Genomic DNA, 115,343 nt, shown 5'->3' with positions numbered 1-115,343 from the left:
GGAAGGGGTCTCGGGTCCATTCGGGCAGCACCGGCACCAACTCACCCTTCTTCACCGCTTCCTCGACAACGAAAAAGGGCGTCTGCACAATCCCGAGGCCGGAAACGGCAGCTCTCACATAGGAGCGGCTGTCATTGACCGACAGGATGTAACGGGGTGACACTTCGAGCAACTCGTCCCCGCGGCGAAACTCCATGGGCAAGACGCGACCCGCCTGTGCCTTCAAATATCCGACACAGAAATGATCGACTTCGAGATCCGTCGGATGCTGTGGCATGCCAAAGTTCTCGATATAGAAGGGAGCCGCGTAAGTCTGCATATGCAGTTCGCCGACCTTGCGCGCAATCAGCGACTGGTCAGACAGAACGCCGGCCCTCAGCGCACAATCGACATTCTCTGCGATATAATCCACCAACCGGTCACCGACACCGATGTCGAGCTGTATCTGCGGATAGCGCATGTAGAAATCGCAAAGGGCCGGAATGACGACGGAATCGGCGAAAACGCTTGCCATCTCAACGCGCAAGCGCCCAGCCGGCAGAGATTGCGATTTTGAAAAACTGCCATCGAGTTCGTCAAGCTCGGAGAGGATCTGCGTCGCTCGCTCGTAATAGAGGGCACCATCGGTGGTAACCGTAACACGGCGAGTCGTACGGTTGAGGAGAGTTGTACTGAGATGCGCCTCCAGGCCCTGCACGAGATTGGTGACCGATGTCTTCGGCATTTCCAGGCTCTTCGCGGCACGGGTGAAATTCCCGGTTTCCACGACCCGCACGAAAACCCGCATTGCGGAAATCTGATCCATGCGCTAATCCTTGCTGCACGGCAGCATTGTCCCGAAATTTGGAACAGTGTTGCCAGATTTTGCTACCTTGTGCATTTTCTTGCGAACAATAATATCAGTTCCATATCTGGCAGCAAGCTCCGCTCCTCCACATGAGAACGGATGAGGATTTTTCAATGACGGCGCAATGGGGAAATATAGCGTTTGACAGGTCGGCTAAGCCGCCTGTTCCCATGCGCCTGTATGAGGGCAAGAGCAAGAGCCAAACCCCGCCGCTGGTGCTTTATCTGCGGGGAGGCGCCTTTCTCTCGCAAGCTCGCGACAGAGATGAACAACCCGCAGCAAGGGCGATCGCTGATACAGGAGCAGCAGTTCTGGAGGCAGACTACGGAAGCGCCTCTCAGAACCTGTTTCCGCAGGCCCTGGAATATGCCTTTGCCGCGTTGCAGTGCCTGAGCCGGCACCGTAGACAGTTCGGTGCCGCTAAATCGCTGCTTCTGGTGGCTGGCGATGAGGCTGGAGGCAATGTCGCGGCCGGCGTTGCCCTCAAGGCACGAGACCAGATGCCGGGCGAGCTCGATGGCCAGATCCTGCTATCGCCGATGATCGATCCGCTGATGGCAACGGCTTCCTTTCAAAAAGCCGATGAGATCGGTATGCGGGAGCGCTGGTCCGATGGCTGGAGCCATTACCTGAGTTCCCGTTGCGGCTTCCAGCACCCCTATGCGGCACCTTGCCTGTGCTCGCGCCTCGCCGGCGTTGCCCCGGCACTGGTGGTCACGGCCGATGACGATCCGCTTCGCGACGAGGCGCTTGGCTATGCCGAAAGGCTCCGCGCGGCTGGCGTCTCGGTGCGCAAACATGTGTTTCCCGCCGGCTCTGGCTGGACAGGGATCTACAAGGACGGCGACGGTGAATGGCTGACAGCGCTCGGGACCGAGTTCACCGGCTTCGTCAAACAATTAAGTTCATAAGACATTTGAATACTGACAGCAGCCGTAGTTAGACTGCAAGGAGACTATCATGACAGCGAAAGGCAAGCGCTGGGCCCTGTGGGGTGCCAGCATCGGAACCGCCGCGTCCATCGCAGGAGCGGCCATCTATCTCGACCAGCCGCGGGGAGCCAATGCAGCATCCGACACGGCGGCTGCCGCACCGGCACCGGCGATTCCGGTAACCGTTGCAACCGTCGAGCCACGCAACGTCAGCACCTGGCAGGAATTTTCCGGCCGGCTGGAAGCCGTAGACCGGGTGCAGGTTCGTCCACGTGTCGCCGGAATGGTCCAGTCGGTTCACTTCCGTGAGGGGGGACTGGTAAAGGCGGGCGACCTGCTCGTCACCATCGATCCGGAACCCTATCAGGCGGCCGTTGCCCAGGCCGAAGGTCAGGTCGCCTCGGCGCAAGCCCGGGTCGAGCTGGCTTCGACGGAATTCGAACGTGGCAAGAACCTTGCCGCGAAGAACACCATCTCCCAGAGCGATCTCACACAGCGGCAAAGCGCCCGCAACGAAGCCTTGGCCAATCTTCAATCCGCCAAGGCAGCTTTGAAGTCGGCGCAATTGGACCTGGACTACACCCAGATCAAGGCGCCGATCTCGGGCCGTGTCGGCAAGATCGAAGTTACGGTCGGTAATCTCGTGGCAGCCGGTTCGTCTTCCACTCCGCTGACCACATTGGTTTCAGCCGATCCGATCTACGCAAGCTTCGATGCCAGCGAGGAGCTGGTCAGCCGCACGCTTGCCGAGCTTCCCGTTGCGAACGGTTCGCCTGCAATCGAACAGGTCCCCGTCGAGATCGGAACCCTCGCTGACAACGGCACTCCCATCCGCGGCAAGCTCCAGTTGATCGACAACGAGGTCAACGAATCGAGCGGTACGATCCGCGTACGGGCTGTCTTCGACAATCCCGATGGACGTCTGATCCCGGGTCAGTTCGTTCGGGTCCGCATGGGGCAACCCAAGGCAGAAGAACACCTTCTCGTGAGCGAGCGCGCCATCGGCACCGACCAGGACAAGAAGTTCGTTTTCGTGGTGGACGCCTCCAACACGGTCGCAACCCGTCAGGTCCGCCTGGGCACCAGCGTCGACGGCCAGCGTATCGTGGAGGAAGGCCTGAATGCCGGCGACCGGATCGTGGTGAATGGCCTGCAGCGGATCCGACCCGGCGCAGTGGTCGATCCGCAGGCGGAAGTGGCCCAGCAGTAATAACAAAGGCCGGCGTCTTCCGTCGGCCAACCATTCCAACCCGTTTTCAGGCTTGCGATCTCAGGATCACAGGCAGCGGGGTCGTTTAGACTATGTTCAACCCGGAGAGGGCTTTGACATGAACATATCCAGATTTTTCGTCGACAGGCCCGTCTTCGCGGCCGTGCTGTCGATACTCATCGTGGTCGCGGGCCTTATCGGCATGCGCGCCCTGCCAATTTCCGAGTATCCCGAAGTAGTGCCGCCTTCAGTGGTCGTGCGTGCCAGCTATCCGGGGGCCAACCCGACGGTCATAGCCGAGACGGTGGCGACACCGCTTGAAGAGCAGATCAACGGCGTGGAAGACATGCTCTATATGTCGAGCCAGGCGACCTCTGACGGTGTTTTGACATTGACCGTCACCTTCAAGCTCGGGACCGACCCCGACAAGGCGCAGCAGCTTGTGCAGAACCGCGTTTCGCAGGCCGAGCCGCGCCTTCCGGCCGAAGTACGCGCGCTCGGGATCACCACGGTCAAGAGCTCGCCCGACTTCATCATGGTGGTGAATCTGGTCTCGACGGTCGACAACTACGACATCACTTACCTGCGTAACTACGCAACGCTCAACATCAAGGATCGGCTGGCCCGCATCGAGGGTGTGGGTCAGGTTCAGGTCTTCGGCGCCGGCGACTATTCCATGCGCGTCTGGATCGATCCGCAGAAGGCGGCCGAGCACTCGCTTGCCGCAAGCGACATCACAAATGCGATCCGCTCGCAGAACGTTCAGGCCGCGGCTGGTATCATCGGTGCGTCGCCCAGCCTGCCAGGCGTCAATCTACAGCTCAACGTCAACGCTCAGGGCCGCCTGCAGACACCCGAGGAATTCGGAAGCATCATCGTCAAGACCGGCGAGAATGGCGAAATCACCCGCCTTCGTGATGTAGCCCGCATCGAACTCGGCGCAGCGGACTACACGCTTCGATCTTTGCTTGATGGCAAGCCTGCCGTTGCAGTTGCCGTTCTTCAGGCTCCCGGCTCGAATGCGATTGAGATTTCCGACAGCGTCCGGGCAACCATGGACGAGCTTCAGCTCGCCATGCCCACCGGCGTGAAATACGAAATCGTCTACGACACGACCAAGTTCGTGCGTTCCTCCATCGAAAAGGTGGTTGATACGCTGCTCGAAGCCATCGCACTCGTCGTGCTCGTCGTCATCCTGTTCCTGCAAACCTGGCGCGCATCGATCATTCCGCTGATCGCGGTTCCCGTGTCCATCATCGGCACGTTTGCGGTGATGTATGCGTTCGGGTTCTCAATCAATGCGCTGACATTGTTCGGGCTTGTATTGGCGATCGGGATCGTGGTCGATGACGCGATCGTCGTGGTGGAAAACGTAGAGCGCAATATCGAGAACGGCTTAAGTCCGCGCGACGCGACCTATCGCGCCATGCGAGAAGTTTCCGGACCGATCATTGCTATCGCCCTCGTACTGGTCGCTGTTTTCGTGCCGCTCGCCTTCATCTCGGGCCTGTCGGGACAATTCTATCGCCAGTTCGCCCTGACGATCGCGATCTCGACGGTGATCTCGGCTATCAACTCGCTGACGCTCTCGCCGGCGCTTTCGGCACTCCTGCTGAAGGATCACCATGCACCGAAAGACTGGCTGACACGCTTCATGGACGCCATCTTCGGCTGGTTCTTCCGTGGCTTCAACCGCGCCTTCGGGGCTGCCTCCAATGGCTATGGCCGCACGGTCGGCGGTCTCCTGTCGCGCAAAAGCCTGGTGATGGTGATTTATCTCGCGCTGGTCGGGGCCACCTACAGCATGTTCAACACGGTGCCCGGCGGCTTCGTGCCGGCACAGGATAAACAATACCTGATCGGCTTTGCCCAGCTTCCGGACGGGGCGACCCTCGACCGCACGGAAAGCGTCATCAAGCAGATGAGCGACATAGCCCTGGCACATCCTGGCGTCAGCAACGCGATCGCCTTCCCGGGCTTGTCGATCAACGGTTTCACCATCGGCTCCAATGCCGGCATCGTCTTCGCCGTTCTCGACGACTTCGAGAACCGCAAGTCGCCCGAACTTTCGGGCGGCGCCATTGCCATGGCGCTGAACCAGAAATATGCGGGCATTCAGGATGCGTTCATCGCGATGTTCCCGCCGCCGCCAGTCAACGGTCTCGGCACGACGGGTGGCTTTAAGCTGCAGATCGAAGATCGCGCCGGCCTTGGCAACAAGGTCCTTGACGAAGCCACCAAGGCGGTGATCGCCAAGGCCTACCAAACGCCTGAACTTGCCGGCATCTTCTCGAGCTTCCAGATCAACGTGCCACAGCTATACGCCGATCTCGACCGCGCCAAGGCCGAACAGCTCGGCGTCTCGGTGACTGACGTCTTCGAAACGCTGCAGATCTATCTCGGTTCGCTCTATGTGAACGACTTCAACGCGTTCGGCCGCACATACAGCGTCCGGGTCCAGGCCGACGCCCAGTTCCGCGCCAAGGCAGAGGATATCGGCCAGTTGAAAGTTCGCTCGCAATCCGGCCAGATGATCCCGCTCTCGGCTCTCTTGAAGGTGGATGCAACGACGGGACCGGAACGCACCACGCGTTATAACGGCTTCCTCGCCGCGGATATCAACGGCGGACCCGCACCGGGATTTTCGTCCGGTCAGGCACAGGCAGCGATCGAGAAGATCCTCAACGAGACACTGCCCCCCGGCATCGACTTCGAGTGGACCGACCTGACCTACCAGCAGATCCTTGCCGGCAATTCGAGTATTGTCGTCTTCCCACTCGCTCTGCTGCTCGTCTATCTGGTACTTGCGGCGCAGTATGAAAGCCTCACCCTGCCGATTGCGATCATCATGATCGTACCGATGGGTGTACTGGCCGCATTGACCGGGGTCTGGCTCACAGGTGGCGACAACAACATCTTCACCCAGATCGGTCTAGTGGTGCTTGTGGGACTATCGGCAAAGAACGCCATCCTGATTGTCGAATTCGCGCGTGAGCTGGAATTCGAAGGACGAACGCCGATGCAGGCAGCAATCGAGGCAAGCCGCCTGCGCCTGCGCCCGATTCTGATGACCTCCATGGCTTTCATCATGGGTGTCGTGCCGCTGGTCGTTTCCACCGGCGCCGGTGCGGAAATGCGCGCCGCCATGGGTGTTGCGGTGTTTTCCGGCATGATCGGTGTGACCTTCTTCGGCATCTTCATGACGCCGGTGTTCTACGTGCTGGTGCGTCTGCTGACCGGAAACAGGCCGCTCATCCACCATGAGCGGCAGGCAGCGAACAGCCAGGCCGCCGATGGGGACGCACATCAGATCGCCGCGGAATAACGTGAAAAAAGAAAGGGCGGGATCCGAAGATCCCGCCCTTTTCCTTTAAGCGAGCCTTCCCCTCAAACGATCAGGAACGCCCGGAAGTCATTCACATTGGTTCCCGTCGGGCCGGGAACGAACAGGTCTCCGGCAAGATCGAAGGCCGACCAAGCGTCGTGGCCGGCAAGATAGGTTCGCGCATCGCCACCAGCGGCCCTGATCCTCGCAACCGTCCCACCGTCGCAGAACGCACCCGCATTGTCTTCCGAACCATCGATCCCGTCTGTATCGGCCGCAAGCGCAGTAATTCCCTCCGCACCTTGAAGATCGATGGCGGCCGACAGCAACAGTTCCGAATTTCGGCCGCCCTTGCCATATTTTCCGCCCACAATCGTCACCGTCGTCTCGCCGCCGGAAAGAAGAACCATCGGTTTGGACAGGCCTTGTGCATTGGCCGAAAACTCCAGCGCCAGCGCAGCATGCATGCGGCCGATATCCTTTGCCTCGCCTTCGATACTGTCCGAAAGGATCAACGGTTGAAATCCGAGCTTGCGGGCCTGAGCGGCAGCAGCCTCGAGCGAGACCCGCGCCGAAGCGATGACGTGCACTTCATTGTGCGCAAATGCTTCATCGCCCGGTATGGGGGCACGCTCGTTGCCGATAAATTCGACGACCGAAGCAGGCAGCCCGATGCGGTAATCGCGGATGATGCGGAGCGCCTCTTCGGCACTGCTTGCATCCGGAACAGTCGGACCGGATGCAACAAGCGCCGGATTATCCCCGGGAACGTCGGAAACGACCAGACTGACCACCTTCGCCGGATAGGCCCGCGCGGCCAGACGTCCGCCTTTGATACGCGAGAAATGTTTTCTCACGACATTCATGGCCGAGATCGGCGCACCCGAGGCGAGCAGCGCTTCGTTCAACGCCTTTTCATCCGCCAGAGCGAAATCTTGCGGCGGCGCGGGGAGAAGTGCCGATCCGCCTCCCGAGATCAACGCGACGACGAGATCATCGGGGGTGAGCCCCTCGACATGCCGCAGCAGAGCCTCGGCCCCGGCGATCCCGGCCTCGTCGGGTACGGGATGGGCCGCGGTCAGCACCTGCGTATATCGGCAGGTCTCGACAGGTCCATGACGGGCAACGACCAGCCCCTCGACCCGCTCTCCCCAGGCGCGCTCGAAGGCTGCAGCCATCTGGCTGGCTGCCTTGCCAGCGCCAACAACGATGGTGCGACCTCTCGGCCTTGCCGGCAGGTGCCGGACGATCGCCTCATAAGGGTCGGCGGCGGCAACCGCTACACGGAAAAGGTCTGAAAGGAAGGTACGCGGCTCGAACGTCAAATCATTCTCCGGCGATTTCGATGTCATAGACAAAAATACCGTCGATGCCGCCAATGGCCGCCGCCACGATCTTTGCGCCGGTCTGGCGATGTTCGGGATCTTCAAGGTAAAGATCCCGGGCCGCAGCGTCCCGGAAGTCGACTATAAAGCCCTCCGAGTATCCTTTGTCCATGCCATGTTCGGGGCTGACATTGTCTCCGACATGAACCGCCAGCAAACCGTCGAGTCGAGGCACCAGACCACGGATTTCCGAATAGATCTCAAGCTTCGTCTCAGCCGAAACCTCCGGCCGAAAGCGGATGAAAACGCAATGGCGGATCATCTCAGAAGACCTCCGCCCGCGCACGGGGCCGCGTTTCATTGCGTTCATTGGCAAAGATCGCCGGGGGGAGGGGAGGGCGCTCCCGAATGATATCCGCACCCTTTTCGCCCACCATGATCGTCGGTGCATTGGTATTGCACGAAGGAACCCGCGGCATTACCGAACTGTCGCAGACTCGCAATCCATCGAGGCCATGAACTTTGAGATCCAGTCCGACGACGGCGTCCGGTCCGGTGCCCATCCTGCAGGTCCCGACCGGATGATGATCCGTCTTGGCGTTGGCGCAGCCATAGTCGAATAGTTCTTCGTCGGTTATCGCTTTCGGTCCCGGCAAGCGCTCGGCCAGCACGAAAGGCTTCAACGCCGCTTGTTGCATGATCTCGCGTGCAAGCTTCAGTCCCTCGATCGACATCTTTCTGTCGTGCGGATCTTCCCAGTAGTTCGGATCGATCAGCGGAGCCGCTGCCGGATCGGAGGAGGAAAGGCGCACGGTCCCGCGCGAGCGCGGATGCAGATAGGCCGAATTCAAGGTCACACCGGCATTCCTCAGCTTTTCCACGCCTGCTTCGATACCGGAGCCCAAGCCGAGATGGAACTGAATATCCGGCGAGCGGGCATCCGGATCGGCATACCAGAAGCCACCGGTTTCGAAGAGTGAGGAGGCAACCGGTCCCGTCTGGAACAGGACATACTGGATGCCGGCCCACAGCGTGCGATGGAGTTTCGCCACCCCGTCATAGGTGTGATCGCCGGTGCATTCGGAAATCACGAACAGGTCGAGATGGTCCTGCATGTTGCCGCCGACGCCGGGCAAATCATGTTTCACCTCGACGCCAACCGAGCGAAGATGATCGGCAGGCCCGATGCCGGATTGCAGGAGAAGCTTCGGCGAGCCGATCGCGCCCGATGACACCAGCACTTCGCGCTCCGCCAGGATAATCTCGCGGCCATTGTTGCTGGCGATCTCGACGCCGACGGCGCGCCTGCCCTCGATCACGATCCTCGCGACGCGGGCATTCATCTTTACCGTCAGGTTTTTCCGATCCCTGATTGGCGAGAGATAAGCCAGAGACGCCGACGAGCGGCGGCGGTTGCGCTGGGTGAGTTGGTAGAAGCCAACGCCGGCCTGCTGCCTGCCATTGAAATCGTGATTATAGGGAATGCCGAGTTCCTGGCCGGCGCGGATATAGGCATCGCAGATCGGCAAGGGCGAGACCGGCATGGAAACTCCGAGCGGCCCGCCATAGGAATGATAATCGTCGGCGAAGCGCTGGTTGTCCTCGGCACGCTTGAAATAGGGCAGGACCGAGCGATAGTCCCAGCCTTCGCAGCCTTCCTCCCGTGCCCAGAGATCGTAGTCCCTTGCGTTACCCCGGGTATAGAGCTGGGCATTGATCGAGGAGCCGCCACCGATCACCTTGGCCTGGGTATAGCGCAGCACGCGACCTTTCATGTGCTTCTGCGGCACAGTCTGCCAGCCCCAGCTCGCAACACCCTTGGTCATCTTGGCAAAACCGGCTGGCATGTGAAACAGCGGGTTCCAGTCGCCACCGCCGGCCTCGAGCAGCAGCACACGGACATCGGGGTCCTCACTCAGACGGTTGGCGAGCACGCATCCCGCGGGTCCGGCGCCGGTGATGATGTAATTATAGGTCATGACGTCTTCCTCAAGCCGTTCGTCCCCTTCCCTCAAGGGGAGGGGAAATCACAATCTTCCAATCGACAGCCCGCCATCGAGGTCGATCACTGAGCCAGTCGCGAAGGCAAACCGGCCGGAGGCAAGCGCGGAAACCACCCCGCCAATGTCATCCGGCTCGCCCCAGCGCCGCATCGGAACCAGTCCCCCAGCAATCAGGGCGTCATATTTCCCCGCAACGCCGGCCGTCATGTCGGTCCTGATAATGCCCGGACGGATCTCGAAAACGGCGATGTCCTTCTCGGCCAGATAGAGTGCCAACCCCTTGCTGAAAGAGGAAAGCCCCGCCTTGCTCATGCAGTAATCGAGCCTTTCAGGTGAGCTCAGTTCTGCCGAAACGGAGGTGATGTTGACGATGCTCCTCTTGCCCGCCGGTGGGCGCGAGGCCAGCATCGCCCGCAGTACGGCCTGCGTGAAAAACACCGTGCCACGCAGGTTGGTGGCGATGATCCGGTCGAAATTCTCCGGCGTCAGGCCAAGGAAATCGCCCCGGACCACCGACCCCATCCCGGCGTTGTTGACGAGACAATCGATCCGACCGAAGCAGGTCATGATCTTTCCGATGGTCGCGTCATGATCCGTGACATCGGCAAGATCTGCTTCGAAATAGGCGGCTTTGACGCCGCGTGCATCGAGATCCGCCAGTACGGTTTCCTCTGCGCCATATGGCCCGAGACCGGTTATGGCGAGGTCGAACCCATCGGCGGCAAGCGCCCTGGCGATGCCGAGGCCAATGCCGCGCCGGCCGCCGGTGACAATTGCAAGCGGGCGGGAACCGGTCATGACCTCAGGTCCTCCGATGCGATGTGATCGGCAACGCGCAGCGCTTGGGCCGCAACCGTCAGCGCCGGATTGACCGCCGCCGAGGTTGGCAGGAAGCCGGCATCGACCACGAACAGGTTTGGATGGTCATGGGCGCGGCAATAGACATTGAGCGGCGATGTAGCCGGGTCATGCCCCATCTTCACCGTGCCGCACTGATGGGATGGCGTGCGCTTGTCGAACGGGCGCGACAACACGATCGGGAAGCCCGCCTTATTCAACACGCCTTTCAGCTTGCGCACGAGATCGAGATGAGCACCCCAGTTGGTGCGGTGCCATTTGAGAACGATCCGGTCGCCATCGACCATGATCCGGCTTTCGGGATGCGGGATATCCTCGCTCATCGCGTAGAAATCGATAGCATGAGCGGAAATCCGACCCAGCAGCCATTCCGGCACCCTCGGCATGTTCGCCTTCAGAATCGCACCAGAAACCCGGCCCAGTAGCTGAACATTGCCGAGTGGCGGCCCGCCCTCGCCATCCGAGAGATAGAAATCGTTGAAACCGAAGGTCTTTTGGTAAACGCTATCATTTCGGTAGGTGGGCGAGATCGCCAGCACCGCGCTCGAATTGTGGTTCATGAAATTGCGGCCGACCTGATCCGACCTGTTGGCAAGTCCACCGGGGTGGCGCTCATCTGCCGAACGCAGCAGCAGCACCGCCGACTGAACCGCTCCCGCCGACAGGATCACCAGCTTCGGCGACACTTTGCGCTGCTCACCGTCCTTTACGTAATGAACGGTTTCAATTCGCTTACCGTCTGGCCCAACTTCGAGACGGGTAACACGCGAGCCCGTCTGCAGCGTGATGTGTTCATGCTTCAGGGCATAGGCAAGCGCCGCCGTCTCGGCATCCATCTTCCCGTCATTCGCATTCGGATGGGCGTCCCACGGCGTCTTCGCTTTTGCCAGCCAACGTTCGATATCGATGCCAAGCGGCAGCGAATACGGATGCATGCCGATGGATTTCAGCTGTTTGCGAACCCTGGCGATTGCCGGTTCGTCCGGAACCGGCGCAAAGGGGTAGGGGAGGGAGTGCTTCGGCTCCGTCGGATCCTCACCCAGACTTCCCCGCACCATGAAAAGCTGCTCGGCCCGGGAATACCAGGGTTCCAGTTCTTCATAAGGGAATGGCCATGCCGGCGAGACACCCTCGCGGTGGGCCATCTCCTCGAAATCCTCGCGGCGGTAACGCACCAGCACCGCCCCGTAGAATTTCGAGTTGCCTCCGACATAATAGTAATTGCCGGGATTGAAGGCCTGGCCTCCATGTTCGTACCACATCTCCTTCGGCCGGAAGTATCCGCGCTGGAAGATGGCTCGCTGGTCCCGGTTTTCCGGCCGATCGGCGATGTGGTCGCCCGCTTCCAGGATCAGGATAGAGGCGCCGGTCGACGCCAGTCCGGCGGCCGCGGTCGATCCGCCGATGCCAGAGCCGATGATGACGATATCCGGGTTACTGGTCATCTTGCTGTCTCCCGCATCCGTATCAGGCAATCCGCGCCTGCGTCTGCGGGTCGAAGTAGACGGCCTTGTCGAGATTGAAGGCGAGGCGAGCCGTCTGACCGGCATGGATGTGAGCGTCCGCCCTCAGCCGTGCGACGATCTCCTTGCCGCCGAGATGGGTGACGGCGAAAGTGTCGGCGCCGGCGGGCTCCACCACTTCGATTAGGCAATCGCCCTCGGCAAGCAGCCTGGCGTTGCGGTCGGCCCCGTCCGGATCGGTTAGCGCCTCTGGCCGGATGCCGAACATCACTTGCCGCCCGGCATGGGCAGCCAGCGCCTGCTTATCAGCCGAAACGGGAAGCCGGAGCGGCTCTCCGCCGCCTCGCGAGAGAAGAACCGACAGTCCGGCGTCGTTCTTCTCAACGGTCGCCTCCAGCAGGTTCATCGCCGGAGAGCCCATGAAATCCGCAACGAACATGTTGGCCGGATTGTTGTAGATCTCGGCCGGGGAGCCGAACTGCTGCAAAACACCCTCCTTCAGCACCGCGATCTTGGTGGCGAGCGTCATCGCCTCGATCTGGTCGTGGGTAACGTAGACGATCGTGGTCTTCATCCGGTGATGCAGACGCTTGATTTCCGTGCGCATGTCGACGCGCAGCTTGGCATCGAGGTTCGACAGCGGCTCGTCGAACAGGAAGACCTGCGGATTGCGAACCAGCGCGCGGCCCATCGCGACGCGCTGGCGCTGGCCCCCGGAAAGCTGGCTCGGCTTGCGGTCAAGCAGATGGCCGATCTGCAGCATGTCAGCCACCTGATGGATGGCTTTTTCGCGCTCTTCCTTCGGCACGCCACGGATTTCCATGCCGAAGGCGATGTTCCCTGCGACCGTCATGTTCGGGTAGAGCGCGTAAGACTGGAACACCATGGCGATGTCGCGCTTGGAAGGATGAAGGTCGGCAACGGAGCGTCCGTTGATCTCAATGTCGCCGGATGTGATCGGCTCAAGCCCGGCAATGGTGTTGAGAAGCGTGGACTTGCCGCAGCCTGAAGGGCCGACAAGCACGAGAAAGCCGCCTTCCTCGATCTCGATATTGATGTCCTTCAGGATTTCCAGCGCGCCGTAGGACTTGCGCAGATGGCTGATCTTGAGAAACGACATGGGTCTTATCCTTTCACGGCGCCGGACATCAGGCCGCGGACGAAGTAGCGGCCGGAAACGATGTAGACGATGAGGGTTGGCAGGGCGGCGAGGATCGCGCCGGCAAAGTGGACGTTGTATTCCTTCACGCCCGTCGAGGAGGACACGAGGTTGTTGAGCGCGACCGTCATCGGTGTCGTCGCCGCACCCGAGAACGAAGCCCCGAACAGGAAGTCGTTCCAGATGTTGGTGAACTGCCAGATGACGGAAACGACGATGATCGGACCGGACGAGGGCAGCAGGATGCGCCAGAAGATCTGGAAGAAGCTTGCGCCGTCGATCTGCGCGGCCCGAACCAGTTCGGTCGGGAACGCCTCGTAGTAGTTGCGGAAATAGAGCGTGGTAAAGCCCAGCCCATAGACCACATGCACGAGGATCAGGCCCCAGATCGATCCGGCAAGGCCGATTACACCAAGCACGCGGGCCATGGGGATCAGCACGATCTGGAACGGGATGAAGCAGGACAAAAGCAGCATGCCGAAGAAGATGTTGGAGCCGCGAAACTGCCACTTGGTCAGCACATAACCGTTGAGTGCGCCGACAAAAGTGGAAATGACGACTGCCGGCACCACCATCAGGATCGAATTGATGAAGAACGGCCTGAGGCCCGTCGGCTGGACCCCGATCTGCGCCGTCGACCAGGCAGAAATCCAGGGTTCGAAGGTCCATGTCTGCGGCAGATTCAGCATTCCGCCCTGACGGATCTCGTCCAGTGGCTTCAGCGAATTCACCACCATGACGTAGAGCGGTAGCATGTAGTAGACCGCAAAGAGGATCAGCGCGGCATAGATCAGGGCGCGTGTCAGATGTCCGTGCGAAATGGCATTCTGGGGGTTTGCGGTACCGCTCATCAACGTTTTCCTCCGCGAACTTCCGAATAGAGGTAGGGGATGATGATGGAGAAAATCATGATCAGCATGATGATAGCCGACGATGCGCCGATCCCCATCTGGTTGCGGGTGAAGGTGTAGGAATACATGAAGGTCGCCGGCAACTGCGTCGCCTGGCCGGGGCCACCGCCGGTGAGGGCGATAATCAGGTCGTAGGCCTTGATCGCAAGATGGGCGAGCACGACGAAGGCTGACAGGAAGACAGGACGCATCAGTGGAATGATGATGCGGCGGTAGATCGTGATGCTTGAGGCGCCATCGACCTGTGCGGCTTTTATCATCTCGTTGTCTACGCCTCGGAGCCCCGCAAGAAACATCGCCATGACGAAGCCCGAGGACTGCCACACTGCAGCGATGACAACGCAGTAAATGGCAAGCTTGTTGTCCTTGATCCAGGTGAAGGTGAAGCTTTCCCAGCCCCAGAGGTGCATGGTGTTTTCAAGCCCGATGCCCGGATCGAGGAACCATTTCCAGGCCGTGCCGGTCACGATGAAGGAAAGCGCCATCGGATAGAGATAGATCGGCCGGAGAAAGCCTTCGCCACGGATCTTCTGATCGAGCAGGATCGCGAGAAACAACCCCAGCACCGAGCAAATCAGGATATAGAGCGAGGCGAAGATCGCCAGGTTCGAGATCGAGCGCCACCAGTGGGGCAGGGCCCAGAGCTTGTAATAGTTCTCCAAGCCGATGAAATTGTAGGACGGCAGCATCTTGCTGTCTGTCAGCGACAGATAGCCGGTATAGGCGATGAAGCCGTAGACGAAGAGAAGAATGACGACGAAGCTGGGCGCCAGCACAAGCTTGGGCAATAGCTCCTGAAGTCGGCTGCGGCTATCCATGATCGCGACACCGTTCGATAGTGAGTTTTGTTTTCTCGAGCCCGGCCCCTTTTTGGGGGCGCGCGCACCTCTTACGCGAAGAGCGGGGCAGGGACCGGAGCCCTTGGCAAATTCTCTCCCCGGAAACCGGGGAGAGAGACCGGGAGATTTCTCCGGCTTATTTCGCGCCTTCGACAGCGGAGACGAGTTCCTTTACGGCATCCTCGGAAGAAAGCTCGCCGTTGAACTGGCGCGTCACAACGTCGTAGATCGCATTCTTCACAGCCGCCGGGTTGGCATGGCCGTGGGCCATCGAACCATAGAGGCGGCCGTTCTTGTCAGCGTCGGCGAGGTCGGCGATCGCCTTCTTGCCGCAGGCGTCAAAGGCCGTATCCGGAACATCCGTACGGGCCGGGGCCGAACCCTTGACCACGTTGAAGGCCGACTGGAAGGTCGGGCTTTCGATTGCCGAGGCCATGGCGAGCTGTGCCGGAACCTTGTCGGCGGCAACCTTGAACATGGCGAACTGGTCGGAGTTGAAGGTTACTGCGCCCTGGGTACCCGGGAAGCGCATGCAGACGAAATCTTCGCCCGGCTTCTTGCCGGCCTTGATGAATTCACCCTTGGCCCAGTCGCCCATGAACTGCACGCCGGCCTTGCCTTCGATCACCATGGCGGAAGCAAGGTTCCAGTCCCGGCCCGAGAAGTTGTCATCGACATAGGAGCGCAGCTTCGTCATGCGGTCGAAGGCTTCCTTCATCTTGTCGGAACCTAGCGTTTCCGGGTCAAGGTCGATGAAGGCCTTCTTGTAGAAATCGTCGCCGAGCGAAAGCACGACGCCATCGAAGATGGTCGCATCCTGCCAGGGCTGGCCACCGTGCGCGACGGGGGTGATGCCCTGTTCCTTGAACTTGTCGAGGAGCGCGATCAGTTCGTCCCAGTTCGCCGGTTCCGTGCCGCCAGCCTTGTCGAGAGCGGCTTTGTTGATCCACAGCCAATTGGTCGAGTGAACGTTCACCGGCGCAGCGATCCAGTGACCGTCATACTTGGAGAACTTCTGCAGCGCAGCCGGGATCACCTTGTCCCAGCCCTCCTTGGAAGCGGTTTCGTCGAGATTGCCGAGCGCGCCTTCCTTGGCCCAGTCGAGAATGTCGAAGCCGAGCATCTGCACGGCAGTCGGCGCATTGCCGGCCGTAACACGGGCGCGTAATACGGTCATCGCCTCAGTGCCGCCGCCGCCGGCGACCGGCATGTCGGTCCAGCTGATACCCTTGGCTTCCAGATCCTTCTTGAGAACGTCGAGGGCAGCAGCCTCGCCGCCCGAAGTCCACCAATGCAGCACTTCGACGCTTTCGGCGGCCTGGGCAATCCCGGCCATCATCGTCAATGCCACTGCAGTCGTCGTCAGAAACTTGCGCATCGTAATCCTCCCGTTTGCAAGTTCAAATGCGGATGTTCCGCCGATGCCCGCCTCGCTCCTCGCCTGCGGGCATATTTATGGACGTCCTTCTCGCCCACCAATTTGAAACGTTATAAATTCCTGTGAGTCAATAGCCGTTTCAGCAACTCCATCACTCCCGAGAATTATTTGTGCAGCGCATCAAAATAAGGAAAATAAGGCCAGGCGAACTGCTCTCGGTATCTTTTTGGTCGGAAATTATAACGTTTCACTTTCCGATTGAACACAACGGCCGCCCGGAGTAGGCTCCGACCTTCGAACATAGAGATACCAGCGCCAAGATCGTGCCGAAAACCGATACCCCGACGAGCCAGGAAGGACGAAGACGCAAATCCGCAAAGCCGACGCTGCGAACCATTGCAGAGCTGACCGGACTTGCCGTAACTACCGTCTCCCGCGCGCTTGCCGATGATCCTCTGATCAACATCGATACGCGCCGCCGCATCCATCAGGCCGCTGCGGATGTCGGCTATATGCCCGACCGCGCCGCCCAGAGGTTGAAAACCGGTCGGACGAATGTCGTGGGCGTCCTGCTCGACCCGCATGAGGAAATCCTCGGGTTCGGCACCTCGCTGATGCTTGGCCTGACGCAAGCGCTTGCCGGCACGCCCTATCACCTGATCGTCATGCCGAGCTTCGTGAAGTCCTCGAATGCGGAAGCCGTCGACTACATCATTCGCAACAATCTGGCGGACGGGCTGATTTTCACCCGCACCGAGCCGCTCGACCCTCGCGTCCGGTTGCTGATCGAAAAGGACTTCCCCTTCGTCACCCATGGGCGCAGCGAATTCTCGACACCCCATCCCTATGTTGATTTCGACAGCTTCGCCTTTGCCTATGAGGCCGCACGCCGGCTTCTGGCCAAGGGAAGGTCGCGCCTTACCATCATCCTGCCGCCGCGCAACCTGACCTTCAGCCAGCATATGCGCCACGGCTTCATGACCGCTATTCGCGAGGCCGGCGCATCCTTCGAGATCCCCGAGGATCTCGACCTCGATTCTCCGGCCGGCGCAATCCGCAACCACTTCCGCGAACGAGCGGCACTCAGCGATCCGCCAGACGGACTGATCTGTCCCGGCGAAGTCTCTGCTCTTGCGGCCCTTGCCGGGCTTGGCGAGGCCGGTTTGACCCTTGGCCGGGAGTTCGACATGGTGGCGAAGCAGACCTCGCGCCTGCTCAGCGACATCCAACCCGGCATCGAAACCATCTACGAAGACCTGACCGCTGCCGGCGAGGAGCTCGGCAAGCTGCTGCTGCGACGCATCAGAGGCGAGGCGGCCGACACGCTGCAGATCCTGCAGCCGCCGCAGCCAAGCTTCGAAACCATCGCAGACTGAACTGCCGGTATCCCGTCGCATTCTCCGATGTTGGGTCCAGGGCTTCATCATGACGACCTCAGCGCGGCATCCACCAGCCGGTACGGGCACCGATATGCATGTTGAGCGTCTTGCTTTCGGTATAATCCTCCACCGCATGACGGCCGAGTTCGCGACCGAGTCCGGACTGCTTGTAGCCGCCGAAGGGAAGCTCGGACGCTCCGTCCATGAAGGTGTTCATCCAGATCGTGCCGGCTCGAACCTTCCGCCCGATCGTCAGGCAGGTATCGAAATTCTGGCTCCAGACGCCGGCTGACAGGCCATAGTCGACCGCATTGGCAATCTCGATCGCCTCTTCGACGGTTTCGAATGTCAGGACGGAAAGAACCGGCCCGAAAACCTCCTCGCGGGCGACGGCCATGGCCGGTGTTACCTCGGAGAGAATGGTCGGCGCCATGAATTGGCCGACGCCGAGCTCAAGCGCTTCTCCGCCATGAGCGACCTTCGCGCCACCGCTTTTCGCCCCCGAAACATAGCCGGCAATCTTTTCCATGTGCTGCGGCGTGATGATCGCGCCGACCTGGGTCGTCGGGTCGAGCGGATCGCCGACACGCACTTTTTTCGCCAGTTCGGCGATACGCTCAATCGCATCGCTCGCTATGCTCTTATGCAGAATGAGGCGGGAACCGGCATTGCAGCATTCGCCGGCGTTGAAATAGGCGCCGAACACCGCGGCGTCGATAAAGGCGTCGAGATCGGCATCCGGGAAGACGATTTGCGGGTTCTTGCCGCCGAGTTCCAGCGATACTTTCTTCAGGGTCTGGGCGGCATTGGCCATGGTCAGCTTGCCGACACCGGTAGAACCGGTAAACGACACCATGTCGACCTCGGCATGGGTCGTCATGACCGCGCCGACCTCGGGGCCGGTTCCCGTGACAATGTTGACCACGCCAGCCGGGACGCCTGCTTCAGCCAGAATTTCGCCCAGCACCAGCGTCGAACCCGAGGTCAGTTCCGACGGTTTGACCACCGTCGTGCAGCCGGCAGCCAGTGCGAAGGGGAGCTTCTGACCGACGATCAGGAAGGGGAAATTCCACGGCGTGATGATCGAGACGACACCGATGGCTTCCCGCAGTACGACGCCAAGCGTCCCGTCGCCAAGCGTGTTGTAGCTTTCGCCATGCAGATCGCGCGCAAGCGCTGCGGCATAGCGCCAGATATCGACGGCACCGGCGATTTCACCACGCACCTGCGTAATCGGTTTGCCGGCCTCGATGGCATCGAGATAGGCGATTTCCTCCAGCCGAGCAGCAATCAGATCAGCGGCTTTCAGCAGGATGGCGGAACGCTCGGATGCCGTCATGCGCGGCCAGGGTCCCTTGTCGAAGGCACGACGGGCGGCGGCAATCGCCTTCTCCGCATCGGCCTTGGTGCCGGCCTGAAAACGGCTGACGACCACGCCATGGCTCGGTGCGGTGCGTTCGATTGTGCCGCCATCGGCGGAAGACACCCACGCGCCATCGACCAGCATCCTGAAATCACGGACCTTGAGGTCGAGAAGCGCCTTCGGGCTCACCAGAATTGTCATCACCACTCTCCCTTGAATACAGCGGGGCGCTTTTCGCCAAATGCGGCGACGCCCTCTTTCAGATCTGCAGTCTTGGCAACGAGGATCGAGCCAAGCGCCTCCACGGCAGAACCGTCGTCTTCTCCATTGGCGACAGCGATCATCAGCTTCGCCACCTCAAGCGCCGCCGGCCCGCGCTGCGCAACGCGTTCGGCATAGCTCCTCGCGGCATCGAGGACCGTTCCGGTGTCCACCACGGCATCTATGATACCGAGCGACTGCGCTTCTTCCGCGCTGAACATCTCGCCGCCCAGCACCATTCGCCTGACGACCTGAGCGCCAAACCGATGCACCAACCGCTGCGTTCCCGACCATCCCGGCACCATGGCGAGGCTCGTTTCAGGCAAACCGATCTTCACTTGCCGCTCGGCAATCCTGATATCCGCAACGCCGGCGAGTTCGAGCCCGCCACCCAGCGCATGTCCGTTGATCGCGGCGATCAGAGGCACCCGTAATGTTGCCAGACGCTCGAAAACGCGATGGCCGAAGCGAACCCATGCATGGCCAAACTCGTTGGCCGTCATGCCGCTCCATGCCTTGATGTCTCCGCCGGCGGAAAAGGCCTTGCCATCACCGGTCAAGATGGCCACCCGGATGCGCCCATCGGCTTCCACCGTGTCGCAGGCCGCAGCAAGCGCCTTCAGCATGTCGATATCGAGCGCATTTAGCTTCTCGGGGCGGGAAACGGTGAGGATCGCCACCGCACCTTCAACGTCGATGCGAACCTCAGCCATGGAAGACACCCTCCAAAACCCGCTGCGGCTTTGTTGGCAGTGAGAGGCCGATCGGCGCTTCCGCGAAGAGAGCGGCGTCCATCACTTTCAGATCATCCGCGACGATCAGCGGGAATTCCGACTGGTCGAGAATGTGGGCCTGAAGATCGACGCCCGGAGCAATCTCCGTCACGACGATACCGGCGGGCGTCAGCTCCATCACGCAACGCTCGGTGACATAGGTGATGTCCTGCCCCTGCTCGATGGCTCGCTTGCCGGAGAAGGTCACATGCTCGACCTCGTTTACGAGCTTGCGAAGCTTGCCTTCCTTCTCGATGACCAGCTGGCCGTTCTCCATGCCAAGTTTGGCTCCCGCATTGAACATGCCGGAGAAGACGATCTTCCGTGCCCGTGCCGTGATATCGACGAACCCGCCGGCACCTGCCGTCACATGCGGTCGGAAAGCGAGCTTCGACACATTGACCGAACCGTCGCGTCCGATTTCCAGGAAGGACAACAGCGAGGCATCGAAGCCTGCCCCCTGAAAATAGGTGAACTGATAAGGAGACGGCATGAAGGCATCGGCATTCGAGGCGCAGCCGAAGGCGAAGTCAAGAAGCGGCACACCACCGACGGCACCCTGTTCGATGGCCCAGGTCACGGAGCCGTGCAGACCTTCTTCCAGCAGGACGCGCGGCACGTTTGCCGAAATGCCGAAGCCGAGATTGACCACGCTGCCGGCCTCAAGCTCCTGTGCGACCCGGCGGGCAATCACCTTCTGGATATTGAATTCCGGCACACGGAAGCTGTCCAGCGGGCGGAAGATTTCGCCCGAGATCGCAGGATCGTAAAGCGTCTGGGTCGTCTGCTTCTGGTCGGGATCGACCACGACATAATCGACCAGCATGCCCGGCACCCGGACATCATGGGGCTTCAGAGAGCCTTCCTTGGTGATCCGCTTGACCTGGGCGATGACGATGCCGCCGTTGTTGCGGGCGGCGAGCGCCTGATCGAGACCACCGAGATAGGCGCCCTCGTGTTCATAGGTGAGATTGCCGCGCTCGTCGGCGGTCGTTGCCCTGATGATTGCGACCTTCGGCACGATGGCCGGGAAATAAAGCCATTCCTCGCCTTCGAACGGCAGCTTTTTTACCACCGGTTCGCGGCTTGCGGCCTCGTTCATGGCGCAGCCCTGACGCGCGGGATCGACGAAGGTTTCGAGGCCCACCTTGGTCAGGACGCCCGGCCGTTTCGCAGCGGCTTCGCGATGCATGTCGAACAGGATGCCCGAGGGAATGTTGTAGGCCGGAATTTCGTTGTTGGTAATCATCTGCCAGATCAGCGGTGGCTCTGCCGTCGAAGGTCCGGAAGGGTAGGACCCGCCGATGATACGCGCGAGCAGGCCCTTGCGGGCGATATGGTCGACACCCTTGATGCCGCTCATGTCGCCGGCCGCAATCGGATGCAGTGTGGTAATCTCGCGTGGATGGCCGGTCGCCTCGAAGCGCTCGCCGATGGCTTTCAGCATGAGATCAGGGCAACCGAGACCGCTCGACGAGGAAACGGTGACGATGGCGCCATCGGGGATCAGGGCAGCGGCTTCCGCCGGAGTAATATGCTTGCTCATGGACGTGAACTCAAAATCCCGTTTCGACCTTGACTGCCTGGCTGGCCTTCGCTGCCTCGACGACCGCAAGCCCCGTAGCCAGCGACCAGATGCCATCCTCGGCCGTTGCCGACGGCTTGCCTTCGCCAACGACGGCGGCATGGAAAGCCTTGAGCGCCGTCTCATAGAGGTTGTGCTGATCGAGAGGCAGCTCGTGCTCTCCGGACGCGTCGCGCAGAACGACGGTACCCACCGGCTTCTGGGTCATCACATTGCGAGCGATCAGTGAGCCCTCGGTGCCATGCACCTCGAAACCGGTTTCCGCGAACTTCGTGGTAAAGCCGTCATGGAATTGGGCGATCAGTCCGGACTCGAAGCGCATGACGCCCATCACGGCGTCTTCCAGACCCGCCTTGCCCATGCCGCCAGTCTGCGAAAAGGCGATCACCTCGACCGGATTTTCGCCGAGCACGAAACGAAGCGTATCGGCATCGTGCACGGTGATATCGAGGATCACACCGCCGCCGGCCTGCGGCTTGTCCAATCGCCAGCCCTGCAGATGCGGCGGCAGATAGACCGCATGGAAAACACGAGCGGAAAGCGGCTTGCCGATCCGGCCATCCGCGATTGCCTGATGCATGGCCGTGTGGCTGGCGGCATTGCGCAAATGATGATTGGTCCCCAGGATCACGCCGGCATCGGTTGCGGCCTTTGCCATCGCATGCGCATCCTCCAGCGAAAGAGCGAGCGGCTTTTCACAGAGGACATGCTTGCCGGTCTTGGCGGCAGCGATCGCCTGTGGCGCATGAAGCTCGTTGGTGGTGGAAATGTAGACGGCATCGACCGAGGCATCGCCCAGAAGTTCCTCGACACTGGTAACGGCCTTGGGAATACCGTTTTCCGCGGCGTAAGCCTGCCCACGCTCGGCATTCGTGCTCATGACCGAGACGACGTCGCCTCCGGCCGCGCGGATCGCATCGATCACCCACTCACGGGCAATCGTGCTTGCGCCGATCAATCCCCATCGGACAGTCATGCCATCTTCCTCCCGAATATTCCCTGTCCGGCGCCGCAGCTCTCCCTGACCACGAGGCGCACAGCGCCCGTGATTGCTTCCGCATCCGCCTTGTCTGCATTGATCTGCTTCAGCAGAAGCTGGGCAGCGCGCCGGCCCATGCCCTGCGGATCGACCGCAATCGTCGTCAGCGCCGGCACTGCCGTCTGCGCCTCGATCACATCGTCGAAACCGACGACGGCGAAGTCGCGGCCGGGCTCCAACCCCCGCGCCCGAAGACCATCGCAGACGCCAAAAGCAGCTGCATCATTGAAACAGACTGCACCCGTTGGCTTTTCCGCCAGCAGCATCGCCCGGCCGATCGCCTCCACGCCACCGGCCCGCGACGGCGCGGACGGCACGACCAGATCCGCGCTGAATTCCAGTCCCGCAGCAGCCATGGCCGCGCGATAGCCTTCCAGGCGCTCGGCAAAGACCACGGTATCGGCAAAGCCGCCGATAAAGGCGATGCGACGATGGCCAAGTGAAACCAGATGCTCGACCGCAGCCTCCGTTCCCGCCCGGTTGTCGGACACGAGAGACGACACCTTGGCGCCCGGCACATTGCGCACCACAAGCACAACCGGAATGCCGGCGGCAACGAGCGGCTTCAGATCCTTCGCTGCCGTTCCACGCGCAGGCGAGACGATCAGGCCCGATACCCCATGCTCGCGCATCGAGGCGATCACCTCGCTCTGCCGGTCGATGCTCTCTCCGGTATTGGCGAGAAACTGCACGAAGCCGGCCGATTGCACGACCATGTCGACGCCGACCGCAAGCTCGGCAAAGAAGCTGTTGGTCAGATCGTTGACGACAACGCCGACGATCTTCGACTTGGCATTCGACTGGCGCAGGTTGGCCGCACCGCGATTGTAGACATAACCGAGATCCCGCATTGCGGAGTTGACCTTGGCCCGGGTCGCCTCCCCTACGAGAGGAGAACCCTGCAGGACGAGCGATACCGTCGACTTCGACACACCGGCCGCCTTCGCGATATCGACGACGGTGACCCGTCCCTTGCTCATCCGTTCTCCTCCCGGGACTTTCGTCCGTTCTTGGCGCTAGATAATTGGAACGTTCCAAATATGTCAAGCGCCAATCCATGGAATCTCTGCGCCAGGTAGCTAGATCGCTAAAAACGAAGAAATATTTCTAATTTTTCCACAAATCATCCGCCACAACGCCACTTAACCATCATTGATTGATCGAAAGAAATTTCTTGAATTTTGGAACGTTCCAAATTATTCAGCAAAAACTTCAGAGGAGGATGAAGATGACCGAGAGCCTGAAACTGCCCGATGAAGGCGAAACCGTTCGCGAGTATCAGCTGGTTGGGACGCCGATTGCCCGCCCCGCCTCGCCGCCGGTTTTCAATCGCATTGCCTATGCGGCGGCTCATGTCGTCTCCGATCCGTTTCGTGATGCAGATCCCTGGAACCGGCCCCAAGTCGACTGGGAAACGACCATGGCATTCCGCCACCATCTATGGAGCCTCGGCTTCAAGATCGCCGAAGCGATGGACACTTCCCAGCGCGGCATGGGCCTCGACTGGGTCGGAGCGCAGGAACTCATCAGCCGCTCGCTCGCAGAAGCACGGTCGGTGAAAGGCGCCGATCTCGCCTGCGGCGCGGGCACCGACCAACTCGCGCCCGCTGACACCCGCTCGCTCGACGATGTCATCGCCGCCTATGAGGAACAGATCGGCTTCATCGAAAAACACGGCGGCCGCGCCATCATGATGGCGAGTCGTGCATTGGCACGCGTTGCCAAGTCGCCGGAAGATTATGCTTATGTCTACGGACGCATCCTGTCCCAGACCAAAGACAAGGTCGTTCTCCACTGGCTGGGAGAGATGTTCGACCCGCAGCTAGCCGGCTACTGGGGCTCGCAGAGCTTCGAGGCGGCGCTCGATTGCGTGATCGATATCATCGAGGCGAACAGGGACAAGGTCGAGGGTATCAAGATCTCCCTGCTGGATAACGCCAAGGAGATCGAACTGCGCCGCCGCCTGCCGGAAGGCGTGCTCTGCTTCACCGGCGACGATTTCAACTATGCCGAACTGATCGAGGGAGACGGCACGCGCTACAGCCATGCGCTGCTCGGCATCTTCGACGCCGTCGCCCCCTCCGCCTCAAAGGCGCTTGCGGCTCTGGCGGCCGGCGATACCTTAACCTTCCGCGCGGTGATCGAACCGACCGTACCCCTCTCCCGCAAGATCTTCGAAAGCCCGACCCAATATTACAAGGCAGGTGTCGTTTTCCTTGCGTGGCTGAACGGGCATCAATCGCATTTCAGCCTGCCGGCCGGCATGCAGTCGGCGCGCGGGATCCTGCATTATGCCGATATCTTCCGGCTGGCCGACCGGGCGAACGTACTCGACAAGCCGGAGCTTGCGGCAAAACGCATGAAGAGCCTGCTCGGCGTTTACGGCATCGAGTGAGGCCGGCCGGGCTTCTCTCACCGTTTTCGATCACACCGGAACGGATGAAATCTCAACCGTATTCCGGAAAGCGCGGTGTGCTGGCCAGCAGCTTCTTTGTATAGGCGTTCTTCGGGTTTGCGAGGATCTCCCGGGTCGGGCCGCTTTCCACGATCCGACCCCGCTCGAGAATGACCAGTTCCTCGCAGAGCAGCGCGACGAGGCTGATGTCGTGAGATACCAGCACCAGCGTCACGGTGTTCGACAACTCTTTCAGGAGCTCGACGATCCGCACGCGAGTGGAAAGATCGAGCGCGCTGACCACCTCGTCCGCAAGGATGATTTCCGGCCGGGAAACGATAGCGCGGGCGATCGCGATGCGCTGGCGCTGTCCGCCGGAAAATTCGTGCGGATAGCGGGATGCCGCATCGGCAGGCAGCCCGACGGAAGCCAGCGCCTCGGCAACCGCCTGTTTCGGATCGAAACCCGTCTTCAGCGACCGGATCGGCTCGGCGATGATATCGAAAACCGACTGACGCGGATCGAGCGAGGAGTAAGGGTCCTGAAAAACCGCCTGCATCGAACGCCGGAAATCCCGCATGTACGCGCGGTTTGCAAGATCGACCGCCCCGCCCTTCAGTGCGATCTCGCCTGCGACAGGGCTCGCCAGCCCCAACAGCAGGCGCAGCATGGTCGTCTTGCCGGAACCGGATTCACCGACAATGCCGAGATTGCGGCCGGCCTCGACCTTAAGGCTCACACCGTCAAGCACGCGCTGTCCGCGCCCGTAGCCGAAGGTGACGTTCTTCATCTCGAGCAGGGTCATAGCGCTCTCCTGAGGGCCTGATCGAAGGAGCGCGCGGCAGCGAGAAGACCTTGCGTGTAAGCGTGCTGCGGACGGCGGAACACTTCTCCAACCGGTCCCTGCTCGACGAGCCTACCCTGCTGCAGCACCACGACACGCTCTGCGGCCATCGCCACCACCGGTAGGTCATGGCTGATGAACAGTAGCGCCATTCCGCTTTCCCGGACGAGGCTTTCGAGCAGTTTCAGGATTTCCGCCTGGGTGGTCACGTCGAGCGCGGTGGTCGGCTCATCCGCGATCAGGAGCCTGGGCCGGCAGGCAAGCGCCATGGCGATGGCCGCGCGCTGGCGCTGGCCGCCGGAAATCTCATGCGGCCAGGAATTTGCGATGCGCGCCGGATCCGGCAGAAGCACGCGCTCCAGCAGGCCGATCACTTCACCATCGACGGCCGACCTGTCGAGGCTCAAGTCATCCCGGCGACGGCGGCGGCGCACCACTTCCGCCACCTGCCGCCCGATCTTCATCAGCGGATCGAGCGCGGTCAACGGCTCCTGAAACACGGTTGCGGCGACATCCCCCCGAAGCGGAACGAGTTCGCGGTCAGACGCGCCGATGACCTCTCTGTCACCGAGACGAACCGAACCTTCAGCAGACATGCCATCCGCGAGAAGACCGATGGCGGCGAGCGCGGTTAGCGACTTTCCCGAACCGGATTCTCCGATCAGGCCAACGCGTTCGCCGGCCGAAACGGAGAACGATACGTCGGAGACGAGCACACGCCCGCCTGCCCTGATCGTCAGGTTTTCGACCTTGAGGATATCGCTCATCGGCGCCTCCTGCGGGTTGGATCTCCGAAATCGCGCAGGCCGTCCGCGAGCAGGTTAAGGCCGATTACCAGCGAGACCAGCGCAATGCCTGGAGCGACCGCGCCGAAGGGCGCGGTATAAACTGTCCCCTGTGCTTCCTGCAGAAGACGTCCCCAGGACGAATTCGGCGGCGGCGCGCCAAGCCCGAGATAGGAAAGCGAGGCTTCCGCGATGACGGCAAGACCGAACTGCAGCGCCAGATTGACGATCAGCGTCGGCCAGATGTTCGGCAGCACATGAATGAAGACGACGGCCGGCCACGAGGTCCCCGAAACGCGCGAAGCGGTGATGTAGTCCATGGCCAGCACGCGCTTGGCAAGGATGCGGGTCAGCCGGGCGATGATCGCGGAACTGGCGATCCCGATGGCAAGGATCGCCGTCCAGAGGCTCGCGCCGTCGCTTGAAGCCACGATCAGCATGGCGACCAGCAGGGTCGGGAATGCGATCAGGATATCGAAGGTGGCGCCGAAGACATCATCAAGGGTTCTCGTCGCAAAGGCGGAAATCACCCCGATCGTCACGCCGATCAGCGCGCCGATGGTAACCGCTCCCGCGCCGACCACCAGCGCGATGCGCGAACCGATCATGATCTGGGTCATCAGGTCACGGCCGAGCCGGTCCGTTCCCGCCCAATGGAGGAGCGATGGCGCTTCGAGGCGCCCGCCGACCATGCCTGTCGGATCGTAGGGGGTCCAGAACAGGCTGACGAGCCCGAGAAGGACGTGAAGCCCGACCACAAGGCTCCCGAGCAGGAAGTTCGCGGAAACCCTGAAACGTTCGTGAGGAAGAGAGACCGGCAATTCCGGATTGTCGAACGTCATGCCTTTGCCCCCGTCGCTCTGCCACGCAGCCGCGGGTCGATCAGACGCTGCCCGATATCGGCGGCGAAGCCGACAAGGAGCACGAGAAGCGTGGAGATGAACAACACGCCCTGCACATTCGGATAATCGCGCTGCTCGATGCCCAGCAGAAGCATCGACCCAAGCCCCGGCAGCGAAAAGACGCGCTCGACCACGACCGCGCCGAGAAGGGTCGAGGCGAGTTCTATGCCGAGGATCGAAATCACCGGCACCGCGCCATTGCGGATACCGTGACGGATCAGTGCTTCCGAAAATCCGGAACCGAGCGCCCGCGCCGTCCTGAGATAGTCGCTGCCCAGCACATCCTGCGTGGCGGAGCGCACGTAGCGGATCAGCGACGAAGCCATCACCAGGGCGATGGTAATCACCGGCAGCACAAGCGCATGAAACGCCGCCGGCGCATTCGTCCAGCCGCGAGACGGAAAGCCGCCGGAGGGAAAGAGCCTCAGATTGACCGCGAAAACTGCGACAAGAAGAATGCCTATCCAGAACACCGGCACGGCGATGCCGAGCTGCGAGACAACCGAGAGCAGAACGCCATACCAGCGGTCCTGCTTGACCGCCGCGATGATACCGAGTGGCAGGGCGATGACAATCGCCAGAACGAAGGCAAGCAGGGTAAGCGGGACGGTGAGCGTGAGCCGCTTGCCGATCTCCGCCAAGACGGGTGCACCGCTGATAAAGGAGTTGCCGAAATCAAAGCGCGCAAGGCTCGATACGAAACGGACGAACTGTTCCGAAACAGGCAGGTCGGAGCCGACCTGCCTGCGAGCAGCCTCGATCTGCTCGGGGTCCGCCCCAACGGAAACCAGCGCATTCGCAGGATCGCCGGGAAGCAGCCGCAGCAGCAGGAACAGGACGGCTGCGGCGATCAGGACCGACAGGACGAGGATCACCGACCGGCGTACGAGATAGGCAAGAATGGCCGCCACCTTTCATGGACGCGAAATGCCGCCCGAAAATAGTTCGGGCGGCGCCGGCTGTCGAGCACGCAGCAGGCGATACCCGCGGCTTGAACAGTTCGTTATTCGGCAGCCTTCTGGATGCCGTAGGCAAAGAACTGCGAGTTGAGGCCGTTCACCGGATAGCCGGTCACCGCCTTCTTCGAGACGACGATCTGCGGATAGAGATAGAGCCAGTTGCTGGCGGCATCCTCGGCGATCACTGTGTTTGCTTCCTTGAGCTTCGCGGTCTGTTCGTCGGTGGTGGCGCTGGCCTCGGCTTCCTTGATCAGATCGACGACCTTCGGGTTGTTGTAGCCCCAGTAGAAGTCCGGATTGCCGTAGAAGACGATGTCGCGGTGGTTCACATGCTCCTGCAAGGTCGCCTGGAAGTCATGGGCCTTGTAAACCTTGGTGTACCACTCGTTGGCGGTGATGACGTTGATGTTCACCTTGACGCCGACCTTGGCAAGTTCGGTCTGCAGGAACTGCGCGACGATCGGATGCGGATCGTAGTTCGGCGTGTCGAGCGTGAAGGAAAAGCCATCGGGATAACCGGCCTCCGCCAGTAGCGCCTTGGCGCTCTCCACGTCATAGGCATCGACATTGGTGAGGTCGGCATACCAGGGATCAGTCGGCGGCACAAAGGAGCCTATGACGATGCCATAGTCGCCCCAGATGGCGTTCAGGAGCTTCTTTTTATCGACGGCGCGGGCCAGAGCCTTGCGAACCTTGACGTTGTCGAAGGGCTTCACCCGGTCGTTATAGGCGAGCAGCAGCTTGGTGGTGGACTGGCCCTCGGCTACTGTGAAATCCGGATTATCCTTGAACTGGGCAAGAGAATCCGGGCTCTGGACGGAGGTCACGATATCAACCGAACCGGTCAGCAACGCGTTGTTAAGCGCGGTCGCTTCGGTGAAATACTGGTAGACGACTTCGCCATTGCTCGGCTTCGTACCCCAGTAGCTGTCGAAGCGCTGTAGCGCGATGGAGGAACCGCGACGCCATTCCTCGAGCTTGTAGGGACCCGTGCCATCTTCCGAAGACTGCAGGTCCTGGGCGGTATCATTGACCACCCAGACATAACTCAGATTGTAGGGCAGCGAAATCGAGCGGGAAGAGAGCTTTACGACAACCGTCTGGTCATCTGGTGTTTCGATGGCACTGATGGTCTTGAGGCTGTTCTTGCGCGAGCTCTTGGATTCAGCCGCCGTGACGCGCTCGATCGAGAACTTGACGTCCTTTGCCGTGAGCGGTTCGCCGGAATGGAAGGTGACGCCGGGTTGCAGGGTGAAGGTATAGGTCAGACCGTCATCGCTGACCTTGAAGTCCTTAGCCAGAACCGGCTCGACCGCGCCGGCATCGCTCAGGCGGAAAAGCGCTTCGTAGACGTTGCCGTTGAAGGCTTCGTTGATGCCCTGCCCCGCGCCTGCCGTGTTGTCGAGGTTCTGCGGCTCGTAGAGAGAACCGATGTTGACCGTCGCATCGGCATCGAAATCCGCGGCCGCAAGCGGCGTTGCAAACGAAAGGGCGACGAGTGCGGCCGCAGCGGTCGTTGCGCGCCATTCGAACAGGAAAGCCGAACTGTTTTTATTGGCAAAACCGCTCATGGATGTGCTCCTCGTATTGTCAGTGTTTTTGGTCGTTGATCTCGATTGGTGTTATACCCTACCAGACTTGTGGGGTATTGGATCCTTCGCCTGATTTGTTGCGACAGAGGAAAATGCCCACAGGCAATTCCGTCGCGTGAAGAGAATTATTTTCCGCTTGGATGAAGAACTATCGCGACGCTCGCGAAGTTCAAGTACGCCATCGACAACGGATCGTACCCAAAACTGAAAGGCTGAGGACATGAGCGACCTGGACCGAGTTCGTGCTGAACGTTTGATGAGAGCTGTCGGCATCGACGCCCTCGTCCTTTTCCAGCCGGAGGCCTTCCGCTATGCGATCGGCACTTATGCCGGCGTGGCTACGATGTGGGGACGGGCAGGCTCCGCGATCGCAGTCGTTCCGTCTGATCCGGCCGCCACCCTCGCCGCCGTTATCAGCGATCATGCCGCCGCCGGTCTAGCGATCCTGCGCCAATCCGTGGATATCCGGACGCACCGCATCTGGATCGACGGCGTCGCCCTGACGGGACAGGAAACCATTGCCGATATCGACACAGCCTATCGCCATATGGACAACACCGGTTCGCGACCGGAAACCTTCGATCAGGAAGCATGCTTCCGTCTGCTCGCCGACATTCTCACCGAACGCGGACTGGACAAGGCAGTGCTGGGAGGCGATTTCTCCTTCCTTCCAACAACAGACTTCGACAGGCTGAAGAAAGCTCTCCCCCATGCCACTTGGAAGGACGCTTCGGACATACTGCTGCGGTTGAGGGTGCTCAAGAACCCCATAGAAATCGAGCGTCTGCGCCGTGCCGCGCGCGCGGCCGAAGCCGGCCTGCGGTCGCTGGCATCCGCCGTAAAGCCCGATGCTTCCCTGCGCGCACTGTCGGCCGCATGGCTTCAGGGCGCACTGGACGAAGGCACTGCCCGAGGCTTCGGGCTCTCAGGACATTGGGACTACATCTCAGCGGGTCCCGACCTCACGAACGCCGGCGCCACGGTAAAACCAGGCTTCCTCATAAAGGCGGATGTCGGAACACTGGTCGAGGGTTATTCCTCCGACGGCGCGCGGACGTTTGTGCTCGGACAACCGGATGCCCTCGCCACGGATCTTCATGCCATCCTGCATGAGGCCTTTCTCGCCGGTCTCGAACAGATCCGACCCGGCCGCCGTTTCGGGGACGTTCACGCCGCGATGCTCGCCCGGTTCAGGAAGAACGGCCTCACGGAATATTATCGCGGACATTTCGGCCATTCGGTCGGCGGCAATGCCGGCATTGAGGAATGGCCTTTCTTTTCGAACGGCAATGACGAGTTGATCGAACAGAACATGGTCGTCGCGCTTGAAACGCCGTTCTATGCACAGGGTTTCGGCGCGCTGATGATTGAGGATCAGTTTCTGGTGACGGAAACCGGCACCGAATGCATGAACAACCTGCCGCGCGAGCTGATCCGAATAACCTGAAGGCTATGACACGATAGCTATCAGCGGAATGAGGAGGTTGAAAAGCCGACGAAGGCAGCCTTTTCACATCGCTCCTATCATGACGCCCCCCGATAGCATGGCAACGGTGTCGCGGGGGCTTGCCACCGGTACTAGCGGGAGGCGATCCGGGTCAGGCCCCGCCACGCGCCGTCCAGTTATGCCATTGCTCCTCGCTGCCATAGAAGGCGTTGAGGTCGATCTTGCCGCTGACGCCCTGTGACAGGCCCGAACCGGAATACTGCCAGAACAGCCACTTGCGACCGGGATAGACCTTGGAAGGATGCGCGGCTACCGAACGCAGCCAGAAGGGATATTCCAGGAAATGTCCCTCGAGATGGTCGTCGTAAAAGTCGGGCGCTGTATAGATGACCGGCCGCTTGCCATAGTGACGTTCCAGCATGTCCATAAAGACCTGCATCTTCTCACGCACCTTGGTCGATGAGAGACGTCGCTTGCAGCTCGATTCTGCATTGTACTCCACGTCAATCACCGGCGGCAGGGCGTCAGGATCGCGCGGCACGTTGCGGATGAACCATTCAGCCTGCTCACCCGCGGTGCGGCACCAATAGAAGAAGTGGTAGGCACCGCGCTTCAGTCCGGCGTCCTTCGCGCGCTTCCAGTTCTTCCGGAACATCGGATCGAGATGATCTCCGCCGTCCGTGGCCTTGATGTAGGCGAAATTGGCGCCCTGCGTGCGCAGCTTTTCCCAATCGATATCACCCTGCCAGCGGGAAACGTCGACACCATGCACTGCGTGTTTCTTCGGTGAGGCCTTGCCGAAGTTGATCGGCTTGGCATCCCGGAAGCGGTGACCGTAGATCCGAGATCGGCCCTGCGGGGCCTGCTCGAGCTGAGGAGCGGATGGAACCAGCATCGCCACCGGTTTTTCGACCGGAACTGGCATACCCGCGGAAAGCGTCGCCGGCTGAAGGGCTCTCGGTTCCGGCACTGTACCGGCCCATGCCAGGACTGGAGAAGACGGAATTTGCGGCTGGGCGGTGGCGACCTGCTGCTGCGGCACGACCGGCGCGCTGACCTGCCCTACCGGCTGCACGGCCGGGACAGGAGCCGGAGCCGCGCTGACAGCGCGCGTAATGTCCTGGGAAGGCGCGATGTTCAATGCCTCCTCGGGACCTGACGTCGATCTGCACCCGGCAACGACAAGGCACCCGAACAAGATCGAGGACAGGGTAGAAAGACGCATGGCACCGATACTCTATACATGCGGCGGGCGGTATCATGCCGCCCGGCCGGGACCACTGACTGGAATTGCTAACAGAGTTTTACCGGCAAAAGTTAAATGCAATCTTTACCGATCGCGGCAAAGCCGGAGCGGATGCTCGGCAGCGAACACAAAACCGTGAAGCTGCGAGGGTCGAAGTGGATTTTTGCGAGGGAAGAGGCTGGTCCGGCGGCCAGTTTCGGCCCGGCGCCTCATCGGCAAGCTGGACAAACGGATTGTCGGTTTGCGGGGGGCTGCCGGACGACGAGGCCTTGAGGACGATAAGCTGAAAAGAAGCCCCGCCATATCGGGTCGAGAATGGCGGGGCATGGATAGAGGGATCAGCTTTCCGGCGTCAGGGTCACCGAGGTGCCGGTCGCAGCCAAGTTCAGACCAAGCTGTCCGGTCACACTGATTGTCTGCAAATGGATGGAGCCGGAGGTGCCGCCGACCAGCACATTGGCGCCAACGCCTGCACCTACCGTGGCTTCTGCACTGGCGCCCTGATAAAGGCCGCCGAGCGAACCATGATGATAGCCGGCAGTGGGAGCGAAGACGGCCCAGACCAGCCGGCTGCGGGTCGTAAAGCCGACGTCTACGCCCATCTTACGGACGACACCGGTATAGCGGTCGAGCGGCTCGCTGCCGATTGCGGACGTAAAAACGCAATCGGCTTCCTTGGCGGAACCGAGCACATAGCCGACGCCGCCACCGATCGAGCAATCGAGATAGCCGATCCGGACACCACCGCGGCTATCCTGTTGCTTGAAATCCGGAACCGGTTCCTGGCGGGAGATGGCATCGGCCGAAAAGGCCGCTCCGGCGCCCGCCAGAACCGGCAGGGCGGCGAGCGCCACGGCAAGAATCTTCTTCATCCCTTTACTCCTTCAAAACTGTTGCGACCGCTTAGGGGGAAATCATGCGGTCGACGGGACAGAATTACTTTTGGTCAACGCATATGGCGAAAGAATGGTCCGTTTCCCAACTCCAGGATCGTGTCCGAATGTCGAGAGCAAGCCTTTCGCAAGGAAATCGAAAAACTGCGAAGGCACACCTCGGGCCTGTCGCAAACACTCCAGCAGGTTGAGACTTTCCTTGAGCGGCTGCATCTTCAGACTCTATTAACTTCTGAAGTTCGAAGAGGCGCGCGAGCAGATCGTTCTGATTATTGACGGTTCAATCGCCGGTGAAGCCGAAGCCCTTCTTCAGCCACGGCATCGCTTCGAAACCCGCGATCGTTCGACATGCCATCTCGCAGGATTGGAAGCCGTCGATCTTGGGCATGTTTTTCTTCACCCGGAAATGGCCGCCCTCGACACCTTGCTGAAGATGCTTGGTAAAATAGTGGGACCGGGCCAAGGCGCAGGAGGCCATCGTCGACGACCGTCTTGATCGTTGAAGGAAAGGTATTGGCCCCATCAGGGCCGATCTTTTCCGGCGAGAGCAGCGGCTCACCTTGAGCATCTTACGAAAGAAGCGCTTGACCGCATCAAGGTCGCGCTTTGCGGTCAAAGCGAGATCGATCGTGTTTCCGTGCTTGTCTATCGCGCAATACAGGTAGCGCCACGTGCCCCGGCTTTTGACGTAGGTCTCGTCGATCCCGACTGAACCACAATGCGGTGGGCGAAACTGGCGCTGTCGCTTCTCGATGACAAATGCATAGGCGAGGACCCGACGATTGATGATGCTGTGGTCGACCTCGAAGCCACGCTCCAGCACCATTTCTTCCAAGTCTCGGCAAGTGAGCGGATAGCGCAGATATCAGGTCACCGCCTGCACGATCAGCCAGGCTTCGAAATGACGCCTTTTGAAATCATCCTTTGACCAGTGCTTCAGCCTCTCGGCATGGCATTCAGAACCATCGGCACGCTCCACTACTTTGGAAGCGGAGTTTCCACCGTCGAGGTCAACCGCGCGTTGACCAAGAAAATTGGCGACAGGCCCCGTTCAGGCCGCCGGGCGCTCAGCGGCCTGAATGGAAGAAACGGCTTGATTGGACGCTCAAGCTGCCTGCATGGTCGCTTCGAGCGGGATTTCGACGTCGATCTCCAGGATCGAATAGTGCTCATCGCGGTCCATCTTCACCTGCACGCGGTCGCTGTCGAGTTCCACATGCCTCGCAATGACCGCGAGGATTTCCTCGCGCAGCGTTGCAACGAGATCCGAACCTGCCGAAGCGCGTTCATGGGCTAGCAGGACCTGCAGGCGCTCCCGCGCCATCGGAGCAGACCTCTGCCGGTTGAAAAGCCGGAAAATACTCATGCTGCCCTCCGGGCGAAGATCTTACCGAAGATCCCACGCTTTTCTCCTGGAACAGTGATCGGCAGGGTTTCGCCGGCAAGACGCCGTGCGGCGTCGAAATAGGCCATGGCCGGCGCACTACGGACATCGGCGAGCGTGACCGGCGCACCGATATTGGAGGCGCGCAGCACATCCATGCTTTCCGGGATGATGCCGAGCAGCGGGATGGAGAGAATTTCCAGGACATCATCCACCTTCAGCATGTCGCCACGCTCGGCGCGGGCGGGGTCGTAGCGGGTCAGCAGCAAGTGCTTTTCCATGCGCTCCCCGCGTTCGGCCTTGAGGGTCTTGGCGTCCAGAAGACCGATGATGCGATCGCTGTCGCGAACCGAGGAGACTTCGGGATTGGTCACAACGACGGCCACGTCGGCATGCCGCATGGCAAGCGTTGCGCCGCGCTCGATCCCGGCCGGGCTGTCGCAGATGATCCAGTCGAAATAGCGCCGCAGTTCGTTGATGACCCACTCGACACCCTCGGGCGTCAGGTTGTCCTTGTCGCGCGTCTGGGAGGCCGGCAGTAGGAACAGCGTCTCGAGCCGCTTGTCGCGGATCAGAGCCTGCTGCAGCTTGGCATCGCCCTGGATCACGTTGACCAAATCGTAAACCACGCGGCGTTCGGCGCCCATGACGAGGTCGAGGTTGCGCAGGCCGACATCAAAGTCCACGACTGCGACCTTTTCGTTCCGCTGCGCCAGGGCCGCGCCGAGCGCGGCAGTCGTGGTCGTCTTGCCGACCCCGCCCTTGCCTGAAGTGACGACGATTACCTTCCCCATCTTGCTCTCCTGTTTTCGGCCGGCATCGGCTCAGATAACTTTTGCTGCCATGATCGAATCGTCTTCGAGCCACAGCTGTACAGGTTGTCCGCGAAGCGCGGCGGGCAGGTCCTCGGCCATCTTGTAGATGCCGTCGATGGCGACCAGCTCCGCTTCGAGCTTGCGACAGAAAATTCGTGCTTCGGCGTTTCCGAGCGACCCCGCCATGGCGCGGCCGCGCAACGCGCCGTAGATATGAACCGATCCGCCGGCTATGACCTCGGCGCCCGAGGCGACCGATCCGATGATTGTCACATCGCCCTCCGGGAAGATCACCGATTGTCCCGAGCGCACCGGCTCGCGGATGACCAGCGACTGCAACACCGGGCGCACCTCCGGCACCGGCGCGGGCGCGGCTTCAGAAGCGCTCGCCTGTTTCTTCTCTTCCTGTTCGGCTGACGGCTCGGAGGGTGAGATCTCGAAATCAGAGGCCGGGCGACCACCCTTCAGCGCCGGCGGCATCCCCGGGCCGATGGCGGAGGGACGCGCACCTTCGATACCCATGATGGCGACATTGCGCGCGGCGAGTTCGGCAAGAAGATCCTTGATCTGCGCCTTGTCGAGAGACAACTCGCTGACGTCGAGAACGACGGGTCGGGACAGGAAGAACCCTGCCGAGCGTGCGGCAAGGTCGTCCAGCCTTTCCAGCCACTGGTCGAGTGGCAGGTCCGGCGACAATACGACCGCCAGGAAGGAGCGACCTTTGATTCGGATCGAGCGGGCGTCTGTTAGCACTTTGGTCATCTACGTAAACAAATCGTTGACCTTAAGTACCCTCGCCATGGTTAACAAATGGTTAATATCGGCATTCGCTTGTAAAGCTTTTCACGCCGCACGCGGCACGCGAGCCGAGCGGAAACCACTGAAATCAATGATCGTTCTGCAATATGCCGGCGGCGCTGCGAGCGTGGGATCCGGCAAGATCCGCCTCGATCGCCTGCAAGATGCTCGCCTCCGCCTCGGCGACATTTCCTGCCTCCACGGCCTGCACGAGATTGCGCCGCTTGTTGATCGCGGTTTCGTAAAAAACGCTGTTATCGCGGCTGTCGCCCAGGGGCATCGCGGCCGCAAGCGTGAATTCGGTGACACCCAGCGCCGCCCTCAGCATGGGGTTCTGCGAGGTATCCGCGAGGATGCGATGAAGTTCCAGGGTGGCAAGGGCGAAGGAATCGGCCATGCCGCGGGACACGCTCATCTGCTGAAGCCAGTAATAGAGCATGCGGATGTGATCGGCAGTGCGCAGCTTTGCGGCAAGGCGCACCGTTTCGAGTTCCAGCAAGCGGCGGACATCAAAGAGATAACCGACAAATTGCGGATCGAGCCCGGCCTCGAAATGCCAGAGCAGCACCTGCTGGTCAAAGAGCTGCCATCGGCTTTTCGGCGAGACCCGCGTTCCGACCTTCGGCCGTGCCTCGACCAGCCCTTTGGCCTCGAGCGTCTTCAGCGCCTCGCGCAACACTGTTCGGGAGACGCCATAGGTATCCATAAGCTCGGCATCCCTGGGCAGGATGGAGCCCACGGGAAAGCGGCCGGAAACAATGCCGGCCCCGATCTCATTGATGATGAACGAATGAAAATTGGGTGCAGCCGACCGCCCGGAACGCGAGCGGATCAGGCTACCGGGTTCACTCATGTTTCAATTTCCAAAAGCCTCTTGTTCGTACAGAGGAAGCCGAGAAGACCAGCCGCTGCAATACGATGAAGACGAATAGCAGTCCGCCGATGACGATCTTCGTCCACCAACTCGAAAGCGTACCGTCGAAGATGATGTAGGTCTGCACGAGCCCCTGCAGCATGACGCCGATGAAGGTTCCGAAGACGAAGCCGTACCCGCCGGTCAGCAGAGTGCCCCCGATGACCACGGCCCCGATCGCATCAAGCTCGACACCTACCGCCGCCAACGGATAACCGGCGGAGGTATATAGCGAAAAAACAATGCCTGCGAGACCCGATAAAGTCGCAGAGAGCGTATAGACGAGGATTGTCGTGCGCGCCACCGGAACGCCCATCAGTTGCGCCGACGTGGTGTTGCCCCCGAGCGCATAGACGTAGGAGCCGAAGCGCGTGCGGTGCGCAAGTAGTGCCCCGACGATAAAGACTGTAATCATCAGTCCGCCGATCAAGCTGATCCGCCCGCCCCCCGGAAGAAGGAAGTAAGTGGAGGAAACACTCGCATAGAACGCATGGGTGACCGGAATGGAATCCTGCGTGATGACCGAGGCCACGCCTCGAGCTAGAAACATCCCGGCGAGCGTGACGATAAAGGACGGCACCTGAAGATAGTGGATGGCAGTACCCATCGCCGCCCCGAACCCTGCGGAAAGCCCGAGCGCAACGGCAAAGGCGACGAGCGGGTGATAGCCATACCAAGACACCAGAACCGCGATCATGACCCCGGTGAAGCCGATCACCGCGCCGACCGAAAGATCGATGCCACCGGACAGGATCACGAAGGTCATGCCAACTGCCGCGATGCCGAGAAACGCATTGTCGGTCAGGAAGTTGCCGAGGACGCGCGTCGAGAACATTCCCGGATATTGCAGGACGCTTGCGGCATAGGCGAGCGCAAAGATGAGGGCGGTGGCCGCCAAGGGGCGAAGACTGCGGTTCATGAGGATTTTCCGGAAAGAAGGCGACGGTTGCGCCGGGCTTCAACGAGCCGCCCTGCGAGCGGAGACTGCATCAGCAGGATAAGGATGATGACGCCGGCCTTGACCACGAGATTGAACTCGGGCGGGAAGCCCGACACGAGAATGCCTGTATTCATCGCCTGGATGATGATCGCGCCGATCACCGACATGGCGATCGAGAAGCGGCCGCCGAGAAGCGACGTACCGCCGATCACCACGGCAAGGATCGCATCCAGTTCAAGCCAGAGACCGGCATTGTTGGCATCTGCCCCCCGGATATCCCCGGCAACGATGATGCCGGAGATAGCCGCGCAAAAACCGGAGAATGTGTAGATCGCCAGCAGCAGCAGCCGGCTGTGAATACCGGCCAGGCTGGCTGCGGTCCGGTTAACCCCGACGGCCTCAATGAAAAGACCGATCGCGGTGGAACGCACCGCCAAGACGCTGATGACCAGTAGGCAGGCGGCAATCGGCACGGGCATAGGAAGGCCGAAGAAGGAACCCGTGCCGATGAAGATCAGGACCGGGTCAGAGAAGGTGACGATGGACCCCTCTGTGATGAGCTGCGCGATGCCTCGCCCCGCAACCATCAGCACCAGCGTCGCGACGATCGGCTGAATCTCGAGGAAGGTAACGAGAATGCCATTCCACAGTCCGCAGGCAAGGCCGGCGGCGAGTGCGGCCGGCACTGCAATATAGCCTGGATAACCCGCGGTCACCATGGTCGCAGCAACGGCGCCAGAGATGGCCATCACCGCGCCGACGGAAAGATCCACGCCCTTGGTCGCGATGACCGCGGTCATGCCGATGGCGAGGATTGCCACGGGCACACCACGGTTCAGCACGTCGATCAGGCTGCCGAACAGGCGTCCGTCCTGCCAGGTTACATCGAAGAATCCCGGAAACAGCAGCCAGTTGATGAACAACACACCAAGCAAGGCGATGGTTTGCGGATTGATAGCCCGCGTCAGCCGGCCTGCGATCATGCTGTCTCTCCTTCGGGCTGGGCGGCGATCGCCTGGACGATGACTGACGGCGTTATCTGGTCGCCATGCAGCTCCGCCACCATCTCGCGGTCGCGCATGACGACGACACGGGACGAATAGGCGACGATTTCATCGAGTTCGGAAGAGATCACCATCAGAGCCAGACCGTCCTCACGCAGGCGATTGATGGTCCGGACGATTTCTGCATGGGCACCGACATCGATGCCACGCGTCGGCTCATCAAGGATGAGGAAGTCCGGATCCGTCGCCAGCCAGCGGGCGAGGATCACCTTCTGCTGGTTTCCACCGGACAGAAGCTTGACTGGCATATCGTGAGAGGCGGCGCGAATATCGAGTTCCTCGGCGAACCTGCCGGCAATCTCCATCTGTTCGTCGCGGTTGAGCGCACGAAACCAACCCAGCTTGCCCTGCAGCGCGATGACAATGTTTTCCCGCACCGAGAGATCCCCGAGAATGCCCTCCGCCTTGCGGTCCTCCGGGCAGAAGCCGAAGCCATGCGCGATGGCCTGCACCGGGTTCTTCAGATCGATACGCTTCTTGCCAATGCGGATTTCCCCGCTGTCGGACGGATCGACACCGAACATGACACGCGCCATTTCGGTGCGCCCGGATCCGAGCAGTCCCGCCACGCCGACCACCTCCCCTTTGTGGATACGCACCGAGAAGGGCTTCACCTTGCCGGTCTTGCCGCAATTGTCGAATTCGACCATGGCAGGTCCGGCCTCTCGCTCCTCGATGCCGGTCACGGCAGGAACGAAACTGACATCCTTGCCCAGCATCATGCGGACGACATCCGTGCGGGTCAGACCGGCAAGCGGGCGGGTGCCAATGAGCCGGCCGTTGCGCAGGATCGTCACTCGGTCGGAAATCGCAAAGACCTGATCCAGAAAATGGGTGATGAAAACGATCGCAAGACCCTCGGCCTTCAGTGCGGCGATCACTTCGAACAGCCTGTCGACCTCATGCCGGTCGAGGCTTGCCGTAGGTTCATCGAGCACCAGCACCTTGCCGGAAAGCTCCACGGCCCGGCAGATGGCGACGATCTGCTGCACGGCGACCGAATAGCTGCCGAGCTCAGCTTCGACATCGATATCGAGACCATAACGCGCAAGGAGCGCACGGGCATTGCGCGCAATCAGGGACTTGCGCACGAAGCCGAAGCGCGTCGGCTGATGACCGAGATAGAGGTTTTCCGCGACGGAGCGGTTCGGCAGAAGATTGACTTCCTGGTAGACGGTTCCGATGCCGTGGGACTGGGCATCGAGCGGATCACGGAACTGTACCGCCCTGCCATCGAGCACGACTTCGCCGGCATCCGGCTGATAGGCTCCGGTCAGGATCTTGATCAACGTGGACTTGCCGGCACCGTTTTCCCCCAGAAGGGCATGCACCTCACCCGATCGCAAACCGAAGTTTACGTCGTTCAATGCCCGGTTCTGGCCGAAAATCTTGCCGACACCACGCGCCTCCAGCACGAAATTCGTGTCCGGGCCATCTGTCTCCATAGTCTTCCCCCACTCACTCCGCGACGATATTTCGCCGACCTCATCTGCAATGCAAGGGGCGCCGAGAAATCCCGGCGCCCCTGTGTGGGCAGGGAGATCAGTAACCGAGGCCCTTACGAGCTTCGTATTCACCCTTGGGATTGTCGGCAGGGGTATAGAGCTTCGACTCGGTGATGATGAATTTCTCCGGTTCCTTGCCGTCCTTCAGATAGGCTTCCAGGGCATCGAAGGCGGGACCGGCCATGTTCGGCGTCAGTTCGACAGTGGCATTGGCTTCGCCGGCGGCCATGGCCGCGAAGATATCCGGGACCGCATCGATCGAAACGACGAGAATATCGGAACCGGGCTTGAGACCGGCATCCTTGATGGCCTGGATTGCGCCAACGGCCATGTCGTCGTTATGGGCGTAGACTGCGCAGATGCCCTTGCCGCCATTCTCGGCCTTGATGAAGCCTTCCATCACTTCCTTGCCCTTCGAGCGGGTGAAGTCACCGGTCTGGCTACGAACGATCGAGATATTCTTGTGATCGGCAATGGCCTCCTCGAAGCCCTTCTTGCGGTTGATTGCCGGCGTGGATCCGACGGTGCCCTGCAACTCGACGACCTTGCAGTCCTTGTCCTTCACGGTTTCCGTCAGCCAGCGTCCGGCAACACGACCCTCCTCGACCTGGTCGGAGGCGATCGACGTCAGGTAGAGGTCCTGCGGCGCATCGACCCCGCGGTCGAGCAGGATCACAGGGATCTTTGCGTCCTTGGCTTCCCCAAGCACCGCTTCCCAACCGGTCGCAACAACAGGTGCCACGAGGATCGCGTCGACGCCCTGAGCGATGAAACCGCGGATCGCCTTGATCTGATTTTCCTGCTTCTGCTGGGCATCGGCGAATTTGAGATCGATGCCGCGTTTTTCGGCCTCGGCCTTGGTGACGGACGTTTCGGCCGCACGCCAGCCGGACTCCGAACCGATTTGCGAAAAACCAACCGTCAGATCGGCTGCGAGCGCTGTCGTGGACAAAAGGATAGACACACCCGCGCCAAGCGCGAGTCTGGATAGAACAGACATGATTTCCTCCCCAAAATTACCGTACCCGCCCTCCGCAGGTTCGGCATGTCGCGACGCTAGCAATAGTACTATTATATGTAAATATAAACTCGCAAAAAGTGTATATGCAATGCACATACACTTTCTGATAACGGCTCGCGAAATCGACCCGACCATAAGATAGTCTTCATGGTCAGCAGATAGAATTACCCAAAATGCCGGAAAAGCGCCTCTGACAAGAGACAAGGCGCTCGTTCCAGCGGTCAGCCTCTCCCGTGCGAGGATTGCTTGCGAACTTCAAATCCGTTCCGCCAGTTGCTACTCAAGCAAGCCTCAAGCGCAGGCGGGCGAAGATTCACCGCATCTGAGAAACTGAAGAAAGTCTGTTGCGCCGTGAGTCCGGATAAGATCAACTGAAAGCGACACGCATACGTGACCATGCATAAAGGTGAAAAGGCCGTGAAAACGCCCAGCCCGTCCGATAACTCCCGCGAAGACCTTGCTTTTCTCGTGGGGCCGCGATCGGCGGCGCGCTGGCTTATCGTTTTCGTGCTGCTGGCCGGCGTCTACTTTTTCCATGGCTTCGTCGTCCCCGTATTGGCGGCCCTCGTAATCGGCTTCGCAAGCTGGCCCCTTTACCGTCGCTTGCTGAAAAGCATTGGCGGCAATCGCACGCTCGGGGCCACGATCGCGATCGTTCTGGTGATATCCTTCATCGTCGTGCCCATTTCGGTCGCGGCCTTCTATGCCGTTCAGGAAATCAAGATCTGGGCGGCATGGGCAGTCCAGGCCAATGCAACCGGGGCACCTGCGCCACAGTGGCTCGGCGGCATCCCGATCGTCGGAACATCCCTGCTGGAACAATGGGAGTTGCATCTCGCTCATCCGGGCGGTCTCGGCGAACTGGTGCAGATCACCAGCGGTGCGAACATCGGCAGCATCTACAGAGGGCTGCTGGTTTTTGGGACATCGGCCTTCCAGTGGTTCCTGACGCTTCTGTTCATGCTGATCACGCTCTTCTTCGTCTATCGCGACGGCAGATATCTCGCCGGACAACTCGACCGACTGGGCGAACGCATATTGCCTAATCGCTGGGAACGGGTGTCGCGGGTTGTTCCGATGACCATCAGTTCGACGGTAACAGGTATGACGATTATCGCGATCGGAGAAGGCGTCGTGCTTGGGATCGCCTATTGGCTGGCGGGTGTGCCGTCCGCCGTCACGCTCGGCCTCATCACGGGTGTCATGGCACTCATTCCCGGCGGCGCACCACTTAGTTTTACTCTGGTGTCGATCTATCTCGTCGCTAGCGGCTCGGTCGGTCCCGGCATCGCCCTTTTTGTCTGGGGCACGACGGAACTCTTCATCGTCGACAAGACGCTGCGCCCGCATCTCGTCGGCGGGCCAATCAAGCTTCCCTTCCTGCCAACGTTTTTCGGCCTTATCGGCGGTGTGAAGACCATGGGATTCCTCGGGCTTTTCGTCGGTCCCGTGCTGATGGCCCTGCTCGTCGCCATCCTTCGCGAATGGATCCGCGAAGTAGCCAACGAGCCTGCGTCCGTGTCTCCGAAAATCGTCACATCGGCTCAAGGAGCCGATCACCCGAAGGCAGCGCCAAAGGCCTCCTCGTCGTAAGGCGCTCCTCGCTATCGTGCCGGCGATTGTTTGCTGCGTGAAACCCTGGCGCGTGTCGCCAGGACGTCCCGGATCGAAAAGCTGGAATGGATTCGCAGAACACCCGGCATGGTGGAGAGGATCTCCTTGTGGATCCGTTCGAATTCGCCGGCGTTGGCCACTTCCACTTTCAGCAGGTAATCCGATCCCCCCGTCATCAGAAAGCATTCCTGGATTTCCGGATGTTTCCTCACCGCCGCCTCGAATCGGTTGAGATAGTCCTCCGTCTGGCGCTCCAGCGTGATGTTGACGATTACCGCGATGGAATTCTCCATGTGGCCGCTGTCGACAATCGCTGTATATCCCCGGATGACGCCTGATTTCTCCAGAAGCTTGATCCGCCTCAGGCAGGCCGATGGAGACAGCCCGACCTCGGTCGCGAGAGCGGCATTGCTCATACGGGCATCCAGCCTCAGCAGGCGCAGGATATTGCGGTCGATAGCGTCCAGAGCGCTCATGCAGTTTATTCCAACATTTCGCAGATTATTTCACAATGAGTTATTTCATAGAACAATGAAGCGTAAATCAATGGGAAATTCTCCGATCGTTTCAATATCCTTGCCCGATAAAAAGAGGGGTAAGACGTGGATAACGGCATCCGGAACAATCGCATTCGGGAATGGACAAGCAATGAAGGCGCGTCCGGCTATCTCACCATCGATCTCGGCGCCATCCGGCGCAATTATGAGAAGCTTTCCGCAGCCGTTTCGCCGGCAAAGGCCGCGGCTGTGGTCAAGGCCGACTCCTATGGACTGGGCGCCACGAAAATTGCCCCGGTGCTTCTCTCCGCCGGCTGCCACCATTTCTTTGTCGCCCACTTCTGCGAGGCGATCGAGATCAGACCGCACCTGTCCGACGAAGCTCGTATCTTCGTTCTGAACGGTTTGCAGCCCGGAAACGAAACACCGGCCGCCGAAGCGGGCATCATCCCGGTGCTGAACTCGATGGAACAATTGCACCGCTGGTCTGCGACCGCACGCGCGATCCATCGGCGCCTGCCCGCAGTGCTGCAATTCGACACCGGAATGTCTCGGCTCGGCTTCCCGCCGGAAGAACGATCCTTCTTGGTCGAGGAACTGCGAAGCAACCAGGACCTCGACATCCTGTTCATCATGAGCCATCTGGCCTCGGCCGATGACGAGGACAGCCAGCAAAACGGCGACCAGCTCTCGGAAATGCGTCGGATAGCAGAAGAGTTTCCTGCATTCGGCGTCTGTTTTGCCAATTCCGGCGGCGTCTTCCTCAGCAACGAATATCACGGCGTGCTCACCCGCCCCGGCATCGCCCTTTATGGCGGCGCGCCGAACAACGGCGGAAGCAATCCGATGGAACCGGTCGTCAGCCTTGATGTGGCGGTGATCCAGACGCGAACCGTTCCTGCCGGCGCCCGTGTCGGCTATGGCGCAACTTTTGTCACGAAGACCGAGACGCGGCTTGCGACGATTGCCGCCGGCTATGCCGACGGGCTGCCCCGCAGTCTCAGCGACAGCGGCGCCGTCTATTACAACGGCGTGCGACTGCCTATCGTCGGCCGCGTATCCATGGACAGTATCACGATCGATGTCTCCGCCCTGCCGGCAGGCACGCTCTCCCTCGGCAGTCTGGTCGAAGTCATCGGCCCGAACCAGACTCTGGAAATGCTTGCGGCGGATGCTGGAACCATCTCCTATGAGATACTGACCAGTCTCGGCCACCGTTACCGCCGCCAATACCGCTAACAATTCTCTCCTGTCATCGAGGCAATCATGAAAGTCATCGTTCTCGGCGCCGGCGTAGTCGGCGTGACATCCGCCTATCAACTCGCCAAGGCCGGACATGAGGTCGTCGTCATCGACCGCCAGCCCGGCCCCGCCTTGGAAACAAGCTTCGCCAATGCCGGCGAAGTATCGTTCGGCTATTGCTCGCCCTGGGCAGCGCCCGGAATTCCGCTGAAGGCCATGAAATGGCTATTCATGGAACATGCGCCGCTCATTCTGCGCCCAAGGCTAGACACGGCCATGCTGTCCTGGATGTTCAGGATGCTGGCGAATTGCACCGCGGAACGCTATGCCATCAACAAGAGCCGCATGCTTCGTCTCGCCGATTACAGCAGAACATCGCTTGCCGCCGTACGCGAGGAAACCGGCCTCGCCTATGATGAGCGCATGCAGGGAACGCTGCAGCTTTTTCGTACCCCGGGACAACTCGATGCCTCAGCCAAGGACGTGAAGGCGCTCGCCGCCGATGGCATTCCCTACGAAGTCCTGGATCCGGAAGGATGTATCCGGGTCGAGCCGGCTCTCCGGCACGTCCGCGAAAAAATCGTCGGCGGCCTGCTGACACCGAAGGACGAAACCGGTGACTGCTTCAAGTTCACCAATGCGCTGGCCGAAAAGGTCGCAGCACTCGGCGTTCGCTTCCAGTACGGCACGAACATCAAGGGTCTAGACGTTGAAGGCGGCCGTGTGCGCGGCATTGTGACGGACGGAGCGCCGGTTCTTGGCGACGCTGTCGTCGTGGCGCTTGGCAGCTATTCGCCGCTACTGCTCAAGCAGGTCGGCATCAGCCTGCCGGTCTATCCGGTCAAGGGTTACTCCCTCACAATCCCAATCACGGATGCCAGCCGCGCTCCGGAATCGACCGTCATGGACGAAACCTACAAGATCGCCATCACCCGCCTCGGCGACCGCATCCGCGTCGGCGGCATGGCGGAAATTTCCGGCTATACCAACGATCTCGGGCTTGCCCGCCGCCGCACGCTCGAACATTCCGTCACCGATCTCTTCCCTGGCGGGGACGTATCGCAAGCGCTCTTCTGGTCGGGCCTTCGTCCGATGACACCGGACGGCACCCCGGTCATCGGCCCGACAAAGATCCAGGGTCTTTTCCTCAACACCGGTCACGGAACCCTTGGCTGGACGATGAGTTGTGGCTCCGCCCGTGTGATCAGCGATCTGGTCAGCGGTCGAAAGGCCGAAATCGACGCCACCGACCTCGCGATCAGCCGCTACGCCTGACGGTCAAAGCGACGTCGACGGGAAATCCGGCGGACATAATTCGCGATATATGTCCGCCGGCGATATCGCCATGCGAACGGCCTGGGCAACCTTGTCCTCCCGCATTCTACGGGCAATGTAGGAAAGGATATTGAGGTGGCTAGGCCCGTTCTCTGGATTGAGAAGCACGAACACAAGATCGACGGGCAATTCGTCTACCGCCTCGAAATCGACCGCTTTTGCAAGACGGACAAACAGGCAGAAATGTTTCTCTATGCCCGTCACGCCAGCATGAGGTACCGCGATGCCGCCGCCGATCCCGGTGGAGCCCAGGCTTTCCCGAGCGATCAGCGGCCGGACGATTTCTTCGACACCGATTTTCAGCCTCTCGGCTGACAGTTCGGCAAGCTGTCTGATCAGACCGGCCTTTGTGGTTGCCTGCAGGCCAACCACGACATTATCCGCCGGAAGATAATCTCGGAGCTTCATGATTCTATCCATGTTCGAGAAAGAAAGGTCCTACTGGCCTTCCTGCAACCGATAACCGACCCCGGTTTCGGTGAGAATGTAACGGGGCTGGTCAGGTGTCTTTTCAATTTTCTGCCGAAGCTGGCGAACGTAGACACGCAGATATTGGACATCGGTCAGGCTATCCCATACCTGTTCCAGAAGGAAGCGGTGGGTCAGCACCTTGCCGGCATGCTGCACCAGAATGCGCAGGATGTCGTATTCCTTCGGCGAGAGCTTCACTTCCTTGCCCGCCACCTTGACGATGCGCTTGACCAGGTCGACCGAAAGCTCTCCCGTCTGGAAGATCGGTTTTTCTCCGTGGCTCTGCAGCCGATGGCGAAGAGCGACGCGAATCCGTGCGACAAGTTCGTTCATCCCGAACGGTTTGGTGACATAATCGTCGGCGCCTAGTTCCAGCGCCTTGACGATGCCGGCCTCGTCGGTGCGGCTCGACAGGATAACGATAGGCAGATCCAGTCCCTCGCCCCGCCATCTGGCCAGAAGATCGAGACCGGGGATGTCCGGCAGGCCAAGGTCTAGGACGATGAGGTTCGGCTTTTCCGTCTTCACCGCCTCGATGGCCACCTTGGCGTTCATCGCCTCGCTGATCGCGTAATCCTGTGTGGACAGGCCGACCCGCAGCAACTTTCTGATCGGTGGTTCATCGTCGACGATGAGAATCCTGACAGCGGAATTGGTCATTCGCTTTCTCCCAGAACGGGCAGTTCGGCGGGCACCGGCATGCGGATGGTGAAGATGGCACCGGAACGGTCTGGGCGGTTGTCGGCGCGGATAGTCCCGCCCACGGCTTCCACGAAACCTCGACAAATCGCAAGTCCGAGCCCGGTGCCGGCGCGCACATGGTCACCTTTCCTGACGCGGTAGAAATTGTCGAAGACCCGTTCGATGTCCTCGGCCGGAATTCCCGGTCCCTCGTCCTTTACCGAAAGTAGGACCGCGCCACCGTCCTGCAAGCCCCGGATCTCGATCACCGTTTCATCCGGCGCATATTTCGCGGCATTGTCGATCAGGTTGAAAAGGACCTGCTCGAACAGAACCGCATCGACCTTCAGCATGGGGAGATCGGCTGGAATGCTGACGACAATCTTATGCCTGGAGCTGATCTTCGCGGCCCTGTTCAGCGCCGTCCCGACGATATCGCCGACGAAATGAAAGGCATAGTTCGGCTCCATGGCGCCCGACCCGATGCGCGTCATGTCCAACAGATTGGAAATGAAACGGCTTAGCCGTTCGGATTCGTCAATGACAGTCGCAAGCATATCGGCACGCGCCTCCTCGGTCAGGCTGGTCCCGAAGTCCTTGAGCGTGCCGGCCGAGCCCATGATGGCGGCAAGCGGCGTCTTGAGATCATGCGAGATGGAGGTGAGAAGAGCAGTGCGCAGGCGGTCCGTTTCAGCGGCAAGCCGTGCCTTGTCGACATCGGAAACAAGCTGGATACGCTCAATCGCAAGCGCCGCCTGGTCAGCCAGTGCATCGAAGAGCCGTTGCTGTTCCGGCGTCAAAAGCGGCCCCTGCTTGTCGTTGTCGAGCCCGACGACGCCGATTGCCTCACGTCCGGTTCGTAGCGGCAGGTAAAGCCTCTTGGCGCCCGGAAGAGTGTCGGCTGCCCGACCGGCGGGACGATTATGCTCCCAGGCCCATTTTGCAGCGGCTATGTCTGCGTCAACGAGCGTATCGTCGGGCGGATATCCTGCTTTGACGACGATGGTCCCCTTCTCCGGCAGGAGAATGACGACCCTTACCTTCAGCATGGAAGCGATTTGGAAGGCGGTCGCCCACAAAACGTCATCGAGTGTGCCCGTGCCCGCGAGCTTCTTCGAAAAGAGATAGAGGTCTTCGGTTGTTCTCGCCCTTTGACGCGCAGCGACCGCCTGCCGCTGGACGGCGGCAGCCAGGTTCGAGGCGACCAGCGCTACCCCAAGATAAAAAAACAGTGCAACGAGACTTTCCGCATCCCGCACGGTGAAGGTGTATCTGGGTTCCAGGAAGAAGAAATTGAAAGACAGCGCACCGATCACCGAGGCATAGAGCCCTGCTCCGAGGCCGCCGCGTATCGCAGCAGCCAGCACGGCCATCAGGAAGACCAGCGCAAGGTTCTGCACGGCAAGCGTCTGATCGAGCAGAACCCCGGCACCAATCGCAAGCGCGATGAAGATCGTGCTTTTAACATAGGGCTTGATACGGAACGGCTTCGGCTGCGACGCCTGCTTCACGCCGCGCCGCAGTTCGTTTTCCTTCGCGTCATTGGAAATAACATGGACGCTGATGTCGCCTGCATAGCGGATCAGATCGTATGTAACCGAGCCCTGCCACAGCTGTCTCCAGCGTGGCTTCGTCGGACGACCGACGACGATGTGGGTGAAATTGTTGGCATGGGCATAAGCGATGACCTCCCGTGAGACCCGAAGTCCCGGCAAGGTCACGGTCTCGGCGCCGAGCTGTTCGGCAAGCCGCATATTGGCCGCCAGACGATCCTTGTCCTCTTCCGACAGATTGATCGATTGCGGCGTTTCGAGATGCAGAGCTGCCCAGGGCGCACGCAGGCGATCCGCCTGCCGGCGGGCATATCGGACCAGGCTCGCGCCGTTGCGACTGTGATCGAGGCAGACGAGTATTCGTTCTCCCGCGGCCCAGGGACCGGAAATCGCATGCGCCTGCATGTGATTGAGAAGCTGTTCGTCCACCCGTTGTGCCGTGCGCCGCAGGGCAAGCTCGCGAAGGGCGGTCAGATTACCCGGAGAGAAATAGTTCTCCATCGCCCGGCGAGCGGTCGTCGGTAGATAAACCTTGCCGTCCTTCAGCCGCTTGATGAGGTCGTCGGGCGTGAGGTCGATGATTTCCACGTCATCGGCCCGGTCGATGATCGAATCCGGCACCGTCTCGCGCACGCGGATACGGGTGATCTGGGCAACGACGTCATTCAGGCTCTCGACATGCTGGATGTTCAGCGTCGAATAGACGTCGATGCCTTGCGAAAGGATCTCCTGCACATCCATGTAACGTTTGGGATGGCGGCTGCCGGCGGCATTCGTATGCGCCAGTTCATCGACGAGCACGAGTGTCGGACGCCGGGCGAGAATGGCGTCGATGTCCATTTCCTCGAGATACTGTCCGCGATAATCGATCCGCTTGCGCGGGATGATTTCAAACCCGTCGAGAAGTGCCTGAGTTTCCTTGCGACCGTGGGTCTCAACGACGCCGACCACCACATCGACGCCATCGACCTTCTGGGCGCGGCCGGACATCAGCATCTCATAGGTTTTGCCAACGCCGGGAGCAGCACCGAGGAAGATTTTCAACTTCCCGCGCGTCTCCCGCTCGGCGTGCTCCAGCAATGCATCCGGCGATGGCCTGTTCAGCATTTCGCGTGTGTCGTCCGGCATGGGTTGAAATCTCTTGATCGGGCACGAGTGGCCACTATCGATGGCCACTCGCCCAGACAGCCTATTTCAATTTATGGATGAGCCTGGTCAAGCGCCAGATTGAGCGCCAGCACATTGACGGTCGGTTCGCCAAGCAGGCCGAGTTCACGATCTTCCGTGTGGCCGTCCACCAGCGTGCGGACGGTTGCCTCATCGATACCGCGCGCCTTGGCAACACGCGGGACCTGGAAGTAGGCGGCCTCAGGAGAAATATGGGGATCAAGCCCGCTGCCGGATGCCGTCACGAGGTCGATCGGCAGCACCTCGGCATTCGGATTGGTCGCGCGGGCGGCCTCATAGTCGGCCTTGACGCGGTCAATCAGCTTGCTGTTGGTCGGACCGAGATTTGACCCCGAGGAGCCGGCCGCGTTGTAACCGTCGCCGGCTGCGGATGGACGCCCGTGGAAATATTTCTCGCTGGTGAAGGCCTGGCCGATCAGCGCCGAGCCAATGACCTGACCATCCTTCTCGACCAGACTGCCATTCGCCTGATGCGGGAAGATCGCCTGGGCGACCCCGGTCATCGCGAGGGGATAGGCAAGTCCGGTTACGGCGGTGGTGGCAACGAGCATGACGATTGCCGGGCGAAGTTGCTTGAGCATTGTTCTTACTCCTTAGGCGAGACCGATCGCCGTGATGACGACGTCGATCACCTTGATGCCGATGAAGGGGACGATGATGCCGCCACCACCGTAGATGAGCAGATTGCGGGAAAGCAGCGCACCGGCGCCGACCGGACGGTAGCGCACGCCTTTCAGCGCGAGCGGGATCAGCGCGATAATGATAAGAGCGTTGAAGATGATCGCCGAGAGAATGGCGCTCTCAGGCGTTGCAAGGCCCATGACGTTGAGCACGCCGAGCTGCGGATAAAAGGCCAGGAACATCGCGGGGATGATGGCGAAATACTTGGCGATATCGTTGGCGATCGAAAACGTCGTCAACGCGCCGCGGGTCATGAGAAGCTGCTTGCCGATTTCGACGATCTCGATGAGCTTCGTCGGGTCGCTGTCGAGGTCCACCATGTTGCCGGCCTCGCGCGCGGCGACCGTGCCGGTGTTCATGGCCACGCCGACATCCGCCTGTGCCAGCGCCGGAGCATCATTCGTGCCGTCGCCGCACATGGCAACCAGCTTGCCCTTGCCCTGCTCCTCACGGATGAGCTGCAGCTTGTTTTCCGGTGTCGCCTGGGCGAGGAAATCGTCCACGCCGGCTTCTGCGGCAATCGCAGCGGCGGTCATCGGGTTGTCACCGGTAATCATGACCGTGCGGATGCCCATGCGGCGCAGCTCGGCGAAACGTTCGCGAATGCCGCCCTTGACGATGTCCTTGAGCTGCACAACGCCGAGCAGCTTCCCGTCGCGGACAACGGCAAGCGGCGTACCGCCGGTTTTTGCGATCTCGTCTGCTATCGCCTGCAACTCACTCACCGCGGCGGCCCCCAACGCAGCGGAACCGAGGTAGGAAAGAACCGCATCGACGGCGCCCTTGCGGATGCTGGAACCGTCGAGATCGACGCCGCTCATGCGCGTCTGGGCGGTAAACGGGACGAAGGTCGCCTTCAGGCTGGCCATGTCGCGGGCGCGGATACCGTACTTCTCCTTGGCGAGAACGACTATAGAACGTCCCTCGGGTGTTTCGTCCGCGAGCGAGGCGAGTTGGGCTGCATCGGCCAAATCCCGCTCGGATACGCCGCGAACCGGATGAAAAGCTGTGGCCTGACGGTTACCGAGCGTTATCGTACCGGTCTTGTCGAGCAGCAGCGTATCGACGTCACCGGCAGCCTCAACCGCACGGCCCGACATGGCAAGCACATTAAAACGCACCAGGCGATCCATGCCGGCAATCCCGATTGCCGAAAGAAGCGCGCCGATGGTGGTGGGGATCAGCGTCACGAAAAGGGCGACGAGCACGATGATCGGTATCGAGCCACCAGCATAGGCTGCAAAGCTCGGGATGGTGGCGGTGGCGAGAACGAAGATAAGCGTCATACCGGCGAGCAGGATGTTGAGCGCAATCTCGTTCGGCGTCTTCTGGCGCTCGGCGCCTTCGACGAGCGAGATCATGCGGTCGAGGAAGGTTGAACCGGCAGCAGCCGTGATGCGGACGCGAATCCAGTCGGAAAGAACCTGCGTACCGCCGGTGACAGCCGAACGGTCACCGCCGGATTCACGGATAACCGGGGCGGATTCGCCGGTGATCGCAGCTTCATTGACCGAAGCGACACCCTCGATCACCTCGCCGTCGGACGGAATGATATCGCCAGCCTCGACGAGAACGATATCGCCCACCTTGAGGCTGGTGCCCGGCACCATGCGATAGCTGGCGCGGTCGCTGCCCGTCAGCAGCTTGGCCTGGGTTTCCGTGCGTGCCTTGCGCAGCGAATCCGCCTGCGCCTTGCCTCGACCCTCGGCGACCGCCTCGGCGAAATTGGCAAAGAGCACGGTGAACCAGAGCCAGAGGTTGATCTGGAAGGAAAAGCCGAGATTGCCGCCACCGGTCGCAAGATCGCGGAGGAAGAGAACGGTGGTCAGCATCGAGACCACGGCCACGACGAACATGACCGGGTTGCGGGCAAGCGTCTTCGGGTTGAGCTTCCTGAAAGCGGCCCCGATAGCCGGAATGAGAATGCGAGAATCGACGATGCTCGCGGATTTTGCCTGGCTCATAAGAGACTCCAGCGTTGAAACGAGAATGGTGGACCGGCCAACCGGTCAGTCGTGCACGATTTGGATTGTGGCCGCGAGGATCAGGATCCCGACCGTCATCAGTAGGATGACAGTGGAAGCCCGCCATTTCGGGCCTTCCACGCCCCGGCGAACCGGAGCATGAAGGGAAGCGTTCAAAGACCTTTTGCGCAGGGTCACGGCTTGCACCTCAGAAGACCTGTCCGGCAATCATGGCCAAGTGCTCGACCACCGGTCCGAGTGCTAGCGCCGGCAGGAAGGTCAAACCGCCGACGATCAGGATTGTGCCGACGAGCAGGCCGACGAAGAGCGGACCATCGGTCGGGAAAGTGCCCGCCGAGGCCGGAACCGTCTTCTTGGCGACCAGCGATCCCGCGATTGCGAGAGCGGGAATGATAACCAGGAAACGACCGGCCAGCATGCCGATGCCCAGCGTCAGGTTGTACCAGGGGGTATTGCCGGTGAGACCGCCGAAAGCCGAGCCGTTGTTGGCAGCGGCCGAGGTGTAGGCATAGAGAATCTCGGAGAAGCCGTGCGGCCCGGCTGTGCCGATCGAGGCGACCGCCGAAGGTAGCACCGACGCGATCGCGGTGAAGACAAGCATCGCCAGCGGCAAGCAAAGAATGGCGAGAACGGCCATCTTCATTTCCTTCGCCTCGATCTTCTTGCCGAGATATTCCGGCGTGCGGCCAACCATGAGGCCAGCCACGAAGACGGCGACGACGATGAACAGCACGATGCCATAGAAGCCCGCGCCGACGCCGCCAACGATGATTTCGCCGAGTTGCATGTTGATAAGCGGGATCAGGCCACCCAGTGCGGTGAAGCTGCCATGCATAGCATTGACCGCGCCGCAGGATGCCGCCGTGGTGATGACGGCAAACAGCGAGGACAGGACGATGCCGAAGCGCACTTCCTTGCCCTCCATGTTGCCGCCCGCAAGGCCGAGGGACTGCATCAGCGGATTGCCTGCGGCTTCGGCCCAGTAGGTGACCGCGACACCGCCGATGAACAGCATGCCCATCGCGGCCAGGATCGCCCAGCCCTGGCGCTGATTGCCGACCATGCGGCCGAATACGTTGGTCAGGGCCGCGCCGATGGCGAAGATAGACACCATCTGAATAAGGTTGGAGATCGCATCGGGGTTTTCGAAGGGGTGGGCCGAGTTGGCATTGAAGAAGCCGCCGCCATTGGTACCGAGCATCTTGATGGCAAGCTGTGAAGCGACGGGGCCAACCGCGATGGTCTGCTGCGCACCTTCAAGCGTCGTGGCGTTAACATAGGGACCGAATGTCTGGGGTACTCCGAGCCAGACATAGATCAACGTCAGCACGATGCAGATCGGCAGCAAAACGTAGAGGGTGCTACGGATCATATCGACCCAGAAGTTGCCGATCACCTTGCCCGATGCCCGCGAAAAGGCGCGGATGAGGGCAATGGCGATTGCCATGCCAGTGGCCGCCGAAAGGAAATTCTGCACGGCGAGCCCGGCCATCTGCACCAGATACGACATGGTGCTTTCGCCACCGTAGTTCTGCCAGTTGGTGTTGGTCACGAAGCTGACAGCGGTGTTGAAGGCAAGTTCCTCCGGCACCGCGCCCATGCCGGCCGGGTTGTACGGCAATCCCGCCTGCAGACGCATCAGCGCGTAGAGAAACAGGACGCCGAGCAGATTGAACATCAGCATGGCAAAGGCATAGGTGGTCCAATGCTGTTCTTCACGCTCACTGGTGCCGGCAAGGGCGTAAAGTCCCCGTTCGATCGGAACGAGAACCGGTGAAAGGAGAGTGCGCTCGCCAGAAAAGACGCGAGTCATGTAACCGCCGAGCGGTTTGACCAGCGCAAGAGTGATCCCGCAGTATAGCAGGATCTGAAGCCATCCGTTGAGGGTCATGGGTGAAAACTTTCAATAGCCCGGCTGCTTCGTTGTCAGAAGCGCTCGGGGCGGATGAGAGCGTAGGTGAGATAGACGGCAAGAAGCACAGTCACCGCACCGCTCAAGACGTAATCGAGAACCATCGGCGTAATTCCTTAAAGTCCATCGCAGGCACGCGCATACGCGAAGCATAGTGCAAAGAATATGATCGCCATTGCGAGTAGAGTTACATCCATCATTGATCTTGACTCCTTTTCAATGACTGGAGTCAGACAAGCCAAAGGGCGCCGCCCGAAGGACGGCACCTTTACGCTTTCTGGCCAGGAGAAAATCGTTTCGATCTCTCGAGCATGAATATGCGGCGCGGGTGCATATAGATTCGAGATCGGGAGCCCGGCAAAGATATAGGATTCCTATAGGAATTTCGGCTAAGCTTGAAAGGTGGTTGCGAGTGCCAGTCCGTAAGTCGCCAGCAAGGCAAGCAGCATGACGACCAGCACGCCGAGAATGACATTCGAGGCGTAGAGGTGATCCCTTCGCCTGTCTCCTCCACCCCATATGTACGCGTAGCCGTTTCTGCGCCGGCAGCCGGAAAGGCGGGACACGCCTCAAGCCCTCGCGGCGGCTCTGGCCTGCCTTGCGGGGCGCTTGTCGAAAAGCCTGCCGAGCTTCAGCGTGACATGATCGGGAACACACCAGACCGCGCCCGGCCTATGATCACTCTCGAACATGGCGAAGTGCACAGCAGAGGCGCGATCGATGAAAACACCTCCCACTAGACCGTCACGGTCGGCAACGACCCAGCGGCCTTGAGCGTCGCGCCCCACGGTAAATCGCACGCCGGACGCCGATGCGGCGGCTTCCAAATTCGCTCTACCCATGAGAAGCCTCCTCAGAAAATCAGGGCGAGAACGATCAGGGTGGAGCATGCGATGCCCGCCACCATGAACCACTTCAACAGAATGCCTGCATTCTGATCGACCGACCCATGATCGGGCCAACGCTTGTTACTGCTCTGCGCGTCGATATCCGCGAGATATTGCGCCAGAAAGAAACTTCCCAAACGACCGTACATGCACATGTCTCCTTCTTTTGTTTCCGGTCGCACCGCAGAATGTCGCGGAACCGGTAGACAAGAAGGTAGCCACGAGCGCATAGGCTTTCGATTGGGCTCGCCGGACGATAAAATAATCAAATTATATAAACGAGAAGACAAGCACGAGTGGACGCAGCAGATCAGCCTCTACCGGCAGCAAGGCGCCGCACGTCAGAGTTCGAACCCCGCCGCGCGGCGAGCCAACGATCACCGTTCCAACTCTGCTCGATGTCCGCAATCAGGACATGGTCACACCTTACGAGCGTTCGCTGGACCTTCAACAAGGCCGCGCCAGCTCCGCAGCTTCACGTCTTCCGCGGCTGCGGTCACCTGCCCCCGATCGAAAACCGGATGAAGCGATTACGCCTCTCAGGAACTGGCCGGACCGCTCATGAAGCGGATGTGCCGAAGAATTCCATCCATATCCGCCGACCCTGATCGTCGAACCGCTTTACCGCCTCGATAAAGTCGTGGCGGGCGGCTTCGTCCGCCAACGGCGCGGGCAGCATGGGATCGAAGACGATCTGGCGAATGGCATCATCACCCAGAAGGAAGCTATCCCGCGCGGCGATCTCTGGCCGCAATCTCGCCACGCCCTCAAGCCACACCTCCAGACGCCGCACGCCTTCCCTGTAGGCCGCGACTGATGTGTCGCGTTCCCAAAGACCAAGAGCCTGTTCCTGTCGCTCGGGATCGAAGTCCGCAGCCCGGAATACGGCAGCCTCCTCTCCAAGTCCCAGCGCGATCAGGCGCTGACGCACCATGCCAGCTCCGCCCGCCAGATTATCGGGACGAATAAAAAGGCCGTTGCCGAGTTCGCGCATGCCCAGCATGGAGAGTGCCCGCTCCCGTGCCCTGAGCACCTTGCGGTCGCTGCGGGAAAGCCCTCCGGTCGATGCCGCGATCCAGTCGCCATTCCATCTGACGAGACGCTCCTCGACCGTCCGCCAACCGGCGACATCGTCACGGATCTTTCGCCTCTCGGACCCCAGGCGATAAACGCCTCGCTCGACAAGCTCGACAAGCCCCGACCGGGCAAGACGGGCTAGCGTCACCCGCACGCTGTTTTCGGAAATATCGAAGAGTGCACCGGCTCTCAAGGCGTCGGCCACGCTCAACACACCGCCAGCGGCGACACCAAGAAGATTGAGGATCAGACGCCGCGCGTTCGGGACCTCAAAATTACTATGTTTGACACTATCTGTCATTGGTCGTAATTTTCTTTCATGCGTGCTGAAGGGCACGAGGAGGAAAACATGTCACTTACCAGCCAATTCCTGACGCACGAAGTGCAAAATCAGCCGGAAGCGCTCATGGATTATAATGTCTGGGAGACGGACACTGCGCTGCGTGAGGCGGTCGAGCGCGACGGCGCCTCCTGGGCAAGTGACCACTTAAGCGAATACGGCGCACTGGCCGGCGGCGAGCTTATCCAGGCGGGTTATGAAGCGAATGAAAACCGCCCGCGATTGCGGCCGTTCGACCGGTATGGCCGCCGCATTGACGAGGTGGAATTCCACCCCGCCTATCATCGGCTGATGACGGAGGCGATGAAATACGGCATGAATGGCTTTGCCTGGCGCAATGCCAACCGGGCCGGCGCACATGTGGCGCGCGCCGCTGTGATGTATATAGGCTCGCAAGCGGATGCGGGCGTGGGCTGCCCCATGTCGATGACCTACGCGGCTATTCCCGCCCTCAGACACACATCAACAGTCGCGGAGAAATGGATTCCCAAGCTCATCTCCACCGAGTACGACCCGCGCAGCCTTCCGATGGACCGGAAGGCCGGCTGCACCATCGGCATGGGTATGACAGAAAAACAGGGCGGTTCCGACATCCGCTCAAACACAACGCGGGCAATCCGCCAACCTGACGGCACCTATGAACTGGTCGGGCACAAATGGTTCTTCTCCGCTCCGATGTGCGATGCCCATCTGGTGCTTGCGCAGGCAGAGGGTGGTTTGAGCTGCTTTCTTGTGCCGCGCTTTCGCCCGGACGGCAGTCGCAATGCAGTCGAGATCCAGCGACTGAAGGACAAGCTCGGTGACTGGTCGAACGCCTCGTCGGAGGTGGAGTTTCGCGGAGCGTTTGGAGAACTCGTCGGTGAAGAAGGCCGGGGTGTCGTGACCATTCTCGATATGGTGGCGCTCACCCGCCTCGACTGCATGACCGGCTCCGCGAGCCAGATGCGGCAAGCGACGGTGCAAGCCCTTCATCACACTCGGCAACGCAGGGCGTTCGGAAAATACCTGGTGGACCAACCGTTGATGCGCAACGTGCTCGCCGATCTGGCTCTTGAAAGCGAGGCGGCAGTCACCCTGACGATGCGCGTCGCCCGCGCCATAGACGCCGCAGAACGCGACGAAAGCGAGGCCGTCTTTGCCCGCATCGCCACGGCGATCGGCAAATACTGGATCTGCAAGCGCGCTCCTCCACACATCAATGAAGCGCAGGAATGCCTCGGTGGCATCGGTTACGTGGAAGAGACAATGATGCCACGTCTTTACCGGCAGGCTCCGCTCAACTCGATCTGGGAAGGCAGCGGCAATGTCCAGTGCCTCGACGTGCTGAGAGCCTTGCGCAAGGAACCCGCGTCGCGCGACGCCCTCTTCGGCGAACTTGCCGGCGCAAAAGGTCTCGACCGTAGCTACGATGCCGAGTTCGATGCGCTCGCCGGCTCTTTCGCCGATGCGGAAACACTCGAATATCGCAGCCGCGCGGTCGTGGAACGCGTCGCACTCCTGCTGCAGGCTTCCCTTCTTCTGAAATCGGCGGACCAGGCCATCGCAGCATGTTTCTGCCGCTCCCGTCTCGCAAAGGAACACGGGCTCGCCTTCGGCACACTTGGCCCCGATGCCCCGGTCGCTACGCTCATCGAGCGTGCAATGGTGAAGACCTTAGCCGCACCGATTTCCTGAACATGAAATCCTCCCAGACAATGCCATCGCCGAAGACCTCGGGTTAGGGAAGCTATCCGGGAGGCCCGACATCCTGACCGCAGATCCGAACTGCACCGGTGCCCATCACTCTCCGATCACGCCAATTCATGTCTATTCTCACGGAATTGACCGGAATTTACGAGAGAATCCGGTTGTCGTCCTTCGCTGGAAGCTCTAGGACCGCGACATGGCGACGGCAACGAGCCGCGCCCAGGAGACTTCGAACATCGAAGTAACGACGCGGAACGAAGGCAGACCATGCGTTATCTGATTACCGGGACGGCAGGCTTCATCGGCTTTCATCTGGCCCGAAGGCTTCTGGAGGCCGGCCACAGCGTGACCGGCTTCGACGGCATGACACCTTATTACGACGTCTCCCTGAAACGTCGGCGTCATGGAATCCTCGAAAGCTATCCGAATTTCGATCCGATCATCGGCATGCTCGAGGATACGGCAGCGCTCGACCGCGCAGCCGCCATAGAACAACCCGACGCGATCGTTCATCTCGCGGCCCAGGCCGGCGTGCGCTACAGCCTCGAAAATCCGCAGGCCTATGTAACCTCCAATCTCACCGGCTCCTGGACCGTGCTGGAACTGGCGAAACGCATCGGGCCGAAGCATCTCCTGCTCGCCTCCAGTTCCTCGATCTATGGCGCGAACGAGAAGGTGCCATTCGCCGAAACCGACCATGCCGACGAGCCGCTCACGCTTTATGCCGCGACCAAGAAGGCGATGGAGGCCATGGGCCATTCCTATGCCCATCTTTACAAGATACCGACCACCGCTTTCCGTTTCTTCACCGTGTACGGTCCATGGGGACGCCCCGACATGGCCCTTTTCAAATTCACCGACGCCATACTCAACGGCCGTCCCGTGGATATTTACGGCGAAGGGAAGATGAGCCGCGACTTCACCTATATCGACGATCTGGTGGAAGCTATCATACGGTTGATCGCTGTCGTTCCGGATGAGGAAAACCGTGTCGCGGCGCCCGGAGTGGAAGATACACTTTCCCGGCATGCCCCTTTCCGCATCGTCAACATCGGCGGCGGCCAGCCGGTGGAACTGATCCGCTTCGTGGAAACGGTCGAGGCCGCTATCGGACAACCGGCCATTCGTCGCATGTTGCCGATGCAGAAGGGCGACGTGCCGCGCACCTACGCACTTCCCGATCTCCTTCAGGCGCTGACGGGCTTCGTACCGCAGATGCCCGTCGAACGCGGCGTTCTCGAATTCGTCGAATGGTACAAGACGTGGAAACGGGAAGAGGCGCCGCAAAAACTCGTCACTAGCGCAGTCTCCTGATCCCCCGACATATGCCGGCGAGCCGCTTGCAGCGGCTTTTGACAATACATAAGTACGGGGCTAAAAATCCGATTTGTGCTCGATCAGGCCAGTCCCGCCCCATGGAAAAAAGTCTTTCCCGCTACATCTGGAAGCACACCTGGCGTCAGCAAGTCATCATTCTCATGATCGTCGCTTTGTCGATGATCCCGTATTTCATATCGCTGGATCTGCCCAAGCAGATCATCAACGGCCCCATCCAGGGTGAGGGTTTTTCGACGCCGGAAGCCTTGCAGCCTTTTTTCGAACTCGGCTTCGACATGCCGCTCGTCGGCTATGTGCAGATCTACGCGGGATATCCGCTCGATCGCCTGTCCATGCTGATGGCGCTCAGTGTCGAGTTCCTGGCGCTGGTTGTTATCAACAACGCCTTCAAATATGTCATCAATACCTACAAAGGCCGCCTGGGCGAGCGGTTGCTGCGTCGCATCCGTTTCCAGCTCATCGACCACCTTCTCCGTTTCCCGCCGGCCTACTTCAAACGAACCAAGGGCGCGGAAATCGCCAGCATGATTAAAGACGAGGTGGAGCCGCTGGGCGGCTTTGCCGGCGATTCCTTCGTTCAGCCGGCATTGCTTGGCGGTCAGGTGATCGCAGCGCTGTCGTTCATCCTGGCGCAGAACTTCTGGCTCGGTCTGATAGCAGCCTTCATGGCGCTTCTGCAGATAGGGATCATTCCCAGAATGCGTCGACGACTGATCCGTCTCGGTCGGGAACGGCAGATCACCGCACGTCGGCTTGCAGGTCGGGTAAGCGAAATGGTCGAGGGCATGCCGACGATCCATGCCTATGATACTTCAAACTACGAGCGCGCCGACATGGCCCGTCGGCTGGGGGAGATCTTCGCGATCCGCTACGATCTCTACCAATGGAAGTTCATGGTGAAGTTCATCAACAACTTCCTGGCCCAGGTCACGCCGTTCCTCTTCTACAGTATCGGCGGCTATTTGACCCTGCGCGGCAATCTCGACGTTGGCCAGCTGGTCGCCGTCATCAACGCTTACAAGGAGTTGCCGAGCCCGCTCAAGGATCTGATCGACTGGGATCAGGCGCGGCAGGATGTGCAGGTAAAGTTCGAGCAGGTGGTCGAGCAGTTCCAGTCCGACAGCATACTTCAGCCGGAAATCCAGTCTATCTACACCGGCGTACCCGCACCGCTGCCCGGCCCCCTCGCCGCCGTCAATCTCGCGATAGACGACGACAGCGGCGGCCGTATGGTCGACCACGTCTCCCTGCATGTCGAGCCTGGCCAGACCATTGCGTTCCTCGATGCAAACGGCAGCGCCGGCAGCCTCATCGCCGATGCCATAGGTCGCGCGGTCTGGCCGAGCGCCGGCAGGGTCGCCGCAGGCGATATCGACATTCGCGACCTGCCGGAATCCATCACTGGTCGCCGCATCAGCTATGTCTCGGCGGAAACCTATTTTTTCCATGGGAGCCTGAAAGACAACCTGCTTTACGGCCTGAAACACGCCCCGCTGCAGCCTATGGAGAGGGAAGGCAACGCGGCTATCCGACGAAAATGGGAAATCAAGGAAGCCCGGCTGGCCGGAAACGTCGATTTCGATATTGAAGGCGAGTGGATCAGCACCGGGGCGGCGCCAGACAATGCCATAACTAGGGAAACGCTCGACGCCTGGATGCTCGGCGTTCTCGACACCGTGTTGCTCACCGAAGACGTTCTCGACCTCGCCTTGCGCAGCCCGGTCGATCCGCAAACGAACGAGGATATAGCCCGCTTCGCCATCGCTGCCCGACAGACATTGCGCGACGAACTGGCCAGCCTCAACCTGCCGGAACTCGTCGTACCCTTCGATTTCGAGGCTTACAATACCGAGGCGACCGTAGCCGAAAACCTGCTGTTCGGGTCTCTTGTCGGCGGAGAAACCGCGGCCCAGCGGATCATTGCCAGCAACTACTTCCGGTCGGTTATCCGGCAGGACGGATTGGCCGATCTACTGTTTGAAATGGGGCGTTCGGTCGCGAGCACAATCGTTGAACTGTTCGGCGACATGCAGCAGAACAACCCGCTATTGCCCGAACTTCCCTTCATGGAAGGTCATGAAATCCCCGATTACGCCCGCATCCTGAAAGAGATCGAGGGGCGGGGCATCGACGAAACGAACGACGAGCAGCGTCGTGTCATCTTCCTGACCGCCTTCGCCTACGTTGAAAGCCGCTATCGCTTCGGCCTGCTGACCGATGAAATCATGCACAAGATCGTGGCCGCGCGCCAGAAGTTCCATGCCAATCTTCCGGCGGAACTCGGAGGTCTCATTGCGCGTTACGAATCCGACAAGTTCCAGCCATCGTCCTCGTTGATCGAGAACATTCTATTCGGCAAGATCAGCCGCGGCCATGCGGATGCCCAAAACCGCATCGCCCCATTGATCAGGCAACTGGCCGAGAAGGAGGGAGTGTATACGGAAATGCTGGCAATCGGCCTCGATTACGATCTTGGTCCGGGCGGCAAGCGGCTGACGCTGCTGCAGCGCCAGAAGCTCAACGTTGCGCGCGCGCTGATCCGCGGTACGGAATATTGCATCCTCAACCAGCCGCTGCCCGGCCTTAATCCGCGCCTGCAGACCCAGTTGGTGAAGAATGTCATCTCCTTCTTGCGCAGCAAGTCCGAAAAGTGCACTATTATATGGGTTCTATCCAATCCGCGGCTGTGCAAGCTCTTCGAACGGATCATGGTATTCGACAAAGGCGGGCTGGTCGCTGATGGAACCTACGAGACTCTGGTGGAAGAAAACGGTATGGTGAAAGAGCTGGTAACGAGGTAGTTTCAGGAGAGACCCTCTCCGGCTCAGTTTGGAGGTATGCGATGGTCCTTATGGATGAGGTTCAATGCCTGCGTGCCCTGCCGTTCTTCGCGTCTGCGGATCCGGCCAAGCTGAAGTTGCTGGCTTTTACATCCGACCGTATGAAATTCGCGCCGGGTCAGGAATTGTTCCATGAGGGCGATGTAGGCGATTCCGCCTTTGTTATCCTCGGGGGTACCGCGGATATAGTCGTGGATACTCCGGCCGGCGAGATCAAGGTTGCAGAGGCCGGAAAGAACTCCATCGTCGGCGAAATCGCTATACTCTGCGACGGCTACCGCACTGCTACCGTCCGGGCAAGCACGCCAATGGACACCTTGCGCATCAGCAAGGAGGCTTTCCGCAAGCTGATGGCCGATTGCCCGTCGATGATGCTTGGCGTGATGCGTGTGCTCGCCACCCGTCTCCAGACAACGACATCAGAGCTTGCGGCCCAGAAGAGCCACGAGGAATACGCCTGAAGCCAGCGGTTCCGAGCTACACTCGCGCCGTAAATGTGTCTCAGGTGACGATCGAGTCGCATACTTTGGCGATTGTCGATTTCCTTGATCCATAATTCCCTCTATGAACCGGACCACTGACGGGACGCCCCGCGCGACCATTCGTTTTCCGGTTGGTCCATGCGACGACATCCAAACAAAGGTGGAATTTTAACGCCGACGCTGCAGAATGGTGGGGCCTCTTTTTGGCCGCTTTCATGCCCCAGAGGCACTGCGCCGCGTTCATTCCCACAGGGTCGCTCTTGATGCTGCAGCCTGCACGCCCTTTCTTGCCAGACAAGGCCGCACATCAACTGGGTATCGCATCCGGAGTGATCCTCTTTGCGTTCATTTCAACGCATCTTCTCAATCACGCGCTGACACTGGTATCGATTGCCTTTGCTGACGAGGTCCTGAAGATCTTCAAGATCCTCTGGCGCAATCCGCTCGGAACCCTCCTCCTGTACGGCTCGTTTCTGGTCCATTTCCTGCTCGCGCTTCGAACACTTTACCTGCGTCGGCACATGCGCCTGCCCGCCCGCATGATGATCCAGGTCATCTTTGGCCTTTCCATCCCCGTACTCATCGCCCAACATGTCGTCTCCGCGCGGGTACCCGCCCTCTATGGGGGCTTCGACAGCACCTATGAGAGCGTCATAAGAGCCATATGGAACGGCAGCGGTCTGTTCGGACTGAAAATGGCTGTGGCCGTCATCGTGGTCTGGGTGCACGGCTGCATCGGCCTCTATGCCGCCCTTCGCTTCAGGGAGTGGTTTCCGCGTGTGTCGCAGTGGCTCTTCGCATTCGCGATCCTGCTGCCGACGCTTGCGCTCATTGGCATACTGACCAGCGGCCGACAGATGGAGGCTTCGGCCACGACCAGGGGATCTGTTCAATCATCCGGCCCGGGCACCGAGATGTTGCGACTGCAGGCCGCGAGACCCCAACTCGACCTCGCTGAGATCGAACAACGCATCTATGTCGTCTTCGGTCTGGGGCTGGGACTTGTCGTGATGCTGCGCTCCGTCCGTTCATTGCGTCGCAACGTCCCCGAAATCAGCATTACCTACGCACATGGTGCACAGGTCCGCGTGCCGCGGGGAACCTCGATCCTTGAAGCCAGCCGGATCGGCCGGATCGATCACTATTCGATCTGCGGCGGCAAAGGACGCTGTTCGACCTGTCGTGTACGCATCGTCGACAGTGCCGGTCCGCTGCCACCCGCAACCGCCATGGAACAGGCGACGTTATCGCGAATCCGAGCGGCCCCCGATACGCGGCTGAGCTGCCAGACCCGGCCTGATTACGACCTGACCGTCGCACTATTGCTGGAGCCGCCGGCCGGCGGCGATGTCTATTCCGCCAGGCCGCTTAGACAAGCCGGCCGGGAAAAGGAAATCGTCGTGCTTTTCTGCGATATCCGCAATTTCACCACCATCTCGGAAAGCAGGCTGCCCTATGACATCGTCTTCCTTCTGAACCGTTATTTCGCGGTCGTCGGTCGAGCGGTAGAAGAAGCCAAGGGACAGGTGGACAAGTTCATCGGCGACGGCGTGATGGCGCTCTTCGGTATCGATGCCACCGAACCGAGCGAGGCGTGCCGACAGGCGCTGAAAGCTGCAGCAACGATCGTCGCGGAGACAGAGAAGCTCAACCAGGAAATGATGCAGGAATTCGGTGTCGACCTCAGGATCGCAATCGGCATTCACTTCGGCCCTGCGATCGTCGGCGTGATCGGTTACGGCAAGGTGTCGGGCCTCACCGCGATCGGCGACACCGTCAACGTGGCAAGCCGGCTCGAGGCGGTCGCAAAGCAGTTCAACGTCGCGATTGCCGCGTCCGAACCCATCATGCTGCTTGCTCACCTGCCCTATGACGGGCTTTCCAACCGCTCCGTCTCGCTGAAGGGGCGCCGGACGGACATGCGTGTCTATCTGCTCTCGACAGAGGACGCCAGACGCTACGCTTGATCTCGACGCGCGCCTCTCTTTCCGAGGAACCGGAAAACGGCAGGGATCTCCTCGCGAGGAATTGACCCGCTCCGTCTTCTGCCTACTAGCCTGCGACATTCTGTGAAGGTAAATCTAGACTGCAGAAAGCCGTCACCAGCCATTCGCATATGCAACGGGAGGATATCGTTGAAACCCTATCGTCTTTTGGGCATTGCTCTTCTTGCCGGCTGTTTTATTGCAGCACCGGCGCTCGGCAATAGGCCGACCAGCCAGAAATTGTTCGACGGTTTCGACGGCCAGGACTTTTCCCCCGAAGGCGGACTTTACTACCGCATGAACGAGGAGCAGAAAGCTGGCAGCTATGTGTTTCAGAGCGAGGTTAAACGTAACGGCGCAGGCGCGCTGAAACTCAGCGTGCGGAGCCAATGTCCGGCCACCGACGATCTGTGCAGTGAACGCGCCGAGATCTGGGAAAAGACCCCGCTGCGCGTCCCCTATGACGAACCGGTCTGGTTCGGTTTCGCCATGAAACTTGCCGATCCCGTTCCACAGGACGACCATCGCTACCTGATGGCCCAGTGGAAACGGGAAATCGGGCCTGAGGCCGAGGGGGATTTCAGCCCCTTCCTCGCGCTCCGGCTCGACCGTGGCAAGATGTTCTTCTCGGTGGAAACCAATTATGTCGAAGGTGGCCCTCAGCCGATCGATGGCGTTGCCGGTCGTTGCCCGGAAGGCAGCACACCCGTCTGGTTTCGCCCTGAAGTCAACCAGATGCGCGCCCTTGCCGCTTCAGGCCCCGACTGGAGCGCCGAGGATGCTGCTACATTCCCATCCTGCACGGACAAGATTTCCGTCGTGCAGCACAATCCGCTACCCAAAGCATCAACGGACTGGATCGACTTTGCGATTTTCTCCCGTCCGGACCCTAATGGAGACGGCCGAATCGAAATCTTCGCCAACCGCGTCTGGGTCGCCACTGTGAAGGGACACGTGGGCCACGGCGATACCGGCCTCGGAAAGAATCAGTATTTCAAATTCGGCCCCTACCGGGCCGGAGCTGAGGATATATGGACCGTCTATTATGACGATTTCCGGCGCTCTCCCGATTGCATCGATGTGCTGGAAGACTCGAAGGCCTGTTCTGTCCTGCAGTAAGTCGCGAGGTCTCAGCCCCGATAGGGCTGAGCGCCAAGCATTCCCGCAATCACCCGGGCCGTTCCGGCGGCGCCGTCAAGTGAAATCGGAAGCTCCGGCGGGAAACTGAGCTCGCGTGCGGCGGTGATTGCCTCGGCCATCGCCGTCCCAGTCAGACCTTGCTCGGTGACGACCTTCGCCAGGCCCAGCGCGACCAGCTTTTCGGCCCTCACCGATTGCTCTGTCTCACCACCGGCAGCAAAGGGTACGAACAGGGCGCGGCAACGCGCCCGCAAGAGATCGCAGACCGTGTTGTAGCCCGCTTGGGAAATCGACAGGCCGGCCTGCGGCAAGAGGCTCGGGAAGTCCGGACGAAAGCGAAAGAGGGAAACACCGCTCGAAACGCGGGCCGCGAAACGATCGTAATCCGCCTGCGCCAAGTTGGGACCGGTAATCACACACCATTCCTCGCGATCATCGAGAATATCGCGGGCGTCGAGTGCAGCCTCGATCAGCGCTCCACCCACGGCACCACCGCCGGCGGAAATCACCACGCCAAAACGATCAGCGGATGGCGGAGCTTCAACCGGCGCAACAAGGCCGGTGTAATGAATCTTGTCCGCAAGCTCACCTGCGAGCGGGAACGTCTCTTCGAGCCGCACGAAATGCGGATCACCATGCACGAGGATACCGTCGAAATAACGGGCGACGAGATCGGCAGTCTCGCGGTCTCGCCCAGGCTTGCGGTTCTCCTGCAGGATGTCCCTGATCGAGCTGAAGAGCAGCGGACGGTTGTTGGCATTCTCGATGGCCTCGAGCAAGGGCAGAAGCTCGAAGCGCATCTGACGTCGGCCGAAGGGGAAAGCCTCTATGATGACGACATGCGGTTCGACTCTCGCAAAAGTCTCAAGAAGAATAGCCGTCCGTCTCTGCTCGAAGTCCGTATCGACAGGATTACCCTCAATATCGGCAAGGCTTGAGAATCCGCTCTTGGCCGCAACGACGGCCGGAAGCTGGACGTGTTCGACGCCCTTTCCCGGAAAACCGTTCACAGTCGCCCCGCCTGTCACCAGCGTCACCGAGAATCCGGCCTCGACCAGAGCCTCAGCGATCCGGCTGGCACGCGCCAGATGCCCGATACCGAGCAGGTGCTGGACATAGAAAAGAACCCTTCTCTTCGAGGGGGACGCTTGCGGCGTACTCAAATCCCTCTCCTCTCCCACGCTTCTGTAAAGAGCCGGTCAAGATCGTGAATACTGTTATGGTGGTCGAAGTCCTTCCGCACCCTCGCCTCAGCAGCGGCTCCGAGCCTCTCCCGCAGATCGGGATCGGTCATCACGCGCTGCAGTGCGATCGCGAGAGCCTCCGCGTCTTCGGGCTCGACCAGCAATGCGTTTTCGCCGTCGACAAACAGTTCCGAGATGCCTGAAACGGTCGTGGAGACGGCCACGAGCCGCTGGCTTGCCGCCTCGACGAGGACGTTCGGCAGACCGTCGCGGTCACCATCCGCTGTAATCCGGCAGGCGAGCGCGAAGAGATCGCTATCGCGATAATGAGCGAGCACATCGCGCTGGTCCATCGAGCCCTTCCAGACAATCCGGTCGGAAATGCCAAGTTCGCCGGCGAGCGTCTTCAGACTGTCCAGTTCATCGCCACCGCCAATGTGAATAAACTGCCAGTGAAGGTTCGCCGGAAGCCTGGCGAACGCCTTCAGCAGCACGTCATAACCCTTCTTCTTGACGGCGCGGCCAACGCTCAACACACGGAGAGGATCAGTTGGATCGGATCCGTCACGGCGAGGCCGCTGACCGTCGAAGTGCGGGAACCGCTCGAGGTCGAGACCGTGATAGCTGAGATGCATGACATCGCGTCCACCTGAAAGCGATGACAGCTTTTCATAGCCCACCCGCGTGCAGGTCACGCCCCAGTCGGCGCTCTGGAGCTTTTCTGCCAGATCCCAGTCCTCGGAAGTCCAGATGTCCTTGGCGTGAGCGGAAATCGACCACGGGATACCGCTGATCTCGCTGGCGTAGCGCGCGACCGACGCGGGCGTATGGATGAAATGCGCATGCAGCCATTTGCCTCCCTGCGGCCATTCCGCAACGAGCACCGCCGCCTGACCGAAGCGGCGAAACCGGTTGCGCGAAAAATCCCGTTTCAAATCCTTCCAGAAGGACGAAAGCGCTTTGCCGAACCCCGGCAGAAGGCACGTCTTCCGTAACGCTCTCAGGACGCGAAGCGGCTCCTCATGCAGGTATTCCGGCAGATAGCTGACGCGGGCGCGGATCTCGTCATGCACCGGGTGACGCTTCTTGTCCGTCGGGCGACGCATGGCGACGATTTCTAGCTCGAAGCCGGCACGTTCCAGACCCAGCAGTTCCTGTGCGATGAAAGTCTCCGAGAGGCGCGGATAGCCCTTCAGGAGGACGACAATCTTTCCGGTCCTGTCCATTAATTATCCCTGGGCGGCAAAACGCGGCGACCTGGCGTCTTCGCTCAGATACCCGCCAACGATCTGCGAGATGGTTTGCAATCCCTCAAGGTGGAGGCCGGCGGCGCTGGCAGAGGGAGGATCTCGTTTCAGCACGTCCTTGATCGCCTGCGCGAAACGCAGGCTATCGGAGGCCTCCTGGCCGGAGAGCATGCTGACGAGGCCGAGTTCGGAGGCCCTGCGGGCACGGATCAACTGTTCCAGCCGCGGCTGGGTACGCGGAACCACCAGAGCCGGTTTATCGAAGGACAGGATTTCGCAGTAGGTGTTGTAACCACCCATGGCGACAACCGCCTTCGCACCCGCAATCCGGTCTTCCATCCGGTTGTCGAATTCGATCATTTCCAGGTGAGGGTTATTGCCCGCCTGCTCCACGAAGTGCTGTCGCTGTTCAGCCGGCATATAGGGACCGAGCACAATCACCGCCTTGTGGGTGAGCGTCGAATCGGCCTGGTAGGCCGCGATCACGTCCCGCACCAAATCGGCCCCGTCACCACCACCGCCGGTCGTTACGAGCAGATAGTCCTCGGCAGGTTCCTCACGTTCAACCGACGCCTTGCGTTGCAGAAAACCAACAAAGCTCATTTTCTCCCGAACGCTCGACGGCACATCGAGGCCGGTCAGTGGATCGTAGAAATCCGGTGGACCATAGACCCAGATGTTGTCATAGAGCGAGCCGATCTTGTGCATCACGTCATTACGCTTCCATTCCGCGTCCAGCAGATGCGGGGCATCCATGACCTCACGGAGGCCGAGGATCAGCGTGGTACCGCGTTCCTTCAGAAAGCGCAGCGTTTCCTCTACCTCGCCACGCAGCCCAAGAGGCTCCTTGTCGATAATGAAGATGTCCGGCTGAAACGTCTCGGCGGTATGCAGGATGATCGATTGCCGCATCCTGATGGTCGCCTTGACGTCAATGTGCTGGTCCATCGACGTATATTCGCCGTTGCGCAGCTTGATGACGCTCGGAATCTTCACGAAATCCACGCGGGCGCGATAATCGAAGGCACCGGCGATCGTGGCGCCGGAAATAATCAGCACCTGCAGGCCGCGATAGTCTTCGACAAGCGAATGGGCAATCGTACGGCAGCGCCGCAGGTGCCCAAGGCCGAATGTATCATGACTGTACATGAGAATTCGTGCCTTGCGCGACTGTCCAGTCATGCAGTTGTTCTCCTATGGGTCAGAAGCATTGATCCGCGGCAAGTCGCATGTTGATCTTGAGGGGGTCAGTTGTAGGGGTCTGCGGCATCTCTAAGACCATCGCCGAGAAAATTGAAGGCAAGAATGATCACAATAACCGGAACCACCGGGAAGAGAAGCCACGGATAGAGGGCGATGACGTTGACGGTGCGTGCTTCCGTCAGCAACACACCCCAACTCGTGATTGGCGGGCGCAACCCGAGTCCCAGGAAGCTCAGCGTCGTCTCTCCGAGGATCATGCCGGGGATGGTCAGCGTGGCGCTTGCGATCAGGTGAGACATGAAGCCAGGGATGAGATGCCGTCCGATGATCCGGGCGCTACCCGCGCCCATCATCTGCGCGGCAAGCACATAATCCTCTTCGCGAAGCGCCAGAAGCTTGGAACGCACCGCGCGAGCAAGCCCGGTCCAGTCCAGAAGCCCGAGAATGAACGTAATCCCGAGATAGACGAAAAGCGGCGACCAATCTGCCGGCATGATGGCTGCCATGGCCAGCCACAGCGGTATGCTGGGGATCGAATGCAGGACTTCCGTGATCCGCTGGACCGCAAGATCAAACCAGCCGCCCCAGTATCCCGCGAGACCACCGATGACGATGCCGAGCACGAAACTTGTCATCACGCCAAGAAGACCGATCGTGAGCGAGACACGCGCACCGTAGAGAATGCGCGACAGCACATCCCGGCCGAGACGGTCCGTGCCGAGCAGGAACATGTCACCACCCTCAGCCGGGCAAGCCAGATGCACATTGCCGTCGATGAAGCCCCAGAAGCGATAACTGTCGCCCCGGCAGAAAAAGCGCAGTCGCTGAACCTCGTTTTTGTTCTCGCTATAGACCCGGCGCAGCGTTTCCATATCCAGTTCCATGGTCCGGCCATAAACGAACGGGCCAACAAAAGAACCCTCATGAAAGAAATGCACCTGCTGTGGCGGCGCATAGATTCGGTCCACGTTCCGCGTATGGACATTATAGGGCGCCAGGAATTCCACGATAGCGATCGTGCAATAAGCGATCAGCAACAGGATGCCGGAAACAAGCGCAAGGCGGTGGCGGCGAAACCGCCACCATGTGAGCTTCAATTGAGAGGCATGGCCAACCGTCGGATCGGCGTCGGCTTCCACGGCATAGGGATCGAACGGAGCCTTTGAGACATAGTGCACCGGCGGCGGCAGGCTTGCCACATCCTCACTCATTTCGTGTGCCCTCCCTGCAACCGGATGCGCGGATCGAGGATGGCCAGCGCGATGTCGGACACCAGCACGCCAATGACAGTCAGGATAGCGAGAAACATCAGGAAGGAGCCTGCCAGATACATGTCCTGATTCTGAAGCGCCCTAATCAACATCGGGCCCGTCGTTTCCAGGGACAGGACAACGGCAGTGATTTCAGCTCCGGAAATGATGGTCGGCAGGATGGAGCCGATGTCCGAAATGAAGAAATTCAGCGACATACGCAGCGGATACTTGATGAGCAGGCGGAAAGGATGAAGGCCCTTGGCCCGCGCCGTCATCACATATTGCTTGTGCAGTTCATCGAGCAGGTTTGCCCTGACCCGACGGACCATCCCGGCGGTTCCGGCCGTTCCGATGATGATGACGGGAATCCAGATATGCTCGAGAATGGATTTCGCCTTGGCCCAACTCATGGGTTGGCCGAGAAAATCCTGGTCCATAAGGTGGCCAATCGAAATGCCGAACCAGATATTGGCAAAATACATCATGATAAGCGCGAGAATGAAATTCGGCACCGCAATGCCGATAAGGCCGAGCAGCGTCAACCCATAGTCGCCCCAGCTATACTTGTGGGTAGCGGAATAGATGCCGATCGGAAAGGCGATGAGCCAGGTCACAATGATGGTAACCGTTGAGACGAGAACAGTAAGCCAGACCCTGTCCCCCACGACATCGGCGACAGGCATGCGGTATTCGAAGGAATAGCCGAAATCGCCTTGGACGAAGCCGGCAACCCAATCCAGATAGCGCAAGGGTGCGGGCTGGTCGAAGCCGTAACGCGCCTTGAGATCCTCGATCTCCTGCATATCGGCCTTCTCGCCCATGGCCTTAAGTTCCTCGACATAGCTTTCGAAGAAATCGCCGGGCGGCAGTTCGATGATCGTGAAGACCAGCATGGAGATCATGATTAGCGTCGGAATCATCATGGCGACACGCCAGAGAATATAGCGGATCATCTCATGCGCCTCCCTCTAGCCAGAAAGTATCCGGCATATAGACCCCGAGATAAGAGGTTGGATCGAAGCCATAGAGGCCTTCGCTCGGCAGGTTGCGCAGCCGGTTTGCCCGCACGATCGGCTGCGGCACGGCATTGACTATCCCTATGGTAAAAACCTGCTGGGTGAAGATCGACAGCATCCGGTGCCAGATCACCTCGCGCTCCTCAAGCGTATCGGCCTCCCGCCACTGGTGGAAAAGGTCGAGCAGTTCCTGCGCCTCCGGAATTTCCGGCGGACGCCCCTCGCCTCCCCCCGACAGCTGATGCAACCCCCAAAGCGGCCACTGGATCTGGTCATTGTTGGTCGGAGCCAGTTCGCGCGGCGACATGTCGGCGGTCGGTACGCCATTGTCGAGGCCCGGGGAAAGCGCCAGAACCGTTTCACCGCTGGTGATGCGTTGCCGAAAAAGCTCGCGGTGCGATACGTGCGTGAAGATGCGGAAACCGATACGGCGCCAATGATCGGTCACAAGTTCCAGCACATCGGTGTCGAACGTTGTTTCCGCTGTTGTCTCGATGATGAGCTTGCAGGGTCGCCCGTCGGACAAGTACCGAAGTCCATATTTGCCGTCCCGCAGAAGACCTGCCTCGTCGAGCAGGGCATTGGCTCGGTCGGGATCGAACTCAGCCCACGCATCCCGGTACTCAGGCCGGAAAAGCGGACTGTCCGGTAGCACCGCGTTGGCGCTGGGACTGCCAAGACCGAAGAATACCGCCTTGTTGATCTCGTCACGGTTGATTGCAAGGGACAAAGCCCGACGAACGCGGACATCCCGCATCGTCTGCCGCCAGATCAAATCCGTGCAATTGAGATTGGGAATTAGCGCAACCCGCGAGCCCTGGATACGCTTCCACAGGCTGACCTTGATGGCGCCGCGTTTTTCCGCGCTCTTCAGAAAGGTATAGTCGGCGAAATCGATATTGGTGAATTGCAGATCGCTTTCGCCGGATGCCGCCTTTGCCGCGACGAGATCGCCGGACCCGACATTCAGCACCACCCGGTCGATATAAGGCAATTGCAATCCGTTGCCGTCGACTCGATGGAAATAGGCGTTCCGCTCGAAGACGAACTGGCCGGCAGGCGGAACAGTCGTGGCCCGCCAGGGATCGAGCGTCGGCAGATCCGGATTTTCGGGGCGGGCAGTGCGCGACATCTTCTGATGCAGGGACACCCAATCATCCACCCGCTGCTGTTCGATCAGCGCGGCAAGCCGTTCCGGTGTCTGATACTTGTGATGAAACTGCTTGAGATACGCCGCCGGCAGCATCAGGCGGGTCGCAACCGGCGAAGCCAGTTCCGCGAGGAAGTCCGGGTTCGGATCTTCCCAACTGTAGCGGACCGTAACCTCGTCGATGACCTCGAAGACGGGCTCCTTTCCCTTCACCCTCAGAACGGTCGGAATCCCACCCTTGTGAAGTTCCTTGTCATGGAACATATCTTCCCAGACGTAGCGGAAATCCTCCGTCGTAAAGGGACTGCCGTCCGACCAGCGATGACCGGGGCGCAGGTGAAAGGTGAAGATCCGCTCTCCTTCAACCTCATAGCGCTCAAGCAGGTCAGGATGGAAATTGAAGTGACGGTCAAACCCGATGAGGCGGCTGTAGCCATTGATCGGCATGTAACGGATATCGCGTTGACTGGCGATCAGCATCTTGACCGTGCCGCCATGACGTCCCGCAACACCGCCGTCCGTACCGTCGAGGGGCACCACACGCGGTACTTTCGGCAGTCGCTCGGCCAAGGGCGGCAAGACACCTTCGGCGACCCTGGTCTTCAACGGGTCCGGATCGACGACTTCTGCTGCCACCGCTGAAATCCGCGGCAACATGGTAGAGCCCATCAATGCTAGAAGCGTACGCCGCGTGATCATACCCGCAGATCCTTCGCATCGACGCCTCGCCGGGCCAGTACCCAATGGCCGTTACCAAGATCGACATGCGCCAGATTGTCGGGATCGCCCTCGTCAAGGAAATGACGCTTCCACGCGCGTCGGGCTATTGTGGAGGATTCTCCTGCAAGGTTGAAATCGATGCGGCAATCGAGATCCGGCGCGGGAACCGCGGCAATGAGCTTGCGCGTATAGGGATGAACCGCCTGGTTCATGATGATGTCGCATGGCGCGATTTCCACAATCCGGCCCGCATACATGACCGCCACACGGTCGGCCATGTAGTTCACGACAGCAAGATTGTGGGAAATGAAGAGGTAGGTGAGACAGAGTTCGGCCTTCAAATCCTTCATGAGATTGAGGACCTGCGCCTGCACCGAGACATCGAGAGCGGAGACGGGCTCATCGCAGATGACGAGGCCTGGGCCCAGCGCCAGCGCACGCGCAATGCCGATACGCTGCCGCTGTCCGCCCGAGAAACTATGGGGATACCGCCCTCCGGCCGATGAGGGCAGACCGACCGCGTGAAGGAGACGCCTGACGAGTTCGATCCGTTCAGCGGAATCGCCCTTATCGTGGATTTCCAGGGGTTCGCTGATGATGCCACGCACTGTCATGCGGGGGGAAAGCGAGGATACCGGATCCTGAAAGACCATCTGGATGGAGGACCGCAGATGCCGCAGTTCCTCCCCTTCAGCGGAAAGTACATCGATCGGTTCGTCTGCGCCGTTGTAGACGACCGTACCAGCATCAGCCCTTACACCACGCATCAGGATCTTGCTGAGCGTGGTCTTGCCGCAACCGCTTTCGCCGACAAGGCCAAGCGTTTCCCCGCGCCTTATGTCAAAGGAGACATCGTTTACTGCGCGGATCGGCGGCGAGGACTTGGCAAAGAAACCCGACGAGTGCTTCGGCCGGAAGATCTTGCTGACATTGCGGACGGAAAGGAGAACATCGTCTTCTTCAACCACCGGTCTTGCGCAACTGCCGAGCAGTCCCGCTGTATCGACACGGATTTCACGCAGGGGCTTGAGACGTTCGTGACGCGCCATCTCAAAGGTCGGCACCGCAGCCATCAAACCCTTGGTATAGGGATGCTGCGCATTGAGGAAAATATCCCCGACGCTTCCCGCCTCCATAACCTCGCCGCGATACATCACCACCACCTCGTCCGCCATGCTAGCGACAACGCCGAGATCGTGGGTAATCAACAGAACCGCCATACCGAGCCGGGCCTGCATGTCCTTGAGCAGCTTAAGGATCTGCGCCTGGATCGTGACATCGAGCGCCGTCGTCGGTTCGTCCGCGATGAGGAGCGACGGTCGTCCCACCAGCGCCATGGCGATCATCGCGCGCTGACGCATTCCGCCCGACAACTCGAAGGGATACATGTTGAAAACGTGATCCGGCTTGTCGAATCCTACGAGACCGAGCATTTCCTCCGATCGTTCACGTCGCTCTCTCGGCGATAGAACGGTATGGATACGCAGCACCTCCTCGATCTGGTTACCGATCGTGTGCACGGCCGAAAACGAGGTCATCGGCTCCTGGAAGATCATGCCGATGCGATTGCCGCGAATGTTGCGGATCTGACGACCATCACGCGGCAGCGCTATGAGGTCGACCGGTCCATCGCCTGCCGGATCGTGAAAAACCGCGCGGCCGGATACGCGCGCGCTGGGCGTCTCGATGCCCATGATTGCCCGACCGAGTGCCGATTTCCCGGAACCGGACTCGCCGACAAGCGCCGTCACCCGGCCCGGCCGAATGGTCATCGACAAGGAACGAACGGCCTCCACGCTGCCACGAAGCAGCGGGAAGGACACACTGAGCTTTTCCACTGAAAGCAGATCAGCGCCGACGACCATGCGATTTATAGAGCCCCCGGATACGCTACCCATCACAAGCTGACGCAGATTGATATTATTGAAGTTACCGTAGCCCACGGGCCCGGTCCCTGTCTATCGGGAAGATACCGGTATTGTGACGGGTTTCAAAGGCTTGCGGCCCGATCCGCTTTGCCGATACATCAGGGACGGGAAAGATCGTCCGGAGACAATCAGTGAACAGCAAAAGCGACGCCAGAAGCCTTGCCCGCGAGACCATCATCGAGAGCCTGGAACTGGCCCGCAGCGGCGAATTGGAACGCGCCCGCCTTGCGCTCGATGCGCTTTCAAGCAACCCAACGCTGCTGGAGGCAGCGGAACTCGGCCCGGCCACCATGATCGGCCTGCCGCGCAAGCTGCATTCCGCTTATCTTAAGCTTGCCAAGATCGCGAAAGACCCTGTGCGCATTGCCGGCCTGCAAGCGATGCTGGCGCCGCCGACGGACCTGCTCGCAGACCTCTTCGCCTTCGACGGCGACCAGCGCCGTAAGATGACGCGGCTTGGCGGCGAGAAGACACCACTCGTCCTGCATCAGATATGGCTCGGCACCCTGCCCGTACCGCCCGCAACGGAGGCCTGGCGGCGGCACTGCGAGACTCACGGCATGGAATATCGCCTGTGGCGGGAAGCCGATCTTGCCGCGGCGGGCTTCGATGAACATCCGAGCTTTCACGCCATGCTGAAACAGGGCGACTATCCCGGCGCCGTCGATGTCGCACGCTACATGATCCTGGAGAAAATCGGCGGCATCTATCTCGACTGCGACTGGTATCCCGCCCGTGACGATCTGAGTTTTGGCGACTACCTGCCGCTTTTGGGCATCTCCGTGCTGGCCGAGGATATCCCGCGCAAGACGAGCACAGGCAGCCTGCTTCTGGCCAATTCCTTCATCGCAGCGCCGGCAGGACACCCGGTTTTTTCACGGATCGTCGATACAATACCGTCCGTCATGGAACGACTTCCCAAGGCGCCGGCCTGGTGGTCGACAGGTCCACTGATTTTTTCGCTGGCCTGCCGCGGCACCAGCGTCTGCGTTGCGGAAGCCGGTTTCGTAGCCGCCAGCCTGCCACGACAGGCTCCCCTCGAAACGGTGGAGATGGCCCGTCGAAGTGCATCCGACCGGGATGGCGGCCTGCTGATTGCCTGGAAATCCTGGTAGACGTTAACTGGCAGCAGCGGGATCGATCCAGGCACAGCCCGGATGCCGGCTCGTTGCCTCGAAAAGCTGGTCGAGAAACGACCACACTGCCTCGTCATGCGCGAGATGATGGGTGAGCACCCCGATGACCGGTGGCCGGTCGTCCCGAATGATCCAGTCGGCGAGCTCACCGAACAGAACTTCTGCCGGCCGACAGCCCCGCGTCCCGCGCCAGTCCATGAGATCGACATGCGTGTTGACCAGATGAATCGGAGAAGCCGAACGCTCCAAGCCGAAGACCGACAGCGACGCGAACCCGAGGGACCCGAGGGAGGGCAAGAGGTCATCGTTGATGCGGTTCCACGGCGGCACGAGCATCGGCCTGAAGCGCGACCCATGCAGCGCGGACAGCTTGGCGAATCCAGCCTGCAACTCTCCGAGCACCGTCTCTGCGGGACGATGGCGTCCGAGTTCCTGCTTCTTCTCGCCCGCCGGAGCGTAGTTGCGATGCGACCAGCCATGAACCGCCACCCTGGCATGCGGCTCATCTGCAAGCCGTTCGGACAATGAGGTTCCGGTGTCCTCCGGGATGACGGCAAGCATCACCGGCACGGAATATGCCTTCGTCAGGGCAAGCAGGTTATCGAGCGCGGGTGTCGGCTCGACGGCATCGTCGTCGCGCAGCCAGAACTGCACCCGGTTTCCTGCGGTCGCTGCCTTATCCAACGCTTCGAGCAAGCGGGATTTCGTCATAGCGGATACTCCAGCGCCGGAACGAGTGCTTCCGACAGACGGCCGGCCATGACCGTCACAGAACGCTCCTCAGACACGAAACGGCGCGCGGCTTCAGCCAAAAGCCGGCGTCGAGGTTCATCGGCAAGCAGCGAAGCGACCGCATCGGCAAAAGCTTGCGGTTCACCGGCTGGTACGAGCAGGCCGGTGCGACCGTGCTCCACGACCTCCGGCACGCCGGCAACCCGTTCTGCGACCACCGGAAGACCCGCTGCCTGGGCTTCGAGATAGGCAAGCCCATAGGCCTCGCCGTGACCCGGCCAGACAAAGATAGAACCGCCCGACAGGACCTCGGCCACCTCTTCGCGTGAGAGCTGACCGAACCATTCGACCCGTCCGGGCGCAAAACCAGAGAAGAGAGCTTCCACGGATGTCCGTTCGGGACCGTCCCCAACGATTGCGAGGCTCCAGTCGAGGTCCGCGATCAGGGCCAGCGCTTCGGCGAGTGCCACATAACTGCCCGTCTTGTCGCCGGGACGCATCATAGCGACGGTCACCAGCCGGCTTTGTCGCGGAACGGAAGGCCGCTCAAGAAAGGGCGAAGCATCGATGAAGGGAGCGATGCGCGCCAGCCTTGCACCCGGTACCGCTTGCGCAAGGCCCAACCGATCGCGTTCCGTGAAACAAAGGTTGACCCCGGCCAGATTGACCATTTCCTTCAACAGCTCCTGATGGCGTGTCCAGCAACCAAGGTTTCGGCGATGGGAATAAGAGGCCTCGGCGGTGACATACGGCAGGCGGAAGCGCCGGCAGAGATCGGGACCGATGAGATCCGGTGCCTTGTAATAGGGATGATAACAAAACCAAAGATCCGGCGGGCCATCCTGCTCCCACAGCCTGGAAAGCCGCTTTCTCTCCGCCTGCGCCGTTTCCTCCAGCCCCGGGAGTACCGTTTCCGGCGTGGCATGGAAGCTACGCAGACCGGAGGCCAAAGTAACCTCGTTTCCGCCCTCCTCCAGCGCACGCAGGAGTTGGCGCGCCATCAGCCTATCGCCCGAGGGAACGGGGTGGTCGGGCGATTTCAGGGGGGCATAAAAGGCAATCCTCATGCCTGTCATAGAGCCTGACCGAACGCCCGATGCAAGAGGCAATGGCGAGAAGCAGCATTGCTTTCCGGCGTCAGACCGTCGCATCACATGATTGCGAACACCGGTGAAGAGGGCGCGCCCTTGACAGGGGGACAGCGGGAACGCAAGTGACTGGCTGACTTTCCTTCCACGGAGATCTCCCACCGATGTCCACCTCTCCCGTTGCGGCCGAACTCCTCCAGGCCATCCAGTCGAGACGCGCCAGAGCCGCCGTCATCGGTCTCGGCTATGTCGGCCTGCCGCTTGCGATGAGCATGGCGCGAGCAGGCTTTTCGGTCACGGGCTTCGACATCGATCCGGGCAAAATGATAGCGATCGAAGCCGGCAAGAGCTACATCGAGGCCGTGCCGGATCATATCCTGCAGAAGGAATGTGCCGAAGGCCGGTTTTCCGCGACCTGTGAGTTTTCCCGCCTTGCCGAATGCGACGTGATCGCGATCTGCGTACCAACGCCGCTTACCCGCCATCGCGACCCCGATCTCTCCTTCATTGAGAATACCTGCCGGCAGATCGCCGCCGCGCTCAGGCCCGGCCAGTTGATCTCGCTGGAATCGACCACCTATCCCGGCACCACCGAGGAGGTCGTGAAACCCATTCTCGAGGCAACCGGCCTCAAGGCCGGAGCTGATTTCTTTCTCGGGTTTTCGCCCGAGCGGGAAGATCCGGGTAATCGCGACTTCGACACATCGACCATTCCGAAAGTGGTAGCAGGCGACGGCGAAGATGCACGCGAACTGATGACGGCTTTTTACGGTGCCGTGGTCAAGACGATCGTACCGGTCTCGACAACGGCAACGGCCGAGGCGGTGAAGCTCACCGAAAACATCTTCCGCGCCGTCAACATCGCTCTCGTCAATGAGTTGAAGCTGGTTTACGACGCCATGGGCATCGACGTCTGGGAAGTCATCGACGCGGCAAAGACGAAACCCTTCGGCTACATGCCCTTTTACCCGGGACCCGGGCTCGGTGGCCATTGCATTCCGATCGACCCGTTCTACCTCACCTGGAAGTCACGAGAATACGACACGCCGACCCGCTTCATCGAACTTGCCGGTGAGGTCAATACGGCCATGCCCCATCATGTCGTGGAAAAGGTCGCCGAAGCGCTCGACCGTAAGGCCGGCAAGGCGCTCAGCCGCTCGCGCGTTCTCGTCATCGGTCTCGCCTATAAGAAAAACGTTCCGGATATTCGTGAAAGCCCTTCGCTTCGGCTGATGGAACTGCTGGTCGAACGCGGCGCGGACGTGGCCTACCATGATCCCTTTATTCCGGAAGTGCCGAAAACGCGGGAATACGCTCATCTGATGGGCCGCCGCAGCGTTGCATGGAACCGGGAAACGATCGAGGGCTTCGACGTTGTACTGATCTCCACCGACCATGATTCTCTCGACTATCAGGCTTTGGCTGACTGGTGCCCGCTGATTGTCGATACACGCAACGCGCTCGCCCGCCGAAAGGTCGAAGGCGGCGTCATCGTAAAGGCCTGAGCATGAGCCGTCTCGACATCTTCATCAATCGCATGACCGCCCAGCGCGATCTGCTCAATCTGTTGCGCGACCGGAACCTTCTGCCGGAAGGTCCCATCATGGAGGTGGGGCTTGGTAACGGGCGCACCTATAGTCACCTGATCGAGACCTTTCCTGATCGTCGCTTCATCGTGTTCGACCGGCATGTCGCCGCGCACAAGACATCCATTCCGCCAGAAGAAGACCTCGTTATCGGCGAGATCCGCGAAACCGCACGGGCCTATATCGGCAGCGAGGCCGCGCTGGTGCATGCCGATATCGGTACCGGCTATCCGGAGAAGGATGCCATCGTGATGTCCTGGCTGCCGGAACTGGCGGCGGGAATGCTGCGCAGCGGTGGCTATGCCGTCAGTGGACTTGCGCTCGATCATCCCCAACTCGAAATGCTGCCTATACCGGATCATCTCGAACCGGGGCGCTATTACTTATACCGGAAGATCTGAACAGCCGGGCAAGCTCCCCCAGGCAGATCGAATGGGCGATGCCTGCAACGATATCAGCCTTAAGGCGGCCGATCTTCCAGGGCGCGAGGCCGCTGGAAGAAGCCGTATTTAAGGCCTTTGCCAACTCCAAGCCCGACGGCATGGGGCTTTGTCTCGCCATATGGAGATCGATAGTGGCCGCGCATAACGGCACAATTTCGATCAGCGACCGCTGACGACATACGGAACGTGTAAAATCTCCAGAAAATTTGTTTGCCAACTCAAAATATATAATTCAGAATAACATATTAAATGGGAGAATAAGTTTACGACATGCCTTCATCCAAGCCGGTGGGAGCGCCGAAGCTCTGCATTATTGCCGACGACCTGACGGGGGCTCTCGACAGTGCCGCCCCATTCGCCGGTCGTGGCATGCAGACGGCAGTGGCCTTCGAACCGGAAGCCGTGGACGAAGCGCTCGCAACCGGCGCAGAAATCATAGCAGTCAGTACCCGTTCGCGCGAGGTCGCGTCTGAAAAGGCTGTCGCAGCGGTCGGCGCGGTGCTGAAACAGTTGCCAAAGGGTACGCGCCTTTTCAAGAAGATCGACTCCCGGCTGAAAGGCCATGTTGCTGAGGAACTCGCCGCCCTCAATCCGGCGCTCATGCTTGTCGCACCAGCTATCCCCGAATTCCGCCGCAACGTCCGGCTGGGCATGGTAACCGGCTTCGGCGTAGCGGAGCCGATCGCAATCCGGCCTCGCCTTGGCGCGCTTGCGGACCGCGCCGTCATTCCTGATACGGACAGCCTGGACGATCTACGGCAGGCGCTTCAAACGGCTCCCGACGCCCTGCCCGTTGGCGCCCGAGGGCTCGCGGAGGCAATAGCCGAGATGATGACCGGTCGCAGGGAGGCAGCAGCGCCAAAGCCTTCCGGAAATCGTGTTGTTTTCGTCGTCGGTTCCCGCGACCCGATCACGCTGGCTCAGGTTGACGCCTTGAAACGAAAGAGGGAAGTTTTGTGCTACGATGCGCCAAACGGCATCCTCTCGGAAACCGGCGGGAGCGCCGGATTGACGCTGGTGCAGGCGCTGCCGGGAGAAACCGAGCTTTCCGGCGCGGACGTGTCTGTGAATCTTGCCCGCGGCATCCATCCCGATCTGACCTCCGGCTGTGATCTGCTGTTCATGACCGGCGGTGCGACGGCCGAGGCCATTCTTGCGCATATGGGCATCCGGTCGGCCACGCTCTTGGGGGAATGTCTTCCCGGGTTGCCGCTTGCACGCGCAGGACACTTGACGATCATTGCCAAATCGGGCGGATTCGGAGACAGGAACACGCTGGCGGTCCTGGCGGAACTGACCGCGAAAAGAGCAGCTTGAGGGACAGCGATGGCTGGAGAAACAGGACGTAAGAGCCTTGCGGATGTTGTCTTCGAACGCATGCAGAAGGCGATCAAATCTGGCGCCTATCGCCCCGATGAACGTCTGCCGACGGAACACGATCTTGCTGCTGAATTTGAGGTTTCACGCCCCGTAGTGCGCGAAGCGCTCCGGCGGCTGCGCGATCAGGGCCTGATCTATTCACGCCAGGGAGCCGGAAGCTTCGTACGCTCCATCGGGCTGAAGGAGCCTCTTGGCTTCGGCCAGTTGCAGAACGTGTCGGATCTACTCAATTGCTACGAATTCCGCCTGACTATGGAACCTGAGGCAGCCGCCTGCGCCGCCGAGCGTCACGGACCGGAAACGCTTGGTGCCATTGCCAACGCACTGGAACTGATGCGGGACGCCACCAATCGCCTGTCGCACCGCGAAGACGCGGACTTCCAGTTTCACCTCGCGATCGCCAAGGCATCCGAGAACCCGTATTTTTCCACCGCAATGGAAGCGCTCAAGGACCACATCGCGGCGGGCATGCGCTTCCACGGCGTTTCTGTGAAACGCGAGGCCTCCGGCCTCACTCGGGTCTTCGGCGAGCATGCCGCCATTTTCGAAGCGATCCGCAATCGCGACACCGACAAGGCGCGCGACCTGATGCGCCATCACCTTCTCGGCTCCCGCGAACGCCTGTTCGAACGTCGTCGCCCCGATCAGGAAAGCGTGGCCTAAGACCACCCTTCTTCGAAATGAAAAAACCGGCGTCCCGTTCGGAACGCCGGAGGCTGGGGTGGAGGAGAAGTCCGCTACATCGTTTCAGAAAGCGGCACGATAGATTGCGAGCACGTCTTCGACGCTCATGTCCCGCGGATTGTTGTCCATCAGGCGACGGATGGCATGGGCATCTTCGGCAAATCGCCGCAGATCCTCTTCACCGGCACCATGCCGGGAAAGCTGCATCTCAAGGCCGAGATCCGCGCAGAAGCCACGCGCAGCGGTCAGAAGACCTTCCTCCCGCGCCCGATCGGCAATGCCGAGCGCCAATACGACTTCGGCCGTCTTTGCCGGCGCCACCTGCTCGTTATAGGCAAGCACATGCGGAAAGATGATGGCGTTGGCAAGTCCGTGCGGCAGATGCAGCAGCGTGCCAAGAGGATAGGCGAGCGCATGGCCTGCCGCTGTATTGACCGGCCCGAGGCAGATGCCACCGTAGAAGGACGCGATCATCATGCCTTCCCGCGCTTCCGTATCCGAGCCATCCTTGACGGCGCGGGCCAGATAACGACCAACGAGATCGATACCGATCCTTGCGTAGTAGTCGATCACCGGATGAGCCTTGCGGTTGGTGAAAGCCTCGACGCAATGCGCCATGGCGTCTACACCGGTCGCGGCCGTGACCGCCGCCGGCACACTGTAGGTCAGTTCCGGATCGAGGACAGCGAGATCGGCGATCAGGTGCGGGCTTTCGACCGCAATCTTGTTGCCCTTGCCCGGGTCGGTAATCAATGCGCGAATGCCTGCTTCCGAACCGGTTCCGGCGGTCGTGGCGATCTGCACGAGGCGGGTGCGCCGCCCGTCGACCTTGTCCGGTCCGGCGACATCGGCAAGCGTCTGGCTTCCATCCCAAAGCGCTGCCACCAGCTTGGCCACGTCCATGACGGAGCCGCCGCCAAGACCGATGACCAGATCGGGATTGGCGCGGCGAGCCGCCTCCATTGCCGCATCGAAGGTCGCAGTATCAGGTTCGCCGGGAATGGCATCGAAAATGGTGATCGTGCCATTGAGGCCGAGACGATTGACAAAACCCGCCGTATACGGCGTCGCAAGCACGAAGATGCGGCCGGCATCGCTCGCCCAGGTGCCAACGCGGGCAGCAGATCCCGCGCCGATTTCCAGCCGGCGCGGCTGGTGCAGTGTAATGATCCGGTTTGCCGTCATGGCCGCCTCCTCCCTCAGAGCGCTTCGAGGCGAGCCATTTCGGCCCAGACCTTCTGCTGCTCGTCTTCGGAGAGCGGCGAGAAGGGCGGATGGACATTCAGCCAGCCCAGATCGTTGCGCCGGCGGGCAAGCATGGTCTTCACCGTGGGAAGCTGGACGTAGGCATTGGTAAGTGTGCGCCAGGCGACGATGACGTTCTGCGCTGCCTTCACCTCGTCAGCCTTGGTCGGATCGTTCCAGTGGTCGTAGACGATACGCAATTCCTTCGCGACCAGATTGGAGGACGCCGTGATGCAGCCGGCGCCGCCGCGCTCAAGAACCGGCAGAAGCAAAGGGTCCGCCCCCGCCAAAACGCCGAAACCGGGGAATTTCTCCGAGATCGCATGCATGTTCTCGATCTTGCCGTCGCTGTCCTTGATACCGACGACGGTATCGGGGAAGGCTTCGCGCAACATGGCGATCAGCGTGTGGGAGATCGGAACGCCCGTCAGCATTGGGATGTGGTAGAGGATGACCTTCAGCCGGTCGTCCGCCACCCGTTCGATGATACTGGCATAGAAGCGGAACAGGCTCTCGTCGGAAAACGCCGTATAATAGAACGGTGGCAGCAGGACGACGCCGCGCACCCCGGCCTGAACCGCATGGCGCGTCATTTCCACGGCATCCGTCACCGCGCAGGAGGACGTCCCAGGCAAGAGGCCATCGGCAGGCACGCCTGCCTTCAGGGCAGCCTCGACCAGATCCATGCGCTCCCGCACGCCGAAGCTGTTTGCTTCACCGGTCGAACCGAGCATGGCAACGCCATGGCAACCTTCGTCGAGCAACGCGCGAGCATGCGCACCGAACAATTCGAGATCGGGTGTTCCGTCAGGCTTCAGCGGGGTCGCCGCAGCACAATAGACACCCTCGATAGAAAAACTCATTTGCGTCCTCCCGCGACCAGCTTGCGCGCATAGGCGATAGCCGCATTCATGTTGCCGTGATTGGCGATACCCTTGCCGGCGATGTCGAAAGCCGTTCCGTGGTCAACGGACGTGCGGTCAATCGGCAACTCGACGGAAACGTTGACCGCCGTGTCGAAGGCCACCAGCTTGATCGGGATGTGACCCTGGTCGTGATATTGGGCGACCACGAGATCGAACGCGCCGCTATAGGCCCTGTAGAACACGGTATCGGCCGAGATCGGGCCATAGGCATCGATGCCCTCGGCGCGGGCGGCAGCGACTGCCGGTGCGATCTGCTCGTCGTCTTCGCTGCCGAACAGTCCGTTTTCTCCGCAATGAGGGTTAAGGCCGGCCACCGCAATGCGTGGCTTTTCGATGCCGATGCGTTTCAGATGAGCGTCGCCGGCACGAATTGTCGCAAGCACCCGTTCCGTCGTGGACCGACGGATCGCCTCCTGGAGCGCGACATGGGTCGAGACATGGATGACCTTCAGCCGATCAGACGCGAGCAGCATGTAGGCGGCCTTGGAACCGGTGAGATGACGCAGCATGCCGGTATGACCGTCATAATGGTGCCCGGCGGCGTTCAGGGCTTCCTTGTTGATCGGCGCGGTGACGATGCAGCCGATCTTGCCAGCTTCGGCATCGCGGACGGCCTTTTCGATGAAACTGAATGCCGCGTCGCCTGCGACCGCCGACAGTTTGCCAAAGGGAAGCGGAGCGCCTTCGATCGGAAGATCGACCACGCGGTCCGTAAGGTCCACGTCGATACCGATGGCAGCCTTCGCCGCCTCAAGCGTCGCAAGGTTGCCATAGATCAGCGTGCAGCTACGGTCGGCCTCGCTCATCTCCGCCAGCGCCTTGAGGCTGATCTCCGGGCCGACGCCCGCCGGATCGCCCATGGTAATGCCGATGATGTCGCTCATCCTCAATTCTCCGCTTCGAGTTTCGCCAGCGCCTCGGGGGCAAGCCGGACATATTTGATCGCCCGACGATGATAGGTGTAGGCGATATGCAGGGTTCCATCCGCGTCCTGAAGTATCCACGGATAAGACATTTCCTTGTTGCGACCGTCGGTGGAATCGTTCGACGTGCAGGTGCCGGGACCATCCTCGATGACGATCCGCTTCGGGAAGGTCAACCCGCCGTCCCTGGAGAAGCAGACGGCGACGGGCGCCCGCGGAACGCCCCAGACAGGCACGCAACCACCGGAGGGATCGGCGTCCGGACGGGCATCATCCTCACCGAGTTCGTCATAGAGGGATGCGCGTCGGTCGCTGGACATGGCGGCATTCACCGGATTGGCGATCATGGCTACCCGACCATCGACAAGGCGGATAGCCGCAATCGAGGAATTGTTGTTGGGAACATCCGTCGCCTGCGGCGCCGACCATGAGCGGCCGCCATCGACGCTTTCCGAACGATGGACGAAATCGGCCTGGCGACGGCGATAGAAGGCTGCGAGACGATTGTCGCCGAGGAAGACGGGGCTCATATGCACCGATCCGATAGAACCCGGCACTTCTTCCAGCCGCCATGTCGCGCCTGCATCCGTTGAAACGCCTATCGCGGCGACGTCGTGGCTGCCGTTCCACTTCTGGCCCGGCCGCTGAATGCAGCGAAAGATCGGCAGAACCCATGCCCCGTCGTCCCGAACGACAAGGGGTGCGCGAATGAAGCAGCCGCGCGGCAGATCGAGAAACCGCCCGTCCCCGCTCGATATCATCGTGGGATCGGCCGCATCCCTGGAGAGCGGCGCCATGCGGATCCGGCATTCGTCCTGATTGCCGGATGGCTGGGCCGTGTGAAACAGCCAGAGCTGGCCATCCGGCGCGGTGAAGATCACCGGGTTCTGCTCCGAATGTGCGGGATCGCCGCTGAGCGCTCGCGCGGGGCCCCAGACCGAAGCACCCGGCGGCAAGATCGAGGCATGAATGGAAATGTCCGACTTACCTTCCAGAGTACCACCGAACCATGCGCAGATCAGTGCGCCATCCGGCAGCCTTGAAAGAAAGGCGGCGTGGTTCTGGATTTTTGGCGATGGCAGAAACGCCTCCTCCCGACCGGGAGCTGTCGACGACAGCACACCCGTCATGGCCGCGGCAATGGTTTCCGGCTGCATAGTCTCCTCCCGGATCGATACTGTGGTGAAAATCGACCTCAAATCATCTGTTGTCAAGTTGATTGGTATTCGAAAACAACCAGAAACAGCACGATAATAAACAATTAAATATGTAAAATCATATAGATAAAAAAATGCTAAAAAATTCTTTCAGCCAGGTTTGCGAGAAATATTGACAAAAATGATATCGCCCATCATGGTTTAGGGGTGACATGGAGGATGTCCTTGACGGAGGAGAGCATGAGCGACCCCGCTGCCAGAAAACGGTCCACTGGCCTTGCCGTGACGCTGGCCGCAACAGGCGCATGCCTGTCGGCTGTGGATGCCGTGCTGGTGCGCAGCCTCAATGGCGAGGTTCACCCTTTTGTCATTGCCTTCTTTCGTGCGGCTTTCGGCGCGCTCACCATCCTGCCGATCGTTGTGAGAAATCCTCACGTTCTGGTTTCGGTCTATCCGCTGCATCAGCACACGGTGCGGGCTGGTCTCAAGCTTTTGGCTTTGGCGGCCTTTTTTGCAGCCTTTGCCAAAGGTCCACTGACAGACGTCACTGCCGTCGCCTTTACCTCGCCGATCTTCGTCCTGGTAGGCGCCGCGCTGGCGTTCGGTGAAAAACTCGGCTCCACGCGGATTGCGGCATTGCTGTTCGGTTTCGCCGGCGCCATGCTGGTGGTCAGCCCCGTCGGTTCCGGCCTGTCCCTTGCGATCGGTTTCGCCTTTGCCGGCGCACTGCTGCAGGCGCTGATCCAGCTCATGCTGAAATCAATGTCCTCGGGCGATCGCACCGACACACTCGTCTGCTTGAACCTGCTTTTGACCGTTCCGATGGCCGCCGTGCTCGCAGCAATGTTCTGGACGACGCCCACCTGGCACCAGTTCGGCCTACTCACCCTTCAGGGGGTGCTTGGCGCCATCTGCATGTCCGCCATGACGCACGCCTTCAGCCTGGCGGATGCCTCGGTCGTGGCGCCCGTCGATTTTGCCCGGCTGCCGATGGTCGCGGCTTTCGCCTATGCCCTGTTCGGGGAAGTGGCCGGCATCGCCACTTGGATCGGCGGCACAATGATCTGTTTCGCGGTGCTACTTGCCGCACGTCCGCTCCGGCGGACAACTAAGCAGCCATGAATGGTTCGTGGCCGTATTCTGGGAGGAAAGAAATGATTAGAAAGACATTGCTCGCCGGTGGGCTGCTGCTCGCCGCCAGCGTCGCACCGGTCTTCGCCGCCGATACCGACGTGAAGATCGTGCTTAACGAAGAAGCCGATCTGCTCGAGCCCTGCATGGCGACACGCTCCAATATCGGCCGCATCATTCTCGAAAACATCAGCGAGACGTTGACGGAACTCGACGTGCGCGGCGGCAAGGGCCTGCAGCCACGTCTCGCCGAAAGCTGGGCACAGCAGCCTGACGGCAGCTGGCGCTTCACGCTCCGCAAGGCCGTGAAATTCTCCGACGGCTCGGATTTCGATGCCAAGGACGTGAAGTTCTCCTTCGACCGCGCCATGGACAAGTCGATCACCTGCGAAACGCCGCGCTATTTCGGCGGCATGACGGTCACGGCGAAAGTGGTCGACGACCAGACGATCGACTTCTCCGCCGATCCGGTCCAGCCAATCCTGCCGCTCCTGATTTCGCTTGTGACGATCGTGCCGGAAGGCACGCCGGTCTCCTTCATCCGCGAGCCGGTCGGCACCGGCCCCTACAAGCTTACCGACTGGACGCCCGGCCAACAGATCGTTCTCGAACGCCGCGACGACTACTGGGGTGCGAAGCCGGCGGTCACGAAGGCCACCTATCTCTTCCGTTCCGATCCGGCCGTTCGTGCCGCCATGGTGCAGACGGGCGAAGCCGACATCGCTCCGTCGATCTCGCAGCTCGACGCGACCAATCCGGCGACCGACTTCTCCTATCTCGATTCCGAGACGGTCTATATCCGCCTCGACCACTCCATGGCACCGATCAACGATCTGCGCGTCCGCAAGGCCCTGAACATGGCGATCGACCGCGAGGCTTTCGTCGGCACGCTGGTACCGAAGGGTACTCTGCTCGCGACCTCCGTCTTTCCGCCGCCGACGCTCGGCTGGAACAAGGACGTGAAAGTCCCGGCATACGACCCGGACGGCGCCAAGAAGCTCCTCGAGGAAGCCAAGGCAGATGGCGTTCCGGTCGACACCAAGTTGACGCTCGTTGCCCGCACCGCCAACTTCCCGAACGTTACCGAGATCATGGAAGCGATCCAGCAGCAACTGCAGGAAGTCGGCTTCAACGTCGATCTGAAGTTCTACGAAGTCGCGGAATTCGAGAAGCTCTATTCTAAGCCCTATCCGACGGATCGCGGCCCGATGCTGGTGACGGCCATGCACGACAACTCGAAGGGTGATCCGGTCTTCTCGATGTTCTTCAAATATGCGAGCGATGGCCGCCAGTCGGGCATTAGCGACCCCAAGGTCGACGACCTGATCAAGCGCGCATCAGCCGCAACGGGCGATGACCGCGCAAAGCTCTGGTCGGAACTCGTCGCCTATCTGCACGACGATCTGGCCGCAGACGTCCTGCTGTTCCACATGGTGGGCTACAGCCGCGTTTCCGAACGGGTCGACTTCAAGCCGACCATGGCAACAAATTCGCAGCTCCAACTCTCTGAAATCGGCTTCAAGTGAAACCGGGCGGGCGGGGACAACACCCCGCCCTTACCTCCTCGCAATGAAAGCGAACTGCCATGCTAACCTTTATCCGCAAACGCGCGCTTGCCTCGCTGATATCGCTGGTCGGCCTCGTCGTGCTGGTCTTCTTCCTGTCGCGCCTGACCGGTGACCCGGCGGCTCTTTTCCTCCCGGAAGATGCAACAGAGGCGATGCGGGTGCAGTTCCGTGAACTCCACGGCCTGAACGATCCCGTGCTCGTGCAGTTCGGCCGCTATGTCTGGGACCTCTTCCACCTCGACTTCGGGGACTCGATCCGCAAGGCCCGACCGGCAATCGATGTCGTGCTCGAAGCCTTCACCTGGACGCTGCAGCTTGCCATCATCACCATGGTCCTGGTGACTGCCGCGGCCATCGTCGTTGGCTCGCTTGCCGCATTCCGCGCCGGCGGTTTCTTCGATCGCATCGCCTCGCTCGTCTCGCTGATCGGTGCTTCCGCACCCGACTTCTGGATCGCCATTGTCGCGATCGTCGTCTTCTCGATCGGTCTTGGCTGGGTGCCCACATCCGGCACGGGCACTGTCCTGCACTGGATCCTGCCAATCGCCGTTCTCTTCATCCGCCCCTTTGGCCTGATCGTTCAGGTGGTGCGGGGTTCGATGATCTCCGCGCTCTCTTCCGCCTATGTGAAGACGGCCCGCGCAAAAGGCGTACGCGCCCGCCCGATTATCTTCGTGCATGCCCTTCGCAACGCCATGCTGCCGGTGATTACCGTCATCGGCGATCAGGCCGCCTCTCTGCTCAACGGCGCGGTCGTGATCGAGACGATTTTCGGCTTCCCCGGCGTAGGTAAGCTGATGATCGATTCGATCCTGCAGCGCGACTTCAACGTGGTGCTGGCCGCCATCCTCGTGACCGCACTCGCAATCTTTCTCATGAACCTTCTGATCGATATCGCCTATGCCGTACTCGACCCCCGCATCCGCTACTGAGGGCATCATGACACACAACGAGGCCATGCCCGAAACGCCCGGACCGATCACCCGCTTCGCCCGCATGCTGTGGGCGGACAAGTTCGCGCTAGCCGCCGCGATTTTTCTTCTTGTCGTTCTGGTGATGGCCCTGATCGGCCCCGCCTGGCTCGACGCTGCAGCGCAGAAGCAGAACCTGCGCGGACGCAACGCGCCGCCGTTCCAGCTCGATTTCGGCTGGCTCTGGTTCCTCGGCGCCGACGCACTCGGCCGACCGCTTCTGGCCCGCATCATCGTCGCCACACAGAACACCATGATGGTCGCAGCCGGCGCCGTGGTGGTTTCCGCCATTGCCGGCTCGATGCTCGGCCTGATCGCGGGTTATGCCGGCGACAAGGTGAGCCAGGTCATCATGCGGGTCGCCGACGTCATCATGTCCTTCCCTTCGCTGTTGATCGCCGTCATCGTGCTCTATGTGTTCGGTCCGTCCGTCACCAATCTGATCCTCATCCTTTCGATCACACGCATCCCCGTCTATCTGCGCACGACGCGGGCCGAAGTGCTGGAAATACGCGAACGTATGTTCGTCTCTGCCGCACGGGTGATGGGCGCGTCGCAAAAACGGATCATCTTCCGCCACATCCTGCCGGTCGTCCTGCCGACGCTGACCACCATCGCGACCCTAGACTTCGCCTATGTCATGCTGGCGGAAAGTTCGCTCTCCTTCCTCGGCATCGGCATCCAGCCGCCTGAAATCACCTGGGGGCTGATGATCGCGCAAGGCAGGCAGTATCTGACGAATGCATGGTGGCTCTCCTTCTGGCCGGGTCTTGCCATCATTCTCACGACACTTTCCCTGAACCTTCTTTCGAATTGGCTGCGTATCGCGCTCGATCCCGTCCAGCGTTGGCGCCTGGAAATGAGAGGTCACAAGAATGGCTGAGCATCTTCTCGAAGTCAGGAATCTCTCGGTCGAGTTCCACACCGCAGCCGGCGTGGTAAAGGCGGTCAAGGACATCTCCTGGTATCTCGACCGCGGCGAAACGCTTGCCATCCTCGGTGAATCGGGATCGGGCAAGTCGGTCTCCGCCTCGGCGATCCTCGACCTGATCGATATGCCGCCGGGTCGCATCACCAGCGGCGAGATCCGGTTCGACGGCAAGGATCTCCTCAAGCACTCCGCCTCCCAGCGCCGGGACATCAACGGCCGGAAGATCGCCATGATCTTCCAGGATCCGCTCAGCCATCTGAACCCGGTCTATCCGGTCGGCTGGCAGATCGTCGAGGCGCTCACCACCCACGGCGTCGACCGGGCGTCCGCCCATGCCGAAGCGCTGAGGCTCGTGACCCGCGTGGGTATTCCCGAGCCTGAAAACGCCCTGAAAAAATACCCGCACCAGTTTTCCGGCGGCCAGCGCCAGCGCCTGATGATCGCCATGGCGCTTGCCATGAAACCCGATGTCATCATCGCCGACGAACCGACGACGGCGCTCGACGTGACCGTGCAGGCCGAAGTATTGCGCCTGCTCGACGAGTTACAGCAGGAAACCGGCATGGGTGTGCTCATCATCACCCACGACCTGGGGGTTGTCGCCGAGATCGCCGACCGGGTCGTGGTGATGAATGCCGGCGAAATCGTGGAAACCGGCAGCACTCGCGAGGTCTACAAGAACCCGCAGCATCCCTATACGCGCAAGCTGATCGGGGCTGCCCCCGGACGCGGCGAGATGCATCCGCCGCTGGAAGCCCGCGAGCCTGTACTGAGGGTCAGGGATCTGCAGAAATACTACAGCGCCTTCCACGCGCTGGATGGCGTTTCCTTTGATCTCATGCCGGGCGAGACGCTGGCTGTAGTCGGTGAAAGCGGCTCCGGCAAGTCGACGCTCGCCCGCATCCTGCTTCGCCTAGACGAGCCGAGCGGTGGACAGGCCTTCTGGAAAGGCCGGGATCTCTTCACCCTTTCGCCGGCCGAACTTTTCAAGCTTCGCCGCGAGCTGCAGATGGTCTTCCAGGACCCGACCCAGTCACTCAATCCGCGCATGACGGTATACGATTTGATTTCTGAAGCCTGGGTCATTCATCCCGAGATCCTGCCGAGAAAACAGTGGCGCGGTCGCGTCACCGAACTGCTGGTGCAGGTTGGCCTGAGGCCTGAGCATGCGGTGCGTTACCCGCATCAGTTTTCCGGCGGGCAGCGCCAGCGTATCGCCATTGCCCGGGCGTTGGCGCTCGAGCCGCAACTGATCGTCTGTGACGAGGCCGTTTCCGCCCTCGACGTCTCGGTTCAGGCGCAGGTGATCGACCTTCTCGACAAGCTGCGAAAGGAGATGGGCATCGCCTTCATCTTCATTGCTCACGACCTGCCGGTGGTCCGCGATTTCGCCGATCACGTGATGGTCATGCAAAAGGGTAAGGTGGTGGAACTCGGCACGGTGCGTCAGATCTTCGAAGCTCCGAAAATGCCCTATACTCAGGCGTTGCTGGCCGCAGGTCTCGACCCCGATCCGGATGTGCAGGCAGAGCGCCGCGAAGCACGGCTCAAGCTGGCGCGGGCCGCAGGCTGAGCCCATCAACACACGGAAAAGAATATGGATATCAGGCGGCTTCAGCCGCCTGATTGTTTTCACCCTCCAGCATCGGACATCTTCCCGCCTATCCTACCGCCAGCAGATAACAGCTTGACGTCGGGCCGTGCTGCCCTTCTTGTCCTTCTCCGGAATGTCGCGTTGGCAATCCGGAACCATGAAGCCCGAACCAAGGGGAATGAGGATATGGCGAAGCTGATCGGTATCTCGGGAAGCCTGAGACGCGGCTCCTACAACAGCGCCTTGCTGCACGCCGCCGCGAAACTTGCACCGGCGGGATCGGAGCTGTCCATCGGGACAATTCATGGAATTCCGCTTTATGACGGCGATCTCGAAGCCGAACAGGGCATTCCGGAAGCGGTGCAGACCCTGAAGGACGCAATTGCGACAGCCGACGGCCTGATCCTCGTGACGCCGGAATACAACAATTCCATTCCCGGTGTCTTCAAGAACGCTCTCGACTGGCTTACGCGCCCTTCGAATGACATCAAGCGGGTCTTCGGCGGCAAACCCGTCGCGCTGATGGGAGCTTCGCCGGGCGGCTTCGGCACGATCCTTTCTCAGAATGCCTGGCTGCCGATCCTGCGCACGCTAGGGGTGGAATTCTGGTCGGAAGGCCGTCTGCTGGTGTCGCGCGCCTCGGGTGTCTTCGATGGGGATGGCAATCTCGCAGACGCCAAGATCGAGGAACAGCTCAAGATCTTCCTTGAGGGCTTCGTCGAGGTGGTCACATCCGCCCGCAACGGCCGATGACAATTCCGTACTCTCTGACGCTGGGTGGTCAGATCAGCGATGCGACGTAATCCCATATGAGCTTCAGAGAGAGAAGCAGCAGGGTTATCTGGACCAATCTGAAGAACAGCCCATCCGGAATCATCCGGGTGAGCTGTCGACCGGCGATGGTGCCGATGATCGCGGGTGCGGCGAGGCCGAGAACGAGCGGCACGTCGAAATGCGCGAACTGATTGAGTTGCCAGTAGGGAACGAGCTTTACCGCATTGATGATGGCAAAGAGGATCGTCGAGGTGCCGGCAAAGGTCATCTTTTGCAGACGTTGCGGCAGCACATACATCTGGAACGGCGGCGCGCCGGAATGGGAAACGAAGCTCGTAAGCCCCGTCAGTACGCCCCAGAACACTCCGCCCGGAACATCCGCGGAGCGCACGTGCGCCGCGCGATAACGCTCGCCGAACCATGCGTTCAGGCAAAAAAGCACACCGACGGCACCGACCAGCATGCCGATGAAGACGCTGGAAAGCGAAGCACTGAAATACCAGCCGATGGTAACGCCCGCGATCGCGGCGGGGGTGAGGATAACAAGATTCCTTGCAGAATAGTCGCGGCGGTAGAGATAAAGGCCAACCATGTCGCTGGCGACGAAGATCGGCAGCAGCAACGCCGCTGCCGTCACCGGCGAAATCACGAGGGCAAGGAGCGGCACCGCCAGCGTGCCAACCGAAGGCAACCCGCCCTTGGATAGGCCAACCAGAAAGGCCGAGGCGACAGCGATCGCCAGGATAAGTGGCGTATGTTCGATCAACGGCCCTGCCCTTCGTTCACAATCGCCCCGCTGCGGGTTTTGGCCTTCAGGCGAGTGAGACCGTCACGCGCTCCGAGGCAGATCTAAGCGCCGCGTCGGCAAGCTGAAGGGCAATCAGCCCATCTTCCGCCGAAGGCGATGGCGGGGTTCCCTCCACGATTGAATCGATGAAGGCGGAGATTTCCGCCGCATAGGCAGCCGTATAACGCGTCATGAAGAAGTCGTGCAATGGCGGGCGGGTATAGCCGTTTCCGGTCGCGATCTCGATCGACACCGGCCGCTGGTTTTCAGCGGAAACCGCACCAAGCGACCCATGAACCTCGATACGCTGATCGTAGCCATAAGACGCCCGGCGCGAATTGGAAATCATCGCCTGACGACCGCTTGCCGTTGTCAGGATGATGCTCGCGCTGTCGTAGTCGCCAAGCTTGCCGATTTCCGGATCGACCAGCACAGAGCCGAATGCGGTGACGCTGACGATTTCCTCGCCGAGGAGGAAACGGGCCATGTCGAAATCATGAATGGTCATGTCGCGGAAAATGCCGCCCGAAACCTTGATGTAGGACGCCGGCGGCGGGCCGGGATCGCGGCTTGTGATCGTCACCATTTCGACCTTGCCGATCGCGCCGTCATCAATCGCCTTGCGCACCGCACGGAAGTGCGGGTCGAAGCGACGATTGAATCCGAGCATGACGCGTGCGCCGGTCTGGCGAACGACCTCAAGGCAGGCTTTCGCACGGGCTACGTCCAGATCGATCGGCTTCTCGCAGAAAATAGCCTTGCCGGCCTTGGCGAAACGCTCGATAAGATCGGCATGGGTGTTGGTCGGCGTGCAGATGACAACGGCATCGACCTCGGGATCGGCGAGAACCGCATCGATCGTGCTGACCTTGCAGCCGGCCTGATCGGCAATGGCCTGCGCTGCTTCGGCGACGGCGTCTACCACCGCTACCAGTTTGGCCCGGCTGTCGCTGGCGATTGCCTGTGCATGAACCTTGCCGATACGTCCTGCTCCCAGAAGCGCAAGCTTCGTCACCATGATATCTCCTCCTTTGGGTGTTGCTGCTGTGCACCGGGCCCGCCCTTCTTCTCCTATCGGGAAGAGCAACCATATCGGCACAAAACACGTTTGGAATATATATTCTATTTTGCTAGAGTGCCGACAGATGGCTGTCAAGCGGGAAAGGAAAACGCATGAATGAAAGCGCAGTGCCCACCACGGTGAAAGCCTTCGAGGAGCGCCTGCTGGAAGTTTCTGGCAGCCTGCCGAAAAGGCTTCGGCAATGCGCCGACTACGTTGCCGCCAACCAGGATCGCATAGCGGTTTCCACCGTTGCGGAAATGGCGGAGGGGGCCGGCGTTCAGCCCTCGGCCTTCATGCGCTTCTGTCAGATCATGGGTTTTTCCGGCTTCTCCGAGATGCAGCGACTGTTTCGCGATTCCTATGTTGGGGGATGGCCGGACTATGCGACCCGTCTCGACCATCTGCGCGAAAAGGGGAAAGAAAGCGGCGGCGGCCTCTTGGCCGAGTTCGTCGAAGCAGGTCGTGCCTCATTGGAAAGCCTGCTGAAAACTGTCGATCCGCACGAACTTGACGAAGCCGTCTCCATTCTTGCCAAGGCCGACATCATCCATATTATCGGCCTTCGCCGTTCCTTCCCGGTCGCAAGCTATCTCGCCTATGCCTTCGAGAAGATGAAGGTACCGGCCATGCTCCACAGCGCTGTCGGCAAACTCGACAACCAGAGCGCCATCAGACCGGGAGACGCCGTCCTCGCCATCACCTTTTCTCCCTATTCTGCGGAAACAATCGACCTCGTGACTGCGGCGAGGAGTCGTGACATCCCGGTTGTCGCTCTCACCGATACCGCCGTCAGTTCACTCCGTAAGTCGGGAGCCAGGCTGATCTCTGTCACGGAAGTGGATTTCGGCGCCTTTCGTTCTCTGTCGGCAACGCTCTGCGTGGCGATCACCCTGGCCGTCGCGGTCGGAACCCAGCGAGACTGAATATTTTTGTTGAAAATACAAAAAATGGAATTTAAAATCCAAATTGAGAATGAAACGGCGCTTGGGAGTGCGACCGTCCGAGATTGCCGACTGCGCCGCAAGGCCTGAGGAGGGCTTCGGCGGGCCGGCAAGCGCGACACGATTAAAAAACCCGCCGCATAGTGTGGAAGGGCTAAAGCCATGGAGGAGGCTCGTGAAAACACTCGATCTCATCACGATCGGCCGATCGTCTGTCGACCTCTACGGCGTCCAGGTCGGAGGCAGGCTCGAAGACATGGCCTCCTTCAACAAATATATCGGCGGTTCCCCGACAAACATCGCAGCCGGCACCGCCCGTCTGGGACTGAAGTCGGCGCTGATTACCCGCGTCGGCGACGAACATATGGGCCGCTTCATCCGCGAAGAATTGACACGCGAGGGAGTCGATGTCCGGGGCGTAAAAACCGACCCGGAGAGGCTGACCGCGCTTGTGCTGCTTGGCATACGCGACGAACATCAGTTCCCGCTGATCTTCTATCGCGAAAACTGCGCCGACATGGCCCTGTCGGAAGAAGACATCGATCCGGCCTTCATCGCCGAAGCCGCATGCATCTGCGCGACGGGAACGCATCTTTCCCATCCACGGACGGAAGCCGCAATGCTGAAAGCGCTGAAACTCGCCCGCGAAAGCGGCGCCAGAACCGCGCTCGATATCGACTACCGTCCGAACTTGTGGGGTCTCGCCGGTCATGGCGCTGGGGAAAGCCGCTATATCGGCTCCGACAAGGTGACGGCCAAGCTGCAATCAACGCTGCACCTGTTCGATCTCATTGTCGGAACGGAAGAAGAATTCCATATCGCCGGCGGTTCCACGGATACGGTCGAGGCGCTGAAGGCGGTCCGCCGCATCTCGCAGGCAGCCCTCGTATGCAAGCGCGGACCGCTCGGTGCGGTCGTCTTCGACGGCAAAATTCCAGACAGTCTGGACCATGGACAGACAGGCGAGGGTTTCCCGATCGAGGTCTTCAACGTGCTGGGAGCCGGTGATGGCTTCATGTCCGGTCTGCTCAAGGGCTGGCTGACTGGCGAGGACTGGCCAACGTCGCTTAAATTCGCCAATGCCTGCGGCGCCTTTGCCGTATCGCGCCATGGCTGCACGCCGGCCTATCCGAGCTGGGAGGAATTGCAGTATTTCTTCCGCACCGGCATTCGCGACAAGGCCTTGCGCAAGGACGAGGCCCTGGAGCAGGTGCACTGGTCGACCAACCGCAAAATCGACCGGTCGACCATGCGTGTCTTCGCTTTTGACCACCGCATTCAGCTTGAGGCGATGGCAACCGAGGCCGGAGCCGATCTCGGAAAGATCGGTGCTTTCAAGAAGCTTTGCCTCAAAGCCGCGCTCGACGTCGCCGGCAAGGAGACCGGCTACGGCATCCTTTGCGACGGGCGATTAGGCCGAGACGCGCTCCATGCGGCCAGCGGTTCCGGTCTCTGGATCGGCCGCCCGGTCGAATGGCCCGGTTCGCGACCATTGACACTGGAACCGGAAATAGGTCCCGACTATGGGGGGCTTTGCGAGTGGCCCTTGGAAAACGTGGTCAAGGTTCTCTGTTTCTACCATCCGGATGACCCGCCGGAGATGCGCAGGGAGCAGGAGGCGACTGTCATTCGCCTCTTCCACGCCGCACGCCGCAACCGTCTTGAAATGCTGTTGGAGGTCATTCCCTCCAAGGTCGCACCGACGGACGACCTGACGGTCGCCCGCATCATCGATCGTTTCTACGAGATCGGCGTCTACCCGGACTGGTGGAAGCTTGAACCGATGCGATCCCATGCATCGTGGAAAAATGCCTGCGACGCCGTGGCCCGCCACGATCCCTATACGCGCGGTATCGTCGTGCTCGGTCTCGACGCTCCGGAGGCGGAGCTTGCCGAAAGCTTCCGCCTGGCGGCCCGTTTCGATCTGGTGAAAGGTTTTGCCGTAGGCCGCACCATCTTCGGGGAAGCCGCGCGCAAATGGCTCGCGGGGACTATCAATGACAGCGAAGCGGTGGAGGAAATGACCCAGCGCTTTCGCAATCTTTGCCGCATCTGGGACAAGGCACGTGCCTCCGGTTCGCTGACGGCGGCCGACCGGAGCGGCATTTTATCCGCGATTGCAGCAGTACAGGGAAGATAAGGCGGTTCATCCGTAACATCGGAATCGAACCGACCGGGAGGAGAAGCGGCGTGAAAACGATCAGACTGACAGCCGCCCAGGCAATGGTGCGCTATCTGGCGAACCAGATGAACGAGCACGGCGAACCCTACATCGCCGGCGTCTGGGCCATCTTCGGCCACGGCAACGTCGCCGGGATCGGCGAAGCTCTCTACGGAATTCGCGATGAACTGCCGACACTGCGCGGACAGAACGAGCAATCCATGGCTCATGCCGCAATCGCCTATACGAAACAACTTCGCCGCCGCCGCGCGATGGCGGTCACCTCGTCGATCGGCCCCGGCGCGCTCAACATGGTGACGGCGGCCGCCCTTGCCCATGTAAACCGCCTGCCGGTGCTCTTCATTCCCGGCGATGTCTTTGCCAATCGCGGCCCCGACCCGGTTTTGCAGCAGATCGAGGATTTCAGTGACGGCACGGTTTCGGTCAACGACTGCTTCCGTCCTGTCAGCCGCTATTTCGACCGGATCATACGGCCCGAGCATCTTCTGACGGCCCTGCCCCGCGCCATGCGTACGATGACGGACCCCGCCGATTGCGGGCCTGTGACCCTCGCCTTCTGCCAGGACGTTCAGGCAGAAGCCTATGACTATCCGGAAAGCTTCTTCGAAAGGCGGGTCTGGCGCATGCGTCGTCCCGAACCTGACAGGGGTGAATTCGAAGCTGCGGTTGCGGTATTGAAGGCCGCAAAGAACCCGGTCATCGTCGCCGGCGGGGGTGTACATTTCTCCGGCGCCGCCGAAACGCTCAGAGCTTTTGCAGAAAAGCACAGGATTCCCGTCGTCGAAACGCAGGCCGGCAAATCCGTCATGGCATGGGATCACCCGCTGAACTTCGGCGCGGTCGGCGTCACGGGAACGGAATGCGCGAATATCGTTTCCGAAAAAGCCGATCTCGTATTCGGTGTCGGTACGCGCTTCCAGGATTTCACCACCGGTTCCTGGGCTTTGTTCAAGAACCCGGCGCGCAAGATCCTCGCGCTCAACGTTCAGGCCTATGACAGCGCCAAGCACGACGCGATCCCGCTGACTGCAGATGCGAGAATTGGACTTGAACAGCTCTCAGCCGCCCTCGGTGACAAGACGTTCCAGGCACCCGATCCGGCGATCAAGATCGGCTGGTTCGCCAAGGCGGATGCGGTGACGAACGCGCCCAAGGACAGCAACAGCCTGCCGACCGACATGCAGGTGATCGGCGCCGTTCAGCGGTCCTCACGTGACAACACCGTCGTCATGTGCGCTGCCGGCACCATGCCGGGCGAACTGCACCAACTCTGGAAGGCGAAACTGCCGCTCTCCTATCACATGGAATACGGCTTTTCCTGCATGGGCTACGAGGTCGCGGGCGGGCTCGGCATCAAAATGGCGGAACCCGACCGCGACGTCATCGTCATGGTCGGCGACGGCTCCTACATGATGATGAATTCAGAGCTTGCGACCGCGGTCGCAATGGGTGTGAAGATCACCCTCGTGATCACCGACAATCGCGGTTACGGATGCATCAACCGGCTACAGATGGGCACCGGGGGAGCCGAGTTCAACAATCTCTACGCCCATACCAACGTCAATCCGATCGCAATCGATTTTGCCGCCCATGCGGCATCGATGGGCGCGGTCGCCAGCAAGGTCGCCAGCATCGCGGAACTGGAATCGGCTCTCGCGGCCGCCCGTGAATCGACCGTGACGACGGTGATCGTGATCGACACTGACCCTTATCCCACGCCAGAGGCCGGCGGTCATTTCTGGGACGTCGCGGTTCCCGAAGTTTCGCCCCGCGCCGAAGTCAACCAAGCCCGCGCCCGTTACGAGGCCGCACTCAAGGAAAGATACTGACCATGATCCTCTACGGCACAAACCCGATTGCCTGGTCCAATGACGACGACCGCACGCTCGGCGCTCATATCAGCCTCGACCAGTGCCTCGACGAAACAGCGAAGATCGGTTTCGATGGTATCGAGAAGGGCCACAAGTTCCCGGAAAATCCGGCCGGACTCAAGGCCGTTCTTGAACCCCGCGGCTTGCGCTACGTATCCGGCTGGCATTCGCTGAACCTGCTCACCCATTCGATCGAGGACGAAAAGATGGCCATGCAGCCGGCGCTCGATCTTCTGAAAGCCATGGGCTCCAAGGTCATCATCGTCTGCGAAACCTCAAACGCTATTCACGGTAACGACGCCGTCGCAGTCAATGCACGACCGAAGCTTGCCGAAGGGGATTGGGCGACGTTCGGCGCAGGCGTCGAAGCTCTCGCCGAATATGCGGCCGCGCAGGGAATTACCCTCGTCTATCATCATCACATGGGGACCATCGTCGAGAGCGAGGACGAGATCGACCAACTGATGAAAAATACCGGACCGCATGCCAAGCTGCTGCTCGATACCGGCCATTGCCTGTTCGGCGGCGGCGATCCGGAACGGGTCGCCCGCAAGTATATGAACAGGGTCGGCCATATCCACGCAAAGAACGTCCGCCCGGTCATCGCCAGACAGGTGCGTGAGGAGAACCTATCCTTCCTTGAAGGCGTGCGTCGTGGCGTCTTCACCGTACCGGGCGATACCGAGGGCGGCGTCGATTTCCCGTCAGTCCTCGGCGTTGCGGCAGCACACGGCTATCAGGGCTGGCTGGTCATCGAGGCCGAACAGGATCCGGATGTCCGCAATCCCTTCCAGTACCAGAGCCTCGGCCTGAAATCGCTGAAAGCCATGGCTCGGGAGGCTGGGCTGGACAAGGCAGCGGCAGCCTGACAGAGCGACCGCGCCCCTTATGAACCCTACGACACGCTCGATTCCGGAAATCATGGATCGGCAGGGAGATGATAGATGAGTTCGCTCTTGCGCAAGCCGTCGGGAACGTCCGGCAAGGTTCATGACATCACCCCGACCAGCGCCGGCTGGGGCTATGTCGGCTTCGGCCTTTATCTACTGAAGGCCGGCGAAAGAGCCGCCGAACAGACCGGCGATACGGAAGTCATTCTCGTGCTCGTCGAAGGCAAGGCGGAAATCACCGGCAGCGGCAAGGCTTTCGGGGAGCTCGGAGACCGTATGAGCGTCTTCGAACGCACTCCGCCGCACTGTGTCTACGTTCCTGCAGAGAATGAGTGGTCGGCGGTCGCCACGACGGACTGCACGCTCGCCGTCTGCACTGCTCCCGCAACAGCGGGTCGCGAGGCGCAGGTGATCGGCCCTGCAGGCATTTCGCTCAGCGAACGCGGCAAGGGCGCCAATACGCGTTACGTCCATGCCATCGCCATGGAGGACCGCGACGTCGCCGAGGCATTGCTGGTGACCGAGGTCTTCACTCCCCAGGGCAACTGGTCGTCCTACCCGCCGCACCGGCATGACCAGGACAATTATCCTGACATGACCTATCTCGAGGAGACCTATTACCACCGGCTGAACCCGGCGCAGGGTTTCGGCTTCCAGCGGGTCTTCACCGAGGACGGATCGCTGGACGAGACGATGGCCGTCTCCGATGGCGATGTCGTGCTTGTGCCAAAGGGTCATCACCCCTGTGGCGCGCCCTACGGCTACGAGATGTATTACCTCAACGTCATGGCTGGCCCCCTGCGCAAGTGGCGCTTCAAGAACCATCCGGATCACGACTGGATCTTCCGGCGCGACAATTCCTGACGCGCTGACCCAACACCATCCTTTCAACGAAGCTCCCGGGAGGAGAACATGAGCGGTCTCGGTATCGGCCTGATCGGCACGGGTTATATGGGCAAATGCCATGCGCTGGCATGGAACAGCGTCGCCAGCGTCTTCGGCGACGTGGCCCGGCCCCGCCTCGTGACGGTCGCGGAAGTGAATGCGGATCTGGCGTCGAGGAAAGCAGCGGAACTCGGGTTCGCCCAGTCAACCGGCAACTGGCAAGACCTGCTTTCCGATCCGGAAATCGACGTCATCTCGGTGACAACACCCAATGCTTTCCACCCCGAAATGGCAATCGCGGCTCTTGAGGCCGGCAAGCATGTCTGGTGCGAGAAGCCCATGGCGCCGGCCCTGCAGGACGCAATACGCATGCGCGATGTGGCGAAGAAATCCGGCCGAGCCGCCGTGATGGGTTACAACTACATCCAGAATCCGATGATCCGCCACATCCGCCGTCTGATCGACGAAGGCGCGATCGGAAGCGTCAACCACGTCCGTGTCGAGATGGACGAGGACTTCATGGCCGATCCCGAAACGCCATTCTACTGGAAGAGTGAGATCACCTCCGGCTATGGTGCGCTCGACGACTTCGCCGTTCATCCGCTCTCCCTGCTCTTCAAGCTTTTCGGCCATGTGGAAAGCGTGGTCACTGACATGGTGAAACCCTATCCGACCCGGCCGCTGAAGGATGGTGGCGACCGCGAGGTCGAGAACCACGACATCGCAAGTGTATTGATGAAGCTGGAAGGCGGAATTTCCGCCGTGCTTATGGCAAACCGCTCCGCCTGGGGGCGCAAGGGCCGCATTGCCGTGCAGATCTTCGGCTCGAAAGGCTCCATCCTCTACGATCAGGAGCGAATGAACGAGTTCCAGCTCTATCAGGCCTCCGGCCGGCCGGAGGAGCTGGGTTTCCGCACGATCCTCGCCGCCCCGCACCACAAGCCCTACGACCGGTTCATTCCCGCCCCCGGCCACGGCCTCGGCTTCAACGATCTGAAGATCATCGAATGCCGCGAACTGATCGCCGCAATCGGCGGTGAAGAAGCGTATGTCATCGATTTCGAGGAAGGGCTGAAGATCGAGCGTTCCGTGCACGCCATGGCTCGGGCCTTTACCGAAAAACGCTGGATCAGTACCGGCGAAGCGTGACGGTCGAGGAGACAAAACGCGGGATCACCCCTTGCTCGTCACTCATTTGAGATACATAATTCGTTCTTGAATACTCAGGAGCGAACTATGTCCAAGACCTCGATGCTTCATATACGTGTCGACGAGAAACTGAAGAGCGAAGCCTCCGAGACCCTGGCTATCGTGGGCCTCACAGTCTCCGACGCCGTGAGAATTCTTCTGACCCGCATAACGCGGGAAGGCGGGCTTCCAGCCGGCCTCACTGTCGATCCCGCGGCACATGATGCCTGGTTTCGTGAAAAGGTACGCGAAGCCTTGGCTGATGACCGACCACCGGCCTCGCACGATGTCGTTATGGATGAAGTTCAGGCATTGATCGACAGGAAACGCCGTGCTCAGGATTGAATGGCGCCAGACGGCCCGCGAGGACCTTCTTGCCATCATCGGCTTTATTGCGGATCACAATCCCGGCGCCGCTCAACGACTCAAAGACGAAATCCTTTCCAAGGTGTCGAGACTGGCGGAGTATCCCCAACTCCATCGGACGGGGAGGGTCTCCGGAACGCGGGAAATGATTGTTCACGCCAACTATATCGTTGTCTACACCGAGAACAGGACGACCATCTCAATTCTGCGCGTATTGCACGGCGCCCAGCAGTGGCCGCCGCACGATACCTAATATCATCTAAATTCCAGCTCTGATGAACTCGATCGACCGCGCCACAGCCTCAGCCGGGTCCGACAATTCGTGCACCGAAGAGGCAAAAGGCTCAAACGAGAAGAATCCGGAATAGCCTTGCTCGCGCAGTGTCCGAATCTGGCCGATATTGCCGAGCCGATCTTCGCTATCGACCAGCACGCGATGGGCGTCGAGCATGTCATCGACGCCAACGGCCTTGTCGGTGACGCCGGAAATATGCACGAGGCCGGTCTGTGCCGGGTAGAATTCGGGTTCGCCGGCCAGATAGTGATGGAAGGTATCATGCACAAGCCGAAAGCTTGCGCCGAAGCCGAGTTCGTTGATCGCTTCGACGGCTTCCCTTTTGGAGCGGAGCGAACAGATCGGAAAGCCCAGCGGCTCAACAAGACCACCGATCCCGGTATCGGCCAGAATGGGCTGCAGACCTTTCAGCGCCTTGCGCAAATTCGCCTGCCGTTCGCCATCGGCGCGACCGCTGCCATCATTGACAGGTACGAGAACAAGGGCGCGCGCACCGCAATCGCGAGCGTAGTCCGCGAGCGCCTTCGCTTCCTCCTCGCGTTCCGGTGTCCATTCGTTGAACCGCTGCAGCGCGTTGATCGAGAGGATCGTGAGCCCCCGATCTTCCGCCAGCTTCCGGATATCGGCTGCCGGCGTTCCGTCGAGGATGGCGTTGCCTTCAAGATCGTTACGGATCTCGACTGCCCTTGTTCCGAGCTTTCGCGCGAGGTCGAAGAAGGCCGGCAGCAGCAGTTGCGGCGCTGACATATGGTTCAGCGCGAAAGAGATATCGGCCATGGAAATTCCTACTCCGAATGGAAAAAGGGCCGGCATAGCCGGCCCGGAGGTTGAGGAGGAGATCAGCGTTTCGCGCGCTTCTTCTGGCGGTAGACGTCTGCAACCACGGCGGCCACGATAATCATGCCCTTGATGATTTCCTGGTAGTAGGCATCGACGCGCAGGAAGGTGAAGCCCGAAGTCATGACGCCAAGAATGATCGTGCCAATGACTGTGCCGGTAATGCGGCCCGCACCTCCCGAAAGCGATGTACCGCCGATGACGGCTGCGGCGATCGCATCGAGTTCGTACATCACGCCCATGCCGGCCTGTGCGGTCTGTGCGCGGGCTGCGGTGACGATGCCTGCAAGGCCGGCCAGCATGCCGGCGATGGCATAGACCTTGACCAAGTGCTTTTCGACATTGATACCGGAAACCCGAGCCGCCTGCACATTGGCGCCAATCGCATAGGTGAACTTGCCGTAGCGGGTGTAACGCAGTGCGATGTGGAAGATCACAGCGACGAGGAGGAACACCACCACGGGCCAGATGCCGGTACCGATGAAGGTGAACTGCTCGGTCAGGCCGGAAACGGGCTGACCCTTGGTGTACCACTTGGAGATACCGCGCGCCGTCACCATCATGCCCAATGTGGCAATGAAAGGCGGGATCTTGGTTCTGGCGATCAACTGGCCGTTGATATAGCCCGCGAGCAGACCGATCAGAATGCCGATGGCGATCGGAACGAAGAACGGCATGTCCGTGAGGCCCGGATAGAGTGCGCGCGACCAGGTCGAAGACTGGGCGAAACTTGCCGAGATCATCGCCGTCATGCCAACGACGGAACCCGAAGACAGATCGATGCCGCCAGTGATGATGACCTGTGTCACACCGACGGAGATGATGCCGATCACCGCGACCTGCAGGATCATGATCGTCAGGCGCTGCGGGTTCATCAAAAAGCTCTGGCCGACGAACAGCCAGCCGAGCAGTTCGAATATCAGGGCAATGCCGATGAGCACCAGCAGGATATTGGCTTCCGGCGGAATGCGATGGCTATTGGGCCGGCCTGTCTTCAGATCGACGTCGGCCTTGGTGGCAGTTGGATGGTTCATCATCTCCTCCCTTAGGTCATCGGGACGGCGTCAGCGCGACGCCAGGTCCATGACCTTGATCTGTGTGGCTTCCGAACGGTCGAGGAAGCCGGTGACGCGGCCTTCATGCATGACCATGACGCGATCGCTCATGCCGAGAACTTCCGGCATTTCGGACGAGATCATGATGACGGCGACGCCGTTCCGGGTCATTTCGGTGACCAGCCGATGAATTTCCGCCTTGGCGCCGACATCGATGCCGCGGGTTGGTTCGTCGAGAATGAGTATCCTCGGATTGGTCAGCATCCAGCGACCGATCAGCACTTTCTGCTGGTTACCGCCGGAAAGATTCTCGATGCGTTCGTTGAGGCTCGGCGTCTTGACACGTAGCTTGCGGCACATGTCCTCACATGCCGTGTTGAGGCTCTTCTGTTCGACAAAGCCCTTGTCGACATAACGATCCTGCAGCACGGCAAGCTGCATGTTTTCCAGTACCGAGAGGATCAGCAGACAACCGGTATCCTTTCGGTCCTCCGTGAGGAAAGCCATGCGATTGCGGATCGCCTCGGTCGGGCTGTCGATCGCAACCGGCTTGCCATCGATCTCGATGGAACCCGATGACGCCGGCGTGACACCGAACAGGGTTTCCGCCACGTTCGAACGCCCTGAGCCGACGAGACCAGCCACGCCGAGAATCTCACCGGCCCGTACATCGAAGGAGACATCGTGGAAGACACCATCGAGCGTCAGGTTCTTCACGGAAAGAACGACATCCCCCAGCGGAACATCCTCCTTGGGAAACATCTGGGTGATCTCGCGGCCAACCATCATGCGGATGATGTCATCGCGGGTGACATCGCTCGACGCATGGGTACCGATGTACTTGCCGTCGCGGAAAACCGAGAACTCGTCGGCGATCTCGAATAATTCGTTCATCTTGTGGGTGATGTAGACGATGCCGATACCCTGGTCGCGCAGATCGCGAATGATCCGGAACAGATGCTCCACCTCGCGCTCCGTCAGCGCCGAGGTTGGCTCATCCATGATGAGGACGTCGGACTCATAGGAAACCGCCTTGGCGATTTCGACCATCTGCCGGTTCGCGACTGAGAGATCACCGACCTTTGTTTCAGGGTGAATCGCGATATTCAGACGATTGAAGAGAGCAGCCGTCTTCCGGTTCATCTCCTTGTGATCGACGAGACCGAGACGGTTCAGCGGCTCGCGGCGTATCCAGATGTTTTCCGCAACCGTCATATAGGACATCAGGTTGAGTTCCTGATGGATCATGGCGATGCCGTTTTCGAGCGCGTCTAGAGGCGATTGAAGCCGGATTTCGACACCCTTCATCCGCACGCTGCCCTGATCGGGCTGATAGATGCCGGCAAGGATCTTCATCAGCGTGGATTTGCCGGCGCCGTTCTCCCCCATCAGGGCGTGCACGCTGCCACGTTTTAGCTGGAAGCTGACGTCATCGAGCGCCACAACACCTGGAAATTCCTTGCGGATACCTTCTGCTAGCAGGAGAAATTCGGCATTCGGGATTGCGCCGCTCTTGCGGACAGCAGCCATCGTCGTCGGGCTGACCATATCGATGTCTCCTCGCTCATCATGCGGGGTGGAATGCGGGCCAAAGCCCGCATTCCTTTCGGTCTTTCCTGAAGGAAAGATCAGTTCTTGGCCTGGTAATCCTTGAGGTTTGCCGGCGTCACGAGCTCGAAGGGAATGTAGACCTTCTTGTCGACGGCTTCACCCTTGGCGAGCTTCAGGGCCGCATCGAAAGCCCCCTTGCCCTGACCCGCAGCGTTCTGGAACACGGTGACGTCAAGATCGCCGGCTTCCATGGCAGCCAGTGCGTCCTGGGTCGCATCGACACCGGCCACGACATAATCCTTCATGTCCTTGCCAGCAGCCTTCAGCGCCTGGATCGCGCCGATCGCCATTTCGTCGTTGTTGGCGATGACAGCATTGAATTCGAGACCGCTCGACAGCCAGTTGGTCACGAGGTCGGCCCCCTGGGTGCGCTGCCAGTTGGCGGTCTGCTCCTCGACGATCTCGATGCCCTTGCACTCATCGGTCGCAACGACTTCGCGAACGGCCTGGGTGCGCATGCGAGCGCCCTGGTTGGAGAGTTCGCCCATCATCACAACGGCCTTGCCCTTGCCTCCGAGAAGACGGCAGACTTCCTTGGCTTCAAGGGTGCCGGCAACGATCTCTTCCGATGCGACGAAGGACTGCTTATCCGGCAGTTCGTTGACGTTGACCGGCTCGCGATTGACGTAGACCAGCGGAATGCCGGCGTCTGCTGCGAGTTTCGACATTGCAACCGTGGCATCGGTATCGACCGGATTGACGATAATGGCATCGACGCCTGCAGCAATGAAATTCTGGATCTGGCTCTGCTGCTTTGCAACGTCGTTCTGTGCGTCCTCGACCTGCAGCGAAACGCCGTCCATGCCCTTGGCATAATCCTGCATGCCGTTGCGCAGGACGGTCAGGAAGTTATCGTCGAACAACGCCATGGAAACACCGACGGTTTCCGCATGCGCGGCAGTGCTCAGGAGCACGGAAACGGCCGCGCCCAGTACGAGCTTCTTCATCATGATCTTCTCCTCCCAGTGTGTCCGGCGCCACTCGTTCATGCCGGAAACCGGCCTCCCCGACCGGTCGCATATCCTCAAATGTTCGATGAGAAAAACGGAATAAAGAAACCGTATTTGCCATCTCGCAAACTATTTATTCCATTTTTTGGAATGCGCGTCAATCACCCCTATGGAAATTGAGCAAGTGCGGCTCTTCCCTCCTGGTCGGGTGCACGAGCCTGCCAAAGAGCGGCTTGATGCTGCGATCAATCGCCTTGTTTATCGGGCGTTCAAGCGCGCCATCGCCCGTTCGCGAAGATCTCCAGATAGGGTCGCGTCATCCCCGCCGGCCCGGCAGGAATAGGGAATGACATGTATGCTGACTGGCAGATCCGCCATGCAGCCGGATCGCCGGACCCCATGCTCAACCGAGATCGAGCCTGGGCAGGCCGGCGCTGACCAGTTCTTTCACGTCGAGCACAAGAGCATTCAAGGGGCGATCGTCCCTGTAATAAGGAGCACGGGAGCGTATCCGGTCCTGAAGAACGCTCGTCGCCGCGGCAGCCGGGAGCGTTTGCGGCTGCATGTCGAAGGCCTGCGCCGCGGCAAGAAGCTCTATCGCAAGCACGGTGGCGAGATTGTCGATGATGGAGAGGGCCTTGTCGGCCGCCGGCGTTGCATGGGTGAGGATGTCCTCCTGAAGAGCAGAGGTGATGCCACCATCGAGGCTCGCAGGCGCAGCAAGCCGTCGGTTCTCCGCCACAAGCGCGGCCGCTGTGTACTGGACGATCATGAAACCGGAGCAAACGCCGTTTTCGGCAGCGAGAAAGGCCGGAAGGCCACTGACGAGGGGATTTACCAACCGATCTATCCGTCGCTCGGAAATGGCCGCAAGCTCGGCCGCCGCAACAGCCAGCGAGTCCATGGCGAGGCCGAGCGCGGCTCCCACGGCATGGGCCTGAGAATGGACCTCCGGAGCCGACGCCGTTCCGGCGACCACCGGATTGTCCGTGACACTGGAGAGCTCGCGGTCCACGACTTCAGCAACCTGCGTGAAGGCATCACGCACGGCACCGTGTATCTGCGGCACCGCGCGCAGGCTCAAGGGATCCTGGGTGCGGCTGCCGGCCGATTGCTTCAACCGTTCGCTACCTTCCAGCCAGCGCCGCAGATTTGTGCCAACCGTCTGCAGACCGGATGATTTGCGAAGGGCGAGAGGCATTGCGGCGAATGGATCGGCCTGCGCGCCAAGGCTCTCATACGTCAGCGCCGCAGCCGCATCCGCCCATTCCAGCAGCCCCGCCATACGGGCGAGCGCCAGAGATGCGAGCCCAGTCGCACACGGTGTACCGTTGACCAGGCTAAGTCCCTCCTTGGCAAGCGGTACAAGGGGCTGCAATTCCATCCGATGGAGAGCGTCCTTGCCGGACATGGTCGTCCCGGCATGCCGAACCTTCCCCTCGCCAATTAACACTGTGCCGATTGCAGCGGCATGGGTGAGGTAGCCGACCGAACCTCTCGACGGAATGACCGGCAGGAGGTCCGCATTCAACAAGGTCAGCAGACCTTCAACCGTCTCTCGGCGAACTCCGGAGTAACCATGGGCGAAATTGGCGATCTGCGCCGCCATGACGGCGCGAGTTTCGGCGCGACCGAGCGGTTCCCCAACGCCGCATGCATGGCTGAGCAGGATATTACGCGACAGAGCCTTCTGCTGGCTCTCATCAATGACGACATCGCAGAGGGCGCCAACACCGGTGTTGATGCCGTAGCCACGAATGCCGTTTGCAACCAGTGCTTCGGTGATTTCGCGTGCGCGCTCGATCCGGCACCAGGCGTCATCGGACAGCTGCAATTTTGCGCCACCGGCGACGGCCGCGATCTCCGGCCATGTCAGGGAACCATCGAGAATGACCGGGTTACTCATGGCTATCTTCCTTTCGCCTGCTTGGGCATGACAGGCATCCCGGTCGGCGGCCCTCGGGATGAAGCAGGCGTTGCGCAGTTTCAGGAATGTTGCGGATGCCGCGGATCATGATGTGGTTTCAATAGATAACGGCGAGCGACGTCGAGATAACCATCATAAAGCAGCCCGCCATTGAGCGCGACCAGCGCATCCCGCTCACGGCGATAGAGAGCCGGAATCTGATACCAGGGAACGCCGGGGCGTTCATGATGCAGAACATGCAGGTTGTTATGGAGGAACAACAATCCAAACAGCGGGCTGTTCTCCACGATCGCGGTACGCTCCTCATAGCTGTCGGCATAACGATGCTCGGCATAGGAACGCAGCCGGCTCAAGGCCGCACCGGCATAGACAAAACCCAGAAAATAGAGCCAGAAGGGCATGCTACAGATGTAGAGCACCCAAAAAAGCAACACCCCCACCCCAAGACCGTGGCGAACCCATATCATTGCGCGCCGTCGGTCGCCGCGCAGGATCGTCAGCGCTTCCCGCCCTAAGAAGACGAACAGCATGACGGCGGGACCGATGGTCAGACGACCGAGAAGCGTCGTGTTCCAGCGCGAAAGCGTCTGGCCAATCGAACCCATCGCGTTCCATGCGACCCATGTGAAATAGTAGGACTCCGGATCTTCGATAGGATCCGTCAAGTGCTCGTCGCGATGATGGATGAGATGACTTTCCTTGTAGATCGCATAGGGAAGCCAAAGCGAAATAGGCGGCCAGCCGATCGCATCGTTTATCCATTGATTGCGCGTCGGATGCCCGTGGATCACCTCATGCTGCAACGATCCGTGCCAGGCGATCAGCCAAGCACCGATGACGGCAACCACAAGGATCGGCAAGGCTTCCCACCACCATGTCACGGCGAGGAACCCGCCATAGATGACGATCGCCAGCACGACCGTTTGCCACTCGATACGACGAACCTGCGGGAGGGATTGAATGGGTGATCTTCTATTGGCCGACATGAACGGGCTCCAGAAAACGTGCCGCATGGAGAGTTTTTTACATATATTCCATGTTAAATATAGACAATCTAGCAAAGACACTCCTCAGGCAAGCGTCGGATATCCCATCGCGAGGGCCTCCCTTTCGAGCACAAGGAGCTGGTCGTAATCGTCGTCGGAAAGTTCCACGACATCGCAAAGCGAAAGAGTGTCCCGAACCTCCCCCATCATAGGATCTGCAAGCGCCGCTCGCAGGACATGTCGAAGAACCTCAACGTCACCGTCGGGCATGGTTTTCCGCGCTATGAACGGCAGACCAGGACCTGACGGCGTAGCGGCGAGAATACGGACATTTGCCAGACGATCCGGATCGAAACGAAGAAAGTTGCCATAGGTGACACAATCGATGGCGGCCACATCGGCGACCCCGGCGGTAACAGCGTCGACGCTCGCGATATGGCTGCCCGTTTCAACCACTGCCGAGAAGAAACGACCATTCCGGGCAAAGGGCGCAACAGCCCGCCGAAACAGGTTCATTCCGGAATTGCTGTCACGACCATTGATCGCCGCGGTCGCACCGTAAAATTCGTCCAAAGAACATGCGGTGCTGTCGACGCGGATCACAATGAAACTGCAGGAGTTAGGGCCGTCGCAGCCAGGATAGGCGTAACACGGAGTAGCTACGAGACGTACATGGTTGCGCAAGCGGTGGAGATAGGGATATCCGCAGGTCTGGGCGAATACGAGAGCAGGATGAAGCCATGCCCGGTCATAAGCCAGTTGGTCATCCAATCCGCCGGGGACCGGACTTATCCCTTCCTGCCGCAGTCCGTCACGCAGGAAATGCCAAAGCGCCTCATTCGCCGCCGCGATCTGAGCCGGGCCGGAATACATCGCGAGACTGGCAATCCCGGCGCCGCCATTGTCCCCGGTCGGCGAAAAATGCCGCTCATCTCGCATGCCAGACGTTTTCCACCATAATCGCCCCTCATTATGTCTATACAAGCTGACATAACTTGCCATCGTAGCAAAGCGGGATTTCCGGTTTTCCTGAGATTTCCGGGGTTTTGAAACACACCAGCGAACCTGTCTCCGCGTGTTCGCAGTTTATCGCGGCGACTGGTCCTTTCTTGAAACCCGCCTCCCTGAAGACAAACTATCTTTGGTAATGTGCCGGATGTTCCCCGCGTCGAAACCGTACGAGGCCGCGTGCAATGACCACAAGAATTCCGGATCCCGTCTTCACTCTCACCACCGGCCCTGTGAACTGCTATCCCGAAGTCCTCCAGGCGCTCGGAAAACCCGTGCTCTACGATCAGGATCCCACTTTTCTGCAAACTTACGAACGCGTCAACCTCAAGGCTCAGGCTGCATTCGCTTCGGCCAATGTTCCGGTCATTCTGCAGGGAGAGCCGGTCCTTGCCCTGGAAGCAGTGGGGGCTTCAGCCTTGTCCGAGGAGGATGTCGTCCTCAACCTCGCCTCCGGCGTCTATGGCGACGGTTACCGCTCCTGGCTGGAGCCTCATGCCAGGGAATATCTCGAGATCCGCGTTCCCTTCAACGAGGTCATCGACCCGGCATCGGTCGCAGCAATGCTGGCTGCTCGTCCCGAGATCGCTGTGGTCACGGTCTGCCATCACGATACACCTTCCGGCACCATCAATCCGGTCAAAGAGATCGGCGAGATCGTCGCCAGTAGCAAAGCGATCTTCGTGATCGACGCCGTTTCTTCCTTTGGGGGCATGGAGATCATGCCCGAAGACGTCAAGGCCGACATATTCGTCGCCGGGCCGAATAAATGCCTCGGCTGCCCGCCTGGGCTATCGCTGCTAGCTGTCAGCGATAAAGGCTGGGCCAAGATGAAGCGCAATCCAAACGCGCCACGCGGTTCGATCCTCAGCATACTCGATTGGGAAGACGCCTGGAAAAGGGAAAAGCCTTTCCCTTTCACTCCATCCGTTGCCGAGATCAATGCTCTCGAAGCAGCCCTTGACCTTTATCTCGCAGAAGGTCCCGGGACGGTGTGGGCTCGTCATGCCCTGACAGCAAGAGCCTGCCGCGCAGGGATAAAGGCGATGGGCCTCGAGCTTTGGGCCGCATCCGAAGACTTCGCCTCGCCGACCACAACGGCCATCCGTCTGCCGGAAGGGATCGACGAAACCGCCCTTCGCCAGACCATGCGGGAAGTCTATGGCGTTGTGATCTCCGCAGGACGTGGCGCAACTTTCAACAGGCTGGTGCGTATCGGACACATGGGGCCAACGGCGAGGCCCATCTACGCCTTGATCGCCGTAACAGCCCTTGGCAGCGCAATTGCACGGATGTCGGGCAAGCCCTGCGACGTCGGGGCTGGCGCTGCGGCCGTCATGGCTGTGATTGACAGCATGACATGAACCAAAGACTGCTGCATGAATGCCGAGCGGAGCGCTGCCGCATCGTCTGATCAGCTCCAGATCTGCGGCCCTAAATGCTG

Annotated in this window: 100 protein-coding genes (1 of these 100 running past the window's edge); 35 read left to right on the top strand and 65 right to left on the bottom strand. The window is 60.3% G+C overall.

Features of this window, described 5'->3' with window-relative positions:
- Positions 1 to 805: the 5' portion of a LysR family transcriptional regulator gene (locus tag J5N58_RS22740; protein ID WP_112827849.1), read on the bottom strand. It extends 155 nt beyond the left edge of the window; only the first 805 of its 960 coding nucleotides appear in the window; its start codon is at positions 803 to 805; the stop codon falls past the left edge of the window.
- Positions 806 to 960: 155 nt separating this feature from the next.
- Between J5N58_RS22740 and J5N58_RS22735 the strand changes: the two genes are divergently transcribed.
- The 3 genes from J5N58_RS22735 to J5N58_RS22725 all read left to right on the top strand — a co-directional run bounded on the left by J5N58_RS22735 (position 961) and on the right by J5N58_RS22725 (position 6,314).
- The gene (locus J5N58_RS22735) at positions 961 to 1,758 is read left to right on the top strand and encodes an alpha/beta hydrolase (protein WP_113443637.1); all 798 of its coding nucleotides are present in this window, start codon (positions 961 to 963) and stop codon (positions 1,756 to 1,758) included.
- Positions 1,759 to 1,807: 49 nt separating this feature from the next.
- On the top strand, positions 1,808 to 2,989 hold the full coding sequence (locus J5N58_RS22730; protein WP_113443638.1) for an efflux RND transporter periplasmic adaptor subunit: 1,182 nt from the start codon (positions 1,808 to 1,810) through the stop codon (positions 2,987 to 2,989).
- A gap of 118 nt (positions 2,990 to 3,107) precedes the next feature.
- On the top strand, positions 3,108 to 6,314 hold the full coding sequence (locus J5N58_RS22725) for an efflux RND transporter permease subunit (RefSeq protein WP_113438171.1): 3,207 nt from the start codon (positions 3,108 to 3,110) through the stop codon (positions 6,312 to 6,314).
- Positions 6,315 to 6,376: 62 nt separating this feature from the next.
- Here J5N58_RS22725 and J5N58_RS22720 read toward each other — a convergent pair whose 3' ends face one another.
- The 9 genes from J5N58_RS22720 to J5N58_RS22680 all read right to left on the bottom strand — a co-directional run bounded on the left by J5N58_RS22720 (position 6,377) and on the right by J5N58_RS22680 (position 16,250).
- Positions 6,377 to 7,666, bottom strand: a complete 1,290-nt coding sequence (locus tag J5N58_RS22720) for a glycerate kinase type-2 family protein (RefSeq protein ID WP_425314484.1) — start codon at positions 7,664 to 7,666, stop codon at positions 6,377 to 6,379.
- A complete protein-coding gene (locus J5N58_RS22715) occupies positions 7,641 to 7,961 on the bottom strand; it encodes a Dabb family protein (RefSeq protein WP_113426546.1) in 321 nt (106 codons plus the stop codon). The genes J5N58_RS22720 and J5N58_RS22715 overlap by 26 nt, the downstream gene beginning before the upstream one ends.
- A gap of 1 nt (position 7,962) precedes the next feature.
- Entirely contained in the window at positions 7,963 to 9,618 is a 1,656-nt protein-coding gene (locus J5N58_RS22710) for a GMC family oxidoreductase (RefSeq protein ID WP_244713205.1), read from the bottom strand.
- A gap of 48 nt (positions 9,619 to 9,666) precedes the next feature.
- Entirely contained in the window at positions 9,667 to 10,440 is a 774-nt protein-coding gene (locus J5N58_RS22705; RefSeq protein ID WP_244713195.1) for a 3-ketoacyl-ACP reductase, read from the bottom strand.
- The gene (locus tag J5N58_RS22700) at positions 10,437 to 11,945 is read right to left on the bottom strand and encodes an FAD-dependent oxidoreductase (protein ID WP_244713193.1); all 1,509 of its coding nucleotides are present in this window, start codon (positions 11,943 to 11,945) and stop codon (positions 10,437 to 10,439) included. Before J5N58_RS22700 ends, J5N58_RS22705 begins: the two co-directional genes overlap by 4 nt.
- Positions 11,946 to 11,967: 22 nt before the next feature.
- Complete coding sequence (locus J5N58_RS22695) at positions 11,968 to 13,083, bottom strand: ABC transporter ATP-binding protein (RefSeq protein WP_113337994.1); 1,116 nt, start codon at positions 13,081 to 13,083, stop codon at positions 11,968 to 11,970.
- 5 nt (positions 13,084 to 13,088) lie between these two features.
- On the bottom strand, positions 13,089 to 13,973 hold the full coding sequence (locus J5N58_RS22690) for a carbohydrate ABC transporter permease (RefSeq protein WP_112827859.1): 885 nt from the start codon (positions 13,971 to 13,973) through the stop codon (positions 13,089 to 13,091).
- On the bottom strand, positions 13,973 to 14,851 hold the full coding sequence (locus J5N58_RS22685) for a carbohydrate ABC transporter permease (RefSeq protein ID WP_112827860.1): 879 nt from the start codon (positions 14,849 to 14,851) through the stop codon (positions 13,973 to 13,975). The genes J5N58_RS22690 and J5N58_RS22685 overlap by 1 nt, the downstream gene beginning before the upstream one ends.
- Positions 14,852 to 15,008: 157 nt before the next feature.
- Complete coding sequence (locus J5N58_RS22680; RefSeq protein ID WP_113337991.1) at positions 15,009 to 16,250, bottom strand: ABC transporter substrate-binding protein; 1,242 nt, start codon at positions 16,248 to 16,250, stop codon at positions 15,009 to 15,011.
- A 323-nt stretch (positions 16,251 to 16,573) separates the two neighbouring features.
- Here J5N58_RS22680 and J5N58_RS22675 point away from each other — a divergent pair, with 323 nt between their 5' ends.
- Positions 16,574 to 17,626 carry a LacI family transcriptional regulator gene (locus tag J5N58_RS22675; RefSeq protein ID WP_112827862.1) on the top strand — a complete coding sequence of 351 codons (1,053 nt, stop codon included), beginning with the start codon at positions 16,574 to 16,576 and terminating at the stop codon, positions 17,624 to 17,626.
- Positions 17,627 to 17,684: 58 nt separating this feature from the next.
- Here J5N58_RS22675 and J5N58_RS22670 read toward each other — a convergent pair whose 3' ends face one another.
- The 5 genes from J5N58_RS22670 to J5N58_RS22650 are packed head-to-tail and all read right to left on the bottom strand — an operon-like array spanning position 17,685 to position 23,630.
- Positions 17,685 to 19,193, bottom strand: a complete 1,509-nt coding sequence (locus tag J5N58_RS22670) for an aldehyde dehydrogenase family protein (RefSeq protein ID WP_244713191.1) — start codon at positions 19,191 to 19,193, stop codon at positions 17,685 to 17,687.
- Positions 19,193 to 19,966, bottom strand: a complete 774-nt coding sequence (locus J5N58_RS22665; RefSeq protein WP_113443644.1) for an enoyl-CoA hydratase/isomerase family protein — start codon at positions 19,964 to 19,966, stop codon at positions 19,193 to 19,195. Before J5N58_RS22665 ends, J5N58_RS22670 begins: the two co-directional genes overlap by 1 nt.
- The gene (locus J5N58_RS22660) at positions 19,959 to 21,572 is read right to left on the bottom strand and encodes an acyl CoA:acetate/3-ketoacid CoA transferase (RefSeq protein ID WP_113443645.1); all 1,614 of its coding nucleotides are present in this window, start codon (positions 21,570 to 21,572) and stop codon (positions 19,959 to 19,961) included. The genes J5N58_RS22665 and J5N58_RS22660 overlap by 8 nt, the downstream gene beginning before the upstream one ends.
- 10 nt (positions 21,573 to 21,582) lie before the next feature.
- Positions 21,583 to 22,587, bottom strand: a complete 1,005-nt coding sequence (locus J5N58_RS22655; protein ID WP_244713189.1) for a Gfo/Idh/MocA family protein — start codon at positions 22,585 to 22,587, stop codon at positions 21,583 to 21,585.
- The gene (locus J5N58_RS22650) at positions 22,584 to 23,630 is read right to left on the bottom strand and encodes a LacI family DNA-binding transcriptional regulator (protein ID WP_113443647.1); all 1,047 of its coding nucleotides are present in this window, start codon (positions 23,628 to 23,630) and stop codon (positions 22,584 to 22,586) included. Before J5N58_RS22650 ends, J5N58_RS22655 begins: the two co-directional genes overlap by 4 nt.
- Positions 23,631 to 23,878: 248 nt before the next feature.
- On the opposite strand from J5N58_RS22650, the gene J5N58_RS22645 reads away from it, so the two are divergent.
- A complete protein-coding gene (locus tag J5N58_RS22645) occupies positions 23,879 to 25,045 on the top strand; it encodes a dihydrodipicolinate synthase family protein (protein WP_162758893.1) in 1,167 nt (388 codons plus the stop codon).
- A gap of 52 nt (positions 25,046 to 25,097) precedes the next feature.
- On the opposite strand, the gene J5N58_RS22640 is transcribed toward J5N58_RS22645, so the two are convergent.
- The 5 genes from J5N58_RS22640 to J5N58_RS22620 form a co-directional block, all read right to left on the bottom strand.
- Positions 25,098 to 25,850: an ABC transporter ATP-binding protein gene (locus tag J5N58_RS22640; RefSeq protein ID WP_113337983.1), complete on the bottom strand. Its 753-nt coding sequence runs from the start codon at positions 25,848 to 25,850 to the stop codon at positions 25,098 to 25,100.
- Positions 25,847 to 26,656 carry an ATP-binding cassette domain-containing protein gene (locus J5N58_RS22635; protein WP_113443650.1) on the bottom strand — a complete coding sequence of 270 codons (810 nt, stop codon included), beginning with the start codon at positions 26,654 to 26,656 and terminating at the stop codon, positions 25,847 to 25,849. Before J5N58_RS22635 ends, J5N58_RS22640 begins: the two co-directional genes overlap by 4 nt.
- Positions 26,653 to 27,516 (bottom strand): ABC transporter permease, encoded by an 864-nt coding sequence (locus J5N58_RS22630; RefSeq protein ID WP_244713180.1) that lies wholly within the window; start codon positions 27,514 to 27,516, stop codon positions 26,653 to 26,655. Before J5N58_RS22630 ends, J5N58_RS22635 begins: the two co-directional genes overlap by 4 nt.
- A complete protein-coding gene (locus J5N58_RS22625) occupies positions 27,513 to 28,487 on the bottom strand; it encodes an ABC transporter permease (RefSeq protein ID WP_244713178.1) in 975 nt (324 codons plus the stop codon). Before J5N58_RS22625 ends, J5N58_RS22630 begins: the two co-directional genes overlap by 4 nt.
- A gap of 92 nt (positions 28,488 to 28,579) precedes the next feature.
- The gene (locus J5N58_RS22620) at positions 28,580 to 30,106 is read right to left on the bottom strand and encodes an ABC transporter substrate-binding protein (RefSeq protein WP_113443652.1); all 1,527 of its coding nucleotides are present in this window, start codon (positions 30,104 to 30,106) and stop codon (positions 28,580 to 28,582) included.
- A 241-nt stretch (positions 30,107 to 30,347) separates the two neighbouring features.
- Between J5N58_RS22620 and J5N58_RS22615 the strand changes: the two genes are divergently transcribed.
- Positions 30,348 to 31,574, top strand: coding sequence for a M24 family metallopeptidase (locus J5N58_RS22615; protein ID WP_113443653.1), 1,227 nt, complete (start codon positions 30,348 to 30,350; stop codon positions 31,572 to 31,574).
- 151 nt (positions 31,575 to 31,725) lie between these two features.
- Here the strand turns inward: J5N58_RS22615 and J5N58_RS22610 are convergent, their stop codons facing one another.
- The 11 genes from J5N58_RS22610 to ytfQ form a co-directional block, all read right to left on the bottom strand.
- Positions 31,726 to 32,799 carry a glycoside hydrolase family 25 protein gene (locus tag J5N58_RS22610; RefSeq protein WP_244713176.1) on the bottom strand — a complete coding sequence of 358 codons (1,074 nt, stop codon included), beginning with the start codon at positions 32,797 to 32,799 and terminating at the stop codon, positions 31,726 to 31,728.
- Between the two features lie 359 nt (positions 32,800 to 33,158).
- A complete protein-coding gene (locus J5N58_RS22605; protein WP_113337977.1) occupies positions 33,159 to 33,692 on the bottom strand; it encodes a DUF992 domain-containing protein in 534 nt (177 codons plus the stop codon).
- Between the two features lie 301 nt (positions 33,693 to 33,993).
- The gene (locus J5N58_RS22600) at positions 33,994 to 34,539 is read right to left on the bottom strand and encodes a DDE-type integrase/transposase/recombinase (RefSeq protein ID WP_113443655.1); all 546 of its coding nucleotides are present in this window, start codon (positions 34,537 to 34,539) and stop codon (positions 33,994 to 33,996) included.
- Between the two features lie 279 nt (positions 34,540 to 34,818).
- Positions 34,819 to 35,079, bottom strand: coding sequence for a cell division topological specificity factor MinE (minE, locus tag J5N58_RS22595; RefSeq protein ID WP_112827876.1), 261 nt, complete (start codon positions 35,077 to 35,079; stop codon positions 34,819 to 34,821).
- Positions 35,076 to 35,891, bottom strand: coding sequence for a septum site-determining protein MinD (gene minD / locus J5N58_RS22590; protein ID WP_112827877.1), 816 nt, complete (start codon positions 35,889 to 35,891; stop codon positions 35,076 to 35,078). Before minD ends, minE begins: the two co-directional genes overlap by 4 nt.
- Before the next feature lie 30 nt (positions 35,892 to 35,921).
- Positions 35,922 to 36,674, bottom strand: coding sequence for a septum site-determining protein MinC (gene minC, locus J5N58_RS22585; protein ID WP_244713174.1), 753 nt, complete (start codon positions 36,672 to 36,674; stop codon positions 35,922 to 35,924).
- Positions 36,675 to 36,798: 124 nt separating this feature from the next.
- Positions 36,799 to 37,563, bottom strand: coding sequence for a FadR/GntR family transcriptional regulator (locus J5N58_RS22580; protein ID WP_113426614.1), 765 nt, complete (start codon positions 37,561 to 37,563; stop codon positions 36,799 to 36,801).
- The gene (yjfF, locus tag J5N58_RS22575; RefSeq protein ID WP_113439147.1) at positions 37,556 to 38,542 is read right to left on the bottom strand and encodes a galactofuranose ABC transporter, permease protein YjfF; all 987 of its coding nucleotides are present in this window, start codon (positions 38,540 to 38,542) and stop codon (positions 37,556 to 37,558) included. Before yjfF ends, J5N58_RS22580 begins: the two co-directional genes overlap by 8 nt.
- Positions 38,539 to 39,546 (bottom strand): ABC transporter permease, encoded by a 1,008-nt coding sequence (locus tag J5N58_RS22570; protein WP_112827881.1) that lies wholly within the window; start codon positions 39,544 to 39,546, stop codon positions 38,539 to 38,541. Before J5N58_RS22570 ends, yjfF begins: the two co-directional genes overlap by 4 nt.
- Complete coding sequence (locus J5N58_RS22565) at positions 39,543 to 41,072, bottom strand: sugar ABC transporter ATP-binding protein (RefSeq protein WP_112827882.1); 1,530 nt, start codon at positions 41,070 to 41,072, stop codon at positions 39,543 to 39,545. Before J5N58_RS22565 ends, J5N58_RS22570 begins: the two co-directional genes overlap by 4 nt.
- Positions 41,073 to 41,169: 97 nt before the next feature.
- The gene (gene ytfQ / locus J5N58_RS22560) at positions 41,170 to 42,132 is read right to left on the bottom strand and encodes a galactofuranose ABC transporter, galactofuranose-binding protein YtfQ (protein WP_112827883.1); all 963 of its coding nucleotides are present in this window, start codon (positions 42,130 to 42,132) and stop codon (positions 41,170 to 41,172) included.
- A 417-nt stretch (positions 42,133 to 42,549) separates the two neighbouring features.
- Here ytfQ and J5N58_RS22555 point away from each other — a divergent pair, with 417 nt between their 5' ends.
- Positions 42,550 to 43,746 (top strand): AI-2E family transporter, encoded by a 1,197-nt coding sequence (locus J5N58_RS22555; RefSeq protein ID WP_425314485.1) that lies wholly within the window; start codon positions 42,550 to 42,552, stop codon positions 43,744 to 43,746.
- A gap of 11 nt (positions 43,747 to 43,757) precedes the next feature.
- Here the strand turns inward: J5N58_RS22555 and J5N58_RS22550 are convergent, their stop codons facing one another.
- Positions 43,758 to 44,243 (bottom strand): Lrp/AsnC family transcriptional regulator, encoded by a 486-nt coding sequence (locus J5N58_RS22550; protein ID WP_244713172.1) that lies wholly within the window; start codon positions 44,241 to 44,243, stop codon positions 43,758 to 43,760.
- A gap of 126 nt (positions 44,244 to 44,369) precedes the next feature.
- On the opposite strand from J5N58_RS22550, the gene alr reads away from it, so the two are divergent.
- Entirely contained in the window at positions 44,370 to 45,503 is a 1,134-nt protein-coding gene (gene alr / locus J5N58_RS22545; RefSeq protein WP_244713169.1) for an alanine racemase, read from the top strand.
- A 27-nt stretch (positions 45,504 to 45,530) separates the two neighbouring features.
- Positions 45,531 to 46,781, top strand: coding sequence for a D-amino acid dehydrogenase (locus tag J5N58_RS22540; protein WP_113448161.1), 1,251 nt, complete (start codon positions 45,531 to 45,533; stop codon positions 46,779 to 46,781).
- A gap of 3 nt (positions 46,782 to 46,784) precedes the next feature.
- On the opposite strand, the gene J5N58_RS22535 is transcribed toward J5N58_RS22540, so the two are convergent.
- The 11 genes from J5N58_RS22535 to J5N58_RS22485 form a co-directional block, all read right to left on the bottom strand.
- A complete protein-coding gene (locus J5N58_RS22535; protein ID WP_162759166.1) occupies positions 46,785 to 47,249 on the bottom strand; it encodes a PTS sugar transporter subunit IIA in 465 nt (154 codons plus the stop codon).
- 30 nt (positions 47,250 to 47,279) lie between these two features.
- Positions 47,280 to 47,972 (bottom strand): response regulator transcription factor, encoded by a 693-nt coding sequence (locus tag J5N58_RS22530; protein WP_112827889.1) that lies wholly within the window; start codon positions 47,970 to 47,972, stop codon positions 47,280 to 47,282.
- Positions 47,969 to 50,674 carry a sensor histidine kinase gene (locus tag J5N58_RS22525; RefSeq protein WP_244713167.1) on the bottom strand — a complete coding sequence of 902 codons (2,706 nt, stop codon included), beginning with the start codon at positions 50,672 to 50,674 and terminating at the stop codon, positions 47,969 to 47,971. Before J5N58_RS22525 ends, J5N58_RS22530 begins: the two co-directional genes overlap by 4 nt.
- A gap of 71 nt (positions 50,675 to 50,745) precedes the next feature.
- Positions 50,746 to 51,315 carry a potassium-transporting ATPase subunit KdpC gene (gene kdpC / locus J5N58_RS22520; RefSeq protein ID WP_112827891.1) on the bottom strand — a complete coding sequence of 190 codons (570 nt, stop codon included), beginning with the start codon at positions 51,313 to 51,315 and terminating at the stop codon, positions 50,746 to 50,748.
- Between the two features lie 12 nt (positions 51,316 to 51,327).
- Positions 51,328 to 53,379 carry a potassium-transporting ATPase subunit KdpB gene (kdpB, locus tag J5N58_RS22515; protein ID WP_113443663.1) on the bottom strand — a complete coding sequence of 684 codons (2,052 nt, stop codon included), beginning with the start codon at positions 53,377 to 53,379 and terminating at the stop codon, positions 51,328 to 51,330.
- Between the two features lie 208 nt (positions 53,380 to 53,587).
- Positions 53,588 to 55,291, bottom strand: a complete 1,704-nt coding sequence (gene kdpA, locus J5N58_RS22510) for a potassium-transporting ATPase subunit KdpA (protein WP_244713165.1) — start codon at positions 55,289 to 55,291, stop codon at positions 53,588 to 53,590.
- 35 nt (positions 55,292 to 55,326) lie between these two features.
- On the bottom strand, positions 55,327 to 55,416 hold the full coding sequence (gene kdpF, locus J5N58_RS22505) for a K(+)-transporting ATPase subunit F (protein WP_099061261.1): 90 nt from the start codon (positions 55,414 to 55,416) through the stop codon (positions 55,327 to 55,329).
- A gap of 285 nt (positions 55,417 to 55,701) precedes the next feature.
- Positions 55,702 to 55,878: a hypothetical protein gene (locus J5N58_RS22500; RefSeq protein ID WP_244713163.1), complete on the bottom strand. Its 177-nt coding sequence runs from the start codon at positions 55,876 to 55,878 to the stop codon at positions 55,702 to 55,704.
- A 3-nt stretch (positions 55,879 to 55,881) separates the two neighbouring features.
- Positions 55,882 to 56,154, bottom strand: a complete 273-nt coding sequence (locus J5N58_RS22495; protein ID WP_112827894.1) for a hypothetical protein — start codon at positions 56,152 to 56,154, stop codon at positions 55,882 to 55,884.
- 11 nt (positions 56,155 to 56,165) lie between these two features.
- Positions 56,166 to 56,348: a hypothetical protein gene (locus tag J5N58_RS22490; RefSeq protein ID WP_244713160.1), complete on the bottom strand. Its 183-nt coding sequence runs from the start codon at positions 56,346 to 56,348 to the stop codon at positions 56,166 to 56,168.
- Between the two features lie 410 nt (positions 56,349 to 56,758).
- Positions 56,759 to 57,577: a PaaX family transcriptional regulator C-terminal domain-containing protein gene (locus J5N58_RS22485; RefSeq protein ID WP_113438178.1), complete on the bottom strand. Its 819-nt coding sequence runs from the start codon at positions 57,575 to 57,577 to the stop codon at positions 56,759 to 56,761.
- A gap of 48 nt (positions 57,578 to 57,625) precedes the next feature.
- Here J5N58_RS22485 and J5N58_RS22480 point away from each other — a divergent pair, with 48 nt between their 5' ends.
- The 6 genes from J5N58_RS22480 (at position 57,626) to J5N58_RS22455 (ending at position 67,066) form a co-directional block, all read left to right on the top strand.
- On the top strand, positions 57,626 to 59,290 hold the full coding sequence (locus tag J5N58_RS22480; protein ID WP_244713158.1) for an isovaleryl-CoA dehydrogenase: 1,665 nt from the start codon (positions 57,626 to 57,628) through the stop codon (positions 59,288 to 59,290).
- Between the two features lie 279 nt (positions 59,291 to 59,569).
- Positions 59,570 to 60,616, top strand: a complete 1,047-nt coding sequence (locus J5N58_RS22475) for an NAD-dependent epimerase (RefSeq protein WP_112827898.1) — start codon at positions 59,570 to 59,572, stop codon at positions 60,614 to 60,616.
- A gap of 101 nt (positions 60,617 to 60,717) precedes the next feature.
- Positions 60,718 to 63,441 carry an ABC transporter transmembrane domain-containing protein gene (locus tag J5N58_RS22470; protein WP_113337960.1) on the top strand — a complete coding sequence of 908 codons (2,724 nt, stop codon included), beginning with the start codon at positions 60,718 to 60,720 and terminating at the stop codon, positions 63,439 to 63,441.
- Between the two features lie 41 nt (positions 63,442 to 63,482).
- Complete coding sequence (locus J5N58_RS22465; protein WP_112827900.1) at positions 63,483 to 63,941, top strand: cyclic nucleotide-binding domain-containing protein; 459 nt, start codon at positions 63,483 to 63,485, stop codon at positions 63,939 to 63,941.
- 284 nt (positions 63,942 to 64,225) lie between these two features.
- Positions 64,226 to 65,929, top strand: a complete 1,704-nt coding sequence (locus J5N58_RS22460; protein ID WP_113467569.1) for an adenylate/guanylate cyclase domain-containing protein — start codon at positions 64,226 to 64,228, stop codon at positions 65,927 to 65,929.
- 168 nt (positions 65,930 to 66,097) lie between these two features.
- The gene (locus J5N58_RS22455) at positions 66,098 to 67,066 is read left to right on the top strand and encodes a polysaccharide lyase family 20 protein (RefSeq protein ID WP_280520078.1); all 969 of its coding nucleotides are present in this window, start codon (positions 66,098 to 66,100) and stop codon (positions 67,064 to 67,066) included.
- Between the two features lie 11 nt (positions 67,067 to 67,077).
- Here the strand turns inward: J5N58_RS22455 and J5N58_RS22450 are convergent, their stop codons facing one another.
- The 7 genes from J5N58_RS22450 to J5N58_RS22420 all read right to left on the bottom strand — a co-directional run bounded on the left by J5N58_RS22450 (position 67,078) and on the right by J5N58_RS22420 (position 76,725).
- Complete coding sequence (locus J5N58_RS22450) at positions 67,078 to 68,250, bottom strand: glycosyltransferase family protein (RefSeq protein ID WP_113467568.1); 1,173 nt, start codon at positions 68,248 to 68,250, stop codon at positions 67,078 to 67,080.
- Positions 68,247 to 69,497, bottom strand: coding sequence for a glycosyltransferase (locus J5N58_RS22445; protein WP_244713156.1), 1,251 nt, complete (start codon positions 69,495 to 69,497; stop codon positions 68,247 to 68,249). The genes J5N58_RS22450 and J5N58_RS22445 overlap by 4 nt, the downstream gene beginning before the upstream one ends.
- 3 nt (positions 69,498 to 69,500) lie before the next feature.
- Positions 69,501 to 70,700: a glycosyltransferase family protein gene (locus J5N58_RS22440; RefSeq protein WP_113337957.1), complete on the bottom strand. Its 1,200-nt coding sequence runs from the start codon at positions 70,698 to 70,700 to the stop codon at positions 69,501 to 69,503.
- A 65-nt stretch (positions 70,701 to 70,765) separates the two neighbouring features.
- Positions 70,766 to 71,932, bottom strand: a complete 1,167-nt coding sequence (locus J5N58_RS22435) for an ABC transporter permease (protein WP_112827904.1) — start codon at positions 71,930 to 71,932, stop codon at positions 70,766 to 70,768.
- A complete protein-coding gene (locus J5N58_RS22430; RefSeq protein ID WP_112827905.1) occupies positions 71,929 to 72,927 on the bottom strand; it encodes an ABC transporter permease in 999 nt (332 codons plus the stop codon). The genes J5N58_RS22435 and J5N58_RS22430 overlap by 4 nt, the downstream gene beginning before the upstream one ends.
- A gap of 1 nt (position 72,928) precedes the next feature.
- Positions 72,929 to 74,839, bottom strand: coding sequence for an ABC transporter substrate-binding protein (locus J5N58_RS22425; protein ID WP_113443667.1), 1,911 nt, complete (start codon positions 74,837 to 74,839; stop codon positions 72,929 to 72,931).
- Entirely contained in the window at positions 74,836 to 76,725 is a 1,890-nt protein-coding gene (locus J5N58_RS22420) for a dipeptide ABC transporter ATP-binding protein (protein WP_113426605.1), read from the bottom strand. Before J5N58_RS22420 ends, J5N58_RS22425 begins: the two co-directional genes overlap by 4 nt.
- Before the next feature lie 194 nt (positions 76,726 to 76,919).
- Between J5N58_RS22420 and J5N58_RS22415 the strand changes: the two genes are divergently transcribed.
- Positions 76,920 to 77,903 carry a glycosyltransferase family 32 protein gene (locus J5N58_RS22415; RefSeq protein WP_244713154.1) on the top strand — a complete coding sequence of 328 codons (984 nt, stop codon included), beginning with the start codon at positions 76,920 to 76,922 and terminating at the stop codon, positions 77,901 to 77,903.
- Between the two features lie 3 nt (positions 77,904 to 77,906).
- Here J5N58_RS22415 and J5N58_RS22410 read toward each other — a convergent pair whose 3' ends face one another.
- Together J5N58_RS22410 and J5N58_RS22405 are read right to left on the bottom strand one after the other, a co-directional pair.
- Entirely contained in the window at positions 77,907 to 78,635 is a 729-nt protein-coding gene (locus J5N58_RS22410; RefSeq protein WP_113337953.1) for a polysaccharide deacetylase family protein, read from the bottom strand.
- On the bottom strand, positions 78,632 to 79,723 hold the full coding sequence (locus J5N58_RS22405; protein WP_113443688.1) for a glycosyltransferase family 4 protein: 1,092 nt from the start codon (positions 79,721 to 79,723) through the stop codon (positions 78,632 to 78,634). Before J5N58_RS22405 ends, J5N58_RS22410 begins: the two co-directional genes overlap by 4 nt.
- A 185-nt stretch (positions 79,724 to 79,908) precedes the next feature.
- On the opposite strand from J5N58_RS22405, the gene J5N58_RS22400 reads away from it, so the two are divergent.
- The 4 genes from J5N58_RS22400 (at position 79,909) to J5N58_RS22385 (ending at position 83,816) form a co-directional block, all read left to right on the top strand.
- Positions 79,909 to 81,249 (top strand): nucleotide sugar dehydrogenase, encoded by a 1,341-nt coding sequence (locus J5N58_RS22400; protein WP_113443668.1) that lies wholly within the window; start codon positions 79,909 to 79,911, stop codon positions 81,247 to 81,249.
- 2 nt (positions 81,250 to 81,251) lie between these two features.
- The gene (locus J5N58_RS22395; protein WP_113337951.1) at positions 81,252 to 81,731 is read left to right on the top strand and encodes a class I SAM-dependent methyltransferase; all 480 of its coding nucleotides are present in this window, start codon (positions 81,252 to 81,254) and stop codon (positions 81,729 to 81,731) included.
- A gap of 312 nt (positions 81,732 to 82,043) precedes the next feature.
- Positions 82,044 to 83,090, top strand: a complete 1,047-nt coding sequence (locus J5N58_RS22390; RefSeq protein WP_113337950.1) for a four-carbon acid sugar kinase family protein — start codon at positions 82,044 to 82,046, stop codon at positions 83,088 to 83,090.
- A gap of 9 nt (positions 83,091 to 83,099) precedes the next feature.
- The gene (locus J5N58_RS22385) at positions 83,100 to 83,816 is read left to right on the top strand and encodes a FadR/GntR family transcriptional regulator (RefSeq protein WP_112827912.1); all 717 of its coding nucleotides are present in this window, start codon (positions 83,100 to 83,102) and stop codon (positions 83,814 to 83,816) included.
- Between the two features lie 84 nt (positions 83,817 to 83,900).
- Here J5N58_RS22385 and J5N58_RS22380 read toward each other — a convergent pair whose 3' ends face one another.
- Genes J5N58_RS22380 through J5N58_RS22365 form a run of 4 tightly spaced genes read right to left on the bottom strand, consistent with a single transcriptional unit; the run spans position 83,901 to position 88,088 of the window.
- Positions 83,901 to 85,022, bottom strand: coding sequence for an iron-containing alcohol dehydrogenase (locus J5N58_RS22380; protein WP_113426600.1), 1,122 nt, complete (start codon positions 85,020 to 85,022; stop codon positions 83,901 to 83,903).
- A 14-nt stretch (positions 85,023 to 85,036) separates the two neighbouring features.
- The gene (locus J5N58_RS22375) at positions 85,037 to 85,945 is read right to left on the bottom strand and encodes a dihydrodipicolinate synthase family protein (RefSeq protein WP_113426599.1); all 909 of its coding nucleotides are present in this window, start codon (positions 85,943 to 85,945) and stop codon (positions 85,037 to 85,039) included.
- Complete coding sequence (pdxA, locus tag J5N58_RS22370) at positions 85,942 to 86,892, bottom strand: 4-hydroxythreonine-4-phosphate dehydrogenase PdxA (RefSeq protein ID WP_113337947.1); 951 nt, start codon at positions 86,890 to 86,892, stop codon at positions 85,942 to 85,944. Before pdxA ends, J5N58_RS22375 begins: the two co-directional genes overlap by 4 nt.
- A 2-nt stretch (positions 86,893 to 86,894) precedes the next feature.
- A complete protein-coding gene (locus J5N58_RS22365) occupies positions 86,895 to 88,088 on the bottom strand; it encodes a sialidase family protein (RefSeq protein WP_244713152.1) in 1,194 nt (397 codons plus the stop codon).
- A 240-nt stretch (positions 88,089 to 88,328) separates the two neighbouring features.
- Here J5N58_RS22365 and J5N58_RS22360 point away from each other — a divergent pair, with 240 nt between their 5' ends.
- The 6 genes from J5N58_RS22360 to J5N58_RS22335 all read left to right on the top strand — a co-directional run bounded on the left by J5N58_RS22360 (position 88,329) and on the right by J5N58_RS22335 (position 95,036).
- Complete coding sequence (locus tag J5N58_RS22360) at positions 88,329 to 89,210, top strand: DMT family transporter (RefSeq protein WP_244713150.1); 882 nt, start codon at positions 88,329 to 88,331, stop codon at positions 89,208 to 89,210.
- Between the two features lie 32 nt (positions 89,211 to 89,242).
- Positions 89,243 to 90,745, top strand: a complete 1,503-nt coding sequence (locus tag J5N58_RS22355; RefSeq protein ID WP_280520077.1) for an ABC transporter substrate-binding protein — start codon at positions 89,243 to 89,245, stop codon at positions 90,743 to 90,745.
- Positions 90,746 to 90,804: 59 nt separating this feature from the next.
- The gene (locus tag J5N58_RS22350) at positions 90,805 to 91,719 is read left to right on the top strand and encodes an ABC transporter permease (protein WP_113337944.1); all 915 of its coding nucleotides are present in this window, start codon (positions 90,805 to 90,807) and stop codon (positions 91,717 to 91,719) included.
- A 7-nt stretch (positions 91,720 to 91,726) separates the two neighbouring features.
- The gene (locus J5N58_RS22345) at positions 91,727 to 92,641 is read left to right on the top strand and encodes an ABC transporter permease (protein WP_113337943.1); all 915 of its coding nucleotides are present in this window, start codon (positions 91,727 to 91,729) and stop codon (positions 92,639 to 92,641) included.
- A complete protein-coding gene (locus J5N58_RS22340; protein WP_244713148.1) occupies positions 92,634 to 94,262 on the top strand; it encodes an ABC transporter ATP-binding protein in 1,629 nt (542 codons plus the stop codon). Before J5N58_RS22345 ends, J5N58_RS22340 begins: the two co-directional genes overlap by 8 nt.
- Positions 94,263 to 94,469: 207 nt before the next feature.
- Entirely contained in the window at positions 94,470 to 95,036 is a 567-nt protein-coding gene (locus J5N58_RS22335) for an NADPH-dependent FMN reductase (protein WP_112827921.1), read from the top strand.
- 28 nt (positions 95,037 to 95,064) lie between these two features.
- Here the strand turns inward: J5N58_RS22335 and J5N58_RS22330 are convergent, their stop codons facing one another.
- Positions 95,065 to 95,823 carry a sulfite exporter TauE/SafE family protein gene (locus J5N58_RS22330; RefSeq protein WP_112827922.1) on the bottom strand — a complete coding sequence of 253 codons (759 nt, stop codon included), beginning with the start codon at positions 95,821 to 95,823 and terminating at the stop codon, positions 95,065 to 95,067.
- 46 nt (positions 95,824 to 95,869) lie between these two features.
- Positions 95,870 to 96,862 (bottom strand): inositol 2-dehydrogenase, encoded by a 993-nt coding sequence (iolG, locus tag J5N58_RS22325; RefSeq protein WP_244713146.1) that lies wholly within the window; start codon positions 96,860 to 96,862, stop codon positions 95,870 to 95,872.
- 155 nt (positions 96,863 to 97,017) lie between these two features.
- Between iolG and J5N58_RS22320 the strand changes: the two genes are divergently transcribed.
- The 8 genes from J5N58_RS22320 (at position 97,018) to J5N58_RS22285 (ending at position 105,483) form a co-directional block, all read left to right on the top strand.
- Positions 97,018 to 97,830 carry a MurR/RpiR family transcriptional regulator gene (locus J5N58_RS22320; protein WP_112827924.1) on the top strand — a complete coding sequence of 271 codons (813 nt, stop codon included), beginning with the start codon at positions 97,018 to 97,020 and terminating at the stop codon, positions 97,828 to 97,830.
- 193 nt (positions 97,831 to 98,023) lie between these two features.
- Positions 98,024 to 99,988, top strand: coding sequence for a bifunctional 5-dehydro-2-deoxygluconokinase/5-dehydro-2-deoxyphosphogluconate aldolase (locus tag J5N58_RS22315; RefSeq protein WP_244713143.1), 1,965 nt, complete (start codon positions 98,024 to 98,026; stop codon positions 99,986 to 99,988).
- Positions 99,989 to 100,038: 50 nt separating this feature from the next.
- The gene (gene iolD, locus J5N58_RS22310) at positions 100,039 to 101,859 is read left to right on the top strand and encodes a 3D-(3,5/4)-trihydroxycyclohexane-1,2-dione acylhydrolase (decyclizing) (RefSeq protein ID WP_244713134.1); all 1,821 of its coding nucleotides are present in this window, start codon (positions 100,039 to 100,041) and stop codon (positions 101,857 to 101,859) included.
- A 2-nt stretch (positions 101,860 to 101,861) separates the two neighbouring features.
- On the top strand, positions 101,862 to 102,770 hold the full coding sequence (iolE, locus tag J5N58_RS22305) for a myo-inosose-2 dehydratase (protein ID WP_244713131.1): 909 nt from the start codon (positions 101,862 to 101,864) through the stop codon (positions 102,768 to 102,770).
- Positions 102,771 to 102,845: 75 nt separating this feature from the next.
- Positions 102,846 to 103,655, top strand: coding sequence for a 5-deoxy-glucuronate isomerase (gene iolB, locus J5N58_RS22300; protein ID WP_244713129.1), 810 nt, complete (start codon positions 102,846 to 102,848; stop codon positions 103,653 to 103,655).
- Between the two features lie 48 nt (positions 103,656 to 103,703).
- Positions 103,704 to 104,825, top strand: coding sequence for a Gfo/Idh/MocA family protein (locus tag J5N58_RS22295; protein ID WP_244713127.1), 1,122 nt, complete (start codon positions 103,704 to 103,706; stop codon positions 104,823 to 104,825).
- Positions 104,826 to 104,912: 87 nt separating this feature from the next.
- Complete coding sequence (locus J5N58_RS22290; protein WP_113443680.1) at positions 104,913 to 105,209, top strand: type II toxin-antitoxin system RelB/DinJ family antitoxin; 297 nt, start codon at positions 104,913 to 104,915, stop codon at positions 105,207 to 105,209.
- A complete protein-coding gene (locus J5N58_RS22285; protein ID WP_113443681.1) occupies positions 105,196 to 105,483 on the top strand; it encodes a type II toxin-antitoxin system RelE/ParE family toxin in 288 nt (95 codons plus the stop codon). Before J5N58_RS22290 ends, J5N58_RS22285 begins: the two co-directional genes overlap by 14 nt.
- 6 nt (positions 105,484 to 105,489) lie before the next feature.
- Here the strand turns inward: J5N58_RS22285 and J5N58_RS22280 are convergent, their stop codons facing one another.
- The 7 genes from J5N58_RS22280 to J5N58_RS22250 all read right to left on the bottom strand — a co-directional run bounded on the left by J5N58_RS22280 (position 105,490) and on the right by J5N58_RS22250 (position 113,893).
- The gene (locus tag J5N58_RS22280; protein ID WP_244713125.1) at positions 105,490 to 106,302 is read right to left on the bottom strand and encodes a TIM barrel protein; all 813 of its coding nucleotides are present in this window, start codon (positions 106,300 to 106,302) and stop codon (positions 105,490 to 105,492) included.
- 62 nt (positions 106,303 to 106,364) lie between these two features.
- Positions 106,365 to 107,396: an ABC transporter permease gene (locus tag J5N58_RS22275; protein ID WP_113338007.1), complete on the bottom strand. Its 1,032-nt coding sequence runs from the start codon at positions 107,394 to 107,396 to the stop codon at positions 106,365 to 106,367.
- A 30-nt stretch (positions 107,397 to 107,426) separates the two neighbouring features.
- Positions 107,427 to 108,965, bottom strand: a complete 1,539-nt coding sequence (locus J5N58_RS22270; protein ID WP_113443683.1) for a sugar ABC transporter ATP-binding protein — start codon at positions 108,963 to 108,965, stop codon at positions 107,427 to 107,429.
- Positions 108,966 to 109,045: 80 nt separating this feature from the next.
- Positions 109,046 to 109,975 (bottom strand): sugar ABC transporter substrate-binding protein, encoded by a 930-nt coding sequence (locus J5N58_RS22265; RefSeq protein ID WP_113443690.1) that lies wholly within the window; start codon positions 109,973 to 109,975, stop codon positions 109,046 to 109,048.
- 406 nt (positions 109,976 to 110,381) lie between these two features.
- A complete protein-coding gene (locus J5N58_RS22260) occupies positions 110,382 to 111,884 on the bottom strand; it encodes an HAL/PAL/TAL family ammonia-lyase (protein ID WP_113443684.1) in 1,503 nt (500 codons plus the stop codon).
- Positions 111,885 to 111,964: 80 nt separating this feature from the next.
- Positions 111,965 to 112,891, bottom strand: a complete 927-nt coding sequence (locus J5N58_RS22255) for a fatty acid desaturase (protein WP_113443691.1) — start codon at positions 112,889 to 112,891, stop codon at positions 111,965 to 111,967.
- 84 nt (positions 112,892 to 112,975) lie between these two features.
- A complete protein-coding gene (locus J5N58_RS22250) occupies positions 112,976 to 113,893 on the bottom strand; it encodes a phosphate/phosphite/phosphonate ABC transporter substrate-binding protein (RefSeq protein ID WP_244713123.1) in 918 nt (305 codons plus the stop codon).
- 191 nt (positions 113,894 to 114,084) lie between these two features.
- Here J5N58_RS22250 and ppaT point away from each other — a divergent pair, with 191 nt between their 5' ends.
- Complete coding sequence (gene ppaT, locus J5N58_RS22245) at positions 114,085 to 115,263, top strand: pyridoxamine--pyruvate transaminase (protein WP_113443686.1); 1,179 nt, start codon at positions 114,085 to 114,087, stop codon at positions 115,261 to 115,263.
- Positions 115,264 to 115,343 lie beyond the last annotated feature (80 nt).

It is taken from the genome of Paenirhizobium cremeum (assembly GCF_022884085.1).
In the GTDB taxonomy this organism is placed as follows: Bacteria; Pseudomonadota; Alphaproteobacteria; order Rhizobiales; family Rhizobiaceae; genus Allorhizobium; species Allorhizobium cremeum.
This window is presented reverse-complemented; position numbering and strand designations above follow the sequence as displayed.

What these genes read in the sequence shown, in the direction of transcription:
- J5N58_RS22735 (WP_113443637.1), top strand. Translation starts at nt 961, where the DNA reads ATGACGGCGCAATGGGGAAATATAGCGTTTGACAGGTCGGCTAAGCCG.
- J5N58_RS22730 (WP_113443638.1), top strand. Translation starts at nt 1,808, where the DNA reads ATGACAGCGAAAGGCAAGCGCTGGGCCCTGTGGGGTGCCAGCATCGGA.
- J5N58_RS22725 (WP_113438171.1), top strand. Translation starts at nt 3,108, where the DNA reads ATGAACATATCCAGATTTTTCGTCGACAGGCCCGTCTTCGCGGCCGTG.
- J5N58_RS22720 (WP_425314484.1), bottom strand. Translation starts at nt 7,666, where the DNA reads ATGACATCGAAATCGCCGGAGAATGATTTGACGTTCGAGCCGCGTACC.
- J5N58_RS22715 (WP_113426546.1), bottom strand. Translation starts at nt 7,961, where the DNA reads ATGATCCGCCATTGCGTTTTCATCCGCTTTCGGCCGGAGGTTTCGGCT.
- J5N58_RS22710 (WP_244713205.1), bottom strand. Translation starts at nt 9,618, where the DNA reads ATGACCTATAATTACATCATCACCGGCGCCGGACCCGCGGGATGCGTG.
- J5N58_RS22705 (WP_244713195.1), bottom strand. Translation starts at nt 10,440, where the DNA reads ATGACCGGTTCCCGCCCGCTTGCAATTGTCACCGGCGGCCGGCGCGGC.
- J5N58_RS22700 (WP_244713193.1), bottom strand. Translation starts at nt 11,945, where the DNA reads ATGACCAGTAACCCGGATATCGTCATCATCGGCTCTGGCATCGGCGGA.
- J5N58_RS22695 (WP_113337994.1), bottom strand. Translation starts at nt 13,083, where the DNA reads ATGTCGTTTCTCAAGATCAGCCATCTGCGCAAGTCCTACGGCGCGCTG.
- J5N58_RS22690 (WP_112827859.1), bottom strand. Translation starts at nt 13,973, where the DNA reads ATGAGCGGTACCGCAAACCCCCAGAATGCCATTTCGCACGGACATCTG.
- J5N58_RS22685 (WP_112827860.1), bottom strand. Translation starts at nt 14,851, where the DNA reads ATGGATAGCCGCAGCCGACTTCAGGAGCTATTGCCCAAGCTTGTGCTG.
- J5N58_RS22680 (WP_113337991.1), bottom strand. Translation starts at nt 16,250, where the DNA reads ATGCGCAAGTTTCTGACGACGACTGCAGTGGCATTGACGATGATGGCC.
- J5N58_RS22670 (WP_244713191.1), bottom strand. Translation starts at nt 19,193, where the DNA reads ATGACAATTCTGGTGAGCCCGAAGGCGCTTCTCGACCTCAAGGTCCGT.
- J5N58_RS22665 (WP_113443644.1), bottom strand. Translation starts at nt 19,966, where the DNA reads ATGGCTGAGGTTCGCATCGACGTTGAAGGTGCGGTGGCGATCCTCACC.
- J5N58_RS22660 (WP_113443645.1), bottom strand. Translation starts at nt 21,572, where the DNA reads ATGAGCAAGCATATTACTCCGGCGGAAGCCGCTGCCCTGATCCCCGAT.
- J5N58_RS22655 (WP_244713189.1), bottom strand. Translation starts at nt 22,587, where the DNA reads ATGACTGTCCGATGGGGATTGATCGGCGCAAGCACGATTGCCCGTGAG.
- J5N58_RS22650 (WP_113443647.1), bottom strand. Translation starts at nt 23,630, where the DNA reads ATGAGCAAGGGACGGGTCACCGTCGTCGATATCGCGAAGGCGGCCGGT.
- J5N58_RS22645 (WP_162758893.1), top strand. Translation starts at nt 23,879, where the DNA reads ATGACCGAGAGCCTGAAACTGCCCGATGAAGGCGAAACCGTTCGCGAG.
- J5N58_RS22640 (WP_113337983.1), bottom strand. Translation starts at nt 25,850, where the DNA reads ATGACCCTGCTCGAGATGAAGAACGTCACCTTCGGCTACGGGCGCGGA.
- J5N58_RS22635 (WP_113443650.1), bottom strand. Translation starts at nt 26,656, where the DNA reads ATGAGCGATATCCTCAAGGTCGAAAACCTGACGATCAGGGCAGGCGGG.
- J5N58_RS22630 (WP_244713180.1), bottom strand. Translation starts at nt 27,516, where the DNA reads ATGACGTTCGACAATCCGGAATTGCCGGTCTCTCTTCCTCACGAACGT.
- J5N58_RS22620 (WP_113443652.1), bottom strand. Translation starts at nt 30,106, where the DNA reads ATGAGCGGTTTTGCCAATAAAAACAGTTCGGCTTTCCTGTTCGAATGG.
- J5N58_RS22615 (WP_113443653.1), top strand. Translation starts at nt 30,348, where the DNA reads ATGAGCGACCTGGACCGAGTTCGTGCTGAACGTTTGATGAGAGCTGTC.
- J5N58_RS22610 (WP_244713176.1), bottom strand. Translation starts at nt 32,799, where the DNA reads ATGCGTCTTTCTACCCTGTCCTCGATCTTGTTCGGGTGCCTTGTCGTT.
- J5N58_RS22605 (WP_113337977.1), bottom strand. Translation starts at nt 33,692, where the DNA reads ATGAAGAAGATTCTTGCCGTGGCGCTCGCCGCCCTGCCGGTTCTGGCG.
- J5N58_RS22600 (WP_113443655.1), bottom strand. Translation starts at nt 34,539, where the DNA reads ATGGTGCTGGAGCGTGGCTTCGAGGTCGACCACAGCATCATCAATCGT.
- minE (WP_112827876.1), bottom strand. Translation starts at nt 35,079, where the DNA reads ATGAGTATTTTCCGGCTTTTCAACCGGCAGAGGTCTGCTCCGATGGCG.
- minD (WP_112827877.1), bottom strand. Translation starts at nt 35,891, where the DNA reads ATGGGGAAGGTAATCGTCGTCACTTCAGGCAAGGGCGGGGTCGGCAAG.
- minC (WP_244713174.1), bottom strand. Translation starts at nt 36,674, where the DNA reads ATGACCAAAGTGCTAACAGACGCCCGCTCGATCCGAATCAAAGGTCGC.
- J5N58_RS22580 (WP_113426614.1), bottom strand. Translation starts at nt 37,563, where the DNA reads ATGAGTGAACCCGGTAGCCTGATCCGCTCGCGTTCCGGGCGGTCGGCT.
- yjfF (WP_113439147.1), bottom strand. Translation starts at nt 38,542, where the DNA reads ATGAACCGCAGTCTTCGCCCCTTGGCGGCCACCGCCCTCATCTTTGCG.
- J5N58_RS22570 (WP_112827881.1), bottom strand. Translation starts at nt 39,546, where the DNA reads ATGATCGCAGGCCGGCTGACGCGGGCTATCAATCCGCAAACCATCGCC.
- J5N58_RS22565 (WP_112827882.1), bottom strand. Translation starts at nt 41,072, where the DNA reads ATGGAGACAGATGGCCCGGACACGAATTTCGTGCTGGAGGCGCGTGGT.
- ytfQ (WP_112827883.1), bottom strand. Translation starts at nt 42,132, where the DNA reads ATGTCTGTTCTATCCAGACTCGCGCTTGGCGCGGGTGTGTCTATCCTT.
- J5N58_RS22555 (WP_425314485.1), top strand. Translation starts at nt 42,550, where the DNA reads ATGCATAAAGGTGAAAAGGCCGTGAAAACGCCCAGCCCGTCCGATAAC.
- J5N58_RS22550 (WP_244713172.1), bottom strand. Translation starts at nt 44,243, where the DNA reads ATGAGCGCTCTGGACGCTATCGACCGCAATATCCTGCGCCTGCTGAGG.
- J5N58_RS22540 (WP_113448161.1), top strand. Translation starts at nt 45,531, where the DNA reads ATGAAAGTCATCGTTCTCGGCGCCGGCGTAGTCGGCGTGACATCCGCC.
- J5N58_RS22535 (WP_162759166.1), bottom strand. Translation starts at nt 47,249, where the DNA reads ATGAAGCTCCGAGATTATCTTCCGGCGGATAATGTCGTGGTTGGCCTG.
- J5N58_RS22530 (WP_112827889.1), bottom strand. Translation starts at nt 47,972, where the DNA reads ATGACCAATTCCGCTGTCAGGATTCTCATCGTCGACGATGAACCACCG.
- J5N58_RS22525 (WP_244713167.1), bottom strand. Translation starts at nt 50,674, where the DNA reads ATGCCGGACGACACACGCGAAATGCTGAACAGGCCATCGCCGGATGCA.
- kdpC (WP_112827891.1), bottom strand. Translation starts at nt 51,315, where the DNA reads ATGCTCAAGCAACTTCGCCCGGCAATCGTCATGCTCGTTGCCACCACC.
- kdpB (WP_113443663.1), bottom strand. Translation starts at nt 53,379, where the DNA reads ATGAGCCAGGCAAAATCCGCGAGCATCGTCGATTCTCGCATTCTCATT.
- kdpA (WP_244713165.1), bottom strand. Translation starts at nt 55,291, where the DNA reads ATGACCCTCAACGGATGGCTTCAGATCCTGCTATACTGCGGGATCACT.
- kdpF (WP_099061261.1), bottom strand. Translation starts at nt 55,416, where the DNA reads ATGGTTCTCGATTACGTCTTGAGCGGTGCGGTGACTGTGCTTCTTGCC.
- J5N58_RS22495 (WP_112827894.1), bottom strand. Translation starts at nt 56,154, where the DNA reads ATGGGTAGAGCGAATTTGGAAGCCGCCGCATCGGCGTCCGGCGTGCGA.
- J5N58_RS22490 (WP_244713160.1), bottom strand. Translation starts at nt 56,348, where the DNA reads ATGTACGGTCGTTTGGGAAGTTTCTTTCTGGCGCAATATCTCGCGGAT.
- J5N58_RS22485 (WP_113438178.1), bottom strand. Translation starts at nt 57,577, where the DNA reads ATGACAGATAGTGTCAAACATAGTAATTTTGAGGTCCCGAACGCGCGG.
- J5N58_RS22480 (WP_244713158.1), top strand. Translation starts at nt 57,626, where the DNA reads ATGTCACTTACCAGCCAATTCCTGACGCACGAAGTGCAAAATCAGCCG.
- J5N58_RS22475 (WP_112827898.1), top strand. Translation starts at nt 59,570, where the DNA reads ATGCGTTATCTGATTACCGGGACGGCAGGCTTCATCGGCTTTCATCTG.
- J5N58_RS22470 (WP_113337960.1), top strand. Translation starts at nt 60,718, where the DNA reads ATGGAAAAAAGTCTTTCCCGCTACATCTGGAAGCACACCTGGCGTCAG.
- J5N58_RS22465 (WP_112827900.1), top strand. Translation starts at nt 63,483, where the DNA reads ATGGTCCTTATGGATGAGGTTCAATGCCTGCGTGCCCTGCCGTTCTTC.
- J5N58_RS22460 (WP_113467569.1), top strand. Translation starts at nt 64,226, where the DNA reads ATGCTGCAGCCTGCACGCCCTTTCTTGCCAGACAAGGCCGCACATCAA.
- J5N58_RS22445 (WP_244713156.1), bottom strand. Translation starts at nt 69,497, where the DNA reads ATGGACAGGACCGGAAAGATTGTCGTCCTCCTGAAGGGCTATCCGCGC.
- J5N58_RS22440 (WP_113337957.1), bottom strand. Translation starts at nt 70,700, where the DNA reads ATGACTGGACAGTCGCGCAAGGCACGAATTCTCATGTACAGTCATGAT.
- J5N58_RS22435 (WP_112827904.1), bottom strand. Translation starts at nt 71,932, where the DNA reads ATGAGTGAGGATGTGGCAAGCCTGCCGCCGCCGGTGCACTATGTCTCA.
- J5N58_RS22430 (WP_112827905.1), bottom strand. Translation starts at nt 72,927, where the DNA reads ATGATCCGCTATATTCTCTGGCGTGTCGCCATGATGATTCCGACGCTA.
- J5N58_RS22425 (WP_113443667.1), bottom strand. Translation starts at nt 74,839, where the DNA reads ATGATCACGCGGCGTACGCTTCTAGCATTGATGGGCTCTACCATGTTG.
- J5N58_RS22420 (WP_113426605.1), bottom strand. Translation starts at nt 76,725, where the DNA reads ATGGTCGTCGGCGCTGATCTGCTTTCAGTGGAAAAGCTCAGTGTGTCC.
- J5N58_RS22410 (WP_113337953.1), bottom strand. Translation starts at nt 78,635, where the DNA reads ATGACGAAATCCCGCTTGCTCGAAGCGTTGGATAAGGCAGCGACCGCA.
- J5N58_RS22405 (WP_113443688.1), bottom strand. Translation starts at nt 79,723, where the DNA reads ATGAGGATTGCCTTTTATGCCCCCCTGAAATCGCCCGACCACCCCGTT.
- J5N58_RS22400 (WP_113443668.1), top strand. Translation starts at nt 79,909, where the DNA reads ATGTCCACCTCTCCCGTTGCGGCCGAACTCCTCCAGGCCATCCAGTCG.
- J5N58_RS22395 (WP_113337951.1), top strand. Translation starts at nt 81,252, where the DNA reads ATGAGCCGTCTCGACATCTTCATCAATCGCATGACCGCCCAGCGCGAT.
- J5N58_RS22390 (WP_113337950.1), top strand. Translation starts at nt 82,044, where the DNA reads ATGCCTTCATCCAAGCCGGTGGGAGCGCCGAAGCTCTGCATTATTGCC.
- J5N58_RS22385 (WP_112827912.1), top strand. Translation starts at nt 83,100, where the DNA reads ATGGCTGGAGAAACAGGACGTAAGAGCCTTGCGGATGTTGTCTTCGAA.
- J5N58_RS22380 (WP_113426600.1), bottom strand. Translation starts at nt 85,022, where the DNA reads ATGACGGCAAACCGGATCATTACACTGCACCAGCCGCGCCGGCTGGAA.
- J5N58_RS22375 (WP_113426599.1), bottom strand. Translation starts at nt 85,945, where the DNA reads ATGAGTTTTTCTATCGAGGGTGTCTATTGTGCTGCGGCGACCCCGCTG.
- pdxA (WP_113337947.1), bottom strand. Translation starts at nt 86,892, where the DNA reads ATGAGCGACATCATCGGCATTACCATGGGCGATCCGGCGGGCGTCGGC.
- J5N58_RS22365 (WP_244713152.1), bottom strand. Translation starts at nt 88,088, where the DNA reads ATGCAGCCGGAAACCATTGCCGCGGCCATGACGGGTGTGCTGTCGTCG.
- J5N58_RS22360 (WP_244713150.1), top strand. Translation starts at nt 88,329, where the DNA reads ATGAGCGACCCCGCTGCCAGAAAACGGTCCACTGGCCTTGCCGTGACG.
- J5N58_RS22355 (WP_280520077.1), top strand. Translation starts at nt 89,243, where the DNA reads ATGATTAGAAAGACATTGCTCGCCGGTGGGCTGCTGCTCGCCGCCAGC.
- J5N58_RS22350 (WP_113337944.1), top strand. Translation starts at nt 90,805, where the DNA reads ATGCTAACCTTTATCCGCAAACGCGCGCTTGCCTCGCTGATATCGCTG.
- J5N58_RS22345 (WP_113337943.1), top strand. Translation starts at nt 91,727, where the DNA reads ATGACACACAACGAGGCCATGCCCGAAACGCCCGGACCGATCACCCGC.
- J5N58_RS22340 (WP_244713148.1), top strand. Translation starts at nt 92,634, where the DNA reads ATGGCTGAGCATCTTCTCGAAGTCAGGAATCTCTCGGTCGAGTTCCAC.
- J5N58_RS22335 (WP_112827921.1), top strand. Translation starts at nt 94,470, where the DNA reads ATGGCGAAGCTGATCGGTATCTCGGGAAGCCTGAGACGCGGCTCCTAC.
- iolG (WP_244713146.1), bottom strand. Translation starts at nt 96,862, where the DNA reads ATGGTGACGAAGCTTGCGCTTCTGGGAGCAGGACGTATCGGCAAGGTT.
- J5N58_RS22320 (WP_112827924.1), top strand. Translation starts at nt 97,018, where the DNA reads ATGAATGAAAGCGCAGTGCCCACCACGGTGAAAGCCTTCGAGGAGCGC.
- iolE (WP_244713131.1), top strand. Translation starts at nt 101,862, where the DNA reads ATGATCCTCTACGGCACAAACCCGATTGCCTGGTCCAATGACGACGAC.
- iolB (WP_244713129.1), top strand. Translation starts at nt 102,846, where the DNA reads ATGAGTTCGCTCTTGCGCAAGCCGTCGGGAACGTCCGGCAAGGTTCAT.
- J5N58_RS22295 (WP_244713127.1), top strand. Translation starts at nt 103,704, where the DNA reads ATGAGCGGTCTCGGTATCGGCCTGATCGGCACGGGTTATATGGGCAAA.
- J5N58_RS22290 (WP_113443680.1), top strand. Translation starts at nt 104,913, where the DNA reads ATGTCCAAGACCTCGATGCTTCATATACGTGTCGACGAGAAACTGAAG.
- J5N58_RS22280 (WP_244713125.1), bottom strand. Translation starts at nt 106,302, where the DNA reads ATGGCCGATATCTCTTTCGCGCTGAACCATATGTCAGCGCCGCAACTG.
- J5N58_RS22275 (WP_113338007.1), bottom strand. Translation starts at nt 107,396, where the DNA reads ATGAACCATCCAACTGCCACCAAGGCCGACGTCGATCTGAAGACAGGC.
- J5N58_RS22270 (WP_113443683.1), bottom strand. Translation starts at nt 108,965, where the DNA reads ATGGTCAGCCCGACGACGATGGCTGCTGTCCGCAAGAGCGGCGCAATC.
- J5N58_RS22265 (WP_113443690.1), bottom strand. Translation starts at nt 109,975, where the DNA reads ATGAAGAAGCTCGTACTGGGCGCGGCCGTTTCCGTGCTCCTGAGCACT.
- J5N58_RS22260 (WP_113443684.1), bottom strand. Translation starts at nt 111,884, where the DNA reads ATGAGTAACCCGGTCATTCTCGATGGTTCCCTGACATGGCCGGAGATC.
- J5N58_RS22255 (WP_113443691.1), bottom strand. Translation starts at nt 112,891, where the DNA reads ATGTCGGCCAATAGAAGATCACCCATTCAATCCCTCCCGCAGGTTCGT.
- J5N58_RS22250 (WP_244713123.1), bottom strand. Translation starts at nt 113,893, where the DNA reads ATGGCAAGTTATGTCAGCTTGTATAGACATAATGAGGGGCGATTATGG.
- ppaT (WP_113443686.1), top strand. Translation starts at nt 114,085, where the DNA reads ATGACCACAAGAATTCCGGATCCCGTCTTCACTCTCACCACCGGCCCT.